The organism is Arthrobacter sp. EPSL27 (genome assembly GCF_001512305.1).
Classification (GTDB): Bacteria; Actinomycetota; Actinomycetes; order Actinomycetales; family Micrococcaceae; genus Arthrobacter.
In genome coordinates this window covers 706770-819275 of sequence record NZ_LNUT01000005.1, presented here as the reverse complement: position 1 = coordinate 819275, position 112506 = coordinate 706770, and the positions used below count along the sequence as shown (strand labels likewise).

The 112506-nt window shown below is 68.6% G+C and carries 107 protein-coding genes; 59 read left to right on the top strand and 48 right to left on the bottom strand.

Annotated features, from left to right (window positions below):
* Positions 1 to 26 precede the first annotated feature (26 nt).
* From AR539_RS14720 to AR539_RS14705, 4 genes are all read right to left on the bottom strand, one after another.
* Positions 27 to 551 carry a hypothetical protein gene (locus AR539_RS14720; RefSeq protein WP_066438400.1) on the bottom strand — a complete coding sequence of 175 codons (525 nt, stop codon included), beginning with the start codon at positions 549 to 551 and terminating at the stop codon, positions 27 to 29.
* Between the two features lie 28 nt (positions 552 to 579).
* Positions 580 to 906 (bottom strand): GYD domain-containing protein, encoded by a 327-nt coding sequence (locus AR539_RS14715; protein ID WP_066438398.1) that lies wholly within the window; start codon positions 904 to 906, stop codon positions 580 to 582.
* A 114-nt stretch (positions 907 to 1020) separates the two neighbouring features.
* Complete coding sequence (locus tag AR539_RS14710) at positions 1021 to 1530, bottom strand: NUDIX domain-containing protein (protein ID WP_066438396.1); 510 nt, start codon at positions 1528 to 1530, stop codon at positions 1021 to 1023.
* The gene (locus AR539_RS14705) at positions 1527 to 2108 is read right to left on the bottom strand and encodes a hypothetical protein (protein ID WP_066438391.1); all 582 of its coding nucleotides are present in this window, start codon (positions 2106 to 2108) and stop codon (positions 1527 to 1529) included. Before AR539_RS14705 ends, AR539_RS14710 begins: the two co-directional genes overlap by 4 nt.
* A 210-nt stretch (positions 2109 to 2318) precedes the next feature.
* Between AR539_RS14705 and AR539_RS14700 the strand changes: the two genes are divergently transcribed.
* On the top strand, positions 2319 to 3539 hold the full coding sequence (locus AR539_RS14700; RefSeq protein ID WP_066438389.1) for an alanine racemase: 1221 nt from the start codon (positions 2319 to 2321) through the stop codon (positions 3537 to 3539).
* Here the strand turns inward: AR539_RS14700 and AR539_RS14695 are convergent.
* Together AR539_RS14695 and AR539_RS14690 are read right to left on the bottom strand one after the other, a co-directional pair.
* The gene (locus AR539_RS14695) at positions 3520 to 4416 is read right to left on the bottom strand and encodes an MBL fold metallo-hydrolase (protein WP_082699380.1); all 897 of its coding nucleotides are present in this window, start codon (positions 4414 to 4416) and stop codon (positions 3520 to 3522) included. The two genes, AR539_RS14700 and AR539_RS14695, sit on opposite strands and share 20 nt — an antisense overlap.
* Positions 4413 to 4832, bottom strand: a complete 420-nt coding sequence (locus tag AR539_RS14690; RefSeq protein ID WP_066438382.1) for a winged helix-turn-helix transcriptional regulator — start codon at positions 4830 to 4832, stop codon at positions 4413 to 4415. The genes AR539_RS14695 and AR539_RS14690 overlap by 4 nt, the downstream gene beginning before the upstream one ends.
* Positions 4833 to 4932: 100 nt before the next feature.
* On the opposite strand from AR539_RS14690, the gene AR539_RS14685 reads away from it, so the two are divergent.
* The 5 genes from AR539_RS14685 (at position 4933) to AR539_RS14665 (ending at position 11336) form a co-directional block, all read left to right on the top strand.
* Positions 4933 to 5793: an SDR family oxidoreductase gene (locus tag AR539_RS14685; protein ID WP_066438380.1), complete on the top strand. Its 861-nt coding sequence runs from the start codon at positions 4933 to 4935 to the stop codon at positions 5791 to 5793.
* A gap of 427 nt (positions 5794 to 6220) precedes the next feature.
* A complete protein-coding gene (locus AR539_RS14680; protein ID WP_066438377.1) occupies positions 6221 to 7348 on the top strand; it encodes a hypothetical protein in 1128 nt (375 codons plus the stop codon).
* Entirely contained in the window at positions 7348 to 9096 is a 1749-nt protein-coding gene (locus tag AR539_RS14675) for a SulP family inorganic anion transporter (protein WP_066438375.1), read from the top strand. Before AR539_RS14680 ends, AR539_RS14675 begins: the two co-directional genes overlap by 1 nt.
* A gap of 107 nt (positions 9097 to 9203) precedes the next feature.
* Positions 9204 to 10799 (top strand): MFS transporter, encoded by a 1596-nt coding sequence (locus AR539_RS14670; protein ID WP_066438372.1) that lies wholly within the window; start codon positions 9204 to 9206, stop codon positions 10797 to 10799.
* Positions 10800 to 10949: 150 nt separating this feature from the next.
* The gene (locus tag AR539_RS14665) at positions 10950 to 11336 is read left to right on the top strand and encodes an SHOCT domain-containing protein (RefSeq protein ID WP_066438370.1); all 387 of its coding nucleotides are present in this window, start codon (positions 10950 to 10952) and stop codon (positions 11334 to 11336) included.
* Between the two features lie 73 nt (positions 11337 to 11409).
* Here AR539_RS14665 and AR539_RS14660 read toward each other — a convergent pair whose 3' ends face one another.
* The 4 genes from AR539_RS14660 to AR539_RS14645 form a co-directional block, all read right to left on the bottom strand.
* The gene (locus tag AR539_RS14660) at positions 11410 to 12075 is read right to left on the bottom strand and encodes a GAP family protein (protein WP_066438369.1); all 666 of its coding nucleotides are present in this window, start codon (positions 12073 to 12075) and stop codon (positions 11410 to 11412) included.
* Between the two features lie 39 nt (positions 12076 to 12114).
* On the bottom strand, positions 12115 to 13269 hold the full coding sequence (locus tag AR539_RS14655; protein WP_066438367.1) for an AI-2E family transporter: 1155 nt from the start codon (positions 13267 to 13269) through the stop codon (positions 12115 to 12117).
* Positions 13270 to 13360: 91 nt separating this feature from the next.
* The gene (locus AR539_RS14650) at positions 13361 to 13663 is read right to left on the bottom strand and encodes an SHOCT domain-containing protein (protein WP_331457492.1); all 303 of its coding nucleotides are present in this window, start codon (positions 13661 to 13663) and stop codon (positions 13361 to 13363) included.
* Positions 13664 to 13836: 173 nt separating this feature from the next.
* A complete protein-coding gene (locus AR539_RS14645; protein ID WP_066438359.1) occupies positions 13837 to 14313 on the bottom strand; it encodes a hypothetical protein in 477 nt (158 codons plus the stop codon).
* A gap of 194 nt (positions 14314 to 14507) precedes the next feature.
* On the opposite strand from AR539_RS14645, the gene AR539_RS14640 reads away from it, so the two are divergent.
* Positions 14508 to 14882 (top strand): PLDc N-terminal domain-containing protein, encoded by a 375-nt coding sequence (locus AR539_RS14640; protein WP_066438357.1) that lies wholly within the window; start codon positions 14508 to 14510, stop codon positions 14880 to 14882.
* Positions 14883 to 14978: 96 nt separating this feature from the next.
* Positions 14979 to 15809 carry a class II glutamine amidotransferase gene (locus tag AR539_RS14635; RefSeq protein WP_066438354.1) on the top strand — a complete coding sequence of 277 codons (831 nt, stop codon included), beginning with the start codon at positions 14979 to 14981 and terminating at the stop codon, positions 15807 to 15809.
* Here the strand turns inward: AR539_RS14635 and AR539_RS14630 are convergent.
* The 4 genes from AR539_RS14630 to AR539_RS14615 form a co-directional block, all read right to left on the bottom strand.
* A complete protein-coding gene (locus tag AR539_RS14630) occupies positions 15806 to 17221 on the bottom strand; it encodes a hypothetical protein (protein WP_066438351.1) in 1416 nt (471 codons plus the stop codon). The two genes, AR539_RS14635 and AR539_RS14630, sit on opposite strands and share 4 nt — an antisense overlap.
* A gap of 177 nt (positions 17222 to 17398) precedes the next feature.
* Positions 17399 to 17620: an SHOCT domain-containing protein gene (locus tag AR539_RS14625; RefSeq protein ID WP_066438349.1), complete on the bottom strand. Its 222-nt coding sequence runs from the start codon at positions 17618 to 17620 to the stop codon at positions 17399 to 17401.
* Between the two features lie 27 nt (positions 17621 to 17647).
* Positions 17648 to 18076, bottom strand: a complete 429-nt coding sequence (locus AR539_RS14620) for a DUF6325 family protein (protein WP_066438346.1) — start codon at positions 18074 to 18076, stop codon at positions 17648 to 17650.
* A gap of 285 nt (positions 18077 to 18361) precedes the next feature.
* Positions 18362 to 18925, bottom strand: a complete 564-nt coding sequence (locus AR539_RS14615; protein WP_066438345.1) for a potassium channel family protein — start codon at positions 18923 to 18925, stop codon at positions 18362 to 18364.
* A gap of 249 nt (positions 18926 to 19174) precedes the next feature.
* Between AR539_RS14615 and AR539_RS14610 the strand changes: the two genes are divergently transcribed.
* The 4 genes from AR539_RS14610 (at position 19175) to cls (ending at position 24222) form a co-directional block, all read left to right on the top strand.
* The gene (locus tag AR539_RS14610; RefSeq protein ID WP_066438340.1) at positions 19175 to 21697 is read left to right on the top strand and encodes a helix-turn-helix transcriptional regulator; all 2523 of its coding nucleotides are present in this window, start codon (positions 19175 to 19177) and stop codon (positions 21695 to 21697) included.
* A 153-nt stretch (positions 21698 to 21850) separates the two neighbouring features.
* Complete coding sequence (locus tag AR539_RS14605) at positions 21851 to 22282, top strand: hypothetical protein (protein WP_066438337.1); 432 nt, start codon at positions 21851 to 21853, stop codon at positions 22280 to 22282.
* A gap of 54 nt (positions 22283 to 22336) precedes the next feature.
* Entirely contained in the window at positions 22337 to 22720 is a 384-nt protein-coding gene (locus AR539_RS14600; protein WP_066438335.1) for an SHOCT domain-containing protein, read from the top strand.
* A gap of 35 nt (positions 22721 to 22755) precedes the next feature.
* On the top strand, positions 22756 to 24222 hold the full coding sequence (gene cls, locus AR539_RS14595; protein WP_066438327.1) for a cardiolipin synthase: 1467 nt from the start codon (positions 22756 to 22758) through the stop codon (positions 24220 to 24222).
* 3 nt (positions 24223 to 24225) lie between these two features.
* On the opposite strand, the gene AR539_RS14590 is transcribed toward cls, so the two are convergent.
* Complete coding sequence (locus tag AR539_RS14590) at positions 24226 to 24921, bottom strand: DsbA family protein (RefSeq protein ID WP_066438326.1); 696 nt, start codon at positions 24919 to 24921, stop codon at positions 24226 to 24228.
* 77 nt (positions 24922 to 24998) lie between these two features.
* The gene (locus tag AR539_RS14585; RefSeq protein WP_066438323.1) at positions 24999 to 25337 is read right to left on the bottom strand and encodes a YnfA family protein; all 339 of its coding nucleotides are present in this window, start codon (positions 25335 to 25337) and stop codon (positions 24999 to 25001) included.
* A 433-nt stretch (positions 25338 to 25770) separates the two neighbouring features.
* Here AR539_RS14585 and AR539_RS14580 point away from each other — a divergent pair, with 433 nt between their 5' ends.
* Positions 25771 to 26073: a DUF4193 domain-containing protein gene (locus AR539_RS14580; protein ID WP_066438321.1), complete on the top strand. Its 303-nt coding sequence runs from the start codon at positions 25771 to 25773 to the stop codon at positions 26071 to 26073.
* Positions 26074 to 26097: 24 nt separating this feature from the next.
* Here the strand turns inward: AR539_RS14580 and AR539_RS19095 are convergent, their stop codons facing one another.
* Positions 26098 to 26544: a YegP family protein gene (locus tag AR539_RS19095; RefSeq protein ID WP_331457491.1), complete on the bottom strand. Its 447-nt coding sequence runs from the start codon at positions 26542 to 26544 to the stop codon at positions 26098 to 26100.
* 101 nt (positions 26545 to 26645) lie between these two features.
* Complete coding sequence (locus AR539_RS14570) at positions 26646 to 27617, bottom strand: dienelactone hydrolase family protein (RefSeq protein WP_066438319.1); 972 nt, start codon at positions 27615 to 27617, stop codon at positions 26646 to 26648.
* Between the two features lie 296 nt (positions 27618 to 27913).
* Between AR539_RS14570 and AR539_RS14565 the strand changes: the two genes are divergently transcribed.
* From AR539_RS14565 to AR539_RS14555, 3 genes are all read left to right on the top strand, one after another.
* A complete protein-coding gene (locus AR539_RS14565) occupies positions 27914 to 28927 on the top strand; it encodes an isopenicillin N synthase family dioxygenase (protein WP_066438317.1) in 1014 nt (337 codons plus the stop codon).
* A gap of 82 nt (positions 28928 to 29009) precedes the next feature.
* A complete protein-coding gene (locus AR539_RS14560; protein WP_197410643.1) occupies positions 29010 to 29291 on the top strand; it encodes a hypothetical protein in 282 nt (93 codons plus the stop codon).
* A 206-nt stretch (positions 29292 to 29497) separates the two neighbouring features.
* On the top strand, positions 29498 to 31276 hold the full coding sequence (locus AR539_RS14555) for an HNH endonuclease (RefSeq protein ID WP_082699378.1): 1779 nt from the start codon (positions 29498 to 29500) through the stop codon (positions 31274 to 31276).
* Positions 31277 to 31312: 36 nt separating this feature from the next.
* Here the strand turns inward: AR539_RS14555 and AR539_RS14550 are convergent, their stop codons facing one another.
* Positions 31313 to 31621 carry a hypothetical protein gene (locus AR539_RS14550; protein ID WP_066438310.1) on the bottom strand — a complete coding sequence of 103 codons (309 nt, stop codon included), beginning with the start codon at positions 31619 to 31621 and terminating at the stop codon, positions 31313 to 31315.
* 199 nt (positions 31622 to 31820) lie between these two features.
* The gene (locus AR539_RS14545; protein WP_066438307.1) at positions 31821 to 32315 is read right to left on the bottom strand and encodes a hypothetical protein; all 495 of its coding nucleotides are present in this window, start codon (positions 32313 to 32315) and stop codon (positions 31821 to 31823) included.
* Between the two features lie 125 nt (positions 32316 to 32440).
* On the opposite strand from AR539_RS14545, the gene AR539_RS14540 reads away from it, so the two are divergent.
* Positions 32441 to 32938 carry a universal stress protein gene (locus tag AR539_RS14540; RefSeq protein WP_231728623.1) on the top strand — a complete coding sequence of 166 codons (498 nt, stop codon included), beginning with the start codon at positions 32441 to 32443 and terminating at the stop codon, positions 32936 to 32938.
* 45 nt (positions 32939 to 32983) lie between these two features.
* Here AR539_RS14540 and AR539_RS14535 read toward each other — a convergent pair whose 3' ends face one another.
* On the bottom strand, positions 32984 to 34498 hold the full coding sequence (locus AR539_RS14535) for a CYTH and CHAD domain-containing protein (protein ID WP_066438301.1): 1515 nt from the start codon (positions 34496 to 34498) through the stop codon (positions 32984 to 32986).
* Positions 34499 to 34588: 90 nt separating this feature from the next.
* On the opposite strand from AR539_RS14535, the gene hrpB reads away from it, so the two are divergent.
* The 3 genes from hrpB (at position 34589) to AR539_RS14520 (ending at position 37897) form a co-directional block, all read left to right on the top strand.
* Entirely contained in the window at positions 34589 to 37204 is a 2616-nt protein-coding gene (gene hrpB, locus AR539_RS14530) for an ATP-dependent helicase HrpB (RefSeq protein ID WP_066438299.1), read from the top strand.
* Positions 37205 to 37307: 103 nt separating this feature from the next.
* Positions 37308 to 37580, top strand: coding sequence for a hypothetical protein (locus AR539_RS14525; RefSeq protein ID WP_066438298.1), 273 nt, complete (start codon positions 37308 to 37310; stop codon positions 37578 to 37580).
* Positions 37577 to 37897 (top strand): hypothetical protein, encoded by a 321-nt coding sequence (locus AR539_RS14520; protein ID WP_066438295.1) that lies wholly within the window; start codon positions 37577 to 37579, stop codon positions 37895 to 37897. The genes AR539_RS14525 and AR539_RS14520 overlap by 4 nt, the downstream gene beginning before the upstream one ends.
* Here the strand turns inward: AR539_RS14520 and AR539_RS14515 are convergent.
* Entirely contained in the window at positions 37888 to 39210 is a 1323-nt protein-coding gene (locus AR539_RS14515) for a nicotinate phosphoribosyltransferase (RefSeq protein ID WP_066438292.1), read from the bottom strand. The two genes, AR539_RS14520 and AR539_RS14515, sit on opposite strands and share 10 nt — an antisense overlap.
* A 92-nt stretch (positions 39211 to 39302) precedes the next feature.
* Here AR539_RS14515 and ligD point away from each other — a divergent pair, with 92 nt between their 5' ends.
* A complete protein-coding gene (gene ligD / locus AR539_RS14510; protein ID WP_066438291.1) occupies positions 39303 to 40325 on the top strand; it encodes a non-homologous end-joining DNA ligase in 1023 nt (340 codons plus the stop codon).
* A 51-nt stretch (positions 40326 to 40376) separates the two neighbouring features.
* Here ligD and AR539_RS14505 read toward each other — a convergent pair whose 3' ends face one another.
* Together AR539_RS14505 and AR539_RS14500 are read right to left on the bottom strand one after the other, a co-directional pair.
* Positions 40377 to 41267: an amidohydrolase family protein gene (locus tag AR539_RS14505; RefSeq protein WP_231728663.1), complete on the bottom strand. Its 891-nt coding sequence runs from the start codon at positions 41265 to 41267 to the stop codon at positions 40377 to 40379.
* A gap of 38 nt (positions 41268 to 41305) precedes the next feature.
* Positions 41306 to 41659 (bottom strand): hypothetical protein, encoded by a 354-nt coding sequence (locus AR539_RS14500; RefSeq protein WP_066438289.1) that lies wholly within the window; start codon positions 41657 to 41659, stop codon positions 41306 to 41308.
* Between the two features lie 148 nt (positions 41660 to 41807).
* Here AR539_RS14500 and AR539_RS14495 point away from each other — a divergent pair, with 148 nt between their 5' ends.
* On the top strand, positions 41808 to 43091 hold the full coding sequence (locus AR539_RS14495; protein ID WP_066438287.1) for a class I SAM-dependent methyltransferase: 1284 nt from the start codon (positions 41808 to 41810) through the stop codon (positions 43089 to 43091).
* A gap of 13 nt (positions 43092 to 43104) precedes the next feature.
* Here AR539_RS14495 and AR539_RS14490 read toward each other — a convergent pair whose 3' ends face one another.
* Positions 43105 to 43776 carry an alpha/beta hydrolase family protein gene (locus tag AR539_RS14490; RefSeq protein ID WP_066438281.1) on the bottom strand — a complete coding sequence of 224 codons (672 nt, stop codon included), beginning with the start codon at positions 43774 to 43776 and terminating at the stop codon, positions 43105 to 43107.
* A 70-nt stretch (positions 43777 to 43846) separates the two neighbouring features.
* On the opposite strand from AR539_RS14490, the gene AR539_RS14485 reads away from it, so the two are divergent.
* On the top strand, positions 43847 to 44845 hold the full coding sequence (locus AR539_RS14485) for a pirin family protein (RefSeq protein WP_066438280.1): 999 nt from the start codon (positions 43847 to 43849) through the stop codon (positions 44843 to 44845).
* Between the two features lie 22 nt (positions 44846 to 44867).
* Here AR539_RS14485 and AR539_RS14480 read toward each other — a convergent pair whose 3' ends face one another.
* Positions 44868 to 45170 (bottom strand): DUF4193 domain-containing protein, encoded by a 303-nt coding sequence (locus AR539_RS14480; RefSeq protein ID WP_066438279.1) that lies wholly within the window; start codon positions 45168 to 45170, stop codon positions 44868 to 44870.
* Positions 45171 to 45392: 222 nt separating this feature from the next.
* Between AR539_RS14480 and AR539_RS14475 the strand changes: the two genes are divergently transcribed.
* On the top strand, positions 45393 to 45662 hold the full coding sequence (locus tag AR539_RS14475; protein WP_231728622.1) for a hypothetical protein: 270 nt from the start codon (positions 45393 to 45395) through the stop codon (positions 45660 to 45662).
* Between the two features lie 24 nt (positions 45663 to 45686).
* Here the strand turns inward: AR539_RS14475 and AR539_RS14470 are convergent, their stop codons facing one another.
* Positions 45687 to 46193, bottom strand: coding sequence for an HtaA domain-containing protein (locus AR539_RS14470; protein ID WP_066438278.1), 507 nt, complete (start codon positions 46191 to 46193; stop codon positions 45687 to 45689).
* A 737-nt stretch (positions 46194 to 46930) separates the two neighbouring features.
* Here AR539_RS14470 and AR539_RS14465 point away from each other — a divergent pair.
* Entirely contained in the window at positions 46931 to 47851 is a 921-nt protein-coding gene (locus AR539_RS14465) for an AfsR/SARP family transcriptional regulator (RefSeq protein WP_066440016.1), read from the top strand.
* A 7-nt stretch (positions 47852 to 47858) separates the two neighbouring features.
* On the opposite strand, the gene AR539_RS14460 is transcribed toward AR539_RS14465, so the two are convergent.
* Positions 47859 to 49166 (bottom strand): Y-family DNA polymerase, encoded by a 1308-nt coding sequence (locus AR539_RS14460; protein WP_231728621.1) that lies wholly within the window; start codon positions 49164 to 49166, stop codon positions 47859 to 47861.
* On the bottom strand, positions 49159 to 49590 hold the full coding sequence (locus tag AR539_RS14455) for a LexA family protein (protein WP_066438268.1): 432 nt from the start codon (positions 49588 to 49590) through the stop codon (positions 49159 to 49161). Before AR539_RS14455 ends, AR539_RS14460 begins: the two co-directional genes overlap by 8 nt.
* A gap of 189 nt (positions 49591 to 49779) precedes the next feature.
* Between AR539_RS14455 and AR539_RS14450 the strand changes: the two genes are divergently transcribed.
* The 4 genes from AR539_RS14450 to AR539_RS14440 all read left to right on the top strand — a co-directional run bounded on the left by AR539_RS14450 (position 49780) and on the right by AR539_RS14440 (position 52127).
* Positions 49780 to 50844, top strand: a complete 1065-nt coding sequence (locus tag AR539_RS14450; RefSeq protein ID WP_197410676.1) for a DNA polymerase IV — start codon at positions 49780 to 49782, stop codon at positions 50842 to 50844.
* A gap of 125 nt (positions 50845 to 50969) precedes the next feature.
* Positions 50970 to 51428: a DUF6325 family protein gene (locus AR539_RS14445; protein WP_066438263.1), complete on the top strand. Its 459-nt coding sequence runs from the start codon at positions 50970 to 50972 to the stop codon at positions 51426 to 51428.
* 15 nt (positions 51429 to 51443) lie between these two features.
* Positions 51444 to 51614 (top strand): hypothetical protein, encoded by a 171-nt coding sequence (locus AR539_RS19385; protein ID WP_157361023.1) that lies wholly within the window; start codon positions 51444 to 51446, stop codon positions 51612 to 51614.
* A gap of 216 nt (positions 51615 to 51830) precedes the next feature.
* The gene (locus AR539_RS14440; RefSeq protein ID WP_066438261.1) at positions 51831 to 52127 is read left to right on the top strand and encodes a hypothetical protein; all 297 of its coding nucleotides are present in this window, start codon (positions 51831 to 51833) and stop codon (positions 52125 to 52127) included.
* A 52-nt stretch (positions 52128 to 52179) separates the two neighbouring features.
* Here the strand turns inward: AR539_RS14440 and AR539_RS14435 are convergent, their stop codons facing one another.
* The 10 genes from AR539_RS14435 to AR539_RS14390 form a co-directional block, all read right to left on the bottom strand.
* Positions 52180 to 52800, bottom strand: a complete 621-nt coding sequence (locus AR539_RS14435) for an L-threonylcarbamoyladenylate synthase (protein ID WP_066438258.1) — start codon at positions 52798 to 52800, stop codon at positions 52180 to 52182.
* Positions 52801 to 52879: 79 nt separating this feature from the next.
* On the bottom strand, positions 52880 to 54007 hold the full coding sequence (locus tag AR539_RS14430; RefSeq protein ID WP_066438256.1) for an XdhC family protein: 1128 nt from the start codon (positions 54005 to 54007) through the stop codon (positions 52880 to 52882).
* On the bottom strand, positions 54000 to 54851 hold the full coding sequence (locus AR539_RS14425; protein WP_066438255.1) for an SRPBCC family protein: 852 nt from the start codon (positions 54849 to 54851) through the stop codon (positions 54000 to 54002). The genes AR539_RS14430 and AR539_RS14425 overlap by 8 nt, the downstream gene beginning before the upstream one ends.
* Positions 54842 to 56110: a vWA domain-containing protein gene (locus AR539_RS14420; protein ID WP_066438253.1), complete on the bottom strand. Its 1269-nt coding sequence runs from the start codon at positions 56108 to 56110 to the stop codon at positions 54842 to 54844. The genes AR539_RS14425 and AR539_RS14420 overlap by 10 nt, the downstream gene beginning before the upstream one ends.
* A 7-nt stretch (positions 56111 to 56117) precedes the next feature.
* Positions 56118 to 57041, bottom strand: a complete 924-nt coding sequence (locus AR539_RS14415; RefSeq protein ID WP_066438251.1) for an AAA family ATPase — start codon at positions 57039 to 57041, stop codon at positions 56118 to 56120.
* The gene (locus tag AR539_RS14410) at positions 57038 to 57688 is read right to left on the bottom strand and encodes a nucleotidyltransferase family protein (RefSeq protein WP_066438248.1); all 651 of its coding nucleotides are present in this window, start codon (positions 57686 to 57688) and stop codon (positions 57038 to 57040) included. Before AR539_RS14410 ends, AR539_RS14415 begins: the two co-directional genes overlap by 4 nt.
* Positions 57672 to 58607, bottom strand: coding sequence for an XdhC family protein (locus AR539_RS14405; protein WP_066438245.1), 936 nt, complete (start codon positions 58605 to 58607; stop codon positions 57672 to 57674). Before AR539_RS14405 ends, AR539_RS14410 begins: the two co-directional genes overlap by 17 nt.
* 1 nt (position 58608) lies before the next feature.
* Positions 58609 to 61002 carry an aerobic carbon-monoxide dehydrogenase large subunit gene (locus AR539_RS14400; protein WP_066438243.1) on the bottom strand — a complete coding sequence of 798 codons (2394 nt, stop codon included), beginning with the start codon at positions 61000 to 61002 and terminating at the stop codon, positions 58609 to 58611.
* Positions 60999 to 61559: a (2Fe-2S)-binding protein gene (locus tag AR539_RS14395; protein WP_066438239.1), complete on the bottom strand. Its 561-nt coding sequence runs from the start codon at positions 61557 to 61559 to the stop codon at positions 60999 to 61001. Before AR539_RS14395 ends, AR539_RS14400 begins: the two co-directional genes overlap by 4 nt.
* Before the next feature lie 4 nt (positions 61560 to 61563).
* Entirely contained in the window at positions 61564 to 62442 is an 879-nt protein-coding gene (locus AR539_RS14390; RefSeq protein ID WP_066438237.1) for an FAD binding domain-containing protein, read from the bottom strand.
* Between the two features lie 96 nt (positions 62443 to 62538).
* Between AR539_RS14390 and AR539_RS14385 the strand changes: the two genes are divergently transcribed.
* On the top strand, positions 62539 to 63543 hold the full coding sequence (locus tag AR539_RS14385; RefSeq protein WP_231728620.1) for a LysR family transcriptional regulator: 1005 nt from the start codon (positions 62539 to 62541) through the stop codon (positions 63541 to 63543).
* A gap of 101 nt (positions 63544 to 63644) precedes the next feature.
* Entirely contained in the window at positions 63645 to 63962 is a 318-nt protein-coding gene (locus AR539_RS14380; protein WP_066438230.1) for a DUF6457 domain-containing protein, read from the top strand.
* A gap of 68 nt (positions 63963 to 64030) precedes the next feature.
* Here AR539_RS14380 and AR539_RS14375 read toward each other — a convergent pair whose 3' ends face one another.
* Complete coding sequence (locus AR539_RS14375; RefSeq protein ID WP_066438223.1) at positions 64031 to 66382, bottom strand: FdhF/YdeP family oxidoreductase; 2352 nt, start codon at positions 66380 to 66382, stop codon at positions 64031 to 64033.
* Positions 66383 to 66565: 183 nt separating this feature from the next.
* Between AR539_RS14375 and AR539_RS14370 the strand changes: the two genes are divergently transcribed.
* Positions 66566 to 66946, top strand: coding sequence for a TspO/MBR family protein (locus AR539_RS14370; protein ID WP_082699377.1), 381 nt, complete (start codon positions 66566 to 66568; stop codon positions 66944 to 66946).
* Between the two features lie 13 nt (positions 66947 to 66959).
* On the opposite strand, the gene AR539_RS14365 is transcribed toward AR539_RS14370, so the two are convergent.
* A complete protein-coding gene (locus AR539_RS14365) occupies positions 66960 to 68735 on the bottom strand; it encodes a long-chain-fatty-acid--CoA ligase (protein ID WP_066438221.1) in 1776 nt (591 codons plus the stop codon).
* 273 nt (positions 68736 to 69008) lie between these two features.
* On the opposite strand from AR539_RS14365, the gene AR539_RS14360 reads away from it, so the two are divergent.
* Positions 69009 to 70391 (top strand): MBL fold metallo-hydrolase RNA specificity domain-containing protein, encoded by a 1383-nt coding sequence (locus tag AR539_RS14360; RefSeq protein ID WP_066438219.1) that lies wholly within the window; start codon positions 69009 to 69011, stop codon positions 70389 to 70391.
* Positions 70388 to 71701: an erythromycin esterase family protein gene (locus AR539_RS14355; protein ID WP_066438216.1), complete on the top strand. Its 1314-nt coding sequence runs from the start codon at positions 70388 to 70390 to the stop codon at positions 71699 to 71701. The genes AR539_RS14360 and AR539_RS14355 overlap by 4 nt, the downstream gene beginning before the upstream one ends.
* Here the strand turns inward: AR539_RS14355 and AR539_RS14350 are convergent.
* Entirely contained in the window at positions 71698 to 72441 is a 744-nt protein-coding gene (locus tag AR539_RS14350) for a hypothetical protein (protein WP_066438214.1), read from the bottom strand. The genes AR539_RS14355 and AR539_RS14350 overlap by 4 nt on opposite strands.
* A 201-nt stretch (positions 72442 to 72642) precedes the next feature.
* On the opposite strand from AR539_RS14350, the gene AR539_RS14345 reads away from it, so the two are divergent.
* From AR539_RS14345 to AR539_RS14325, 5 genes are all read left to right on the top strand, one after another.
* On the top strand, positions 72643 to 73512 hold the full coding sequence (locus AR539_RS14345) for a universal stress protein (RefSeq protein WP_066438211.1): 870 nt from the start codon (positions 72643 to 72645) through the stop codon (positions 73510 to 73512).
* Positions 73513 to 73615: 103 nt separating this feature from the next.
* Entirely contained in the window at positions 73616 to 74296 is a 681-nt protein-coding gene (locus AR539_RS14340) for a hypothetical protein (RefSeq protein ID WP_066438209.1), read from the top strand.
* A gap of 196 nt (positions 74297 to 74492) precedes the next feature.
* Positions 74493 to 75710 (top strand): inorganic phosphate transporter, encoded by a 1218-nt coding sequence (locus AR539_RS14335; protein WP_066438207.1) that lies wholly within the window; start codon positions 74493 to 74495, stop codon positions 75708 to 75710.
* Positions 75710 to 75931, top strand: a complete 222-nt coding sequence (locus AR539_RS14330) for a hypothetical protein (protein WP_066438202.1) — start codon at positions 75710 to 75712, stop codon at positions 75929 to 75931. The genes AR539_RS14335 and AR539_RS14330 overlap by 1 nt, the downstream gene beginning before the upstream one ends.
* An 18-nt stretch (positions 75932 to 75949) precedes the next feature.
* Positions 75950 to 76501 carry a dihydrofolate reductase family protein gene (locus AR539_RS14325; RefSeq protein ID WP_066438200.1) on the top strand — a complete coding sequence of 184 codons (552 nt, stop codon included), beginning with the start codon at positions 75950 to 75952 and terminating at the stop codon, positions 76499 to 76501.
* Positions 76502 to 76523: 22 nt separating this feature from the next.
* On the opposite strand, the gene AR539_RS14320 is transcribed toward AR539_RS14325, so the two are convergent.
* Positions 76524 to 76988, bottom strand: a complete 465-nt coding sequence (locus AR539_RS14320; RefSeq protein WP_066440014.1) for a hotdog fold thioesterase — start codon at positions 76986 to 76988, stop codon at positions 76524 to 76526.
* Between the two features lie 241 nt (positions 76989 to 77229).
* On the opposite strand from AR539_RS14320, the gene polA reads away from it, so the two are divergent.
* The 4 genes from polA to AR539_RS14300 all read left to right on the top strand — a co-directional run bounded on the left by polA (position 77230) and on the right by AR539_RS14300 (position 83932).
* The gene (gene polA, locus AR539_RS14315) at positions 77230 to 79869 is read left to right on the top strand and encodes a DNA polymerase I (protein WP_066440012.1); all 2640 of its coding nucleotides are present in this window, start codon (positions 77230 to 77232) and stop codon (positions 79867 to 79869) included.
* Between the two features lie 47 nt (positions 79870 to 79916).
* The gene (locus AR539_RS14310) at positions 79917 to 81206 is read left to right on the top strand and encodes a GNAT family N-acetyltransferase (RefSeq protein ID WP_066438199.1); all 1290 of its coding nucleotides are present in this window, start codon (positions 79917 to 79919) and stop codon (positions 81204 to 81206) included.
* A 200-nt stretch (positions 81207 to 81406) separates the two neighbouring features.
* Positions 81407 to 82885 (top strand): 30S ribosomal protein S1, encoded by a 1479-nt coding sequence (gene rpsA, locus AR539_RS14305; protein WP_066438196.1) that lies wholly within the window; start codon positions 81407 to 81409, stop codon positions 82883 to 82885.
* 321 nt (positions 82886 to 83206) lie between these two features.
* Complete coding sequence (locus AR539_RS14300; protein ID WP_197410642.1) at positions 83207 to 83932, top strand: nucleotidyltransferase domain-containing protein; 726 nt, start codon at positions 83207 to 83209, stop codon at positions 83930 to 83932.
* Positions 83933 to 84332: 400 nt separating this feature from the next.
* On the opposite strand, the gene AR539_RS14295 is transcribed toward AR539_RS14300, so the two are convergent.
* Both AR539_RS14295 and AR539_RS14290 read right to left on the bottom strand, forming a co-directional pair.
* Positions 84333 to 84857 (bottom strand): GNAT family N-acetyltransferase, encoded by a 525-nt coding sequence (locus AR539_RS14295; RefSeq protein WP_066438185.1) that lies wholly within the window; start codon positions 84855 to 84857, stop codon positions 84333 to 84335.
* Entirely contained in the window at positions 84841 to 85542 is a 702-nt protein-coding gene (locus tag AR539_RS14290) for an IMPACT family protein (protein ID WP_066438182.1), read from the bottom strand. The genes AR539_RS14295 and AR539_RS14290 overlap by 17 nt, the downstream gene beginning before the upstream one ends.
* A gap of 22 nt (positions 85543 to 85564) precedes the next feature.
* Here AR539_RS14290 and coaE point away from each other — a divergent pair, with 22 nt between their 5' ends.
* The 4 genes from coaE (at position 85565) to AR539_RS14270 (ending at position 91515) form a co-directional block, all read left to right on the top strand.
* Positions 85565 to 86803 (top strand): dephospho-CoA kinase, encoded by a 1239-nt coding sequence (gene coaE / locus AR539_RS14285; protein ID WP_066438180.1) that lies wholly within the window; start codon positions 85565 to 85567, stop codon positions 86801 to 86803.
* A 40-nt stretch (positions 86804 to 86843) separates the two neighbouring features.
* Entirely contained in the window at positions 86844 to 88925 is a 2082-nt protein-coding gene (uvrB, locus tag AR539_RS14280) for an excinuclease ABC subunit UvrB (protein ID WP_066438179.1), read from the top strand.
* A 176-nt stretch (positions 88926 to 89101) separates the two neighbouring features.
* Positions 89102 to 90130, top strand: coding sequence for a TerC family protein (locus AR539_RS14275; protein WP_066438178.1), 1029 nt, complete (start codon positions 89102 to 89104; stop codon positions 90128 to 90130).
* A gap of 26 nt (positions 90131 to 90156) precedes the next feature.
* Entirely contained in the window at positions 90157 to 91515 is a 1359-nt protein-coding gene (locus AR539_RS14270) for an MFS transporter (protein WP_231728619.1), read from the top strand.
* Here AR539_RS14270 and AR539_RS14265 read toward each other — a convergent pair.
* The 3 genes from AR539_RS14265 to AR539_RS14255 form a co-directional block, all read right to left on the bottom strand.
* Entirely contained in the window at positions 91512 to 92873 is a 1362-nt protein-coding gene (locus tag AR539_RS14265; RefSeq protein WP_066440011.1) for an alpha/beta fold hydrolase, read from the bottom strand. The genes AR539_RS14270 and AR539_RS14265 overlap by 4 nt on opposite strands.
* 28 nt (positions 92874 to 92901) lie before the next feature.
* The gene (locus AR539_RS14260; RefSeq protein WP_066438173.1) at positions 92902 to 93420 is read right to left on the bottom strand and encodes a GNAT family N-acetyltransferase; all 519 of its coding nucleotides are present in this window, start codon (positions 93418 to 93420) and stop codon (positions 92902 to 92904) included.
* Between the two features lie 593 nt (positions 93421 to 94013).
* Positions 94014 to 96560: a DEAD/DEAH box helicase gene (locus tag AR539_RS14255; protein WP_066438172.1), complete on the bottom strand. Its 2547-nt coding sequence runs from the start codon at positions 96558 to 96560 to the stop codon at positions 94014 to 94016.
* A gap of 106 nt (positions 96561 to 96666) precedes the next feature.
* Here AR539_RS14255 and AR539_RS14250 point away from each other — a divergent pair, with 106 nt between their 5' ends.
* The 12 genes from AR539_RS14250 to AR539_RS14195 all read left to right on the top strand — a co-directional run bounded on the left by AR539_RS14250 (position 96667) and on the right by AR539_RS14195 (position 112297).
* The gene (locus AR539_RS14250) at positions 96667 to 97446 is read left to right on the top strand and encodes a trans-aconitate 2-methyltransferase (protein ID WP_066438171.1); all 780 of its coding nucleotides are present in this window, start codon (positions 96667 to 96669) and stop codon (positions 97444 to 97446) included.
* Positions 97447 to 97610: 164 nt separating this feature from the next.
* The gene (locus tag AR539_RS14245) at positions 97611 to 99323 is read left to right on the top strand and encodes an ABC transporter ATP-binding protein (protein WP_066438170.1); all 1713 of its coding nucleotides are present in this window, start codon (positions 97611 to 97613) and stop codon (positions 99321 to 99323) included.
* A gap of 224 nt (positions 99324 to 99547) precedes the next feature.
* On the top strand, positions 99548 to 101323 hold the full coding sequence (locus AR539_RS14240) for an ABC transporter ATP-binding protein (RefSeq protein ID WP_157361065.1): 1776 nt from the start codon (positions 99548 to 99550) through the stop codon (positions 101321 to 101323).
* Positions 101320 to 101712: a GntR family transcriptional regulator gene (locus tag AR539_RS14235; RefSeq protein WP_066438168.1), complete on the top strand. Its 393-nt coding sequence runs from the start codon at positions 101320 to 101322 to the stop codon at positions 101710 to 101712. Before AR539_RS14240 ends, AR539_RS14235 begins: the two co-directional genes overlap by 4 nt.
* 221 nt (positions 101713 to 101933) lie before the next feature.
* A complete protein-coding gene (uvrA, locus tag AR539_RS14230) occupies positions 101934 to 104774 on the top strand; it encodes an excinuclease ABC subunit UvrA (RefSeq protein ID WP_157361022.1) in 2841 nt (946 codons plus the stop codon).
* 124 nt (positions 104775 to 104898) lie between these two features.
* Complete coding sequence (locus tag AR539_RS14225) at positions 104899 to 105660, top strand: HAD hydrolase-like protein (protein WP_066438162.1); 762 nt, start codon at positions 104899 to 104901, stop codon at positions 105658 to 105660.
* Positions 105647 to 106315: a lysophospholipid acyltransferase family protein gene (locus AR539_RS14220; RefSeq protein ID WP_066438159.1), complete on the top strand. Its 669-nt coding sequence runs from the start codon at positions 105647 to 105649 to the stop codon at positions 106313 to 106315. Before AR539_RS14225 ends, AR539_RS14220 begins: the two co-directional genes overlap by 14 nt.
* Positions 106316 to 106407: 92 nt before the next feature.
* Positions 106408 to 108447 carry an excinuclease ABC subunit UvrC gene (uvrC, locus tag AR539_RS14215; protein ID WP_066438152.1) on the top strand — a complete coding sequence of 680 codons (2040 nt, stop codon included), beginning with the start codon at positions 106408 to 106410 and terminating at the stop codon, positions 108445 to 108447.
* Positions 108448 to 108551: 104 nt separating this feature from the next.
* On the top strand, positions 108552 to 109490 hold the full coding sequence (gene rapZ, locus AR539_RS14210) for an RNase adapter RapZ (protein WP_066438149.1): 939 nt from the start codon (positions 108552 to 108554) through the stop codon (positions 109488 to 109490).
* Entirely contained in the window at positions 109490 to 110509 is a 1020-nt protein-coding gene (locus AR539_RS14205) for a gluconeogenesis factor YvcK family protein (protein ID WP_066438146.1), read from the top strand. The genes rapZ and AR539_RS14205 overlap by 1 nt, the downstream gene beginning before the upstream one ends.
* 10 nt (positions 110510 to 110519) lie before the next feature.
* Positions 110520 to 111500 carry a DNA-binding protein WhiA gene (whiA, locus tag AR539_RS14200; protein ID WP_066438143.1) on the top strand — a complete coding sequence of 327 codons (981 nt, stop codon included), beginning with the start codon at positions 110520 to 110522 and terminating at the stop codon, positions 111498 to 111500.
* A 173-nt stretch (positions 111501 to 111673) separates the two neighbouring features.
* The gene (locus tag AR539_RS14195) at positions 111674 to 112297 is read left to right on the top strand and encodes a superoxide dismutase (RefSeq protein ID WP_066438139.1); all 624 of its coding nucleotides are present in this window, start codon (positions 111674 to 111676) and stop codon (positions 112295 to 112297) included.
* Positions 112298 to 112506 lie beyond the last annotated feature (209 nt).

The window sequence follows — 112506 nt, the reverse complement described above, 5'->3', positions numbered from 1 at the left end:
CCGCTTGGTCCCCGGAGCCCTTCGCGTCAGAGACTGTGAGCCAGGAGCTCTAGACCGATGACCGCGAGGCTCAGCGTGACCTCGGCAAGGACGATCACTGCCTTGTGGTGGGCCGGCAGCTCAAGGCGGCGGATGGCGAGGTAACCGATCACCAGGAGGGCGACGACGAGGACCACGATGGCCCATTGCAGAGCCACTGCCGTGGACCAGAGCCCCAGGCCGGCCGCGAGGAGCAGCAGCAAGGGCGTGACCAGGACGCTGAGCGCCCCGGTGCTGACGGCGATCATGGAATTCAGTTCCGGGCCGCTGGGAAGCACACCATGGACCGTGAGGTGGCTCAGCAGGTCGGCGACGAAGATGCCCAGCAGGGAACCGACCACCACGATGGTGAGGGTGGCCGCCGCCGCAGCGGGCGTTGTCTCGTCCGCGTGGCTGCTCAACGCCAGCACCACGGCCAGCGCCGTGAAGCTGATGTAGACGCGTTCTTTGAGGCTTGCCGCGCGCTGGCTGGGCGTCTGCTCGTGCCGCCGGTCGGGTTCGGTGGCTTTCATGGGGACCTCCCGTCGGTTGGCTTGGTCCTCAGGCGCCCGGAGGCCGGTAGGAGACCTGGCTGGCCACCCGCAGGGCGTCCAGGGTTTCGTCGACGCTCAACAGCACGGTGGTCTCGAACGAGCTCAGGGCGCCGCCGCCGGTGATGGCCAGTGCCACGGCGGCCATCGAGACGTTGTCCGGGGCCTCCCACAGGTTGTAGCCGTCATGGCTGCCGAAGGCATACCAGAAGCCGTGGAGTTTTCCGCCGACCGATTCGATGTAGGCCCGGGCCGCTTTCGTGCGGTCCTCCGGGTTGCTGATCATTCTGGCCCAGGTTTCTGGGGTGTAGCTGAACTTGGACAGGTAGAGCGGCATCGACTTTCCCTTCGTTCGCTTCCGGGAGTGCGGATTACCCAAGGATGGCAGTATGCCGCCGGGCCAGCAATGGCCGAACGGGCTCAGCGGGAGTCCGGCCCGGGCCGGCGCCAGTCACCCGCCGCTTCCGGCCAGGTGTTCCATGAGGGCGTCCAGGACCGGTAGCTGGCCTTTGACCAGCTTGATCCTGGCCACGGACTCTTCGACCCACCGGGCGTCGTCCACTTCGGGGAAGTGCCGGACGGTGCCGGATCCCCGCGGCCATTCCAGCGGAAAGGTGTTGCTCACGATCTGGCTGGGGGCAAAGTCGGCTTCGGCCGAGAAGACCGTGATGACTTTTCCCGACGGCTGCCGGAAGGAACCCAGCAGGAAGTAGTCGGCGGGCGGCGCGGGGGTTCCCATTTCTTCGGCAAACTCGCGGTGCGCGGCAGCGAGCGGGTCCTCGCCGTCGTCGTATTCGCCCTTGGGGATCGACCAGGCACGGTCATCCTTGCGAGACCAGAACGGCCCGCCCATGTGGGCGATCCAGACCTCCACCGGCGTGCCGCCGGTTGGGGCGCCAGTTGTGCCGTCAGTGCCCGCGGTCCGGCGGTAGAGCAGGATGCCCGCACTGCGGACCGTCACGGGACGCCCGGGAGGAACTGGCGGTTCCTGATCCGTGAGTCACCGAACCGGAGTTCCAGCGGCTCAATCTCCTGCGGCCCGGCGTCCCCAACCCGCGGCCGGCCAACGGCGACGTGCGGGGTCCAGTGCGGGTACCGGAACCCGAGGGCCCGCGAGCTGAGGATGAAGTCGTCCACGTTGTCCACCAGCAGAGCGTCCAGCAGTTCATGCAGGGCGGACACCAGGGACACCTGGTAGTCACGGACGTGCTGTGGGACATCCACTTCAAGGCCGCTGACCCGGCCGCCGCCGAGCAGGACCAGCTTCGCGGAGCTCGCGGAGAACCCGCCCAGCACCGGCAGCCCCTCCAGCCACTCGACGGTGGTGCCGATGGCTGCTTCGGCGGTGGTGATGCCTTTGGTCCAGGCCGCGATGTCGCGGGCGAGGTCCGGCAGCACGCCGATGTGCAACAGGGTCAGGTGGAGTCCCTGTGGCTTGCGCAGGGCATCGACGCGGCTGCCCAGTTCCTCGTAGTCGGAGGCTCCGGAACCGACGGCGAGCACCGGTACTTCCACCGTGATCCGTGGGGCAGACTGCATCCGGACTCCCTCCCCGTACACGCCGGGCGCTGCTTCGCGTGCCCTTATCCGACGGTGCCATTATCCACCCGGGCACGCTATCCGGCGGGTGTGCGGTGTGCCGGTCCGCGGCGGTTAGGCACATGACACAATCAACGCATGGCCCGCAGCGGTATCCCGGCCCGTGTCCGGCGCGGCGGGCGGCCCTGCCCCTGACCACTAAGGAGCCTTGTGAGCAGCCCGAACCAGCACCAGCACGGAGCTGACACTGTTGTGCCGGCCAGGGGACTTACTGCTCCGGCATACCCGCAGTTGCGGCTCGACCTTGAGGCCCTTGAGAACAACATCGGAGTGATGGCGTCATGGTGCCGGCAGCGCGGCGTGGACCTTGCCCCGCACGTCAAGACGACGATGTCGGCACCGATCGTCGCCCGCCAGGTGGCTTCAGGTGCCGTCGGCGTCACCGTCGCCACGGTGGACCAGGCCGGCTCGGCACTGGGGTGGGGGTACCGGCACGTCCTGATCGCAAATGAAGTAGTGGACGGGTACGGCCTGATGCGCATCCGGTCATGGCTGGAGGAAGGCTTCGGCCGGGAGATCCGCTGTTTCGTGGATTCGGAGGCCGGTGTCCACGCGGCGGCCCGGGTTTTCGCCGGCGCGGCCGTCAGCCTTGAGGTGCTGATCGACGTCGGAACACCGGGAGGACGCACCGGAGTCCGGCGGTTGCACGATGCCGTGCGGCTCGCCGGGCTGGTCCATGGCACCCCCGGTCTCCGGCTCGCCGGTGTCGCCGGCTACGAGGGCGTGGTGCCCAACAGCCGGGCGGAGTCCACGGTCGCCGCCGTCGACCGGCACTGCCAGCTGGTGCGGGATGTGTTCGGGGCAACCGCACAGTACTTTGAAACCGCCGCCCCGATCTATTCCATGGGCGGGTCCGCGTTCCCGGACCGCGTGGTGGAACACCTTCCCGATGACAGCCAGTTGCCCGGAACACGGAGGATTCTCCGGTCCGGCTGCTACGTTACCCATGATCACGGCACCTACGCCGGCGTCAGCCCGGTGCCGGGCCTGGTACCCGCGCTTTCGGTCCGGGCCGTCATCCTGTCCGTCCCGGAGGAGGGAATGGCCGTGGTTGGTGCCGGCAAAAGGGACCTGCCCTACGACGCCGGATTGCCGGTCTTCCTGTCGGCGCGCACCGCGGACGGTGTCCCCAAGGCGGGGGCAACCGCCGTCGTGCATCAACTTTTCGACCACCATGCGGTCCTTACCGGGGCGAGCGGGCTGGACGTCACGGATGTGGCCGACTTCGGGATATCCCACCCCTGCTCGGCCTTTGACCGCTGGCCCGAGTACGTCGTCACCGATGGCTATGGCCACGCCATTGATGTGTGGCATACGGACTTTCACCGGAGGTCCCTGGCAGCTGGGAGTGCTACCGGCCAAATGCCCTGAAAAGGAAGAACCGGACGGACTGGACCGCGGACTCCCACCGGCAGGGCCCGTTCCAGATGATGAAGTTGGCCAACCGGTGCGCCCCGGGGCGGCCGGCGATCCGGGCCGCCGCATCCCGGACCGACTCCAGGTCCACGGCCGTCAGTGGGAGCGGCGCTTCACCAGGGTGCCAGGTCGATCCGAGCGGAAAGTCCTTGAACGGCCGGGCCATCATTTCGACGTGGGCGCCGAGCACCACGCTGACCGGATGCGAGGCGCTGAAATCGCAGAGCCTGCCCAGCGAATCCTGGAACGCCGGAAAGTCCTGCACGTAGAGCCGGCCCGGGTAGACCGTGTCTCCGGTGAGCAGCATGCCCGTTGCCTCGTCATAGATGACGACGGCGGACGGATGGTGGCCCGGCGTCGGGATCACCTCAAGCACCCGGCCGCCAAGGTCGACGCGGGCCGTGCCCCGGGGCCAGCCGCCGATCCCGAAGAACGAGGCGACCTCTTCGGCGGAATGCCCTACGATCCGGGTGTGGGGCCGGCCCGTGAATTGCCCGTCCGCGGCGACGTGGTCCCCGTGGGCGTGCGAGTGGGCGACGATGAGCTCGTAGCCGTCCTTTGGATGGCCGCGCAGCCAGTCCTCAATGAGGGTGTCGACGGTCGCCCGGAGCGGAAACCTGGTGGCGTCTGCCGTCGCACCCGTATCGAGGAGGAGGGCGCGCTCCTCGCCGAACAGCAGATAGAGGAATGGGGCCTCGAAATTGCTCGCAATGCTCTGCCGGAGCAGGACAGTGTTGGGCGCGGCCAAGTGCACCTGGATCGGCGGTGCCGCACTGTGTCGGCGGCCCCGCGTCCCCGCGTACCAGCGCACGTCGAGATCGAGGTGCGTCACGGTGCTGCTGTCCCGTCCAGAGCGCCGGCGGAGTCTGCGGTGCCGGGGGAGCCGATGATTTCCGCTGCGTGCTCGGCTATCCAGGTCACCAGGGGGAGCAGTACGGCAACAAGCCCGCGGCCACGGTCGGTGAGGCTGTAGTCGACCCTGGGCGGGATGACCGGCTGGGCATCGCGGCGGAGGAAGCCGTCTGCTTCCAGCGTTTTGAGCGTTTGGGCGAGCATCTTCTCGCTGATGCCCTCTGCGCGGCGGCGCAGCTCGCTCCAGCGTTGTGGACCCTTCCACAACGCGACCAGGATCAGCACGCCCCACTTGCTGGAGACGTGGTCGAGGACCGTGCGGCTGGGGCAACCGGCGGGAAATATCCCGTCTGCGCCCTCGATGGCGGATGGGCCAGAGTCCGTACTTACTTGCATACCAGTACCTTACTTTTAAGTGCGTACTCTCTCCAGGGAAGCTTTGTTGATCCGGCGCCGTTGCTGTGGAGGTAAGACATCCCTCGGTAAAAGGACCATCATGACCATCGTTATCACCGGCGCCACCGGGCAGCTCGGACGCCTTGTTGTTGAAGCACTCCTCGATCAGAACGTGCCCGCGGCGCGGATTGTGGCCGCAGGCCGGGATTTGACCAAAATCGCGGACCTCGCCGAGCAGGGCGTCCAGGTCCGGAAGGTGGACTACAGCGACCCGGAGTCGCTGCGCCGGGCATTCGCGGGCGCGGATAAGGTGCTGCTCATCTCCGGCAGCGAGGTTGGCCAGCGGTTGGACCAGCACCGGAACGCCATCGCCGCCGCCAAGGATGCCGGCGTCGGGCTGATCGCCTACACCAGCATCGCCAACGCCGGCAGCACGGGGATGCAGCTGGCGGCCGAGCACGAAGCCACCGAGTCGGCCCTGAAAGAGTCCGGGCTGCCGTTCACGCTGCTCCGCAACGGCTGGTACCTGGAGAACTACACCGACCAGTTGCGCAGCTACCTCCAGCACGGCGCCGTGCTGGGCAGCGCCGGCGAGGGACGCGTCAGTGCCGCCACCCGCGCCGACTACGCCCACGCCGCCGCGTCGGTGCTCCTTCTCGAAGACCAGGCCGGAACGGTGTACGAGCTTGGCGGCGACGTGCCGTTCACCCTGCGTGAGCTGGCCCAAGAGGTCAGCTCCGCCGCCGGGCAGCCGGTGACGTACCAGGACCTGCCCGTGGAGCAATACGCGGAGGTGCTGACGGAGGCAGGGTTGCCGGCGGCGTACGCGGCCATCCTTGCGGACAGCGACCGTGGCGTAGCCCGCGGCGAGTTGCTCGTGACCAGCGGGGACCTCAGCCGGCTCATCGGCCGGCCCACAACATCTATGCGGGAAGCCGTGCGGGTTGCTACGGGGCGGTGACGGCTTCCTGAGAATTTCCAGGCCGACCGTCCTGTGCTCGCGGTCAAGGCCCCCGGCGCCGGTCGCTAGGACAACAAGCCCAACCCCGGGCAGACCAAGGGGCCGACGACGGCTGGGGGAGAGAACCCCGGTCTCAGAGGGTTCTCGAGCGTCGCCGGCCCCGTCTCCCGCCGGACCCCAATGCTCCGGCAAACCAACGCAGCCGGTCCTGCGGTCCGCTGCACCCGGCAGCGGTGCGGACCTAGTACTATTCAACACCCTGCGTGCCATATCGGGGAGGGATATCTGGTGACCGCCGGGACGCGGGGGCCGCAGCGTGGTTTCATCCCTTACGGGTGACGGCATCCGCCCGCCGCCGTCATAGCGTGTGGGGTACTCCGGAACGGCATTCCACCATGCACCGAGCCCCGGGGAAGCGGAGTTAGCGATGTTGGCCCTTAAGAAGCACGCGGCAGTCACCTCCGAGTCCCGGGCGCTGGTGATCGGCGCTGCGGGGTTCCTCATCCTCGCCGTGACCGGGCTCCTGCTGGTGGGGCGCGAGCCAGCCACGCTGTCCGGCCGGGGTTCGGTGGGCACCATCGCTGCGGTGGGGACCGCAGTCCTCGGTGCGGCAGCGGTGGTGATCGGATCCCTGCACGGCCGTGCACTGGACCCGGCACAGGGGCGCGCGGGCGGCCGGACCCGCACCATCATCGACATATCGGCCCTCGCCCTGGCGCACGCCTGCATCTTCCTGCTCGGCTGGCTGGTGCTGTTCTCGGTCTTTCAGCGGGCGTTCGTGGGCGCCGTCCTCTACCCCCTGGCAGCGGCCATCCTCGCCGGAACCACAGGTGCCGTCAGTGCGTACGCCGCGTACCTGTCGGCGGTCACCATGAACGCCTACCGGCTCGCGGCGCTCCTGGCCGTCTTCCTTGTTACCGGGGTGCTGACCAGCATGCTGACGGCGGAAGACCCCCAATGGTGGGAGGAGAACCTAAGCGCGCTTGGCATGAGCTCCGACATTTCCGGGGTGACGTTCAACGTCACCCTGATCGTCGCCGGCGTCGTGGTGACGACCCTGGCCGGCTACGCGACGAAGACCCTTGAAGCGGAGGACGCAACGGCGTCGCACCGGGCCCGGCAGCTGGAAGGCGGCATCATCCTGATCGGAGTGCTCCTGGCGTGCGTGGGGTTGTTCCCCGTCGATGAGCAGTTCTGGCTCCACACGGCGGCAGCTTCCGGCATGGTGGTGGTGTTCGGCACCCTCATCGTCCGCATGCGCTCGCTGGTGCCCGCCATCCCGGCCACCTTCCACCTGCTGGGCGCCCTGTTCCTCGGCGTCATCGCCTTCGCCGTGCTGATGTACTTCCCGTTCGGCTACTACAACCTCACAGCCGTGGAGCTCATTGCCGCGTCGCTGGTGTTCGCCTGGCTGATTGTCCTGATCCGGAACCTCGCCGCCGTCGACGCCGACCAGGTTGCAGCAGGCGGACCGGCCCGCCCGCAGCCCCAAACAGCCGGCACGTCCGCGCAAGCTGCCGGGGCCGGAACGGACAGCACCGCCACGGACTCCTGATGGGCAAGCAACCTGCGGAACGGGGCACAAAGGAGGCGCGGCGCCAAAACCGCGCCGGGTTGCCGATCGCCGGCCAGCTCCGTTCCTACGACCGGGCCTGGCTGCGCGGCGACCTGATCGCGGGAGTCACCGTCGCAGCCCTGATCGTCCCGAAGAACCTGGGGTACGCCGGCATCGCCGGGATCCCGCTGCAAAACGGGCTGTATGCCGCCGCCGCCGGCGCCATCATGTATGGCATCTTCGGTTCCTGCCGGCAGATATCGATGGGGCCCAGCTCCGGGCTCGCCGCCGTCGCTGCGAGCGCCGTGGTCGCGGCCGGCATCACCGGCGGGACGGACGTCGCCTCCTTCGTCGCGGGCATCACCCTCGCGTCCGGGGTCCTGTTCTTCCTCCTCGCGGTGCTCAGGATGGGCTGGATTGCACAGTTCCTGTCGCGCGCCGTGGTCACCGGATTCCTCTTCGGTGCCGCGGTCGACGTCGTCATCGGTGAACTTCCGAAGTTGACCGGGACCGACGTCAGCGGGTCCAACCCGTTCCAGGAGCTGCGGTCCTGGCTGGGGACCCTGGGCGAAACGCATCCGGCGACCGCGGTGGTGGGGCTCGTCTCACTGGCCGTGGTCTTCGGCCTGCGGGCGGTCGCGCCGAAGGTCCCCGGCGCGCTGGTACTGGTGGTGGGCGGACTGCTGGCGGCGTCCCTCTTCGACCTTGGCGCCAGGGGCGTGGCGCTGGTGGGCGACGTGCCCAGGGGGCTGCCGTCCCTGGAGGTGCCGGACGGCCAGCTGATGTGGGACAACGCGGGCACAGTGGCGCTCGCAGCGGTGGCGCTGGTGCTGATCGGGTTCTCCCAGACAGCGGGGGACGCGCGGGCGTTCGCGGCAAAGCACCACTACCAGATCAACATCAACCAGGAGTCGACCGCCCAGTCACTCGCCAACGCCACGGCGGGCGTCTTCCAGGGAATGCCGGTCTCCACCAGCCTGTCAGCGAGCTCCCTGAACGACCACTCCGGAGCGAAAACCGGTGTGGCCTCCCTGACCTCGGGCGTCACGGTGCTGCTGACCCTCCTCATCCTGGCGCCTCTCTTCTCCAACCTGCCCACACCAGTGCTGGCGGCGCTCATCATCGAAGCGGTGGTGATGGGCATGATAAATGTGCCGGAAATGCGGCGGCTGGCCCGGGTGCAGCGGTTCGACTTCTGGATTGCCGTCGCAGCTATTCTTGGCACCCTGGTCTTCGGTGTGCTCGCGGGCGTCCTCATTGGAATCGGACTCTCGCTCATCTGGCTTGTGCGGGTGGCCACCCATCCGGAGATGCCGGCCCTGGTGCGGGAACCGGGCACGCAGGTCTTCCGGGAAGCCGGCGCGCACCCCGGTGATGAGGTGGTCCCCGGTGTGGCGGTGATCCGGTTCGACGGCGGCCTCTTCTTTGCCACCGCCGACGCGCTGGAGGACAGGCTGCGCGGGACCATCCACTCGACGCCGGACCTGACCGGCATCGTGCTGGACTGCGCGGGGATCAACTTTGTCGATTCGCAAGGTGCGGCCAAGATGGCGGACATCATCAACCTCGCCCACGAGGCGGGGGTGACCCTCCGCCTCGCCCGGCTCAAGCCCGCGGTCCGGGCCACCCTGGCACGGGACGGAGTGATCGACCGCATCGGCGAGGACAAGATCCACGGCAACATCTTCAGGGCCGTCCAGGCCCAGCAGCCCGCCGTCGACAACGGCCGTGACGACACCCCCGTCTAGTCCGGGACCACGCCGCGCTAACCTCATGCCCCGGGAATGATTCGCCGCCCCCGTCCCATGGCTAGTTTTGGGGGAGCATGCCCAACCACCGCGGGAGACGATTGCAGATGAGCACACCCAACGGCGGCGGCACCCAGGCGGAGCCGTTCGACAGCAGACTCGCGTTGCTCCTGGCGATGGCGATGTTCGTCCTGGTGGTCGACACCTCAATCATGAATGTCTCGATTTCCGCCGTGGTGCGGGACATCGGCTCGACCGTCAGCGGTCTCCAGTCAGCAATTGCGCTTGAGGCGCTGGTCTCCGCCGCCTTTATCCTGATCGGCGGAAAGATCGGCGACCTGTCCGGCCGCAAGCGTGCCTACGTGATCGGGCTGGTCTGCTACGCCATCGGCGCCCTTTCAATGACGCTGGCTCAAAGCCTCCTCCCGATCATCATCTTCTGGGCGGTGATCGGCGGGCTCGGTGCCTCGCTGCTGCTGCCCGCCATGCAGTCCCTCATCCACGGCAACTTTGAGGGGGCGGCGCAGAAGAGGGTTTATGCCCTCGTGGGCGCCTCGGCTGCGATCGCCGCGGCGGTCGGACCCCTGCTGGGCGGTTTTATCACCACCTTCCTGTCCTGGCGCGTCGCCTTTATGCTCGAGGCCGTCATCATCGCGGTGGTGCTGTCCGGCATCAAGCTCGTTCAAGACGTTCCCTTTGTGGGCTCCCGGTCCCTGGACCTCGTCGGATCCGTCCTCTCGATTGTGGGCATGGGCGGCATTGTGCTGGGCATCCTGGTGTGGCAGGAAGGCGGCGAATCGGTGGGCGCGCTGCTGGCCGTGGGCGCCGTCGGGCTCGGCGGCCTGATCTACTGGCTCCTCCGCCGCAAGCGGCTCCACAAGGCGACCCTGCTGGACCCGGACCTGTTCCAGTCCCATGGCTTCCGCTTTGGTGCGACGGGCCAGATGCTGCAGCAGATCGCGCTCGGCGGGACCATGATCGTGCTGCCCATCTACCTCCAGATGGTGCTGGGCTACAACGCCATGCAGGCGGGATTGTCCATCGCCCCGCTGTCGTTGACCATGTTCGCCGTCGCCATGCTTGCCGGCAAGCGGGCCGGGAAGCGCCGCCCCGCGAACCTCATCATGTGGGGCTTCCTGCTCTTGATCGCCGGGCTGGTGGTGCTGATTCCGATCGTTCCGCGCGCAGACTCCGGCTGGTGGCTCCTGCCGCCCCTGATCATTGCCGGATGCGGCCTGGGGCTTCTGGTGTCCCAGCTCAACAACTACACCTTGTCCCCGATCACGGACGAACGGGTCAGCGAGGCCGCCAGCGTGAACTCGGCCTCAGGGTCCTTTGGGTTGTCCTTGGGGCTCGCGTTCGCGGGCGGCATTATGCTCGCGTCGCTGTCCTCCATCTTCGTCAGCATGTCGGACTCCAGCACCGTCCTTGCCCCCGAACAGCAGCAGCAGGTGGCGCAGAGCCTGGAGCAGGACGCCCAGGTGATGAGCGACGCGCAGCTTCAGGAGCTGCTGGCCGGGGAAACGGAGGAAGTCAGGAACGAGATGATCCGCATCAACACCGAAGCGCGGCCCCTTGCCCTCCAAATCGCCCTGGTGGTTCCGCTCCTGGCAGGTCTGGCCGGTCTGCTCACCTCATTCCGGATGAGGCGGCTGCCCGACCCGAAACCCTCCGGGGCCGGCGAGGGCGCAATTCTGGGATGAGTCCCGAAGCCTCGAAATTGCGCCCGGGATTTCACCCGCAGCGGGTGAGGAATGCGGCTTGGAAGGGGCAGAAAATGTTGGTATCTGCCACTGGTCAGGCAGCCAGGCGCACCATTTCCACGCCGCATCAACTGAAAGCAGGGCAGCCACATGAGTTTCTGGGAAAACTTTTGGAATATCTTCTTATGGTTCTTTTATGTGTACGCATTCATCGCCTTTCTGTATGCGTTGTTTGTGGTCATTAGCGATATCTTCCGCGACCACGAACTGAACGGCTGGATGAAGGCCGTATGGATTGTGTTCCTCGCGTTCCTTCCGCTGCTGGGCGTACTGGTGTACCTGATTGCCCGCGGCAAGGGCATGACTACGCGGATCAGTGAGCGGGCCCAGCGGCAGCAGGAATCAACGGATGCCTACATCCGCCAGGTGGCCTCACCGAGCCCGGCAGAGGAGATCTCCAAGGCCAAGGCCCTGCTGGACTCCGGAACCATCAGCCAGGACGAGTTCGCAAAAATCAAGAGCAGCGTGCTGGTCTAAGGGTGCAGGGAGCGCCCCGGCGGTTGAACCGCCGGGGCGCTTCCGTTTGTTCCGGGCTGCCCACGGCTGATGTTCACAACTGCCCGATCCCGTAGATCACAAGCAGCACTCCGATCGCCAGTGTTGCGACCGCCGCGATGGTTTGCCCGTTCCGCTGCATCCAGTCATAAATCGCGGTCAGCGGTGCCTGGGCCCGAACTGGCGAGTGCAGCCAGATGCTGATCGGGGCAACCACTGCTGACTGGACGGCGACGGCGTAGGCGAGGACCAGCAGGGTGCCCTGGAACCAGGGCGGTTCCCGCACGCTGATGACCGCCCCGGCAGCGACGGCCAGCAGGATCGACTTTGGCCGCAGGTTCAGTCCCAGGCCGAGGACGGCGTATTCCCATGGCCGGGCGGACTGGAACCGTGCCTTCATCTTGCCCACCACGGCGCTGTCTGCTTTGCTGCCGTGCCAGAAAAGGTAAACGGCGTAGCCAATGAGCAGGACGCCGACACCCAACCCGATCCATGCCACCGTTTCGTCCTGCCTCAGCCTGGGCCGGCCCGGCAGGAACTGCAGCCCGACGGCCGAGAAGCCTACAACCAGGATGGAGCCGGCGACGCTGCCGATCAGGAAAGGAACGGCGCCGCGGCGCGGGTCCGGGGAGAGCAGGATCATGATGGTGATGCTCACGGGGACGGTGCTGATCGCTCCTGCGAGGGCGAACAGCAGCAGGCTGGTGAGGGTGCTCAGCACGTGGACGTCCCCTGGCCCGGGCCACTGACCGGCGCCATCTCACGCCTTCGGTGTGCTCGCGGGGCCGGGGCCTGCCGTTCCCCGCCGGGCCCGGCGTGCGCGGATCGCCTCGTCTTCCTGCTTCAGGATGACCTCGAGGGCTTTCTTGTCTCCCGTCAGCGGCCGCCACCATGCGACGTCGGGATTGGAATCGAGGAGGATGGTGCGGGCCAGGAGCGTCAGCGGCACGGCGAGGATCGCGCCGGCGGGGCCTAGGAGTACGGCCCAGAACAGCACCGAGGCGAAGGTGATGGTCTCGCTGAGGGCCACGGCGTTGCCGACGTACTTGGGTTGAATGATGGACTGGATGATGGTGTTGATCCCGCCGTAGATGACGATGATGGCCAGCACGGTGGGCCAGCCCCCGGTGAGGAATCCGAAAAACAGCGGCGGGACGATTGCGATGAAGTAGCCGATGTTGGGAATGAAGCTGCAAATGAAGGAGAGGAGCCCCCACAGCAGGGCGCCCGGGACCTGCAGTATGGCCAGGAGCAGCCAGTTGAAGAGGCCTTGGGCGACTCCCAGGACCGTGGTGGCCACCATGTACCGGCGGACGTTGCGGCCAAAGTCGTTGTAGGCGGTGACCAGGTGGGGCCGGTGGTAATTCAGGTGCGTCAGGACGGCTGGCATGCGGGAGCCGTCCACTGCCATCAGGATCAGCATGGTCAGGATCACCACCAGGCTGGTGACGAGGCTCGTGATGTTTCCCAGTAGGCCGGCGAGGAAGCTGATGAGCCGGCCGGGGGTGAATCCCGCCAGCACAGCCTGGGTCTGCTCAGGGCCGAATCCCACCGATTCGAGCAGCGCAGTGATTGAAGCGCCCAGCTGGGCCAGCTGCGGAGCGTACTGGGGCAACAGCGCCGAGAACTGCGCGAGGGAGGCAATGAAGATGGTGGCGAAACCGGCGAGCAGTGCAAAGACGGCCGCAATGGTGGTGCCCGTCGCGATGCCCCGCGGGATCCCGCGGCCCTGCATCCAGCGCCGCAAGGGGTGGACGCAGAGGGTCAGAACAAAAGCGAAGAAGACGGGGATGACAATTCCCCGCATGGCGGACAGCCCGAAGGCCACGACGGCGGCAGTCGCCAGGGTGAGCAGGATGACTGTTGCACGGGGGAGGGCCGGGTGTGGAGCTGATTCCGCTGGTTCCGGCTCCATGGAGCCCTCCTTCGATCACCGTGGACACAGGGTAGAGACGCAGCGTGTGCCTGGTAGGGTCCCGGTGGCATCCGCCGTTCCCTGCCCACGGTCAGCTGGTGACCCTGGTCTTGATCCGCTGGAACTCATCCTGAGAGATGGTTCCCGCATCCAGGAGGGCCTTCGCCTTGGCGATTTCCTCCGTGGGGCTCGCGGCTGCGACACGGCGGATATAGGAATCGGCTTCCGACTGGTCCCGGCGGGCCCGTTCCATGGACCGGGCGGCCATGCCCTTGCCGCGCGCCACCATGTACACCAGCAGCGTCAGGAACGGCACAAACGCCAGGAATACGATCCAGACAGCCTTCCACCAGCCGCTCAGTTCATGGTCACGGAACAGGTCGGCAATGACCATGTACAAGGCATACAGAAAAGCGAAGAGCGCATAGAAAATGAAAAACCACCAGAAGATTTCCCAAAAGCTTTCCCACAAGTTCACTTTGTTCCCCTGCTTTCATTTGGTGCGGCACTTTTCGTAAAACGCAGCCCCCGCCGGAAGAACCCCTGCCGGAAGGAACTGCAACCTGGCTAGCATTCAACCTCCGTCACGAGGTCGCTCAGGGCGCCCTGGACGTTTTCCGCTTCGTCCCGCAGGGAATCGACAGCATCGGTGAGGGTGGCGTCGTCGGGAACGTCGTTGACGGCGGCCGTGAAGGTGTCCTCCGCAGCCTTGACCGCATCGACACGGGCGGCGGCCGCGTTCCCGGTTGCCGTGACCAGCTCGTCATAGGTCTTCGCCACCAGGTCCCGCGCCGCACGGACTTGTTCAACGGTTGCGCCGGGTTTGAGGCTGTCCTTGAAGGCGGTGAGGGCGTCGGCAAAGGCGTCGGCGGCGGCACAGACCGGGGCAACGGTCGGCGTCGGACTGGCTGTGCCCGGGCCCGAGGATGTCGCTGCGGGGCTGGTGGTGCCCGACGGCGGGCTCGCCGTGCTGCAGCCGGACACAAGCGCCAGCGCTGCGCCGGCCGCCAGTAATCGTGCGGGGATTCGCTGCGGCTTCGCCATGTGTGGCCCCTCTCGGACGGCATTCTCCTGGCAGCACCATCACTGGCAGGTAAGTCCATAGTTGGCCTCGTTCCGAGGGTCTGCCTCACCCGCCGGGGGTGATCCGGGGCTGTTCCGACGCAGGGCCAATTGTGGGATGATGCGGGCAGGCGGAGGGCGGCTGATCCCGGCTGATACTGCTGAAAGGAAAAGGCATGAATTTCTGGGACTATTTCTGGCTGATGATGTCGTTTGCTCTTTACATTTCCTATCTGGTGGTGCTTTTCCTGATTGTCAAGGATATTTTCTCCGACTCCACGCGCACCGGCTGGAGCAAAGCTGTCTGGGTGATTGTCCTGATCTTCCTTCCGGTCCTGGGCGGCGTGGCATATCTGATTGCCTTCGGGCAGTCCATGGCGCTCCGGCAGGCAGCGCGAAGCGACGCCCGGGAAGACGCCGAAGGCTATGGACGCCAGACGGCCGGCAGCGACCCGGCCGATCAGATCGCCCGGGCAAAGGCGCTGATGGACGACGGCGCGCTGACCCCCGAGGAATTCGCCGCGCTTAAGCAACAGGTGCTTCGCCAGTAGCGGTTGTGCCTGACGGGTCACCCGCCGGAGATGATGTGCCGCCGTTCCATCGGTGATGGAATCGAGCTGCAATCCGGCTGATCTAAAGGAGACGACATGTGCCGCTGGCTAGCCTATTCGGGTTCTCCCGTTCGATTGGATGACCTCCTCTACAAACCCGCCAACTCGCTCGTGATGCAGGGAAAGCACGCGCGGATGGGGGTGGAGACCACCAACGGTGACGGCTTCGGCGTCGGGTGGTACGGCAACGCGCCGCTTCCCGGGGTGTTCCACAGCACCGAGCCTGTCTGGCACGACCGCAACCTGCACGAACTCGCGCAGCAGGCCTCTGCCGCCCGCGTCTTCGCGCACATCCGCGCCACCACTGGCACGGCCGTGCAGCAGACCAACTGCCACCCGTTCCGCCACGGCCGGTGGCTCTGGATGCACAACGGCGTCCTGGCGGACTTCCCCAAGGTCAAGCGTGACCTGGCCATGGCTATTGCTCCGGAGCTCTATCCCGAGATCGAGGGATCAACCGACTCGGAGATGTTCTTCTACCTCGCGCTGACCTTCGGGCTGGAACGCGAACCGCGCGCAGCGGTGGCCCAGGCGGTGGGTGTCATCGAGGACGCCGGGCGGCGCCACGGCATCGAGCACCCCATCCAGATGACAGTGGCCACCACCGACGGCGAGACCACGTGGGCCTTCCGCTACTCAAGTGAGGGGAACTCCCGGAGCCTCTTCCACAGCACGGACATCGCGACCCTCCGCGCCCAGTATCCGGACAACCCCCTGCTCCACGACCTTTCCGACGACACCCGGCTGGTGGTATCCGAGCCGCTGGGCGACCTCCGCGGGGCGTGGCAGGAGGTACCGGACTCCACCTGCGTCGTGGTGCACGGCGGCGAACAGGACCTCTACCCGTTTACTCCTTCAGCCGTTTAGGGCAGCGGGCGGGTTGGATGGGTTCCGCCGGGGGGCGCCTCCTCCGGCGGAACACCGCCCACAGCCGCGCCGGCATGCGCGGCAGCCACCGCCGGGCGGCACAGCAGCTCGATCAGTAGGATGGCCAGTCCGGCCAGGACTGCCGTCCAGATGGCGACGGCCGCCGTCGGGTACTGCCAGAGGATGAGGACGAGGACCGCGATGCCGAGGACCGCGGCTTCCAGGATGCGGCGGTAGCGTGCCAGCCAGTACTGCCACGGCCTGGCCTGTCCGGCCCCGATCTTGCCGGTCACGTAGTCGCCGGCCCGCGTGAGGCCCTGCCGGACGGACTCCGCCGGGCGTGAATGGCCGCTGAGGAAAGCGGCCAGTGCAACCAGCAGGCCCACCACGAAGATGAACCGCACGGCAGTCCGCAGCGGCACCAGGACTGTATCAACCAGGCTGTGCGCCGCCGCGGGGGAGACCGTGGACGCCGGGATCGTGTCGAGGAAGATGTCCAGCCCGATGGCCAGCGCGAGTGCCAGGACCGCCATGGCGATCGCTATGGCCAACCCGACGCGGCTGGTGGTGCGCCGGCGCCAGCCCCGCGGCGCCACGGCGATGGCCCCGACCGCGCTGAGCGCGGTCAGCCAGGCGAGGATGGGGGCGGTGCGGTCCAGGGTCTGGATGGCCTCCGTGGCCCGGACCAGTTCGGGGGACTGGATCAGGGCGATCTGGGCGTCGACTTCCGGAATCCGCGCCGCGATGTCCACCCCCTGCTCGATCAGGAGGGTCTTGACCCGGGCGATGATCTCCTTCGTGGAGATCGAGACGGTGCCGGTCTCGTCGATGCTCACCGTCCCGCCGGTGTTGCCCGTCGCCAGGTTGACGATGCTCTGGTGCGCCACCCTGTTGACCTGCGTCCAGAGATCCTGGAACTGCGGGCTGGCGACGAATCTGGAAACCCCGGTGTGGATCAGCGACTTGGTCTGTTCGGCGATGGCGGGCGCCAGCCCGGTGATCACGGCGGCGACGCGCGGCGCCACATTCGCCAGTTCGGTCATCGCGTCCCGGGTGATGCCCTCGATATCGACTGCTTCGGTGATCTGGGCGGTGACCTTGTTGGAGATCTCCGCCTGGATCGCAGGGTCAGACGCCAAGGGCGCAACCGTGGCCACGTAGCGGTCCGTGTCGAGGACCTCGCTGCGCAGGTACAGGGCCGGTACTGCGGCGATCGCCAGAACAGCCGTCAGGACCACCAGGACGATGGCGATGATCCGGCGGGCCAGCCCCGCCCCCGATCCTGGCGGTTTCGGCGCTGGCGTGGCGGCACGGTCCCGCTCGAGCTGCAGCCGTGCCACTTCGGCGCGCAGCCGCTGGATCTCCTTCTGTTCCGGGCTGCCGCCGCTGGCAGCGTCATCATGGAGTGTCATGGCGTGCCCCGCTCGGGTCGTGGCTCGCCGCGGGACTCGACGGACCGGTATGACGTGCCCGGTGAGCCGGCTCGTATTTCGGTGCGTGGACAGTCACGGAAATGCTTCGATCGCTTCACGGGAACCGCCTCCAACGTCTGGGTTCGGGTAAGGGGTGCCTGGCGCCGCAGGCGGGGACTAGGTCAGAAGCCGTGATTTCGCTGCGGTGAATTCGGCCTCGGTGAGCATGCCGGTGCGCCGGAGCTCGGCCAGCCGTGAGAGCTGGTCCGCCAGCTCCTGGCCGGCGGCCTGCGGCGGCGCGGCGGATGGCGGAGCAACCGGCGGCGGAGCCTCCCGGACCGGAGCCCTCCGGGCAACGGTTCCAAGCAGCCCTGGCCGGCCGGCTCGAGCGAATGGCATGGACAGTTCCTTCTCTCAACGTGCCGGTCAGGTTGTTGTGACTCCGTCGGCTTCGAGTGCCAGGACCGCTTCGGCGTCGGGAATCCGGGCCTGCAGCGCTGTGACACCTCCTGAGCGCCGCACCTCTTCGGAGAGCCTGTGCGCCCAGCGGTGTTCGACGACGGCGACCAGCGCCGTTTCGTTGTTCCCGATGGTCTCGGCAGCCACGGCGATGTCGGCGTCGCTGAGCAGCGTCATGGGACGGGCGTCCCGGATCAGCCCCGACCAGGCCGCGGGCAGGCCATCGTGCAGGTCACGGACATGCACAGCCCCCGCCCGGTCCCTGCTGACCAGGACCATGTCCGCCAGGGCAATGGCTCCGGATTTCACCGTCTCGCTCAGTGCCTTAATGACGTTCGCGCCGATGGCCGGTTTCGGAAAGGCACAGATAATCACTTCCAAGGGCCCGATCTTCATATGACGCTCCTGTTCCTGCCCGGTCCTGTTCCTGCCCGGTCCGGCCGTGTGCAGTGCTGCAGTCGTGACACGTCTAATTGTCCGCAAGGCCCGCGTGCCCGGCCCCACCCGCCCGGGGTGATCTGTTGGCAGCCGCGGGGGAACCGGCGTGCGGCGGAGGGCCCGGCGCGCCCGCCGGGGAGGCTCTTTCAGGACGGAACGGGGGACGGCGGCTGTTCAAGCACGGATCCGGGGCTGGTCCGACGTCCAGGCGGGCGCCGCCGCTCACCCGAAAGGGGTGACGCGCTAGCTGTTGCCCAGCCGCCGGCCTGCTGCGAAGAAGGCGACTTTGGCGACCAGCACCAGTGCGCCCATGCCGGCGATCATCTGTACCGTCACAACTGCCCGGGCGAGCTGGCTCACGGGAGTGATGTCCCCGAACCCGACCGTGGCAAACGTGACGGTGGTGAAGTAGAGCGCATCCATCCTGCTCAGCGGCTCGGTAAATGCGTGCGGGTCCGTGGTGGACATTGACGTGTAGAGGAGGGCAAAGAGGACCAGGAACATGAGGACGGTCTCGACGACCGCTTCGGCGGCGCGGACCTGGGGTACCTCCGCCGCAATGATCATTCGCAGTTGAAGCGCCAGGGCGAATATAAATATGAGCAGTATCAGCGCCAACCGGATCCAGGCCCCCGCCGAATTGTCCTCACTGAAACCCGATACAGGAATGTAGTTGAAGAGGAAAAGGAGCAGGACGAGAAAGGCAGCAAACCGAATAACCGCGACCAGGAAAACATGCCGCCTGGTGGCCCGGTCCAGTTGGCGGATAAACACCGGGCTTTTGCGGCTACTTTGATGTGCGGCCATGACTGATGTTACCGCGCACTGCCGTTCCCGGACGGGGACGCCGGAGCCCTGGTTCCGCGGGGCCTGCGGGCGGTGCGCGGGAGTAGGGGCACTAGGACCTTATGCCCCTATTGGACGCTATTGCACGTCTCTACGATCGATTACGTGGGAGAGCCGCAGCACTCGGAATCAGTCCACGGTCCGCAATTAAAACTTCGGCCGCCTTTGCGCGGACTGGGGACCCTTGAGCGCCCCCGGTTGGAGGACGCTTTGACGGCGGCCGCTGATGCCTACCGGCTGACGCTCGTCGCGGCACCGGCCGGGTACGGCAAATCCACCCTTTTGAGCGAGTGGGTCCGCAAACGCGACTTCCAGTGTGCCTGGTTGTCGCTGGACCGCTTCGACAGCCAGCCGGCCCGGCTCTTCGGCGGCGTTGTCGGGGCGCTTCAGGATGTGGCGGGGCTGGTCCCGTTGCCGGGCAACGCAGCGCTGATGGCGCTGGACCAGGAACTTGGTGCGGACCGCGCCGGTTCTTACGACTCGCTGCTGGGGGCCCTGGAGCAGCTCACGGAGCCCATCGCGCTGGTCATTGACGATCTCCACCTGGCCGGCCCGGGACTGGCCTACGGAGTTGTGGGGGTGCTTGCCGCCTCAGCCCCGCCGGCCTTGCGGCTCATCCTTTCGGGACGCGGGCATCCCGCCATCCAGTTGGAACGGCTCCGGTACGGGGAGGGCCTGGGGGAGTTCAGTGCCTCGGACCTTGCCTTCACCCGGGGGGAAGTGGCACGGTACGCCACGTCGCTGGGGCACGGGCCGGGCTTCGAGGCCACCCCCCTTTGGCACCGGACGGGCGGCTGGCCGGTAGCTGTCCAGGCAGGCCTCAGCACACCGGTCCAGGGGGCAGCGGTGCCGGCCCGGAGCCCAGTGAACGGTCCCGTCCACATACCGCTGGCCGACTACATTGCCGAAGAGATCCTGGACCAGTTGGACGCCGCGCAGGCGGATTTCGTCCTGCGGGCCACTGCCTGCGACTGGCTGGACCGGCGGCTGGCCGTGGAGCTCAACGGCCAGCCCGACGGCGGGATGCTGCTGGAGGCGTGCCTGCGCGACGGATTGTTCATTGAGGAGCACGAATACCGCGGCGGTGAATCGATGTACCGCTGGCAGCCGCTCTTCGCGGCCCAGTGCCGCAGGATCCTGGAGCGGCGGGACCCCCTTCTCGCGGAACGCCTCCACAGGGTTGCCGCGCGGCACTATGCGGAGACCGACGTCGGGGAGGGCGTGGCTCAAGCGCTCGAGGGCAAGGCGCCCAGGCAGGCGGTCACGGCACTCGGAGCGTACTGGCTTGAGTTCCTGCTGTGCAGCGGGGCCCATGCCCTTGAACAAGCGTGCCGCGAGCTGCCGGCACCCTGGAATGACGACCCTGAAATCCTGATGGTCAGTTCCGTCTGCCGGGCACTGGACGACGACAGCGAGGCTGCCACCGAACTCACCTATCGTGCGCTGGCGCGGACCTCGATGCTGGACGCGGTGCGGCGACGGAAATTTGACCGTTGCCGGACGGTCTTTGAACCGGCGTCCGGCGTCGGGCAGCCGGAGGTTCCGGCGACGTACGCTCCGGCGAATGACGGCGAGGCGCTGGAATGCGGCCGCGCCACCACCTCGGGCCTGTTCCTGCTGGCCCAGGCCGAGTTCAGGTTGCACCGGGTAGGGGACCAGGCTGCGCTGCTGCTCCAGTCGGCCGCAGGCGAGGCCGGCCACTGGGAGGCGGTGGAAGCCGGCGCCGCGGCAGAACTCGCGCTGGCCTTCGCGGCGGGCGGAGACCTGGCGGCGGCCGACGACATAGCGACGCAGGCGCTGGACCGGGCGGACGGGCTGGGGCGGGCCGCGCAGGACCGGATGGCGGCGGCCTGGCTGGCACGGGGAATCGCCAGTTACTGGAAAGACGAACTGAGCGGCGCCAGGGCCCATCTGGCCAAAACGGAGCGCATCGGCGGCCCGTCGTTTCCGCTCGGTCCGCTCACCGTTTTCTACGCGGTCCTCGTCGACTGTGCCAGCGGCGACCAAGGCCATCTTGCCGAATCCACTGCGGCGCTGGAAGCGCTGTATGACCAGGGCCGGTATCAGGTGTCGTGGGCCGATTTCCACACCATCGCCTTGGCCAAGATTGCCGAAGCCAAAGGTGACATGGACGCCGCTCTCACAGTGGCAGCCTCTTTGGGTTCCGGCGGGCGCTCCCCGCTGGTGGACGTGCTTCTGGCGGAACTCCTGCGCCGGGGCGGAGAAAGCGGTGCAGCCGCACTGTGTGCGAAAGCGCTGGCGGGCCGGCCCCTCAGCCTCTATCTGGACACCAGCCTGAGCCTCACCCAGGCCCTCCTTGCCCAGGCATCGGGGGATGAGGCCAAAGCCCACGAACGGCTGGAGCATGCGGTCCGCCAGGCTGAGCCCCAATCCGTGCTGCGCCCCTTCGCCGAGCGGCGGGACGAGCTGGCGGACCTCCTGATCCGCCACGCCGTGTGGGGGACGTCCCACGAATCGTTCGTCGCAGCCCGGATGGCGCGCCACACCGAGGGCGCCCCGCACCTCCGGACCCGTTCGTACTGGACCCTCACCGACCGCGAACGGGAAGTGCTGGCCTACATGCGCTCGGTGATGACCGCGGCGGAAATTGCCGAGGCCCTGTACATCTCCGTGAACACGGTCAAGACGCACGAGCGGTCCATCTACCGCAAACTGGGCGCGGCGGGCCGGCGCGATGCCCTTAAGACGGCGGCTGAACGCGGCATCGTCTAATTAGCCGGCGCGGCCTGCCGTGTGCATTCGGCTTCCGTCCGGGTCGTGGATTTCACCCGCAGCGGGTGAGGACCGCACCGGCGCCGGCGTCCAGACTTGTCATGACTGCCAAGAGCGGGCTGGGGAGCACATGTCCAGGAAAGGAACCTCCCGATGTCAAAGACTTCATGCCGCAGGTTTGCGGGCGGGATCACCCTCGCAGTTGCCATCGCCCTGCTGACCGGCTGCAGCACTCCTGCCGCGAACACCCCGCAGGAGAACGAATCGCAGGTGTGCGCAGCCACCAAGGCCTACGCTTCTGCCCTGACGTCCTTCAAAGACTCCTTGACGCCCACATCCACGGTGGACCAGGTCAAGGAGGCGCGGGAGCAGGTGGCGAAAGCCCATGAAGACCTGATGAAGGCGAGCGAGGCCGTAGCGAAGGACCGGGTGGACGCCGTCCAGGAAGCCGAGAAGAAGTTCGCGGCGGCCGTCAGGGATATTCCGGACGACGCGACCCTCGCGCAGGTGCGGGCGTCCTTGCGGGACGATGCGGCCAACGTCCAGGCCGCGTTGAGCGACCTCGGGACAGCGGCCAAGTGTTGACACCCGGCCCCCGCCGCGGGCCGTCGCCGGACTAGTTGAAAGCAGGGCAGCCACATGAGTTTCTGGGAGAATTTCTGGGACATCTTCTGGTGGTTCTTTACCGCCTGTGTCTTTTTCGCCTACTTGTTCGGCCTCTTCGCGATCATCGGCGACCTGTTCCGCGACCCCGGCCTGAGCGGGCTGTGGAAGGCCGTGTGGGTGGTCTTCCTGGCGTTCCTGCCCTTCGTGACGCTGCTGGTGTACCTGGCCGCCCGCGGCGACGGGATGGCCGAACGGTCAGTGGAACGCTCCCGGCGGCACCGGGAAGAGGCTGACGCCTCGACCCGGGTTACTGCCGGGAGTCCCTCCGAGGAGATCACCCGCGCCAAGGCGCTCCTGGACGCTGGAACCATCAGTCCTGAGGAATTCGAACGCATCAAGGGCCGGACGCTGGTCTGACGCTGCAATCGGCGTCGGACGGGTATCAGGTCACCATGCGCGGATTCCTCCAGGATCCCGAAGCCATCGCCCTGCTGCTGCTGGCGGCGCATATTCTGCTTGTGGCGGTGGCGGCCGTCCTGGTGTCGATGAACCGCCGCCCGTCGTCGGCCATCGCCTGGGTCCTTGCCATCATCTTCATTCCCGTGCTCGGCGCCGTCGTCTACCTCCTGGTCGGCTATTCGAAGTTGCCCAAGGCCCGCCGGGACAAGCAGCGGCAAGTCAACGAACTGGTGCTGGAGCGTACTGCCGGGAGCAGCCTCATCAGCCAGGGCCAAAACTGGCCGGACTGGCTGCACTCTGCGGTGGCGCTCAACAACAACCTCGGGGCCCTGCCCATGGTCGGCGGCAACCACGCGCAGCTGCTGCCTGACTACAACGGCACGTTCGATGCCATGGTCGCGGACATCGATGCGGCCACGAAGTACGTGCATGTGGAGTTCTACATTATGGCGCTGGATAAGACGACGGCGCCGTTCTTCGATGCGCTGGCCCGGGCCAAGGAGCGGGGAGTGGCGGTCCGGGTGCTGTCGGACTACCTGTCCGGAGTCGTCTTTCCGGGCCGGAAGGAAACCCTGCAGTTCCTCAACGACGCGGGAGTGGAGTACTACCCGATGCTGCCCGTGCGGCCGTGGCGGGGGCAGTGGCAGCGGCCGGACCTGCGCAACCACCGGAAGATCGTCGTCGTTGACGGCCGTGTGGGGTACACCGGTTCGCAGAATCTGATCGATGCCAGCTACAACAAGAAGAGCAACCTGAAGCGGGGCCTCCAGTGGCATGAACTGATGGTGCGGCTCGAAGGCCCGGTGGTGCGCGAGCTGGACGCGGTGTTCGCGACCGACTGGTACAGCGAGACCGACGTCATCCTGCCGCTGGAATACGGCTCCGTCGTCCACCGGGACGGGGCCGTGCCGATCGACGCGCAGGTTCTGCCCAGCGGTCCCAGCTTCGACAACGACAACAACCTGAAGCTCTACGCAACGCTCATCCACAAGGCCGAACGCCGGGTCAGCATCACCAGCCCGTACTTTGTGCCGGACGAATCCATCCTGATGGCTATCGTGACAGCTGCAGCCCGGGGGCTCAGCGTCGAGCTGTTCGTGTCCGAGATCGGCGACCAGGCGATGGTGTACCACGCGCAGCGCTCCTACTATGAGGCGCTGCTGCGCGCCGGCGTCAGGGTCTACTTGTACCGGGCCCCGCAGGTGCTGCACTCAAAGCACTTCACCATCGACGAGGAAGTTGCCGTGATTGGCTCCAGCAACATGGACGTCCGGTCCTTCAGCCTCAACATGGAGGTGTCCCTGCTGGCCCATGGGCGCGGTTTTGTTGACGCGATCCGTGGAATCGAGGACGGGTACCGGGCGAACAGCATCGAGCTGAAGCTGGAGGACTGGATCCGGCGGCCCGTCGGCGAGAAGGCGTTCGACAACCTGGCACGGCTGACCGCCTCCCTCCAGTAGGGCCTACCGTGCGGCGTCGGTCAGCAGCTGCCGGAACTGCTCTTCCGTATCCAGCGTCAGCTTCTTGCCGTTGAGGAAGAACGTGGGCGTGCCGGTGACGCCCAGGGCCGCGCCGTCCGCCGCGTCCTTGCGGATGCGGTCCCGGGTGGCCTCGGCCGCCACCGCGGCGTCGTACTTGGCCATGTCCAGCCCCAGCTCCTGGGCAAAACCCCGGAAGACTGCAGCCTGGGACTCCTGCTTCCCGCCCCACTCCGGCTGGGTCTCGAACAGCTTCGCCGCCATCTGCTCGTATTTGCCTTGTTGCGCGGAAGCTTCCACCGCCAGGGCGGCCGTCCCCGAGTTCCGGTGCCCGGGGAGGGGGAAGTAGCGGTTCACGAACGTGATCCGGTCCCCGTACTCCTGTTTGAGATCCTCAACGAGCGGATGGGCGGCCCGGCAGGACTCACATTCGAAGTCCAAAAACTCCACCAGCTGGGCTTTTTCGACGGCGGGGGCCGTGAGGCGGTGGCTGTCCTCACGGACCAATTCCGCACTGGCGGCCGGTTGCGGCGCCGGCGGGGCGGGCTTGGTGGTGGTTAGGACCGCGTACCAGACGAGGCCCGCGGCCACGATCAATCCGAGGATGATCCACACGGCCACGCGGACCTTCCGCGCAGGGTCGGTCGGGGCCGGGCTGGGTTCCGCTGCGGTCTGTTTCATGGGGCTGCTTTCTTCATTTCGGGGCGCGGCAAAGTCGATTCTGCGTGCGGCCCGGGGGTTGCTTTTCTTCTCAGGGCTCAGCTTCCGCTGCGGGGCGCGAACATGATCACGGCCACGCCCAGCAGGCAGATTGCCGTGCCGGTGATGTCCCAGCGGTCGGGGCGGAATCCGTCGAAGGCCATGCCCCAGGCAAGGGAACCGGCGACAAAGACGCCGCCGTAGGCGGCGAGGATCCGGCCGAAGTGCGCATCCGGCTGGAGTGTCGCCACGAAGCCGTAGGCGCCCAGCGCCAGGACGCCAAGGCCCGCCCAACACCAGTCTTTACCTTCCCGGACCGATTGCCAGATCAGCCAGGCGCCACCGATTTCGGCTGCAGCGGCGAGGGCGAACAGCACGATGGATTTTGCGATTGTCACGGACCCATCATTGCAGGGCCGTCAGAACTGCCGTTGCGGCTTAGGACTCCGGCAGGTCCCGGGGACCACTGAGGCGGCACCCCTGGCGGCTGCATTGCCTGGCTGTAACGCGCCAAACGGGCTGGTTGGACGCTACAGGGCGTTCGTCCTTCCAGATCGGAATGACCCTTGAGCCGCATTCGCGGCATGGCGGCTCCACATGTGCTCGCCGTTGCGCCTTGTTCATCATTTCCCCCCAAGAAAACTCCCGCCAATCTAGCTTTAACTCCAGCGAATGTACAAACGAGGAGCGGCTGTTTTGCGGGCACCTGGGGGCAGTCAGCGGCGTGTTTTCCGGGGATGGTCCCGAGGACCCCCGCAGATCGGGAATACTGGAGCGGTCCGCCCTGTTGATTAGCTATCCAAGCACTCCGAAGAAGAGGGACTTACCCCAGTGGCAACCGATTACGATGAAGTACGCTCCGACGTCAAGGAATCGCAGGAAAAATCCCTTGAAGCGCTGCAGTCCGCCAATGCCCCGGACGCCCGCAGCGTAGTTCGTGAGCTGGATGAAGCGGACTCGCTCGACGGAGCGATGATCCCCGGCGGAGAAATTGTCGCTGAAGAACTGACCGTCCAGGTCATCCCGCAGGCAGAGGATGAATTTACCTGCTACTCCTGTTTCCTGGTCCGGCACCGCTCACAGATCGCCCGTGAGAAGAACGGTCACGCTTACTGCATCGACTGCGAAGGCTAAGACCTTCGGGCCGGCACGAAGTTCCTACGCCGCGCCGGACCAGTTGTGCGCCGTCGCGGCCTTCCGGATGGTTCCGGCCCGCGCATGGAAAACGTCCGCGCGCTTGTGCCAGCTGGAACGGGCGGCAGGGGAGGCGTTCGGCCGCGCGGCGGCCCCTGCCCGTTGTGGCGGGGCCGGCATCCTGCCGTCAGGGCAAAGGTCAGTGACCAGGCCGGTGCCGGCGCATTCGCGCACCGCGGCGATGCCGGCGACGGCTGCCGGTTTGTCGGCGAAAGCTGCCGACTCCGCCACCACCGTTCCATCCGGGGCCGTGAGCCGGAACCGGAAATTCGATGCCCCGTCCATAAACACTTCAAACGTGCCGGCCATAACGATCCTCCCGTCTGCGGATCTGCCCTCGGCGTCTGCGCCCCGGAGCATGCCGGAGGGCATCACTGCCCCGGGGGTCCGCTGTTCTGGTCGAACGGTCACTCATGATCCGTTCATCTGGTGCTGACCAGTTTCTTCCCGCCGCCGCGCACGCCACAAGGCAGCGCACGTAAACGCTGCGTAAAACCCGTGCAACAGCGGTCTTAGACGTATTCGGCGAACCAGGCCAGCGTGTCGTTCCACGCCGCGGTTGCCTGCGCCTCAACGTAGCGCGGCCCGGTGTCGTTGTGGAACGCGTGGTCGACGCCGGGATAGACGGTGAGTTGATGGCGGACGTCCGTCGCCGCCAGCGCGTCCCTCAGCGCAGGGAGGGCGCCCGTGATCCGCTGGTCGAGCTCGGCGTAGACGCCGAACACCGCCGGCTTGATGGCCGGCACCTTGTCGAGATCGGGGGAGGGACCGTAAAACGCAGCGGTCGCTTTCAGGCCGGGCAGGTCCGTCGCGGCCTGCCAGGTGATGCCGCCGCCGAAGCAGAAGCCTGTCATGGCAATCCGGCCCTCGGCGACGAAGTCCTGCGCCTGCAGGTAGTCGAAAGCCGCGGCGAAATCGGCGACGTGGCGCTGGGCGCCTGCGGCGGTCAGCGCCCCCGGGACGGCGTCGCGGTCCATGCTCGCTGTGCCACCTTCCCGGCTGAGCAGGTCCAGTGCCAGGGCGGCATAGCCGGCGTTGGCAAAGCGGCGCGCAACGTCCTCGATGTGCGGGGTCAGCCCGCGGTTTTCGTGGCAGATCAGCACGGCCGGGCCGGGCCCGCCCGCGTCCGGGCGGGCGAGGTAGGCGCTGATATTGGTCCCGTCGGCGGGGAAACGCACCGTCTCCGTCACGAGTCCCGGCGCGCCTTCCGGAACGGAGAGCGGGCTCTTGGCCCCCGGAACGGCGCCCCCGGAAGCGGTGCCCGTGCCCGACGGCGAGGGGCTGGGTGTGGGCATGGGGTCGGTGCTGCGCGGGACCTCCTCGGGGGTGCAGCCCACCAGCAGCATTGCAGCCGACGCCGCGGCCATGCTGCCGGTGATAAAAGCCACCCGGCGCGTAAACGTGCGCTGGCTCAGGGTCCCGGCGCGGTAATCGTCAAAGAATTCCTCGATCAGGTACTTCTCAAACTTGCCAAGCTTTGTCATGGCGGCCCTCCTGGAGTGTGCGCATATCCTCCTCCGAAGTCTGCGCCCGGGCAAGGGTGGGAGATGCTGGACGGCGGGCCGGTGGCGGTTCGGTCAGTGCCGGTCCGGTCGGTGGCGGTTCGGCCCGGCATTGAGGGATGGATGCTGCCCACGGGCGGCCCGCCCGCCAGGATGGCCCCGTTCACCGGGCAAATGTCTTAATTCGACATGTGAATGCCCGCTGGCGCCGATTGCTCCGTAACATTTAAGCAATTAGGGCTCTCAGCTTGCCAAGTTCACTGTAAAGGACTATTAGGTTGCCACTCGAATCATTGCCCGTCCTGGACTACTCCCTCTTGAGTGCCGGACCAGCGGAGGCCTCGCAGTTCCGCGCCGAACTCCGCACCGCCATGCACGAGGTGGGGTTCCTCTATCTGGCCGGGCATGGAATCCCGCAGGAGTTGACCGACGCCATGCTGGATGTCTCGCGGCGCTTCTTCGACCTGCCCGAAGAGCAGAAGCTCGCCGTCGAGAACATCCACAGCCCTCAGTTCCGCGGCTACACCCGCGTGGGCGGCGAACTCACCGACGGTGCGGTCGACTGGCGCGAACAGATCGACATCGGCGTCGAGCGTGCCGCCGTCGAGCCCGGGCCTGGCGTGGCGGACTACTGGCGCCTTGAGGGGCCCAACCTGTGGCCCGACGCGCTCCCTGAAATGCGCGGAATCGTGTCCGAATGGACTGAGCGCCTCAGCGAGATCTCGCTCACCCTCCTGCGGGCGCTGGCTGTGTCCCTTGGGGCGCGCGAGGACGCGTTCGACGAGGCCTTCGCCGCCCGGGCGTTCCCCGTGCTGAAGATCGTGCGGTACCCGGGGGAGTCGAACCCCGAGCCGAAGCAGGGTGTGGGTTCCCACCGGGACGGCGGAGTGCTGACGCTGCTGCTTGTGGAGCCGGGCAAGGGCGGACTCCAGGTGGAGTACCAGGGGCAGTGGATCGACGCCCCGCAGGTGCCGGGAACCTTTGTGGTCAACATCGGCGAGATGCTTGAACTGGCGACGAACGGATACCTGAAGGCGACCCTGCATCGCGTGATCTCGCCGCTGCGCGGCACCGACCGCATTTCGCTTCCGTTCTTCTACAACCCCGCGCTGGACGCGACCATGCCGCAGCTCGCGGTGAGCCCGGAGTTTCAGGAGAAGGCCCGCGGGCTGTCCGTCGACCCGACGAACAGCCCCATCCTCGAAACCTACGGAGACAACGCCCTGCGCTACCGGCTGCGGGCCCACCCCAACGTCGTTGAAGCCCACCACGCGGATCTGCTGAACGGCTGACCGGCCACTCCCTTAGGCTGGCTGCCCGGCCGGCCGCGGTAGGCTGTGGCTTTCGGACCGGGCGGCATCGTTTGGGGGACAAGTGCTAAACAACAGCCAAGCCACAATGGTGCTGGGCCTTGTCCTGGTTGCCGTGGGGACAGCGGTGGCATTCGCCGTGCGGGCGTTATCCTTCGCCAGGTACATGCACCTCGAAGACCTCGGCATGGATGTGGATCCTGCCGTGGGCCCGGAGCTGTTCCGCCAGCTGGTCGCACCCACGGACGCTGACCGGATCTTCTTCTACCTGGCGGCCGCGCTGATCCCGGTCGGTCTAGTCCTGCTGTTCATCGGTTGGCGGCGTCGCGGGCACGCTGGGCCATAGGGACCTGGGGTCTGCTGGATCCTCATGAGCCCGGACATGCCGTCAGGTTTCGGAATGGCATGGCTGAACAATCTGCGGCTTTGCCGTCGGGCGGGCACGATGGGGAGCCTGCAGGTTACCTGAAGGGGCGGAGCCTGTGGCGTGATGGCTGGCTGTCGGGGGTTGGCTCGCGGTTAAATGTCAGAGGTCGAAAGTAGCCTTAAACCATGGAGAACAGGCGGGATCCAGAGGCAGTTCGGCCGGCGGGCGGGACGTTCGCGGACGTGCCGCGGGTGGCCGTCAGCCGTCCGGACGTGCCGGATTCTAACGAGGTTGGGCCGGGCGGGGTTGGGTCGGAAAGCGCCCAGTCGACCGGGGCAAGGTTGATTGCTGAGATCCGGGCCCTGGAGGATGAGAAGTCTGCCTTGTCGGCGCGGCAGGCGCGGTTGTCCGTCGAGTTTGATCTGGTCCAGCGCCGCGAACGGGCCGCCGCGGGGGTGCCGGCGGCCGAACTCGGTGCCGGGGTCGCGGCACAGATTGCCCTGGCCCGGCGTGAGTCCCCGGCCAAGGGCGGCCGGCTCCTGGGCCTGGCCAAAGCCCTCGTCACGGAGATGCCGCACACGTTGGCGGCGCTGGAGGCCGGGCAGGTCAACGAATGGCGCGCCACCCTCCTGGTCCGCGAAACAGCCGCCCTGACCGCCGCGGACCGGGCCGCCGTCGATGAGGAACTCGCCCCGGACACGGGAACGTTCGACGGCGCCGGGGACCGGGCCATCATCGCCGCGGCGCGGGCCGCGGCGTACCGGCGGGACCCGCGCACCGTCACCCAGCGTGCCGCCCACGCCGCGACCGAACGGACCGTCACCCTCCGCCCGGCCCCGGACACCATGTGCTACCTCACCGCCCTGCTCCCGGTCTCCGCCGGCGTCGCCGTGCACGCAGCGCTGACCCGGTACGCCGACAGCCAGCGTGCCGCCGGAGACCCCCGAACCCGCGGCCAGCTCAAAGCCGACGCCCTCGTCGAACGGACCACCGGCACCCCCGGCGGGATCACCGGCATCGAAATCCAACTCATCATGACCGACCGCACCCTCCTCCAAGGAGACGCGGAACCGGCCCGTCTCCCCGGCTACGGCATTGTCCCCGCCGGCTGGGCCCGCCAACTCCTCGCCGGCGCCCAACCGGCAGCGGGACCCAACGCTGCCCCTCCGCCGGGAACGGACGCGGGGCCCGAAGCGGGGCCCGAAGCGGGGTCCGACACGGGACCGCAATCGGGTGACGACACGGGACCGCAATCGGGTGCCGACACGGGACAGGAATCGGGTGCCGACGCGGGACAGAAATTGGGTGCCGCCACGGGGCCGGAGACCGACGCGGGTCCGGAGGCGGGACCACCGACGGGACCCGGCGCGGACCTGACCCTCTGGCTCCGCCGCCTCTACACCGCGCCGGGCACCGGGGAACTGGTGGCGATGGACTCCCGGGCGCGGCTGTTCCCGCCCGGGCTCCGCCGCTTCATCACCGCCCGGGACGACACCTGCCGCACCCCGTACTGCGACGCGCCCATCCGCCACCTGGACCACATCATCCCCTGGCACCACGGCGGACCAACCACCGCCGGCAACGGCGCCGGACTCTGCGAAGCCTGCAACCACACCAAAGAAACCCCCGGCTGGACCGTCAGACCGCGGCCGGGCCCCAGAGACGCCATTGAAGTCACCACCCCCACCGGCCACACCTACCACTCCACCGCACCACCCCTCCCCGGCACACCCCTGACCGGCAATCCACGAACCGGCACTTCTCGCTCCGGCCCATCCTTGCTCGACGCCGTGGCGCCGGAATCCGGGGCCGCAGGCACCCGCCGTGTCCGCCGAAAACTCCGGCACCGTGCCAAAACCCGGATGCTGGGCAGATCCAGGCAAGGGAAACCGGAACGGTTGGTATGGGCAGCTCCGGACTTCAACTGGATTAGTTGTTTGAACACCAGCGCTGATCTCAACTGACGTGAACCGAACTGACGTGAACCGACCGGGGTGAGGCTAGGGAGCGATGATCAGCGGCTTCGTCGGGATCACGCACGAAACCCGCTCCAGGGTGGCCGCTGCGGCGCCCGGCACCCGGTTGTTCCTGCCGGTGTCATCGCACCAGTCGATGGCGAAGGGCATCGCTGTGATCGCAGCTTGTCCGGCCGCAGTCCCGGCCGGCACCTCAAAGGTGTAGCTGAAGCCGCCGGCGTCGTTCATCGGGGCGGTGGCGGCAAACACCTCCACGCCGCTGGCGTCCCTCATGGCGACCTGAATGCGGGCATTCCCGCCGTAGCGGGGATTGCAGTCCGCATCGGGGGCCATCACGGTTACCGTGTCTCCAGGCCGCGCGCTCAGCGGAGCCACCGAGAATGCCGGCGGGAAACAGGGCGGTTCCCCGTTGCCGGAGGGTGTCGCGCCGCAGCCTGAGGCGGAGGCAGCCACGAGGGCACCAGCAGACCATGCCGTCAGAAGCCGGAGAGTGCGACGGCTGACGGAACATCCCGGGCGGGTAGTGTCGTCTTCAGGCATGGCGGAACTTCGTTCGCCAGACGGCGATTCCCGCGAGCGCCACCAGCGCCATTCCACTGGCTAGGTAGAGCAGCGCACCCCACGGGGCGTGGTCGCCACCGGACGTTGCAAACGCGTCAGCAATTCCCATGCCGCCGGTGAAGGCGACGAACATATGGGACGGCGCCGCGAGGACAAGCAACGCCAGGTAAATGCTGGCAACCTGGCCGGCGCGGGGCGCATCTGCGCGAAGTGTGCCGATCATGCCGGCGGCAGCCACAGCGATACCAACAGCACTCCAACCGATAACACGCGGCGCCCCCAAAGACTCGCCGGCCTCGGTCATGGCGCCGTGGATCTCGCCCAGGGTTGCGCCGGGGACTGCCGCCAGCGGATTCCACACAAGTGTCTGGAAGGCGCCGGCAATCGAATAGGCCACCAGCGCCGCGGAGCCCAACACCGCCGCCAAGATTGCCCATCCCTTCTGAGCGTTTCCCCCGTGCTCCATGGCGAAAACCTACCACCGACGCCGGGTCTGGCGCCGTGACTGGGCCCCGTTCCTGCCGGTGGCTATCCTGACGGTATGGACGTGCTGAGGGCGCCCGCCAGGGGCCAGCGGTGATGGGCGGTTCCTTGCCCCGCCAACCCTCCGCCGCCGGCGGGGAATGGCTGGAAGGCCCGGTGGTGCTGGGGGTGGCCTGGGAAGAGTCAGAGCACCTGGTCCGGACCGGTGCCAGCCTGGCAGCCAGGCTCGGCGCGCACCTGATCTGTGCCTACGTGGACCCGGCGAGTTACCTCACCGAGTGGGAGCCCGAAAGCTCCAGAGCCAGCGCATCGCTGGATCCGGTCTTCAACAGCGAAACCGACTTTCCCTCCAGCCATGTCCGTGACGGGCTCCAAGAGATCCTGGGTCCGCCGGGCGACGAATGGTCCTTCCGGGTCCTCAACGGGGCCGTTGCCCTGGCCTTGGACCGGCTGGCGGAGAGCACCGACGCCGCGCTCCTGATCGTCGGCGGGCAGCGCCCGGGACGCTTCGCCGCAATGACGCGGATGCTGGAGGGATCGGTCAGCGCCGACTTGACCAGCCTGCAGTCCCGGCCCGTCCTGGTGGTTCCCCATCCGAGGGACTGACGCCGACATCGCCCTTCGCCGCGCAACAGCGGGTACCGCCGGAGGCTATTTCCACCGGACGGGCTCCGGCGGAGCTTCCTGCCACGTGCGGAAGAACGAGGCACGGGCCTGCTCGCCGGCCAGCTGTTCCAGCGCGTGCAGCCTCCCGTACGTGAACGCATCGGCCCCGGTCGCACCGGCGGCCAGCCCGCGCAGGACCTCCCGGCTGACCACGCTGTCGTGATGGTCACCAAGGCTCTCCTGGATCTCCTCAGCCGCCCGGGCGAGGCCGGCTGCCTGTTCGCCGAAGATCGGGACCGCTGCCTCTGCCGCATAGCGCAGCCGCTTGGCGCTCTTGCGGACTTCATGAAGGGCGGCATCGGGACTTGTCCCGGGAGAGTCGACGTCGAGGGCCTCCACCTCGCGGACCAGCCGCTTGCGCTCCTTCGCGAGGAGCTTGCCCACGGTCCGGCGGGCTCCGGCTTCAGCGGCCTCGGTCCGGGGCGGTTCAGCGAGGAAGACATCGAGAGCATCGAGAAGCCGGAAATAGCGGTCGCTGTCCAGCGCAGCCAGACCTACCGCCCGGGCGTCCTCGGCGACGGCCCCCAGATGTTCCTCGATCCGTCGGCCAACCTCACCCAGCAGCGCGTCCGGGGGTTCTGCGCGGATCAGCCGCAGCAGCCTGTCCTGCATCACCTCGTTGTCCCGGGCCGCCCCCACGGTCCCTGCGAGCCACTGAAGTTCGGACCGGAGCGTCCGTGCCGTGCCGGCGTCGGTCAGGGGACGGAACGTGGCCAGGGCGGAGCGGATCCGGCGCGCCGCCACGCGGAGCTGATGCACGGCGTCCGGCGCATCCTCCCGAACTCCGGGGTCGTGCCTCTTCAGCGCCTCGAGCTGTTTGGCCAGATAGGTCAGCAGGACCGCGGAGGCGGGGCCTTCCGGTTCCGGCACGGGCACCGGCGCGCTGCCGGGCGGGTAGTGCCCGCCCAGGCCGCGGGCAAGTTTTGACGGCAATGCCGACGGGCGGTGCCCCGTCGCGGCCAGCGCCGCATCGGCGGCCTTGAGCAGGCGCCTGGGCCCCTCGATCAGTTCGAGTTCCCATTCCCGCCAGGCGGAGTGTTCCGCAGGCTCAAGGAAGGTCCGGGCATCCACCCGGTCATCGCTGAAGGCCGCGAGCGCGGTGCCGTCGGCGGCGAAGAGTCGGTGTACCGTGCGCCGGGTCTGCAGACGCGCTACCGGCATCAGGTCGCGGTCCCGGGTATGGACCCGTACCAGTTCCCGCAGCCTGGCGGGGACCGTGCCGGGATCGTCTCCCAACGCGTCGGTCACCTCGCGGCGTTCCCCGGCCGCCACCGGAAGCTTCAGATGCCACCCGGCGTCGCGCCCGCCGGTCCGGCGCCGAAGGGTGATCCCGCGCGCTGCCAGGGCCAGGTCCGCGGTGTCGAAGTAGACGGCGTCCAGGCTCTCTTCCTCAGGCGGGCCCACACGGTCCACCCCCGGCAGGGCAGCCAGGGACGGGAGTTCGTCGCCTGCGCCAACGTCGTACTTCCGTTCCACCTCGAGCGTCTCCGGGCCGGCCATGTCTTAGCCTAGGCCGTCGGTCCCCGGCGCAGCACGTGTCGAAGGTCCCGGCCGGCGACGCGGCTGCGGCTTTGTAGGCACAATGGAAGCGTGACTTCTCCGCCCGATCCGCTGCCCCCTGCCTCCGCGCCCTTTGACCTGGAGGCCATCGGGGCGGGCCTGGTGTTTGCACGCTCACTCGGCGAGCTGGCAGACGCGCTGCAGGCCGGCGGGCCCGGCGGGGTTGCCGTTGTGCAGGCGCCGCCGGGCACCGGCAAGACGACGCTCGTTCCGCCGCTGCTCGCCAACCTCGGCCTGGGCGCCGCTGCAGGGCGCGGGCGCATCCTCGTGACCCAGCCGCGGCGGGTGGCTGCACGTTCGGCGGCCCGGCGCCTCGCGGCCCTGGACGGCAGTCGGCTGGGGGACCGCGTGGGGTATTCCGTCCGCGGAGAACGCCAGACCGGTCCCGGGACCCTCATCGAGTTCGTCACGCCGGGCATCCTGCTGAACCGCCTGCTGGCAGACCCTGGACTTGAGACGGCCGGCGCCGTGATCGTCGACGAGGTGCACGAGCGCGGACTGGAGACGGACCTGCTGCTCGGCATGCTCCATGAGGTCCGCCAGCTCCGCGGCGATCTCGCGCTCGTCGCCATGTCCGCCACCCTGGACGCGCCGCGGTTCGCCGCGCTGATCGGGGACGCCGACGGCGGCGGCCCGGCGCCCGTCGTCGACTGTCCATCAGCGCTGCACCCCCTGGAAGCCGAATGGGCGCCGGCCGCAGCCGCCCGGCTGGATGAACGGGGCGTGACGCGCGGGTTCCTGGACCATGTGGCGGACACGGCCGCCGCCGCGCACGCCCGTGACCTCGCGTCCGGCCGGGACTGCGACGCGCTGGTGTTCGTTCCGGGGGCGTGGGAAGTGTCCTATGTCGCCGGCCGGCTGCGGGGGCGGCAGGGCGCTGAGGTCCTGGAACTGCATGGGCAGATCGGTCCCGCGGAACAGGACCGCGCCGTCTCAGGGCGGGCACCGGGCGGCGGCCCGCGGATCATTGTGTCGACGTCGCTCGCGGAATCCTCCCTGACCGTCCCCGGCGTCCGGCTGGTCATCGATTCGGGGCTGTCCCGTGAGCCGCGGCGGGACGCCGGCCGCGGCATGTCCGGGCTGGTCAACGTGTCCTGCTCCCGGGCGTCCGCCGAGCAGCGGGCCGGGCGCGCCGCGCGCCAGGGCCCGGGCCGGGTGGTCCGCTGCTTTGACCAGAAGACCTTTGGTGCCGCCCCGGCCCATCCGACGCCGGAGATCGCCGTCGCGGACCTCACCGGTGCCGCCCTGATCCTTGCCTGCTGGGGTTCGCCCGGCGGCCGCGGGCTGGCACTGCCCGACGCCCCGCCGCAGTCCGCAATGGACGAGGCGGTGGAGGTGCTGCGGGAACTCGGTGCGGTCAACGCGGACGGTCTCGCCACCGATCTCGGCAGGGCCCTGTCCCGGGTCCCGGCGGACCCCCGGCTGGCCAGGGCCCTGGTGGACGGCGCCGACGCCGTCGGGGTCCGCAGCGCTGCGGAGGCCGTCGCCCTGGTTGCCGGGGACCAGCGCGCCCCGGGCGCCGACCTTCCGCGGCTCCTCGCCGCACTGCGCGCCGGCAAGGACCCGGCGTCCCGGCGCTGGTCGGACGATGTCCGGCGGATGGAGGCGATCGCCCGCTACGAGAGGCCCGCCGCTGCCGGCCCGGTGGCGGCGGGAGTGGCGCCCGGATTCGTCGTCGCCCTCGCCTTCCCGGACCGTGTGGCGCGCCGGGTCTCCGGCGACGGGCCGGAGCGCTACCTTCTCACCTCCGGCACGCGGGCCGGGCTGCCCGCCGGCAGCTCCCTGTCCGGGCACGAATGGCTTGCCGTCGCCGACGTCTCCCGCGCCCAAGGGCGCGACGCTGCCGGCACTGGCGCCGTGATCCGTTCCGCGGCGCCGCTGACGGCTGACGCGGCCGAGACCGCGGCCCGGCACCTGCTGAGCGAGACCGTGGAGGCCAGGTTCAGCCAGGGCCGGGTCACCGCCCGCAAAGAACGCCGGCTGGGGGCGATTGTGCTGGCCTCCACCCCGGTGCGCCCCTCAGCCGCCGAAGGCCGGGCGGCGGTGTCCCGGGCCTTGGAAAAGGACGGCCTGGGAGGCATCGGATGGTCGACGGCGGCGGATGGCCTGCGCCGCCGTCTTGCCCTGCTGCGCCGGGAACTGGGCGACCCCTGGCCGGACGTCTCCGAGCCGGCGCTGCTGGCCAGCCTCGAGGTATGGCTGGCGCCGGAGCTCGAGGCGCTGGCAGGCGGCGTCCCGGCCAGCGGGATCGATCTGGAAGAACCGCTGCGGCGTCTGCTGCCGTGGCCAGAAGCGGGGCGGCTCAGCGAGCTGGCGCCGGAACGGCTTGAGGTGCCGAGTGGATCCCGGGTGAAAATCGACTACCCGGACGTGGACGACGGCGGCCGGCCCGTGGTGGCCGTCAAGCTTCAGGAATGCTTCGGCTGGGCCGAGACGCCCCGGCTGGTGGGCGGCAGGGTGCCGGTGCTCTTCCATCTGCTCTCGCCGGCCCGGCGCCCCCTGGCCGTGACCGATGACCTGGCTTCGTTCTGGTCCGGACCCTATGCCCAGGTCCGTTCCGAGATGCGCGGGCGGTATCCCCGGCACCCCTGGCCAGAGGATCCATGGACGGCGCCGGCGACGGCCCGGACCAAGGTCAGGGGCTGATTCGGGGCGGCTGTTACGTCATTGTGACGTGGCTCACGGCGCGTTGGATATCCTGTTAGCGGTCATGAAGTCGGCCATTCATGCTTCACAGGGGATATTTATTATGACGAGCAAACTCGACATCACCGTCGCTGTCGACCTCAGTTCGGAATCTGCACTCGTGGCACCGGAGGGGCAACTCACCGTCCGCAACGCGCCCAGCCTGATCGCGGTTGCCCGCAGGGCGGGCTCCGTTGGTTATGGACTGGACATAGTGGTGGATCTGCGGAAGCTCACCGCTGCCGATCCCGAGGCCGTGGCGATGATCCGCGCATCAGGCTGGCAGGGCAGGCATTTGGTGGGAGCAGGAAAGTCCGGCTGGGTGCGTGCCGCATGAGGGCCCAGATGGCCCTCGGCCACGCCGCCCCCGTACAGGGCCACGCCGCCCTTTCGCATGGCCACGGCGCCGAGCTCATGTTCGATTCCTTCCGCCGCTGGCCCCTGGTGCCCTCCCCGCAGCTGGTGCGGCTCCGCTCCGCCTTGTTGCAGTGCGTGGACCTCGCCTCACCGGATAACGGAAGGGACCTCTCGGAGTCCGCCGGCAAGCTCCTTCAGCTCGTCACGGACGAGCTGGACCGCCGCACCGGCCCGTCGGCCGGGCCGGCAGTGCCGAGGGCGGGGTTCCGGCAGGCCCGGCGGCGCCCTCACGCATAAACGGTGGGAATGGCGGGGCCGCCCCGCTGGAGCCGGTTCACGACGTCGGGCAGTTCGGCCATGGTCGCGGCGTGCCGGCGGCGGCCCCGCACCACCGCCTCCGCGCCGGTCCATCCCGGCAGGAGCTCTCCTCCGCGGATGAATTGCTGCAGCAGTGGCCTGCCGCCGGGCTCGTCCGCCGGCGGGTGGCCGACCCCCAGCACCTCGTGTGTGGCAGTGCCGGAACCGTCAAGCCTGCGCACCGCATGCTTCCGGCCGCCCACGTTGATTTTGTTCTTGGAGGTCTTGGCCACCGGAACAAGCTCCCCGGCATTGTTGGCGCGGGAGACCAGTTTGTAGACCATGCCGGCCGTGGGAGCGCCGGAGCCGGTGACCAGCGCCGTGCCAATGCCGTACACGTCGGCTGGCGCAGCGCGGAGCGCCGCGACGGAGTATTCGTCCAGGTCGGAGGTCACCACGATCTTCGTGTCGGCATTGCCAAGGCTGTCCAGGAGTTCACGGACCCACTTTGCCTGCGACAGCAGGTCACCGGAATCGAGCCGGACCGCCCCCAGGCTGTGACCGGCGAGGTCGACGGCGGTACGGACAGCCGCTTCGACGTCGTACGTGTCCACCAGCAGCGTCGTACCGGGACCCAGTGAGTCGAGCTGCGCCCGGAACGCATCGCGCTCGGTGTCGTGCAGCAAGGTGAAGGAATGCGCCGCGGTGCCCACGGTCCGGAGGCCGAACCGCCGTCCCGCGGCCAGGTTCGATGTCGCCTCGAAGCCGGCAATCACGGCGGCCCGGGCCGCCGCCACGGCGGCTTCCTCCTGGGCCCGGCGTGAACCCATCTCGATGCAGGGCCGGCCGGCCGCCGCACTGACCATCCGGGAGGCCGCCGAGGCGATGGCGCTGTCATGGTTGAGGACGGACAGCACAAAGGTTTCCAGGATGCAGGCCTCCGCGAACGTGGCTTCCACGATCAGGACGGGGGAGTAGGGGAAGTAGGCCTCTCCCTCGGGGTAACCCCAGATGTCGCCGGAGAAGCGGAACTCCGAAAGCCGCGCCAGGGTCTTTGCGGTGACGACGCCCGTCCGGTCCAGGAACTCCAGTTCGGCCGGGCCGAAACGGAAAGCGGCGATGCCTTCCAGCAGCCGGCCGGTGCCGGCGACGATCCCGTACCGCCGCCCGTCGGGCAGGGCGCGGGCGAACGCTTCGAAGACGGTCCTGCGGCCGGCAGCACCGGAATGCAGGGCCGCCTGCAGCATGGTCAGTTCGTAGTGGTCGGTGTAGAACGATGTGACGGGGGAGTACCCCGCGGGCGAGGTGTCCATGATTAACCCTAGTCCTCCGCCGCCGGCGGGCGGGCTTACCGGCGCGGGCCTGCCTCTTCAGTTTGTTTCGGGTCGGGGAGTACCTTGTCCCCATGGCCAAGGAAGAAGCACGCCTCACTGTCAGCAGCCCCGGCGGCGACCGGGAGGTGCGCATTTCAAGCCCGGGCAGGGTCCTGTGGCCCCAGCTCGGGCTCACCAAGCTGGACCTCGCCCGGTACATTGTCGACGTCGGTGATGCCTTCCTGGCGGCCAACGGCGACCGTCCCGTGACGCTGCAGCGGTTCGGCGGGGACGTGGACGGGGAACAGTTCTTCTCGAAAAACCCGCCCAGGGGCGCCCCCGACTATGTGCGGTCCGTGACAGTGGTCTACCCCAGCGGGCGGTCGCACCCCCAGCTGGTCATTGACGAGATCGCCGCAGCGGTCTGGGCGGTGCAGATGAACACCGTGGTCTTCCACCCCTGGGCATCGCGGTCAGGCAACCCGGACAATCCCGACCAGCTCCGGATCGACCTCGACCCGCAGCCCGGCACGGGCTTCGAGGACGCCATCCCCGCCGCGCGGGAACTCCGCTCCGTCCTTGCGGAGGCCGGGCTGGAGGCCTTCCTCAAGACGTCCGGAAACCGGGGCCTGCATGTCTACTGCCCGATCGAACCCAGCCGGGAATTCCTCGAAGTGCGGCACGCCGTGATTGCCGCGGCCCGCGAGCTTGAGCGCCGGATGCCGGACAAGGTCACCACAGCCTGGTGGAAGGAGGAACGGGGCGAGCGGATCTTTGTCGACTTCAACCAGGCGAACCGCGACCGGACCATCGCCGGGGCCTACAGCCCGCGCGCCCTGCCCGGCGCCACAGTGTCCTGCCCGGTCCGCTGGGAGGAACTCGATCAGGTCACCCCAAAGGACTTCACCATTGTCACGGTGCCGAAGCGGCTGCAGGACACGGGAGACCCGTGGGCCGGCATGCACAAGAAGCCGGGCACCATTGATGTCCTCCTCGGATGGTGGGAGCGGGACCTCGCCGCAGGTCTGGGGGAGCTGCCCTTTCCGCCGGACTTTCCGAAAATGCCGGGCGAGCCGATGCGCGTGCAGCCCAGCCGGGCCAGGAACCAGGAGTAGTCGCAGAACCAGGAGTAGTCGCCGAGCCAGGAGTAGTCGCCGCGGCCCGCGTCAGACGCCCAGCAGCCGCTTGCCGTTGAACCAGCAGACGGCGCGCAGCCACTCGTCGTCGAGCCCGGGTTCCTTGTCCCTCAGGCGTTCCAGCGCCTCCAGTTGGTGGGCATAGGGGTACGGGATGTTGGGGAAATCGCTGCCCAGCACAATCCGCTCCGGCATGGCAGCCAGACGGGGCAGGAGCTCCGGCGGGAACGGGGCGGCCGCCTCAAAGAAGTCCGTAAAGACCATGGTGGTGTCCAGGTGGACACGGGGGAATCGGTCCGCCAGGTCCAGGAACTCGCCGTACTCGGGTGCCCCCAGATGGGCGACGACGGCGGTCAGCTGCGGGTGGCGGCGCAGCACCCCTTCAAGCTTGTCCGGGCCGGTGAAGCCCGGCCGCGGCACGGGGCCGCTGCCCACGTGCACCACCACAGGGACGCCGGCCTCGGCCAGCAGGCCCCAGACCGGGTCCAGCACCGGTTCGCGCAGATCGAATCCGCCCACCTGCGCGTGGATCTTGAACACGCGTGCGCCGCGTTCCAGCGCCGAGTGCACCTCGTCCAGGACACCCTCTTCCGGGTAGAAGGTGGCGCTGGGGACACAGTCGGGCTCGGCCGCGGCCAGGTCAAGGGCGAAGTTGGTGAGGTCGGCAGCCATGCCCGGGCGGTGGGCGTAGGTCAGTGCCGTGAAGTGCCGCAGGCCCAGCCGGCGGACCTGGGCCAGCCGGCTGGCTTCGTCGGCCCGGTACGTGATGGGCCAGGGGCGGCCGATCAGGGGCCCGGCCTCATCGAAGTGCGCCCACACCCGCTGCAGCATCCGTTCCGGGAGGAAATGCGTGTGGATGTCGATCAGGCCCGGGAGTCCCAGGTCTGCCCACCACTGCGGTACGTCGGTGTCCCGCATCATCTCCACCCGATCCCCTGTCCGTCGTCGTCCCGAAAATCCTACCTCCGCAGGGTCCGGAGGACGCCACGCACCGTATAGCCGGCGGCGCAGACCAGGGGCGTCAGGGCGGCCAGGAGCGCGATGGTGTTGGGCCGGAACACCACGTGGCCGCTGCCGCTGCGGCCGTAGACGCCGAGCGGCAGCACAAAGCCTCCACCGCCCCCGCCGGCCGCGCTCTCCGGGCCGGTGGCGGATGCGCTTCCCGCGTCAGTGTTTCCACCGCCGCCGAAGCCGAAGGTTACGAGTGCGACAGGGATTAGTTCCTCCCCGTCCACTGTGACGGCGGGGCCGTAGGCCCGGGCCACGCCGACGTTCTTGAAAGTCTCTGCGAGGGATGAAAGTGCTTCAGTCATGGCTACGACGATAAACACGCGCCAGGCGGGGACACCAGAGGCGATGGCCCCGGACCCGCCGGGCGGCAGGGCCGTCTGGCCCCTTTTTTTCGGGCCGGACACCGAAATAGGTTAGACACAGAACCGCTGGGTGGAGAGGGGCCCGATCATGACGAAAACTGCCGGTGTGGCGCCGCGGCTGGCAGAAGTGCTCGCGATTGTCCTTGGCACGGAAAGCATTCCGCTGCGGCTGAAGGCCTGGGACGGTTCCGAAGCCGGTCCTGCCGGCGCCCCGGTCATCGAGTTCCGCTCCCGGCGGGCCCTGCGCCGGATGCTGTGGTCGCCGGGCCAGCTGGGCCTGAGCCGCGCTTACGTGGCCGGTGACATTGACGCCCCGGGCGACGTCTTCGCGAGTTTCGCCGCCCTCAGCTCCGCCGGAAAGTTCGCCGAACCCGGGCCGTTCCGCCGCCCCACATTCCGCGAGGCCGCGACCATCCTCAAGAATGCCGCACTGCTGGGGGCCTTGGGCCCCAACCCTGCGCCGCCGCCCGAGGAGGCCAGGATCGTCCGTGCCGGCCGGCGCCATACGCGGCAGCGCGACGCCGCTGCGATCTCCCACCACTACGACGTCGGAAATGACTTTTATGCCCTGGTGCTGGGACCGTCCATGGTCTATTCCTGCGCCGTGTGGGAGGACGAACGGACCGGACTCGAAGCCGCCCAGGCCGCGAAAATCGACCTGGTCTGCCGGAAGCTGGGCCTGCAGCCGGGCATGAGGGTGCTGGACGTCGGATGCGGATGGGGGAGCTTCGCGCTGCATGCCGCCCAACGCTACGGAGCCGACGTCGTGGGCGTAACGCTGTCCGCCGAACAGGCAGCCATGGCGGGCAAGCGGGTGGCCGACGCCGGCCTGACGGACCGCGTGGCCATCCGCGTCCAGGACTACCGCGACGTGGACGACGGTCCGTTCGACGCGATCAGCTCCATAGGCATGTCCGAGCACGTGGGCCGCGAACAGATGCCCGCGTACGTCGCGAAGCTGCACGGACTGCTCCGGCCGGGCGGCCGCCTGCTGAACCACGCCATCTCCTGGAACGCAGGGTCCACAGCTCCGGATCCGGACTCCTTTATCCCCCGCTACGTCTTCCCGGACGGCGAGATGCTGGGTCTCGCCGAGATGGTGGGGGCGCTTGAGGCGGGCGGGCTGGAGGTGCTCGACGTCGAGGCCCTCCGCCGGCACTACGCGCTCACCCTCCGGGCCTGGGTGCAGAACCTCGAGGACCACTGGGACGACGCCGTGCAGCTCGCCGGCGCCGGGCGTGCCCGGGTCTGGCGGCTGTACATGGCGGCCAGCGCCCTGGGGTTTGAGTCCGGACTTACCGGCGTCAACCAGGTCCTGGTCCAGCGCCCCGGCGGCGCCGAGCCGCCGCTGCGCCGGAACTCCTGGGTCTGAGGCTGCGGGCGCCTCAGCCGGGGGCGTGCGCGGCGATAAAAGCGGCGGAAGGAGCCGCCAGCGATGCGCCCACTTCTTCTGCGCTGCGCTTGTTTCCCGCGACGTCGAAGGTGTGGCCGCCGCCCTCACGCCATTCGAGGCTGGCTGATGGTCCGATGCGGGCCACCACTGATTCCAGGAGCTCGGGCGTGGCAAACGGGTCGCGGGTGCCCTGCAGGAAAAGCATGGGCAGCGTGAGCCCGTAGAGGTGTTCGTCGCGCAGCTTCTCCGGCTTGCCCGGCGGATGGAGCGGGTAGCCGAGGTAGACCAGCCCGGCTGCGGGCATCCCTTCGGCGACCGCCATGGAGGCCATGCGCCCGCCGAAGGACTTGCCCGCGGCCCAGAGCGGCTCACCCGCGGACCTGGCGGCGGCTTCCGCCATCGCCGCGCGCCAGGCGGCGATGGCTGCTGGCGGCCTGTCCGGGAATTTTCGCCCGGCCTCGCGGTAGGGGAAGTTGAAGCGGAGCGTGGCGATGCCCAAGTCATTCATGGCGCGGGTGAAGCCGGCCAGGAACGGGTGCTCCATGCCGGTTCCGGCGCCGTGGGCCACCACAACGGTGGCGGCCGGCGTGCGGGGCCGGGCGTAGGCGGCGGAGACGGTGGAATCGCCGACGGCGATGGTGAGGGGCGACTCGGGGGTGGTCATAACACCATCATGACGCCTCGGGCCGCTGCAGGTGCTGCGGGAGAACAGGCCGGATCGCTAGGCTGGGGTTATGAGCAATACGGAGCTGGCCCCCCAGGAGATCGTGTGCGGCGTGGACGTCGACTGCGCCGGGGTCGAAATCCTGGCGCCGCGCGAGGTTCCCCTGGGCGGACCGCGGGCCATGGGCGTGCGGCGGACGCTGCCGCAGCGCCAGCGGAGCCTGATCGGCGCATGGTGCTTCCTGGACCATTACGGCCCGGACCGGGTGGGGGATACCGGCGGGATGCGCGTGCCGCGCCACCCGCACACCGGGCTGCAGACGGTCAGCTGGCTGTTCACCGGAGAGATCGAGCACCGCGATTCGGCAGGATTCCACGCCGCGGTGCGGCCGGGCGAAGTGAACCTGATGACCGCCGGGCGCGGCATCAGCCACTCGGAGTTTTCCATGCCCGGAACCGAGGTGCTGCACGGCGCGCAGCTGTGGGTGGCACTCCCGGACCGGGCACGGCATATGGCGCCGACTTTTGAGCATTTCCGCCCCGAACCGCTGGCCGGCCCGGGCTGGACCCTGCGGGTCTTTTTGGGTTCCCTTGCCGGGGCCAGCTCGCCGGTCACCGTCCACACGCCGCTGCTCGGTGCCGAACTGCTGTTGGATGCCGGGTCCACGCTGGACCTGGACACGGACCCGGCCTTTGAGCACGGGCTGCTGGTGGATGCCGGGACCCTCATGGTCGATGGGCGTCCGGTCGGCAAGGACCACCTTGCGTACCTGCCTGCCGGGCGCACCTCACTGGCTCTGGCGGCCGGCGACGAGCCCGTGCGGGTCCTCCTGATCGGCGGCGAACCTTTGGGCGAGCAGATCGTGATGTGGTGGAACTTCGTGGGACGCAGCCACGAAGAGATTGTTGGGTTCCGGGCCGAATGGCAGGCAGAAATCGGTGCCGGGGACGCGCCGCCGGCCGCCGGTACAGGCGCAGACAGTCCGCGGTTTGGCGTCTTTCCGCCGGGGGAACCGGCTCCGCTGCCCGCCCCCGCGCTGCCCAACGCGCGGCTCCGCCCCCGGGGCTGAGCCGGCGCGGGCATGGCGGCCGTTAGCTCAGGCAGTCCGCGCAGTACGAGTGCCCGGCTTTCTCCCGGGCAAGCTGCGAGCGATGCCGGACCAGGAAGCACGAGTAGCAGGTAAACTCGTCCTCCTTTTGCGGAATGACGGTGACCGTCAGTTCCTCGCCGGACAGGTCGGCGCCCGGAAGCTCGACGCCTTCGGAGGTGTCGGCCTCATCAAGCTCACGGATGACGCTGCGGGCGTCCGGCGCATTCGCGGAGCGGACGGCCTCCAGCGAGGCGTTGCGTGATTCCGCAACATCGGATCGGACTTCGTCGTAGTCGGTTGCCACCTGGTTGATTCTCGATTCCGTTGGTCTGGGGTTGCCGGGATTGAACGGTACAGCACCTACCCGTGAACTTGCTGGGTACGGAGGGGCGGGCTGGCACACGGCACGGATGCCGGCGAATTCTGGTGCCTGGCAGGTGTTCCAGAACCGTCGTCGGGATTTAATCTGGCGTTCACGGCCCCGGCCTAGGCTGGTCCCTTAGTCATCCTCCGCCAGAAGGGAAGCATGATGGCCGATATCGAGACAGTGCTCGGGCGGCTGACGCCGGAAGAATTTGACGGGCTGCGGGCCCTGGGCCCGTCGGGGCACCTGCCCAGGCACCTGACGGAGGCCCTGGACCGTGCGGCCGGCGGCCCGGGCGCAGGCCGCGGCTACTACGTCCCTACGGGCAGTGTCAGTGCCACCGGGGGACCGCACGTTGTGCTGCGCAGCGACGTTGCCGGCTGGCTGTTCGGTGCCGCGTCCCCGGTATCCGAGGTGCAGCGGGAGCCGTAGCGGGCGCTGCTGCCGGTCCCAGGGTTATTGGTCCTGGCCGGTGATCCGGATGGTGAGCGGATCCATCGGCTGGCCGGCGGCGTACTGGCCGTCGAAGAGCTCGGACCCTTCCGGGGAAATGACCACGCCGACGTGTTCCCACACCAGGGACCCGTTGACGGGGCGGGGCGTCGAAGGGCTGAGGAAACCGACGGCGGCGCGGTCGGGGCCGTCGCCGGTGCTGATGCTCAGCACGCCGCTACCGCTGGTGAAGGTGATCCACGGGTTCAGCAGCCGGACCAGGAGCATGCCATGGTGCCCGGCGAGCCGGACGTCCCCCCGAAAGCGGATCACACCGGTGCCGCGGCCGGCGTCGTAGTCGGACGATTCAAAGCTGAAGCTGAAACCGGAGGCTGCGGAGATGCTCGCCCCGCCCGTCGCTGAGACGGACCCGTCCGGCAGGCTCCCGATGTAGTCCAGGAAGCTGCGCTTGATGGCCCAACTCAGGCCCAGCGGGGGCAGCGGATCGGATGAAGCGGTCGCTGGCTGCACGTAGGTTCTCCTGTGACTGAAAGCAGTTCTCCCTCGAGCTTATCGGCGGATTGCCGCTCTGATGAACTGCCGCCGGTTTGTGTGACCTCCGGTTATCCATCCCGGGCCGGGGTGGGACGCAGTGACGGCCAGAATTCCGCTCGGCGAACACGCCCGGGAACGGGCCGGAACGCAGGCGGGAGTAAAAAATCATTGCCTGAAATAACATCATTTTCTGGTGGAATGACCCGGGCCGGGCGAACCCGTGGAACGGCCCATTCAAACAGCCTATTCAAACGGCCGGCCCGAACGCGGCTGCCGCGAACGCGCGGGTCCGGCCGGCCCCAGCTGCGCCGGACGGGTCACTGCCTTCGTTGCCGCAGCCGCTGCGCGCAGACCGCGCCTGATCTGCAACGATGCCGGCGGCAGCCCCCTTTTCGGGCCTGCCAGGCCCGGCTGCGCGTACTCGATGCGTCGCGACAGGACAGCGGCGCCGATACCTGCCGCCGGGCCCCGGTACTCACATTGCCAGCGGCGAATACTTGGTACCGATCCCGGGTGTACCCGAGTTTTCTCACGGTAAAAGATCGGGTAGCTCCATTGCTTGTTGCCCCCTGATCTGCGTGTCACGGTTTTCCTAGAAAGCCGGATGGAAGAGAGTCTCAGTACGTTCTTCACCTAATTCCTTCCGGCTCTCCGAAAAGGCAAAAAGGTTAAAAATGGGGAAATCGGAGACCAACGTGGACAAATTGGGTGGAATGACGCCCGGGATATCCGTTCGACTGTTCGGAACGTTCGAAGTCCGGCGCGACGGCGCAGTGCTCACGGCCGCAGACATGGGCGGGTGCAAGCCCCGGCACATCCTGGAAATTCTGTTGCTGAATCTGGGGACACCTGTTTCCAAGACCCGTCTCGTGGAGATCCTGTGGGGGCCGCAGGCCAGCGGCGGTGCCGTGGCCACCCTGGAGAGCTACGTCAGCGGCATCCGCCGGGCGATCCAGCCCGGCAACACCAAGAACGGCCCGCTTCGCACCGCGAACAGCGGCTACGTGCTGGACCCCCAGCTCGTGGAACTGGACCTCTCGGCATTCCGCCAGCGGCTCCTTGCGGCCCGGCACGCGGCCCCGGCCGAGGCCCACACCCTGTCAATGGAGGCCCTGGAGCTGGCTGCCGAGCCCCTGCTGGGATTTGAACTCGTGGCCGACTGGGCAGAAGAGGCGCGGGCCCGGCACGCTGCGGACAAAGTCGCAGCCCAGATCCTTGCGGCCGAGACAGCGGCCTTCCTCGACAAGCCCGAGCTGGCCATTTCCCTGGCGCAGACCGCAGTCCAGTCCGAGCCGCTGAACGAACGCGCCTGGACCATCCTGGTCGCAGGGTACGAGCAGGCAGGCCTCCCGGTGGAAGGGCTGGCTGCCTACGAACGCTGCCGCCGGCTCTTCGACCGCGACCTGGGCTGCACTCCCGGCCCCGCCCTGCAGGCCGCCCACCTGAGGCTGCTGCGCCAGCGTGCCGAGGGAAACACCGAACTCTCGGAAGTCCTGGCCGCCCTCCTCTACCTGGGCGAACGCCTGCACGGCCCCAAGTGCACGCAGCATGCCGAGGAATCCCGGCGGCTGCAGGAGAACGCCGGCAAGGTCCTCGACGCCTTCCTGCAGCAGGCTCTGGCTGCCGCCGTCTGACCGCAGCTCACATGGCTTTGACGACCGGCAGTTCGGCCCACTCCGTGGTGTACCGGGGGGACATCATGCCGCGTTTCATGGTCCAGTCCGGACCGTGGCGGAGCCCGGCGTGGCCCAGGCCGATTGAACCGCGGCCGTAGCGGCGGCTGATGTCCTCCAGCAGCGGGCCGATGCCGCGTTCCTCGTGCGGGTTCGCGAAGGCCGCCAGGGGTGCCTGCTGGCCGGAAGGACGCAGATCGGTCACCATGATCCCGGCCTTGGCGTACCTGACGCCGTCGTCAATCTGCGGGAGCAGGGCGTGGGCCGCCCGCGCCAGGAGGACCGGATCCGCGGTGGGCATCGGCAAGGTGACGCACACGGACGGGTGGACGCTCCCTTGTGGGTTGTAGGCGGACGTGGCGGCGAAGGCCGTCAGCACCTTGGCCTGGAGCCCGTGCTTCGCCAGCCGTGCGCTGGCCTGCTGGGCGTAGACGCTGAGGACCTGGCGGAGCGCGGTGCCGGTGGTGATCGGGGCGGCGAAGGAACGGCTGAAGATGAGCTGGTCGCGGCCAATCCGTTCTTCTTCCAGCGGGATGCACGGAGTCCCCTGGAGCTCCAGGACGGTCCGCATCAGCACCACGGAGAAGCGGTCCCGGATCCGGACGGGGTCCGCCCGCGCCAGATCCAGGACGGAGTGGATTCCCTGCCCGTTCAGCCGTTTGGTCAGCCGCGCCGCCACGCCCCACAGCTCGATCACGGACAATCCCGCCATGAGCCTCTCGCGCTGGGCGGCAGGGACAGCGTCCCAGTGGCAGACGCCGTCGAACGCCGGATTGTGCTTGGCCCACTTGTTTGCCAGCTTGGCCAGGGTCTTGGTGCCGGCGATGCCCACGCAGACGGGGACTCCGATGTTCCGGCGCACGGCGGTCTTCATGGCGATGCCCTGCCGCTGGAGTTCTTCCGGGGTGCCTTTGACGCCGAGAAACGCCTCGTCGATGCTGTACACCTCCAGCCACGCCGAGTAGCGGCCCAGGAGTTCCATCACCCGGGCGCTGATGTCCCCGTAGAGCTCGTAGTTGCTGGAACGCGCCACCAGCCCCCACTCCTTCGCCCTCGGTGCGAGCTTGAACCACGGTTCGCCGATGGGGATGCCCAGTGCCTTGGCCTCGGGGGATCGGGTGACGGCGCAGCCGTCGTTGTTGGAGAGCACCACCAGCGGGCGGCCTTCCAGGGCGGGGTCGAAGGCGCGCTCAGCGCTGGCGTAGAAACAGTTGACGTCGACGAGTGCGATGCTGCCCGGACCGGCCATGGCCCTGGACTGCGGTGCCTTAGACATGGTGCAGGCAGCGGGTCACAACGCCCCAGATGACAAGGTCCGACAAGGCCGGCACTCTGATGTCCGGATAGCGCGGGTTCTCCGCCCGCAGCACCACGCCCGTCGCCGTGAGGCTCAGCCGCTTGACGGTGAGCTCCCCGTCCAGGACCGCGACGACGACGCAGCCGTCGCGTGGCTCAAGCGCCCGGTTCACGATCAGCTCGTCGCCGTCGCTGATCCCGGCACCGTCCATGGAGTCCCCGGACACCCGCACGACGTAGGTGCTGGTGATGTCCTTGATGAGGTGCGCATTAAGGTCAATGCGGCCGTCGAAGTAGTCCTGCGCAGGGGACGGGTAGCCGGCGGCAACCGGCACCGGAGAGATCAGGACCGACAGAAGGGAAGTGCCCGCATCGATCACGCGGGGCCCAATGATTACGCCCATAACCCACCTCCACAGCACGCCCCAGCCAGACCTGTCACTCCAACAGGCCAGTCACTCCAAAGAGCCCTGTCACCCCAAACACTGATATTCGAACATATATTCGATACCTCCAGTGTAGTCCCGACCGCGGACATTGCACATGCTGATGCCTGCCGGGGGCGTTTGGGGCAGACTGGTGGCGTGAGCGGAATGCGGTGGGTGCTGCACGTGGACCTCGACCAGTTCATCGCGGCGGTCGAGGTGCTGCGGCGGCCGGAACTGGCGGGCAAGCCGGTCATTGTCGGCGGCCGGGGCGACCCCGCTGAACGCGCGGTGGTCTCCACCGCATCGTACGAGGCGAGGGCATTCGGCGTAGGTTCCGGCATGCCCCTGCGCATCGCGGCCCGGAAAGTGCCCGACGCCGTGATCCTGCCCGTCGACCAGGAGGCCTACCTGGCGGCGTCTGAAACGGTCATGGATGTCCTGCGCTCGCAGCCGGGCGCCACCGTGCAGGTGCTGGGCTGGGATGAGGCCTTCGTCGGCATTGAGGCAGAGGACCCGGAAGCCTACGCCCGGCAGGTGCAGGCCGCCGTCCTGGAGCGGACGCAGCTGCACTGCAGCGTGGGCATCGGCGATACTTTGGTCCGGGCCAAGGTGGCCACGGGTTTCGGCAAACCGGCCGGCGTCTTCCGCCTCACGGCCGCGAACTGGCTTGAGGTCATGGGCGGGCGGCCCACCAAGGAGCTGTGGGGTGTCGGACCCCGGGTATCGGGCCGGCTGGCCAAGCTCGGCATCAACAGCGTCGCCGAGCTCGCCGCGGCCGACCCCCAGCGCCTGGTTCCGGAGTTCGGCCCCAAGATGGGTCCCTGGTACGCGGAGCTGGGACGCGGGGACGGCGCCAGCGCGGTGGACGACACCCCGTGGGTTGCCCGCGGACACAGCCGCGAGACCACTTTTCAGCAGGACCTCACCGAACCCGGCCAGGTGGACGAGGCCGTGCGGGAACTGGCAGCCCGTGTCCTTGACGATGTTGTGGCCGAAGGGCGGCCCGTCATCGGGCTGACGCTGAAGGTCCGGTATGCGCCGTTCATCACCAAAACCCATGCACGGAAGATTCCCGCGACCTCCGACCGGAATGAGGTCCTCGCACGAGCCGTGGACCTCGCAGCCGGGATCGAAGCGGGCCGTCCCGTCCGGCTCCTGGGCCTGAGGGCCGAAATGGCAATGCCCGACGATGCCCGCAAGGGACACACACCGACGCGCGGAGGGTGGTGACGGCGTCACCCGCTGCCTGAGGTCACCCGGAGCGGGTGAGGCGCCGCGCCGCCTCGCGGACACAAGATGGGACTGCGGCGGTCCGTCCGACCGCCCCAATCCCAACCAGAACGGAGGCCACCAGCATGGCTGAGACAGTGGACGAACTAGGGCCGGTGGACTGGCTCGTTGTGGAGTTCCCGGGACCCAACTTCGGCAACGGCCAGATCGCCCCGTTCCTGGAGGACCTGGTCCAGCGTGACCTCATCAGGGTGCTCGACATGGTGTTCCTGCGGAAGACCGAGGACGGCACGCTTGAAACCGCGGAAATCTCCGACCTCGACGTGAGCCAACTCGGTGAAGTGCGCATGGCCGAGGCGGAACTGGCCATGGTGCTCTCGGAGCAGGACGTCCTTGACCTGGCGGAGACGATCGAGCCCGGCCACTCCGCCGCGGTGCTCGTATGGGAGAACCAGTGGGCCGCCCCGTTCGGCGCGGCAGTCCGCAAGGCCGGCGGGCAGCTCGTGGCCAGCGGCCGGATTCCGACCCAGGCCGTCCTCGCCGCATTCCAGGCGGACGCCGAAGCCCCATCGACCGAAGAATGAAGGAAGGAGCCTGACATGCCACTGGCAGCACGACGCAGGCGCAGGACCGCCGCCGCCGTCGGCGGGGCCATCGTGGTCGCCCACGGGATCAATCGCCGCGGAGACCGCCGTGAAGACCGCCGTGAAGACCGCCGTGACGACCGGAGGGATGACCGCGGTGACCGCCGCGACGACCGCCGCGATTGACCCCGTTTGACGAGCGGGCCGGCTCCCGGTTCGCACCAGGTGCGCTTGATCCTTCCCGGATCAAGCGCACCTGGTGCGTCCACGACGGTGGCCCTTAGAGGCCGCAGTGTTAGCTTGGTCACGTGCCGGGTTTTCGGGCAAAATGATCGCGCCGCGGACCCCATACTTGGAATGACCCCGGCGGATTCTTCCCACCGCCAGGCATGAGGAGGGGCCATGGAAACCTTGATGATTCTGCAGAGCGCCGTGAAGCGTACCGTCACGAACGAGTACTTTCCCGCCGCGGCCGTGCTGGCCGGCGTCGTGCTGTTCTGGGGTCTCGGGTTCTTCGGCGGGCTGTACCTCCTGAGCGACCACCAGACGCTGCTGACCACGCTCAGCTGGCTGCTCTTCGTCTACGCCGCAGCCGTGCTCACGCCCTTGGCAGGGCTTCTTGCCGTGGTGGACCTGACCCGGCGGTGGCTGCGGAACCGGGCGTCCCGCGCCGCCGAGGCAGGGACGGCGTCGGCGTAGCGGAACCGGGCAGGGCTATTCGAAGCTTGCGGGCTATTCGAAGCGCTCTGGGCTATTCGAACCGCGCGGGGTCTCCCATGCCGTGCCGGACAACCTCCGCGGTTCCGCTGGAATAGTCCACCACGGTGGTGGGCTCCGCGCCGCAGTCACCGGAGTCGATCACGGCGTCCACCACGTGCTCAAGCCGTTCCTTGATCTCCCAGCCCTGCGTCAGCGGCTCCTCCTCATCCGGCAGCAGCAGCGTGCTGGAGAGCAGCGGCTCGCCGAGTTCGGCCAGCAGGGCCTGGACCACCTTATTGTCCGGGATCCGCACGCCCACCGTTTTCTTCTTGGGGTGCAGGAGCCGCTTGGGAACCTCCCGCGTCGCCGGGAGGATAAACGTGTAGCTTCCCGGGGTCACGGCCTTGATGCTGCGGAACACGTCGTTGTCGATCTGCACGAACTGGCCCAGCTGCGCGAAGTCTTTGCAGACCAGGGTGAAGTGGTGCTTGCTGTCGAGGTGGCGGATGGCCCGGATCCGGTCCAGGGCCTCCTTGTTCCCCAGCTGCGCCCCCAGCGCGTAGCAGGAGTCGGTGGGATAGGCGATCAGCCCGCCGGAACGGAGGATTTCCACCGCCTGGCTGATGGAGCGCGGCTGGGGGTTGTCAGGGTGCACATCGAAATATCTCGCCATGGGAACGAGCTTACGCCCGACGGCGGGACCGGCGCCCCAGTCTGTGCTCCCGGTCAGTGCTCCTGATCTGTGCTCCCGGTCAGTGCAGGTCGTCGTGGTGGATGCGCTCGTCGAGGTGCCGCAACGGTTCCCCGCTTCCGCTCCACTGCTTGGCGATGAATTCCGCGGCGATGGACACCGCCGTCTCCTCGGGGGTGCGGGCCCCCAGGTCGAGTCCCACAGGGCTGTGCAGCCGCGCCAGCTCCTCGTCGCCCAGGCCGGCCGAGCGCAGCCTGGAGATACGGTCTGTGTGCGTCCGGCGCGATCCCATGGCACCGATGAAGGCGACCGGCCGGCCCCGCAGGGCCACCTCCAGCAGCGGGATGTCGAATTTCGGATCGTGGGTGAGGACGCACATCACGGTCCGCTCATCCACCAGGCCCTGTTCCTCCTGCTCGGCCAGGTAGCGGTGCGGCCAGGCGTTGACCACTTCGGCGGCGTCGGGAAAACGGGCGGGCGTGGCGAAAACGGCCCGCGCGTCGCACACCGTGACCCGGTACCCCAGGAAGGTGCCGAGCCGGGCAAGCGCGGAAGCGAAGTCGATGGCGCCGAAGACCAGCATCCGCGGCGGCGGGGCGTAGCTGGCGAAGAACACCCGCATGCCCTCGTCCAGCCGCTCCCCGTCGGGGCCGTAGCTCAGGATGCCGGAGCGCCCGGCGGCCAGCAGGCCCTGGGTGTCATCGCCCACGGCGTGGTTGGCCCGTTCCGAACCGAGGTTCCCCTCGAAGCCGTCCGGCCGCACCACCAGATGCCTGCCGAGCCAGCTGCTGTCCGGGTGCTCGATGACCGTGGCCACCCCCACGCGGCGCCCGCCGTCGATGTCCGCACGGACGGCGTCGAGCTCGGCGAAGCTCTGCTGCGACACAGGTTCCACGAAGATGTCGATGATCCCGCCGCAGGTCAGCCCGACGGCGAACGCGTCGTCGTCGCTGATGCCGTAGCGCACCAGGACGGGCGTGCCGTCCGCCTTGACCTGGGTGGCCAGCTCAAACACGGCACCCTCGACGCAGCCGCCGGAGACCGAGCCCACCGCTTCCCCGCCGGCCGTGACCAGCATGGCCGCGCCGGGCAGCCGCGGGGCTGACTTAAAGGTGCTCACCACGGTGGCCAGGCCGGCGGTCTCACCCTTCCGCCAGCCCGGCATCAGGGCTGCCAGGACGTCACGCACGGCCGGTCTTCAGCCTCCCGACAGCCCGCACCAGCCGGAACGCGGAGCACCGGCCCGCCCAGTAGGATACGCAGGCCACCACGGCCACGAGCGCCAGGACTTTCCCGGGGCTGGACAACTGATCCGCCGCCATCGATTTCGCGAGGCTGAGGGCATCCAGGCTGGAGGCGGCCGGGGCAGCCGTACGGGCCGGTGCGGGAGCGGCTGCGGGCACAGCCGCCGGCGGCACGCCCGGGAGTTCGGCGGCCGGCGCCGGGGGAGTCGGTGCGGCTACCTTGGCCGACGCGGCCTGCGCTGCGGCAGCCTCCGACGCCGGCACAGGCTCCGGCACGGCTGCTTCCGGTCCTCCTCCCGCGCCTGCTTCTCCTCCCGCGCCTGCTTCTCCTCCCGCGGACGGGGAAGCGATCATGGCCTGCAGGTTCTGCGCGAACAGGGCCATCATCTGCTCGGTCACGCTGCCGATCACGCCCTTGCCCATGGCGGCGGCCTTGCCGGAGAGGGAGAGGTCGGCGCTGACGGTGCCGCGAGTGGTGCCGCCGGCCTCTTCCGCCAGCTGCAGCGTCACTGTGGCTTCCGCCGTGCCCTGCCCGCGGGTTTCCTGGGCCTTACCGCCGAGGACGGCGCGGTGTTCGGCGGCGTTGCGCTCGATGACGTTGAGCAGCCCCTTGTACTGCATGTTCACCGGGCCCAGCTTGACCGTCATCCCCACCTGGTAGGCGTCGTCGGAGAGCTTGTTCAGGATCTTGGCGCCCGGGACGCAGCCGGCCACGCGTTCGAAGTCCATGATGGTGTCCCAGACGGTGTCGATCGGTGCGACGACCGAAAAAGCGCTGTCTATCTGCATGAGTTTCCTCTTTCCTTCAGTGATGTCCGGCCGCCGCCGCGGATTGCGGCCGCCACTGCAGCCAGTGCCGTGTAGCTGTGCCCGCTCACGAACGTGTCGCAGAACGGCAGGGCCGCCGCCATGCCTCCGGCCAGCGGCTGGTACCCGGGGGCGGCCTTGCGCGGGTTGACCCAGATGATGGTGTGCGCCAGGCGCCGCAGCCGGGCCATCTGTGCCGCGACGGATCCGGGGTCCTCCTGGGCCCAGCCGTCCGAGAAGATCACCACCACCGCTCCGCGGGCCAGGCCGCGGCGGCCATGCTCGTCCACGAAGCGCCGGATGCTGTCCGCGATCCGGGTCCCGCCGGACCAGTCCGGCGCGGAGTCGGCGGCCCGGGCCAGGGCGTCGTCCGGGTCGCGCAGCGACAGCTGCCGGGTCAGGCGCGTCAGCCGGGTGGAGAACACAAACGCCTCGGCGCCGGCCGTGGCCACGGCGCCCTGCAGCAGCGCGACGAAGATCCGCGCGTACGGCTCCATCGACCCGGACACATCGCACAGCATCACCAGTTTGCGGCGCTGCTCGCGGCGCCGGGCATACAGCAGCCGGGTGGTGTCGCTGCCCGAACGCCGGGCGGCGCGGACCGTGGCCCGGACATCCAGCCGGGCGCTGCTGTGGGCGGATTTGCGGGTCCGGCGGCTGCGGCGCGTCGGGGTGGCGAGCAGCAGCCGGGCCGCCAGCCGCCGGATTTCCAGGACTTCATCGTCCGTGAGCTGGGCGAACGACGTCGCGTGCAGCCGCTCCTCGGGGGAGGTCATGGCCAGCACGGCTTCCCGCCCGGGGGCCTGGTCCCCGCTGCTGTCCGGCCCGGCGGACGCGACTGCCGGCACCGTCCGGGGGTGCGCGGGCGCGCGTCCGGGCGCGCGGTCCTCGGCCGGGGACGGGCGGGTGCGGGCATCCGCCTGGACGGACGGCGCCGGCGCGGGGGCCGCGGCGGCCCGGTGTGGTGCGGCGGGGTCAAAGCCGCCGCGGAACACAGCGGCGAAGACGGCGTCGAACACCGGCAGCTGGTCACGCGCGGACACCAGCACCACGCGGGACGCCCAGTAGAGCTTCCCGACGTCGGCGGGCGGGACCAGGCGGAGGGCCTCGGCCAGCCGGACGGCCCGGTCCGGCGAGCAGGACAGCCCGGCCCGGCGGAGGGCGGTGATGAACGCCGCAGACAGGGCGGCCGCCTCCACTGCGGGGGCGGCAGCGGCCCCGGTGTGCTGGGTCCCGGCCATCAGCGGCTCACCCGTCCGTGCCGGCCACGAGCCAGCCGGCCCCGCGGGCGCCGACCAGTTCCAGGTCGTCTCGGTTCTTGACGATCGAGCCGAGGGTCCGGTCCGCCGTCGCGGCGTCGATGTGTCCGATGCCCAGCACGGCGAGCGCCGACACCCAGTCGATGGCCTCGGAGATCCCGGGCGGCTTGGCGAGGTCCAGGGTGCGCAGCCTGGTGATCACCGCGGCGGCCTGCAGCGCCAGCGGGCCGCTGCTGGCCGGCACCTTGCGGCGGACGATTTCGGCGATCCGTTCCGGGCCGGGGTAGTCGATCCAGTGGTAAAGGCACCGCCGGGTCAGGGCGTCGTGCAGGTCCCTGGTGCGGTTGGACGTCAGGATCACGATTGGGGGGTGGGTGGCGCGGATGGTGCCCAGTTCGGGAATGGTCACCGCGGATTCGGCCAGCAGTTCGAAGGTGAACGCCTCGAACTCGGCGTCGGCGCGGTCGATCTCATCCAGCAGGAGGACCGCCGGGCGCGGGCCGGGATGCTCGATGGCCTGCAGCAGCGGCCGGCGGAGCAGGTACTCGGGGGAGAAGAGGTCCGTTTCGGTGACCGCGGCGTCACGCACTTCCGCCAGCCGGATCCCCAGCAGCTGCCGCTGGTGGTTCCACTCATAGAGGGCCTCGCCGGCGTCGATCCCCTCGTAGCACTGCAGCCGGTACAGGGGCGTGTCCAGCAGCTCGGCCAGGGCCTTCGCCGCCTCGGTCTTGCCCACGCCCGCCTCGCCTTCCAGCAGGATGGGCTGCGGCAGCCGGACGGCCAGGAACAGGGCTGTGGCCAGTCCGACGTCGGCCAGGTAGTCATTGCTGTCCAGGGCTGAGACCAGGGTGTCGACGTCGGGAATCCGCCGCTGGACGTCCTCCTCCGCGCCGGTGCGCGCCGCTGTGCTCACTGGGCCCCCTCCAATGCGGCCAGGACCCGGCGGTAGTCCTCGTCCGTGTCCACGTCCAGGGGTACGGTGCCCGGCACGGGGAGTTCGACGACGTCGGCCGCCCGCTCTGCCAGCATCCGCCAGACCGCCTTGTCGCCGTGCAGGGCGGCCAGCTCCGGGAACATCCGCCGGGTGAATGCGAGCGGGTGCCCGACGCCGTCGTCGTACCGGCAGACGGCGATCCCCGGGGCGCTGCGGCCTGCGTCCGTTCCTGCCGCGAACAGGAGCTCCGCCAGCGCCCGTGCGGTGGACGCCCGGACTTCCGGCTGGTCACCAAGGAGAAGGACGACAGCGTCCGTGTCCGGGCGGAGCGCGGCGATGCCGGCGGAGATAGAGGAGGAACACCCCTCGCCGAAGTCCGGATTGAGCACGATGTCGCAGCCGGTGGTGTCGACCGTGCGCTGCACCTCCGCGGCCGAGCCGCCGAGGGCCAGCACCGTCTGGTCGAAGCCGCAGTCCCGGGCGGTCGCCAGCACGGCGTCGAGGAGCACGCCCCGCCCGTAGGGGAGGAGCTGCTTGGGCCGGCCCAGGCGCCACGAGGCCCCGGCCGCCAGGATCAGCCCTGCCGTCCGGTGGTGTGCGGGCGGGCGTTCAGGGAGTGAGGGCATAGCGCTCCGGATCTTTGCGGAAGGCGGCGCGGCAGCCGGGGGAACAGAAGTACACGGTGGCACCGTTGTGCTCGAGCTGCAGGGCGGATTCCCCCACGGTGACCGTCATGCCGCAGACGGGGTCGGTCGCCGTCGCCGGGGCATCCTCCGCCGGAGAAACTGCTGCCACGGTCACGGGCAGCGGGGCGGCGTGCCGGGCTTTGGCCCGCTCCTGGACCAGCTGCGCCAGGATGGACAGCGCAATCTCCCCGGGGGTGCGGGCGCCCAGCGGCAGCCCGGCCGGGGTGAACACCCGCGAGCGCTGCGCCGGGTCGACGTCGAGGGATTCCAGCACCGCGGCGCCCCGGGTGCCGCTGGCCACCAGCGCCACGTACGGGACGCCAGCGCGCAGGGCAGCCTCCAGTGCGGCTTCCTCGGCCTTGCCGTGGGACGCCACGATCAGCGCGGCATCATCCGGCCGCGGTTTTGCGGACTCCCCGTCGGTGAGTTCCATGGCCAGGCCCACGCCGGCGCCGAGGGTCTCAAGGGCCTGCGCCACCGGAGTGGTGCCCACCACCAGCACCCGCGGCGCGGGAACGCGCGGCTGGAGGAAAATGTCGATCGCCCCGCCGCTCAGGCAGGGGTTGGACACCTCCACCGCGCCTTCCCCCGCGCTCCGGGACGGTTCACCGGGCACCACCCGCAGCAGCAGCGGCTCCTGGGATTCCAGGACCTGCAGGCTGTACTCCCGTACGGAGGACTCGACGCAGTTTCCGCCGACGAAGCCGCGGATGTCGCCGCCGGGCAGCACCAGGGCGGTGTCGCCGGCGTGGGCGCTGGTGGGGCGCTGGGCCCGGACCACGGTGGCGTGCACGAACGGCTCGCGGCGGGAGGCCAGGTCATCGGCCAGGGCCGCGAGGGAATCTTGGGTCGGCGCCATGTCAGATCGGCGGCCTTGCCCGGCCCTGCATGGCGGCCCACACCCGGGCCGGGGTGCAGGGCATGTCCATGTGCACCACCCCGTAGGGTGCCAGCGCGTCCACGACGGCGTTCACGATCGCCGGTGGTGAGCCCACCGTGGCCGACTCGCCGATGCCCTTGGCCCCGATGGGGTGGTGCGGCGACGGGGTGACCGTGAAGCCGGTCTCCCAGTCCGGCACTTCCATGGCGGTGGGGATCAGGTAGTCCATGAAGGACCCGCCCAGGCAGTTGCCGTCGGCGTCGAACTCGATGATCTCCATAAGGGCCATCCCGACGCCGTCGGTCAACCCGCCGTGCACCTGGCCCTCGATGATCATCGGGTTGATCCGGGTGCCGCAGTCGTCCACCGCGATGAAGCGGCGCACCTTGACGTGCCCGGTGCCAGGATCGACGTCGACCACGCAGATGTACGCGCCGAAGGGGAACGTCAGGTTCGGCGGGTCGTAGGTCACCTCCGCGTCGAGGTTGCCGTCCACACCTTCCGGCAGCGTCATGGTGCCGTGGGCGGCCATGGCGATTTCCGAGATGGTCTTCCCTGCGCTCGGATCGCCCTTGACGTACCAGCGGCCCTTTTCCCATTCGAGGTCGTCCGGCCGGGTTTCCAGCATGGCCGCCGCGATCAGCTTCGCCTTCTCCCGCACCTTGCGGGCGACGAGCGCGACGGCGCCGCCGCTCACCGGCGTCGAACGGCTGCCGTACGTGCCGAGGCCGAACGGGGTCTGGTCCGTGTCGCCGTGGACGACGTCGATGTCCTCGGGCGGGATGCCGAGTTCCTCGGCGACGATCTGCGCGAACGTGGTCTCGTGGCCCTGGCCCTGGCTTTGCACCGAGAGGCGGACCACGGCCTTGCCGGTGGGGTGGACCCGCAGTTCGGCGCCGTCGGCCATGCCCAGGCCCACAATGTCGAAGTGCTTGCGCGGGCCGGCGCCCACGGTCTCGGTGAAGAAGGAGATGCCGATCCCCATCAGTTCCCCGCGCTCCCGCTTTTCCTGCTGCTCGCGGCGGAGGTCGTCGTACCCGGCCAGCTGCATGGACAGCCGCATGGCCGGTTCGTAGTTGCCGGAGTCGTACACCCAGCCGGTCTTGTTGGCGTAGGGGAACTGCTCGGGCTTGATGAAGTTCTTCAGCCGCAGTTCGGCCGGGTCCATCTCCAGCTTGCGGGCCAGAATGTCCACCATCCGCTCCACGAGGTACACGGCCTCGGTGACGCGGAAGGAGCAGGCATAGGCCACCCCGCCCGGCGCCTTGTTCGTGTAGACACCGGTGACGCTGCAGTACGCGGCCTTGAGGTCGTAGCTGCCGGTGAAGATGGAGAAGAAGCCGGCGGGGTTCTTGGTGGGCTGGGCGGTGGCGTTGAACGCGCCGTGGTCGGCCAGGACGTTGGTGCGCAGCGCGAGGATCTTCCCGTCCTTGGTGGCCGCAATCTCGCCCTGCATGATGTAGTCGCGGGCGAAGGAGGTGGACATGAGGTTCTCGGAGCGGTCCTCCATCCATTTGACCGGCTTGCCGGTAACGATCGAGCCGACGACGGCGAGAATGTAGCCGGGGTAGATGCCCACCTTGTTGCCGAAGCCGCCGCCGATGTCCGGGGAGATGACGCGGATCTTGTGCTCCGGGATCCCCGCGACGATCGCGAACAGTGTCCGGTGCGCGTGGGGCGCCTGGGTGGTTTCGTAGAGCGTCAGTTTGCCGTCGACGGCGTCGAAGTCGGCGATCGCCCCGCAGGTTTCCATCGGGGCCGGGTGCACGCGGGGGTAGACCATCTCCTGGGCCACCACGACGTCGGCGCTCGCGAAGACCGCCTCGGTTTCGGCCTTGTCGCCCATCTCCCAGTCGAAGATGTGGTTGTCCGTGCGGCCCTCGATCTCGTCGCGGATCACCGGGGCATCGGCGTCGAGGGCCTTCCGGGCGTCGATGACCGGGGGCAGGACGTCGTATTCGACGTCGATCAGCTCCAGCGCGTCGCGGGCGGCGTAGCGGTCCTCCGCCACCACGAACGCGACCTCCTGGCCCTGGAAGCGCACTTTGTCGGTCACCAGGACGGCCTGGACGTCCGCGGAGAGTGTCGGGGCCCAGGCGAGCTTCAGCCCCAGGAGGTCGTTGCCCGTGATGACGGCGTGGACCTTTGGGTGGGCCAGGGCGTTGGTGGTGTCGATGGAGACGAGCCTGGCGTGCGCCACGGGGGCGCGCAGGATGGCGCCGTGCAGCATGCCGGGCAGCACGATGTCGTCGAGATAGTTGCCTTTGCCGCGGACGAAGCGCGGATCCTCTTTCCGCTGGATCCGGCCAAAGCCGATGGGGCGGTCCTCGTCGCCGGCCGCCGGGTTGCCGGGCCGGTCGTGGATGACGGTCATGCCTTCACCTCTGCGTCTTTCGTTTCCGCCGGGATGTCCTTGATGACGGTGTCCGTGCCGTCGAGGACCTCGTCCGCGTCGGCGTCGCTGTCGCCGCCCGCCGGGTGGGCCGCTGCCCACTGCACGGAGCGGACGATCGTGGCGTATCCGGTGCAGCGGCAGATCTGGCCGGAAATGGCCTGCCGGATCTCGGTGGCGTCCGGATGCGGGTTCTTGTCGAGCAGGGCCCGCGCCGTCAGCATCATGCCGGGGGTGCAGAACCCGCACTGGAGGCCGTGTTCCTCCATAAAGCCCTGCTGGACCGGATCCAGCGTGCCGCCGCTGGCCAGCCCTTCGACGGTGCGGACATCATGCCCGGCGGCCATGGCCGCGAGCACGGTGCAGGACTTCACCGGCTGGCCGTCCAGGAGGACCACGCACGTCCCGCAGTTGCTCGTGTCGCAGCCCCAGTGGGTGCCGGTCAGGCCCAGGACCTCGCGGATGTAGTGGACCAGGAGCACCCGGGGTTCAATGTCCGAGGTGACGTCGTTGCCGTTGACGGTCATGCTGATCTGCATCGCTTCAGCCTTCCTGGGTCTGGGCGGCGCGGGCACAGGCCTGTCGCAGGACCCGCCGGGTGAGTTCGTCGGCGAGGTGCCGCTTGTAGTCGATCGGGCCGCGCTGGTCGGCCACCGGGTCGCAGGAGTCCGCGGCGAGCCGCGCCGCCGCAACGAACAGGTCCTCCCGGGGCTGCTGGCCGCGGAGCAGTTCCGCGGTCCCGGGAACGGTATGGTCGAGCCCCAGGGCTGTCAGTCCGACGGCGGCGTCGGCAATGCTGCCGTCCTCCGCGAGGGTGACGGCCGCGCCGGCGGCCCCCACCGCCCAGTCGCCCACCCGGCGTTCGACCTTCGCGTATGCGCTGCCCGACCGCGGCCGGATGGGGATGCGGACCTCACACAGCAGTTCGTCCTGGCCCACCGCCGTCTCGTAGGGGCCGCGGTGGAACTCGGCCATCGCCAGGGTGCGCTCGCCGGCCGGGCCCCGGATCACGGCTTCCGCCCCCAGCACATTGCAGACTGTGGACAGGTCCTCGGCCGGGTCGGCCTGGCAGAGCGATCCTCCGATGGTGCCCCGGTTGCGGACGACCGGATCGGCGATCACGGCTTCGGCGTCCCGGACGATGGGGAAAAGGGCCGCGATTTCCTCCGACTCCAGGAGGGTGGTGTGGCGGGTCAGGGCGCCGATGCGCAGTTTGCCGCCGTCGCGCAGGATGAAATCGAGTTCGTACAGGTCGTTGATGTCGATCAGCCACTCGGGCCGGGAGAGCCGGAGCTTCATCATCGGCAGGAGGCTGTGGCCCCCGGCGACCACCCGTGACTCCGGCCCGTGCCGGGAGAGGAGCTCCAGCGCGTTGTCCACCGATGTGGCCCGCACGTAGTCGAAAGGAGCCGGAATCTGCATAGTCCCCACCTCACTCCAGGGCGCTGGCAACGTCGCGCAGCACCGGTGTGCGGCCAGTCTTGCCCCGCCCGATACGGAGTGTCAATATCGAGATAAGTGAAAGGTTATGACGCCGTGCCGATGACGCTGAGCCAGCTCCGCACGTTCGCCCTGGTCGCCCGGCTGGGGTCCCTCCACGCTGCCGCGGAGAGCCTTGGAGTCAGCGAACCGGCAGTGTCCGCAGCCCTGGCGGCGCTCCGCCAGGACCTGGGCGACCCCCTGTTCGTGCGCGCCGCGGGCGGCATTGCGCTGACCCCCGGCGGCCGGGCACTGGCCGACTATGCCCAGGACATTGTGGGGCTGGCGGACCAGGCCCGCTGGGAAGTCTCCAACGCCACGAACGACGCCGGCCGGCTGAGGATCGCCTCGACGGCGCCTTTCGCCGAACACGCGGCGGGCCGGCTGCTGGACCTCTTCACCAAGCGCGTCCCCGGTGCGGCGGTGGATGTGGTGGTCGAGTCGGCGGAGGACCTTGCCTCGCTCCTGCAGGAGCGGGCGTACGACATCGCCCTCGGCGCCCGGCCGGCGGCCCCCACCGGGAATGGAGTCGCGGAGGGTGGGCTGGAGAGCGTCGCGTTCCTGCGCTACCAGCGCGTCCTGGTGGCGGCGGCGGGCCATCCGCTGGCCCGGCTGCCCGGCCCGGTGTCCGCCGCCCGGCTGCTGGACCGGCCATGGTTCGCCGGGCCCGCGGGGATCCAGGAGAGCTCGGAGGAGGGCCGCTGGCTGGCGTCGGCAGGACTGGTGCCGGAGATCATCCGGCTGAGCAGCGAGACCGAGGCCCTGGCGGCGGTGCGGGCGGGGGAGGGGATCATGCTGGCCCTGGGCCACATTGTCCGGGGCGAGCTCCAGGGCGGGGTCCTCGCCCGGCTGCCGGTCGTCGGCACCCCGGTCACCGGCCTGTGGTGGGCCACCACGCTGGACCACCGCCGGACCACCACCATGGCCCGGACGCTGCAGCGGTTCGCGGGCACGGCGGACGCGACCTCTGCGATGGTTGCCCCCGGCGGCTCACGCGGCCTGGAGCGCCGCGGGTCGAAGTTCCACGTGGCGCTGTGGAGCTGACGCAGCCAGGGTCCCCGTGTCGCGTTGCGGAACGCAGGTGTCGGTGCTAACCCTTGTGGGGGTACGCGATCGACTGACGCGCCCTACGAAGAGGAGTAACCATGACTTTGCCCCGGGACGAAGATAGTGCGCTGCGGCACTGGAGCGCCCGCCTGATCCAGGCGCTGCAGATCCTTGACCTCGAAATCGACCAGGAGAAAATCGTCCAGGTCGCGGACGAATCGGTGAAGGCTGTCGGACCGCACGCGGATGCCATCAGCGCCTTCATCGTGGGCTACGCGGCAGGCACCGCGTCGACCGAGGGCCGGAAGGGCACCCACGAGGCAGTGGAGGCAGCATCGAACAAGGTCCTCGAACTGTGTGAGCAGGGCGAGTCCGGCGGCCCCGACGAAAAGGGCTGGGCCAAGCGCGCCCAGTAGCCCCGGAGGCGCTTCCGGCCCGGTAGCCCTGTGTGGGTCCGGGCCGGAGGCACTACTGGGTCCGGCCCCTAGTGGGTCCGGGCCGGGCTGGCGGCCAGGCCGGCCGAGCTGTCGGGGGTCTGGTCCTCACTGGGCTCCAGCCGCACAATCACGGCCTTGGACACCGGGGTGTTGCTGCCCTCGGCGGTGTGGTTGAGCGGCACCAGCACGTTGGCTTCCGGGTAGTAGGCGGCCGCGCAGCCGCGCGCGGTGGGGTAGGAGACCACCCGGAACTTGCGGACCATACGCTCCTCGCCGTCCTTGTACTCGCCGCGGATGTCCACGAACATCCCGTCCGCCAGCCCCAGTTCAGCGATGTCCTCGGGGTTGACGAACACCACGTGGCGGCCCTTTTTGATGCCCCGGTAGCGGTCGTTGTGGCCGTAGATGGTGGTGTTGAACTGGTCGTGCGAGCGCATGCTCTGCAGGATCAGCGTTCCCTCCGGCCGCTCCACCGGCTCCAGTTGGTTGACGGTGAGCACGGCCTTGCCGGTGGGGGTGGGGAAGGTGCGGGAATCCCTGGGCCCGTTTGCCAGGATGAAGCCGCCTTCCTGCCGGATGCGCTCGTTGTAGTTTTCGCAGCCGCCCACCACCCGGGAAATGTGGTCGCGGATGAGGTCGTAGTTCTTCTCGAACCCGTCCCAGTCGGCCTTGACCTTGTCCCCGACCACCGCCTTGCCGAGTCGGCTGATGATGGCCGGTTCGGAGAGCAGGTGGTGGGAGACCGGTTCGACGCTGCCCCAGGAGGGGTGCACGGCGCAGACGGTGTCCTCGACGGAGACGAACTGCGGGCCGGATTCCTGGATGTCGATCTCGCTCCGGCCCATGGTGGGCAGGATCAGTGCTTCCGCGCCGGTCACCGTGTGGGACCGGTTGAGTTTCGTGGAGATCTGCACCGACAATTCGGTGTTCTCCATGGCCGCTTCGGCCGCATTCGTGTCCGAGATGGCGCCCACGAAGTTGCCGCCGAGGGCCACGAACGCCTTGATGCCGCCGTCGCGCATCCTGTTGATGGTTTCCACGGCGTCCACGCCATGTTCGCGCGGGGGCTCGAAGCCGAATTCCTCGCCGAGGGCGTCCATGAACGACTGCGGCATCTGCTCCCAGATGCCCATGGTGCGGTCGCCCTGGACGTTGCTGTGTCCCCGGATGGGGGACGCGCCGGCGCCGGGCTTGCCGATGTTTCCGCGCAGCAGGAGCAGGTTGATGATCTCCTTGATGGTTGCCACGCCCTTCTTCTGCTGCGTGATGCCCATGGCCCAGGTGATGATGACCCTGTCGGCCTTCAGGTAGCGGGCGGCGAGCTCATCGATTTCCTCGGTCCGCAGTCCGGTTGCCTCCAGGACGGCCTGCTCGTCGAGCAGGCTCAGGTGCTCTTTAAGGTCCTCAAGCCCCTCGCAGTGCTCTTCGAGGAACGCGTGGTCCAGCACGGTGCCCGGGTTCCGGGACTCGGCGTCGAGCACGCGCTTGGAGAGGGCCTGCAGCAGCGCCATGTCCCCGCCGATGCGGATATGCAGGAACTGGTCCGCGATCTGCGTGCCGTGGCCCACGATGCCCTTGACCTTCTGCGGGTTCTTGTACCGGCGCAGCCCGGCCTCCGGCAGGGGGTTGACGGCCACGATTTCGCCGCCGTTCTCCTTGCACGCTTCCAGTTCGGTCAGCATGCGCGGATGGTTGGTGCCCGGGTTCTGGCCCATGACGATGATGAGGTCCGCGCGGGCGTAGTCGTCGAAGTTGACCGTCGCCTTGCCGATGCCGATGGTCTGGCCCATCGCCCAGCCGGAGGATTCGTGGCACATGTTGGAGCAGTCCGGCAGGTTGTTCGTGCCGTAGCCGCGGACCATGAGCTGGTACAGGAAGGCAGCCTCGTTGGACGTGCGGCCGCTGGTATAAAAGGCCGCCTCGTCGGGGGAGTCCAGGCCCTTGAGCTTGTCCGCGATGATCCGGATCGCCTCAGGCCAGGAAATCGGCTTGTAGTGGTCCTCCCCGGCCGGCTTGTGCACCGGCTCCGTGAGCCGGCCCTGCATCCCCAGCCAGTACTCGGAGTGCTTCCGCAGTTCACTCACGGAATGCTCGGCCCAGAACCCGCTGGGGATCACCACGGGCGTGGCCTCCCAGGTGACGGCCTTCGCGCCGTTTTCGCAGAACTCGAATGCCTTGCGGTGGCTCGGGTCCGGCCACGCGCAGCTGGGGCAGTCGAAGCCGCGTTTCTGGTTCATGGCCAGGACGGTCTTGCGGGTGCGGTTCAGGCCCATGTGCTCAATGGCGGGCTTCATGGAGTGCAGCACGCCGGGAATGCCGGCGGCCCAGTCCTTTGGACCGTCTCCGGCCACGAGGTCCTTCTCGTCGTTTTCCTCGACCTGGGGATTCTTGCGCGTCACGTGAACTTCCCTTCATCAACTACCGCCCGCTCGGGCCGGCGCGTCCTCTACCAAGCACCCTACCGTTAGGCCCATCTCAGGCCTATCAGCTGGACCCGGGGTCCGCAAGGTGTCCGCTGTCGACGCCGGCCCCGCCGTTCCGTAGCATGACCGCTACGGGCGGACCATCGATTTCATCGGCGAATGTCTGCGGCCGGACACCGGCGACGGCAACCCAGGAGCAGGAATGAAACGGACGACAGTAGTGTGGACGGCAGCGACGGGGCGGCCGCGGGCGGCGAAGGGCGCCGGGAGGAGCTCGCCGCCTACCGGGGCGCCTTGGCCGCCAACCTCCTCTTGAACGCGACCTGGAGCTGGCTCTTTTGGCGGTCCCGCCGTCCGTGGCTGGCCGCCGCAGAGTGCGCCGTGCTCACGGCGAGCAGCGCCGACCTGGTGCGGCGGACCTACCGGCTGCACCGCGGCGCCGGGGCCGCCCTGGCCCCTTATGCGCTGTGGTGTGGCTTCGCCACCGTGCTGTCGGCGGCAATCGCCCGGCTCAATCCGGGTGCGCGCGGCGGCAGCTAGCGGCCGGCCCGGGTCAGCGCTCCGCCACCAGGGTGTCGCGGATTTCGCGGCGGAGGACCTTGCCGATCAGCGAGCGGGGCAGGGAATCGAGCACCACCACCCTGCGCGGCACCTTGTAGGCGGTGAGGTTCTTCCGGGCGAATGCCAGGAGCGAGTCCGGGTCGAGGGTGGTTCCCGGGATCGGCACGACGGCGGCCACCACGTCCTCGCCGCCGCCGGGGCGGGGCAGCCCCACCACCGAGACTTCCGCAACGCCGGCGAACGTGGCGAGAACGTCCTCCACCTCGCTGGGTGAGACGTTAAAGCCTCCGGTGATGATCAGCTCCTTGATCCGGTCCCGGATCGTCACGAAGTAGTCGTCGTCCACGGACACGATGTCCCCGGTCCGGAACCAGCCGCCGTCGAGCAGCGCATCCTCGGTCTCCTCCGGACGGTTCCAGTAGCCGGCGAACACCTGGGGCCCGCGGATCAGGAGTTCCCCCTCGTCGCCCGGGGCCCGGTCCAGCGCGGTGTTCTTCGGGTCCACCACCCGGATGTCGGTCAGCGGGAACGGCACCCCGACGGTGCCCGGCTTGCGGGTGGGGCCGAAGGGGTTGCCGATCGCGATCGGGGACGTTTCGGTCAGGCCGTAGCCCTCGATCAGGTATCCTCCTGTGGCCTTCTCCCAGGTGTCCACGGTGGATGCCGGGAGGTTCATGGCCCCGGAGATGGAGAACCGGATGCTTTCGAGCCCGATGCCCCGCCCGGCCGCCGCGGCGGCGATCCGGTCGTAGATGGGCGGCACGGCGGGGAGGAAGGTTGCCGGGGATTTCCTCATCGCCTTCAGCACCAGGTCGACGTCGAACTTGGGGAACAGCACCAGTTTCGCGCCGATGCTCAGCGCAAACGTCATGCAGAGGGTCAGCCCGTAGGCGTGGAACATCGGCAGCACCGCGTACACGGTTTCCCGGCCGTCCTGGAGCCCCGGTACCCAGGCCCTGCCTTGGGCGGCGTTGGCCTGCAGGTTCGCGTGGCTGAGCATGGCCGCCTTGGGCAGGCCCGTGGTGCCGGAGGTGTACTGCAGCACGGCGAGGTCCCCGGCGGCCGGGCGCGGATGCCTTTTCCTGAGCTCGCCGGCGTTGAGGAGCTCCCGCCACGGCAGCACCGGGCGCACCGCGGGGGCCGGGCCGCCGTGCTGGTCGCCTTTGCCCACGGTCAGGGCGGCGCGGGACTTGCGGGCCGCCGTCACGGGAAGCCGCAACGCCAGCCGCTGCGCGAGCGGCATCTCGGGGATCAGCTCGACCGACACGATGGTGCGGAGCCGGACGTCGGCCGGCAGCTGCCGGACCCGCTCCACCGCCTTGTCCCAGACGATCGCGACGACGGCCCCGTGGTCCTCGAACTGGTGGCGCAGTTCCCGGTCGGTATACAGCGGGTTGTGCTCGACCACGACGGCGCCGAGCCGGAGGGCGGCGTGGAAGGCCACCACGTGCTGGGGGCAGTTCGGCATGACGAGGGCCACCCTGTCGCCCGCCTTGAGGCCGAGCTTCTGCAGGCCGGCTGCGGCCCGGCTGATCTGGGTGCCCAGCTCGCGGTAGCTGGTGCGGGCGCCGAAGAATTCCAGTGCGGTCTTCGAGCCGTAGCGGCGCACGGAGCGGTCCATGAGGTCCACCAGCGAACCTTCGGGCAGGGCCGGGCTGGCGGGGACTCCCGGCCCGTAGGAACGGGTCCACGGGCGGTCCGCCCAGCCGCCGGGCCCCGGGCTGCCGGAGGTTGTGCTGCCCGCTGTCCGCGTCGATTTCTTCTTCATGGTCGTTCCTTGCCGCTGGATCCGCAGGGTGGTAGCCGGCCAAACAGCCCGCCGGAAAAGCCTACCCGTGCCGGGGCGGCCGTGCGGCGGCCGCGCCCGTCCGCCGCCTGCGCAGGCTGCCTGCTCCGTCCGGCTCGGGGCCGCGGCCTTCGTGACTTTCGGCCCTAGGGTCGGCTGAGGACGCGGGCGGAAGCTTGGGGGTACATCACGTGCGCGGGCCAGCAGTGATCCTGCGTGTGGATGCAGGTCTTTCCATGCGGAAGCGGGCGCACCATGAAGCATCAGCAGCCGACCCTGCGGTTCCTCGGCGCCACCGACACCGTCACCGGCTCCCGGTATCTGCTGGAGGCCGGCGGCAAGCGGGTGCTGGTGGATTGCGGGCTGTTCCAGGGCTACAAACGCAGCCGCGACCGGAACCGGCAGCCCTTTCCCGTCCCGCCGCACTCCATCGACGCCGTGGTCCTGAGCCACGCGCACCTGGACCACACCGGCTACGTTCCCGCGCTGGTCCGGGACGGGTTCAGCGGGCCCGTCATCGCCACGGACGGCACCACGGACCTCTGCAAGCTCATCCTGCCCGACAGCGGCTACCTGCAGGAAGAAGAAGCCCGGTACGCCACACGCCGGGGATCAACCCGGCACAGCCCGGCACTGCCGCTGTACACCGCAGCCGACGCGGTGAAGTCCCTCAACAGTTTCAAAGTGCGGGATTTCGATGATCCGCTGGACCTGGGCGGCGGCATGGAAGTGACGTTCGTGCCGGCCGGCCATATCCTCGGCGCCGCCCAGGTCCGGGTGCGCGTCGGCCCGCACTCCGTGCACTTCACCGGCGACCTGGGCCGGACGGACGATCCGCTGATGCACCCGCCCCGGCCCCTGGGGCAGACCGACGTCCTCGTCACGGAGTCCACGTACGGCAACCGTGTCCACTCGCCCGTCGACCCCGAACAGCAGCTGGGGGAGATCGTCAGCCGGGTCGCGAAGCGCGGCGGTGTGGTCCTGTTCGCCGCGTTCGCCGTCGGCCGCGCGGAGACCCTGATGCTGCACCTGTCCCGCCTCCGCAGCAAGCACCTGATCCCGGACATCCCGGTGTACCTCAACAGCCCCATGGCCATTGATGCGTCCGGGATGTACCAGCGCCACCCCGAGGAACACCGGCTCAAGGAGCAGGAATACCTGAACATGTACAAACTGGCCAGGCTCACCCGCTCGGTGGACGACTCGAAGCTGCTGAACCTGCGCGGCGGCCCGATGGTCATCATCTCCGCCAGCGGAATGCTCACCGGCGGCAGGATCCTGCACCACCTCGCCGCCTACGGCCCCGACCCGAAGAACGCCGTGGTCCTCAGCGGCTACCAGGCCGGCGGCACCCGGGGCGCCTCCCTCGCAGCCGGCGCACGCGAACTCCGCATCTACGGCGAGGACGTCAAGATCCGGGCGGAAGTGATCCAGATGGAAAACCTCTCGGCGCATGCCGACGCGGACGGGATCATCGCCTGGCTCAGGACCGCAGAGAGGGAACCCCGCATGACCTACATCACGCACGGCGAACCGGAGGCCTCGGATGCCCTGCGGCTGAGGATCAAGCACGAGCTGGGCTGGCGCGCCCGGGTCCCCGAGCACCTCGAAAAAATCACCCTCGAGGACCCGCAGTGACATCCGGCGTCAGGAAATCCCAGGTCCTGGCCGAGATCCACTCCCTGGCCAGGCCGCTGAAAACGGACCGGGACCTCAACGGGCTGGTCCGGCGCGCCGCCGACTGCCGGTTCGTCGCCGTCGGGGAGGCTTCCCACGGCACGCACGAGTTCTACACCTGGCGCGGCACCCTCAGCCGCCGCCTCATCGAAGAAGACGGCTACACGTGGATCGGTGTTGAAGGGGACTGGCCCGACTGCTGGCGGATCAACAGCTGGGTGCGCGGCGAAACGGGGCGGGACCAGGGCGTCCATGCCCTGCTGGCCGGGTTCGGGCGCTGGCCGACGTGGATGTGGGCGAACGAGGAAGTCGCCGCGTTCCTGGACTGGCTGCGGAGCTGGAACCTCGCCCGTCCGGCGGACCGGCGGGTGGGCTTCTACGGGCTGGACGTGTACTCCCTGTGGGATTCGCTCCGCGAGATCATCCGCTGGCTGAAGGAGAACGACCCTGGCGCCGTGCCCGCGGCCCTGCGCGCCTGGGAGTGCTTCCAGCCCCACCACGAGGACCCGCACCAGTACGCCTGGAGCACACGGCTGGTGCCGCAGACGTGTGAGCCCGCCGTGATCGCCCTCCTCACCGAAGTCAGGTACCGGGCCTCGGCCCCGGACGGCCACGACGACGCCGCATTCGGGGCGGTGCAGAACGCCGAAGTGGCGGCGAACGCCGAGCACTACTACCGGATCATGGTCCGCGGCGACCGCCAATCCTGGAATGTCCGGGACCACCACATGGCGGACACCATCGACCGGCTGAGCAGGCACCTCGGACCGGACTCCAAGGGGATCATCTGGGAGCACAACACCCATGTGGGCGACGCCCGGGCCACCGACATGGCCCAGGACGGCCTGGTCAACGTGGGGCAGCTGCTGCGCGAGCGGCACGCCGCGGAGGGCGTGCTGCTGGTGGGGCTCGCCTCCCACCGGGGCGAGGTGATCGCCGCGGACGCGTGGGGGCGCCCGGAGCGGATCCTCCCGGTTCCGCCGGCGCGGCCGCGCAGCCACGAGGACTTCCTGCACGAGGCCCTGGGCGTGGCGTCTGTGCTGGAGTTCGGTGAGGACAGATCCGGGCCGTGGCTTTCCTCGTGGCTTGGCCACCGGGCGATCGGGGTGGTCTACCATCCGGAGCGGGAGCTGGGCAACTACGTCCCCACCCGGATCGGTGACCGCTACGATGCGCTGATCTGGTTCGAACAGACCGCCGCGCTGCGGCCGGTCCACCATGAAGGGCCGCCGCGGGAACCGGAGTTTGAGACCGAGCCGACCGGCTTCTAGCCTGCCGCCTTCCCGTCCGCCGCTTGCGGGGTTGCGGGCCTGCGCAGCATCACGACGGCGGCCGGGACGTACCAGAGCAGCGGCACCAGCCGCAGCGCCGTCGTCAGGCCGCCGGTCGGGGACAGCGGGCCGGCCACCGGCACCAGCGAGAGCACCGAGACGAACGACGCCCCCGCCGCCGCGGCCGCCGTCCAGCCCAGCCACAGCGGATAGGCCCGCAGCCGCAAGGACACCAGCGCGATGGCCAGGAACATCACACCCGCCGGCAGATTCGCCAGGTTCAAGGTCACCAGGCACAGATCGGCGACGGCGGCCGCGACGTCGGGCGGAACGCGGCCCTGGGACGGGAGGGTCAGGGTAATCTGCGCGGCCTGGCCCAGGATGTTCAGGCCCACGGCCAGTGCCCCGGCGCCAAAGGCGATCACCGACACGGTCCCGGGCGCCGGTTCGGCGCACCGCAGGCGCGCCCGGACGAAGCCCAGAAACCAGAGCAGCGCGGCGGAACTGAACACGAACAACAAGCTCTGGGCGAGAATCGGGACGCGGTTCGCCGCCAGGTACTGCGCGTAGCCGGGGTCCGCGGCGTCCGGCCACGGCCCGGTCAGGGCGCTTTCCAGCAGGCCGCCGGCGATGCCCAGGCCGGCGGACAGCAGGCCGCTCACGGCGCCGGTGCAGCGGAACGCGCCGGCGGGCGGGTCAGGATGCCGGGCGGTACCCCGCAGTCCAGCGTTGAGCTCCATGGCCCGAAACTAGGCACCAGGGCAGCCCGGGGTGAGGGGCTTAAGGCCCTAACCGGCGTTAAACCCCGCGGAGCACACTAAATGTGCCGGCGGACTGCAGCGCTGCCGCCCGTGTCATGCGATGCAGGATCCACCGCTCCCGGCCAGGGAGCCGGAAATGGGCGCACCGAAAAGGCGCAAAACCTAAGGTCAGGAATCAGAATGAGCAAACCAATCGTCGTCGGGACTAACGGTTCAGCCGGCAGCGAGGCCGCGCTGGCCTGGGCTCTGGAGCGGGCGGCCGCGTACAAACTGCCGGTCACCATCATCCACGCCGTGGACGACAGGTGGATCTCCCCGGATTTCCAGTACCACGAACTGATCCGGCAAGCGGGCATGGAACTGCTCCAGAAAGCGCAGGCCGACGCCCGCGGGCAGGCGCCCGGCGTGGAGGTGGACATCCAGCTGCGTCACGGCAGCGGCGGCTCCGTGCTGCGGGAGGTGTCCAAGGAAGCGTCCATGGTGGTGGTCGGCGAACACGACAAGCACTGGATGGACGGCGGCCCGCTGACCGACCGTGCCCTGCAGATCGCCTCTGCGGCCGAAATCCCTGCGGCTGTGATCCCGTTGAAGCGCGGGGCCGGGAACAGCGGCGTGGTGGTGGGCGTGGACGGCTCCGAGGAATCCCTGCAGGCGGTGGACTTCGCGGCGTCCGAAGCGGACAAAGGCGGCGACGAGCTCACTGTGGTGCTCGCGTTCCGCCGGCCCTCCCGCTGGGTCGAGAACCAGCTGCCGAAAAGCGGCCTCGCGGAATCCATCCTCGAGGAGGACCGGATTGTCCTGGCCGAGTCGGTCGCCGGCCTGGCGGACAAGTATCCCGACGTCGTGGTCCACCAGCGCCTCGAGACGGACGCCGACCCCGCACGGGCCCTGGTCGACGCCGCCAAGGACGCCCGGCTCCTGGTCATCGGCAGCCGCGGCCGCGGCGGCTTCTCCCGGATGATGCTCGGCTCCACGGCCCACGCCGTCCTCCTCAACGTCCCGTGCCCCACCATCGTGACGCGGGTCCACAAGGTCAAGCACGAGGACTGACGCGCCGCACAAGGAAAGGCCGCGGGGAGGACCCCTGTACTGAAGTGGACCAGCCCGCGGCCGGACCCTTGAGACGGTGCCGGGCCGATGGGAGGATTAAACGGTGGAGCCCTTCTTCGACTTTGCCGGCAACTTCTGGTGGCTCATTTTTCCGCTGAGCGGACTGTTCGGTGGCTGGGCCCGCTCATGGTCCAAGGCCAGCGAACGCCGGCACCGCCGCCGGGTGGAGCTCTACCAGCTCCGCAACCGCGCTGCGGAGGTGGAACACGCCAGCCGGTCCCAGATCCGGCACCTCATGGACAGCCACGACTCCGTCAACCGGCGGTGGCTGGACTACGAGCTTGACGTGGGAAAACTCATCGACTTTCCGGTCATGACCGATGTCCGGGAACCACTCACGGTGGCCTTCCTCCGCGCCAAGCGGCTGGCGGACAGCCTGCGCCCGGACGCCCCGGAAAACATCACGACGGCGGCCGGCCTCGCTGAATACCGCGAGGCCGTGCACAGCTACGAACTGGCCTTTGACGTCGCCGAGCGGGAGGCCCGGCGGATCAAGGACGGCAACTTCACCGGACCGGAACGGGAACGCCTGGCAACGGCCCGGAAGCTGCTGAGGATCGCCTCGGACGCCGCGGCCACCCCCGCGGAACGGCAGACGGCGTACAAGCGTGCACGGCGCGAACTGGACGGGCTGATCGTGCTGCCTGACGCCACCTTGGCAGCGCTGGAGGCCAAGATCGCCGGGATGATCGATGTCGGAAGAATGCCCGGCCTTCCGGGCTGATGCGGCGGCCTTCCCGGCTGACGCGCCCGCCTGTCCGCACCGGCGCTTGTTTTGCCCTGCTGCCTTTCGCACGTACGCTTTAACGCGTCAGGCTGCTTTGCTGAACGCCGCACGTCCTCCCGGAAAATCTTGGATGGCCATCGCCGGCAACGGGGAACGAGACCGCTGACCGTCAACTCTGCAGATTGGGCAACAGGTGGAAATCACCATCATGGTGGCGCTGGTTATAGCGCTGGCACTTTTCTTTGACTTCACCAACGGATTCCACGACACCGCCAACGCGATGGCCACGCCCATCGCGACCGGCGCCATCAAACCCAAAACGGCAGTCGCCCTCGCGGCAGTGCTGAACCTGGTGGGCGCCTTCCTCTCCACGGAGGTGGCCAAGACCGTGTCGGGCGGCATCATCAAGGAAGGCTCGGATGGGGTCCAGATCACCCCGGACATTATCTTCGCCGGGCTGATGGGCGCCATCCTCTGGAACATGATCACCTGGCTGAAGGGGTTGCCGTCGAGTTCCTCGCACGCACTCTTCGGCGGCCTGATCGGCGCCGCCATTGCCGGCATCGGAATCCACTCGATCAACTTCGAGAGCCTCATGCAGAAGGTGATCCTCCCCGCGATTTTCGCCCCGATCATCGCCGGCGGCGTGGCGTACCTGTGCACCCGGCTGGCCTACGCGCTGACGTCCCGCCACGACCCGGAATCGGGCACCAAGCTCACCCAGAAGCGCGGCGGCTTCCGCACCGGCCAGATCTTCACCTCCAGCCTGGTGGCCCTGGCCCACGGGACCAACGACGCGCAGAAGACCATGGGCATCATCACGCTCGTGCTGATCGCCGCGGGCACCCAGGAGCCGGGGACCGGACCGCAGTTCTGGGTCATCGCCTCGTGCGCCTTCGCGATCGCGATCGGCACGTACTCCGGCGGATGGCGGATCATCCGCACCATGGGTTCCGGCCTGACTGAGGTCAAGCCGGCCCAGGGCTTCGCCGCCGAATCCAGCACCGCCTCCGCCATCCTCGCGTCCTCGCACCTCGGGTTTGCGCTGTCCACCACGCAGGTGGCCTCCGGCTCCGTCATTGGCTCAGGCATGGGCCGGCGCGGCACCACCGTCCGCTGGGGCACCGCCGGACGGATCGCGCTCGGCTGGCTCTTCACCCTCCCTGCCGCCGGCATCGTGGGTGCACTCACCGCGCTGCTGGTGATGACCGGCGTCGTGGGCGTCATCATCGCGGCGGCGGCCGGGACCGCCGCCGTGCTGTACATGTTCCTGTATTCCAAGAAGTCCCATGTGGGGCACCACAATGCCGTTGCGGTCGAGGAAGCCGGCCAGGCTGTGCGCTTCCGGAAGAAGAAGAAGAAAGCCATGTCAGCGAGCACGGCCAAGGACGAGCCGAAGGGCGAACTGTAATGAAGTGGCTTGAACTGGTGCAGGTGGCGGGCGCAACGCTCGTCGCGGCAGTGACCGTTGTGGTCCTGTATTCCCTGGGGGTGCGCCTGACCGCGATCGCCGGCGACGTGACGGAACAGAAGCCGGCCTGGCTGCGGCCCCTCGCGTACGTGTGCTTTGGCCTCTGCGGTGCCGCCGTGCTGTTCGGGCTGTACCTGATCATCCCGTACTTCGGCGGATAACCGGCGTACGCTGGGGCCATGGCCGGATTCCAGTATTTCGTCGCGTCCTCGCTGGACGGATTCATCGCCACGGGCGATGACAATCTCGACTGGCTGCTCCAGTTCGACGGGTTCTCCGGCGGACAGGAAAGCTACGACGCCTTTATGGCCGACGTCGGCTGCATCGTCATGGGCGGAGATACCTACGCCTGGCTGCGGAAACACGAACCGCATACCTGGCCGTATCCGGCCACACCGTGCTGGGTGTTCACCCACCACGAATATTCAGTGCCGCAGGGCGCGGATGTGACCTTTGTCCGAGGGCCGGTCGGCGAATTCGTGGAGGACCTGAGGTCCGCCGCGAAAGGCCGCAACGTCTGGATCGTCGGCGGCGGGGTGCTCGCGGCCCAGTTCGCTGACGCGTCCGCCCTGGACGAGATTATTATCTCGATCATTCCCGTCGTGCTGGGCCGCGGCAAAGCGGTTCTGCCGCTGGCCGGTCCGACGGCGCCGCTGGAGCTGGTCTCGTCCCACACCCTGGGCCGCGGCATCGTGGAGCTGCGCTACCGCTTCGGGTCCGGCCCGGCGTAGCGCCGGCGTGGTGCCGGTGTGATCAGGGTGCTATGTCGCGGATCAGGTTCGTGATCCGCGCCGTGGACAGCCGGCGGCCCTGCTCGTCCGTCATCACGATTTCGTGGGTGGTGAGGGTGCGGCCGAGGTGGATCGCCGTGCAGGTGCCGGTCACCGTGCCTGCGGTGACGGCGCGGTGATGCGTTGCGCTGACGTCGATCCCCAGCGCCTGCCGCTTCGGGCCCGCGTGCATTCCGGCGGCAAAGGAACCCAGCGTTTCGGCGAGGACCACGTGCGCGCCGCCGTGCAGGATCCCGGCCACCTGCGTGTTGCCCTCCACGGGCATGGTGCCGACCGTCCGCTCGGGGCTCATCTCCAGGAAATGGATGCCCATCTTCACCACCAGGGCGCCCACGCCGTACTGCCCCAGCCACTCGTGCATCTCCGCGGGAATCCCAGCGGCCGCCAGTTCGGCCGCGTACGGGCCCGGCGTGAAATTGTCCGTCATGGCAACTAGGCTGGCACCTGTGAGCGAAACTACCAAACCGGCCCTTTCCACCCTGTCTTTGAACACTGCAGGGTCTTCCGACACCGCGGCGGACATGTTCCCGGCCCCGGCTGCTGCGCCGGCGGGTGCGGCCAAGCCCGCCCGGAAGTCCGCCCGGGCAGCGGGAGCGGTTTCCGCCACCGAGGCGCCCGTGATTCCCCTGACGGACCAGCCCCGCCTCCTGGTCCTGGACGGGCACTCCATGGCCTTCCGTGCCTTCTTCGCCCTGCCCGCGGACAAGTTCTCCACCTCCACCGGGCAGCACACCAACGCGATCCACGGGTTCACGTCCATGCTCATCAACCTGATCAAGGAGCAGAAGCCCACGCACGTCGCCGTCGCCTTCGACGTTTCGGACGACACAACCCACCGCAAGGCCGAGTACAGCGAGTACAAGGGCGGGCGCAACGAGACCCCGCGGGAGATGAGCGGCCAGATCGACCTCATCGACAAGGTCATGGGCGCCTGGGGCATCAAGACCATCAAGATGCCCGGCTACGAGGCCGACGACATCCTGGCCACCCTCGCCGCCATGGGGGAAAAGGCAGGCTTCGAGGTGCTCCTCGTCTCGGGCGACCGCGACGCCTTCCAGCTCATCACGGACAACGTGTTCGTCCTGTACCCCCGCAAGGGCGTCAGCGACATTCCCAAAATGGATGCGGACGCCATCCAGGAAAAGTACTTCGTCAGCCCCGCCCAGTATTCGGACCTCGCGGCCCTGGTGGGGGAGTCGGCAGACAACCTGCCGGGCGTCCCCGGCGTCGGGCCCAAGACGGCCGCCAAGTGGATCAACCTCTACGGCGGGCTGGAAGGCGTCCTGGAGCACCTTGACTCTATCGGCGGCAAAGTGGGCGACGCCCTCCGCGAGAACGTGGAGGAGGTCAAGCGCAACCGGCGGCTGAACCGGCTCCACACGGACCTCGAGCTCCCGGTGGCACTGGAGGATCTCGCGGACCCGCGGCCGGACCAGGCGGCCCTCGAGGAGCTGTTCGACGCGCTCGAATTCAAGACCATCCGCACCCGGCTCTTCGCCCTCTACGGCAGCGAAGTTACCGAGGCGGAGCGGGAAAGCCTGGACACGCCGGACTTCGTGACCCCGTCGGACGCTGACGGGCTGTCCGCGTTCCTGGCAGCCGGCGCCGGCACCCGCGCGGCCGTCGCCGTCGACGTTGTGCCCGGCCGCATCGGCGAGGACGCCGCGGCCCTGGCCATCGTCCACGACAAGGGAGCCGCGTACATCGATCTCGCCGGCCAGGACGCCGCTGCCGAGAATGTCCTGGCCGGCTGGCTGAAAGATGCGGGTGCGCCGAAGGTCATGCACGGCTACAAGGCGGCCCTCAAGGCGCTCTCCAGCCGCGGTCTGGGCCTGGAGGGCGTGGTGGATGACACCTCCATCTCCGGCTACCTGATCCAGCCGGACCGGCGCAGCTACGAACTCGCCGAACTGGCGCAGCACCACCTCAACATCAGCGTCTCCACGGAGGCGGCCAAGGCCGGTCAGCTCGAGTTGGCGTTCGACGGCGATGACGCCGCCGCTGCGGGCGCCCTGGTGCACGTCGCCGCCGTCGTGCAGGCCCTGAGCCGGTACTTCGAGACGGAACTGGCCGAGCGCAAGGCCCAGGACCTGCTCACCACCCTGGAACTGCCCGTCAGCCGTGTCCTCGCCGACATGGAACTTGCGGGTATCGCCATCGACATGCAGCGCATGGACGAGCAGCTGGCGGATCTGGCCAAGGTCATCGACAACGCCCAGGAGCTTGCCTTCGCGGCCATTGGCCACGAGGTGAACCTTGGGTCGCCCAAGCAGCTGCAGACCGTGCTCTTTGAGGAACTGGGGCTGCCCAAGACCAAGAAGATCAAGTCCGGCTACACCACCGACGCCGCCTCGCTCAAGAACCTGCTGGAGAAGACCGGGCACGAGTTCCTGGTCCAGCTCATGGCACACCGTGAGTCCTCCAAGCTGCGGCAGATGCTGGAGTCGCTGAAGAAATCAGTGGCCGAGGACGGCCGCATCCACACCACGTACGCGCAGAACGTGGCGGCCACGGGACGGATCTCCTCCAACAACCCGAACCTGCAGAACATCCCCATCCGCAGCGAGGAGGGGCGGCGCGTCCGCGGCATCTTCGTGGTCAGCGAAGGCTACGACTGCTTGCTGTCCGCGGACTACTCGCAGATCGAAATGCGCATCATGGCGCACCTCTCCGGGGACGCCGGCCTGATCCAGGCCTACAAGGACGGCGAGGACCTGCACCGGTTCGTCGGGTCCAACATCTTCCACGTGCCCACCGACCAGGTGACCAGTGCCATGCGCTCGAAGGTGAAGGCCATGTCCTACGGTCTGGCCTACGGACTGACCTCGTTCGGCCTCTCCAAGCAGCTGGAGATCTCCGTCGACGAGGCCCGGACCCTGATGAAGGACTACTTCGACCGGTTCGGCGCCGTCCGCGACTACCTCCGCGGCGTGGTGGACCAGGCCCGGATCGACGGCTACACCGCCACCATCGAAGGCCGCCGCCGCTACCTCCCGGACCTCACCAGCACCGACCGCCAGCTCCGCGAGAACGCGGAGCGGATCGCGCTGAACTCGCCCATCCAGGGCTCCGCCGCGGACATCATCAAGCGCGCCATGCTGGGTGTGGCCGGAGCGCTGGCGGACCAGGGCCTGAAATCCCGCATGCTGCTGCAGGTCCATGATGAACTGGTCCTCGAAGTGGCGCACGGAGAGCGTGACGCCGTGGAGAAGCTTGTGACCGAGCAGATGGGCGCCGCAGCGCAGCTGACCGTCCCGCTCGAGGTCCAGATCGGCATCGGCTCCAGCTGGTACGAGGCCGGGCACTAAACCGGCACCGGCGGGGCATTTGGCAGGATTCCTAGGGGGAGAAGCACGTGGCAGAGCAGTACGAGATCAGGCGTTTCACGCCGGCGGCCAAGGACCACCCGGCGTACCCGGAGGCGGTCGCCTGGATGCGGGCCGTAGCCTTCGGGTTCCACGATGCCCGCCGCAGCGACGAGCGGGTCGACAAGGGCCTCGAGATGCAGCGCGCCGACGGGCGCGTGATGACCGGCGCCTACCAGACCGGGCCTGTCGCCGAGCATTCACTCGGTGCCGAGGTGCCGGTGGCGACGTTCGGGACCATGACCAAGACACTGAATGTCGGCTTCGGGCGGCTGCTGGACACCCGTCTGGTGACTGCGGTCACCGTGCGGACCTCGCACCGCCGCCGCGGGCTGCTGCGCCGGATGATGGCCGAGGAGCTGGGGCTGGCGCGACAGGAAGGCCTGGCGATGGCCGCGCTGACCGCCTCCGAAGCGTCCATTTACGGCCGGTTCGGCTTCGGCGTCGCGACGTCGGAGCAGTCGGTCAAGGTGGACACGAGTGCCCGGTTCGTGGTGGACCACACCCCGGTCGGCTCCGTCGAGGTGGCTGATCCCAAGGTGCTCCTGGAGCTGGCCCCGGTGATCTTTGAGCGCCTTCATCGCCAGACGCCGGGTTCCGTGGGCCGGCACGAGTTCTACCGGCAGTTCGCCTCGGGTTCCGTCAGCCGCGATGACGGCGATGACCCGAAGGTCAAGGTCGCCCTGCATTACGGCCCCGACGGCGACGTGGACGGCTATGTGTCCTACAAGTTCGGCGGCTGGTCCAGCACCCCCTACACAATGGAAGTGGTCGACCTGGTGGCGGCCACCCGCGCCGCCTACCTGGAACTGTGGCAGTACCTCGGAGCAATCGATCTCGTCGAACGCGTGACGTGGGACGAGGCGCCGGTGGACGACCCCCTGCCGTGGGCGCTCAAGGATCCGCGCTGCGTGAACGGCTCGGACGCCCGGGACATGCTGTGGCTGCGGGTACTGGACGTGGAGAAGGCCCTGGGCGCCCGGCGCTACTCGTCCGACGGCGGCCTGGTGCTGCGCGTGACGGATACCCTCGGCTTCGCGGCCGGCACGTTCTCGCTCTCCGCGAGCGGCGGGCAACCGGCTGTGCAGGCGGCGGCTGACGGTGTTGAACCGGACCTGACGCTCGACGTCGCGGACCTTGGATCGATCTACCTGGGCGGTGTCTGCCCGGTCACCCTGGCCACCGCCGGGCGGATCACCGAGAACGCACCCGGGGCAGCGCTGACAGCGAAACGCATGTTCGCCGTCGAACGCGCACCGCACTGCCTGACGCACTTCTAGCCCGGCCTGCACCGCGCCGCCGCGCTTTGACCCCCGTTCATCAAAGCGACTAGACTAAACGGGCGTGCACTACGTGTGCGCATTTACAATCCACAAAATCAGGATGACCCGGCGTTGTGCCGTGTTCTGTGCCCGTGTCGCCGACGCGGGCGCAGCGGTTTGCCTGACCGACTAACTATCCACAACGGAGCCCCTACTACATGACCATCACCTCCACCGAGAAGCCCGGTACCCCCGTAGTCGCGATTAACGACATCGGTACCGCTGAGGACTTTCTCGCAGCAGTCGACGCCACCATCAAGTACTTCAACGACGGAGACCTCGTCGAAGGTACCGTTGTCAAGGTCGACCGCGACGAAGTTCTGCTCGACATCGGTTACAAGACCGAAGGTGTCATTCCCTCCCGCGAGCTGTCCATCAAGCACGATGTTGATCCCGGTGACGTTGTCGCCGTCGGCGATCTCGTCGAGGCCCTGGTGCTCACCAAGGAAGACAAAGAAGGCCGCCTGATCCTCTCCAAGAAGCGTGCTCAGTACGAGCGTGCCTGGGGCGACATCGAGAAGGTCAAGGAAGAAGACGGCGTCGTTACCGGTACCGTCATCGAGGTTGTCAAGGGTGGTCTTATCCTCGACATCGGTCTGCGCGGCTTCCTGCCCGCATCCCTCGTCGAGATGCGCCGTGTGCGCGACCTTGCTCCGTACATCGGTCAGCAGATCGAAGCCAAGATCATCGAGCTGGACAAGAACCGCAACAACGTTGTGCTGTCCCGCCGTGCATGGCTCGAGCAGACCCAGTCCGAGGTCCGCTCCACGTTCCTCAACAAGCTGGAAAAGGGCCAGGTCCGTCCCGGCGTCGTTTCCTCCATCGTTAACTTCGGTGCCTTCGTGGACCTGGGCGGCGTAGACGGCCTCGTCCACGTTTCCGAGCTGTCCTGGAAGCACATCGACCACCCGTCCGAGGTTGTCGAAGTTGGCCAGGAAGTCACCGTCGAGGTTCTCGAGGTCGACCTGGACCGCGAGCGCGTTTCCCTGTCGCTCAAGGCTACGCAGGAAGATCCGTGGCAGACCTTCGCCCGCACCCACGCCCTCGGCCAGGTTGTTCCGGGTAAGGTCACCAAGCTGGTTCCGTTCGGCGCGTTCGTTCGCGTTGAAGACGGCATCGAAGGCCTGGTCCACATCTCCGAGCTCGCCGTGCGCCACGTTGAGCTGGCCGAGCAGGTTGTCTCCGTTGGTGACGAGCTGTTCGTCAAGGTCATCGACATCGACCTCGAGCGCCGCCGCATCTCCCTCTCCCTCAAGCAGGCCAACGAGGGTGTCGACGCCGAGTCCACCGAATTCGATCCGGCTCTCTACGGCATGGCCGCTGAGTACGACGAAGAAGGCAACTACAAGTACCCGGAGGGCTTCGATCCGGAGTCCAACGAGTGGCTTGAAGGCTACGAGACGCAGCGCGCCGTCTGGGAGCAGCAGTACGCTGACGCCCAGACCCGCTGGGAAGCCCACAAGAAGCAGGTTGCCCAGCACGCTGCCGACGACGCTGCAGCTGCAACGTCTGGCGAGAGCGACTCCGGCACCACCAGCTACTCCTCGGAGCCGGCTGCTGAGTCCAACGCAGGCGCCGGTACCCTGGCATCTGACGAGGCTCTTGCCGCACTGCGCGAGAAGCTGACCGGCAACTAATTGCCCCAGGTCCCCGGGAGTCCGCTCCCGGAGCCTGGCAGTTGCCAGCCTGAAGTAACGCGGTGAAGGTGGCCGTCCCCCGGGGCGGCCACCTTTCGTTTAAGGACATGCCCATTTTTGGGTTCGGCCGCGGGACATGCTCATTCTTGGGCGCAGTGAGTGGGCATGGTGGGGTTATGTCCAGTGGCGCGGGCCAGGGTGGCGCATGTCCGGTGTGGGTTGCAGGCTGACCGGGGGACATGTCCGACGGCGGCCTGGGCTAGGCAGAGCTGCGGCGTGTGCTTCCGGGCTGAGCGGGTTTCCATCGGGCAGTATTGCCTGATGGATCCGATCAGTGCGGCCAAGGACTTCGTCGCGGAGAGACACCCCGACGCCGTTGCGGCCATTCTTGGGGGCAGCACGGCCCAGGGCCGGAATACTCCCACGTCCGATCTCGACATTGTGGTCCTGTACCCCGACGGCGGCGCCAACTACGCCCGGACGACGCGTCATCGGGGGCAGATTGTTGAGGAGTTTGTCCACACGCCGGCCAGCGTCACCTTCTGGTATGCGCGGGAGCGTGCCGAGCGCTGCGCGATCTTGGGTGACCTCTGCGCCCAGGGGACCATTCTCACCGGCGCAGGCAACGGGCTTGCGGAGTCGTGGCAGCGGGACGCCCGGCGGTACATGCAGCGCGGGCCGGAGCCGCTGACCTCCGAGGAACGTGATCTGCGCCGCTACGAACTGAGCAACTCCCTCGACGACCTGCGGGGCACCGTGCTTCGGGCTGAATCCTTTGCGACGTCCTCCGAGGTGTTCCGGCAGTCGGTGGAGCTCCTGCTTCTCCAGCACGGCAAGTGGCTGGGAAAGGGCAAATGGCTGGTCCGCCGGCTGGAACAGCTGCCCGCTGATGACACTGCCACCGCGCTGCGCGACTGGGCGGGTTCCCCGGAGCACAGCGCGGAGCGTCTGATCCACCTCGCCGCCCGGGTACTGGAGGCCAACGGTGGATACCTGATGGACGGATTCCTTCGCGGCTCGCTTCTTGCCCCCGGCACAGCCCCTTAGCTGTGCGCCGCGCTAAGGCGACCTGACAGTTGGCGCCGGCCCACCATGGGACATGCTCATTCTTGAGCGCCGTGGGTGGACATAGTGGCGTTATGTCCACTGGTGCGGGTCAGGGTGGCGCATGTCCGGTGTGGGGTGCGGAGCTGTGCGGGGGACATGCCCATCCTTGGGCGCCGTGGGTGGACATAGTGGCGCTATGTCCAGTGGTGCGGGTCAGGGTGGCGCATGTCCGGTGGGGGTGCGGAGCTGTGCGGGGGACATGCCCATCTTTGGGCGCCGTGAGTGGACATAGTGGCGGTATGTCCAATGGTGCGGGTCAGGGGGGCGCATGTCCGACGGCGGGGTGCGGCGTGACCGGGGGACATGTCCAGTGGTGGGCGGTCCCAGCAGGGCCCCGAAACTAGCGCAGGGGAATCCTGGCCTTGACCGGGACAGCGGCGGTGAGTGATGCCTCGCCCTCTTCGAACGACGCCCCGGCGGAGCGCAGGAGGGCCAGCGCGGCGGTATTCCCTGCCGTGGTGTCGGCCTCCAGCACGTCCGCGCCGGACGCCGCGGCACGCTCGATCACCAGCCGGAGGGCTTCGTGCGCGATTCCTTTGCCGCGGTGGCTGCGGCCCAGCCAGATCCCGGTTTCCACGGTGCCCGGGCCGGTCCGCCGGAGCCGGATGGAGCCGGCCAGCTTCCCGCCGGCACTGATGGCCCAGCTCTTCTGGTGCGCCGGCCCCTCGAGTCCCGCGGCGGCGTGGTGGTATTCGCGGAACCAGCTGATCCGTTCCGAGTTCCAGCCGGAGGCACTGCCCAGCGGCGGGGTCACCTCGTCGGCGTCCGCGTCCTGGATGGCCACCACCAGCAGCTGCTCCAGGACCTGCTCCGTGACGTCCACGAGGCGGACCGGGGGCTGCGGTACCTCAGGTGAGGGGGACATCGATCCACTCCGTTCCTCCGGGCAGCAGGGCGGCGGTCCCCGCCGACAGCGCGGCGAGCCGTTCACCCGCCCGGGCCAGGTCCGCCGGATGGTCCGGCAGCGCGAGCCTCAGGACTGTAGTCTGCGCCTCGTAAGCGGTTTCGGCCATGACGTAGCCCGCGGCGCGCAGGTCATTCTCCAGCCGGCCGGCGCCGGCGTGAGGGACGCTGACCGTGCAGATCCGCAGCCTGCGGCGCTGCACCAGCGGTGCGCGGTGCAGCGCAGCGGACACGGATTCGGAGTACGCCCGGACCAGCCCGCCGGCACCCAGCAGGATGCCGCCGAAATAGCGGACCACGACGGCGGTCACGTCGCTGAGGTCCGTCACTCCGGGTGCCGTCTCGCGCTTCAGCAGCGCATCGAGCATTGGGATGCCGGCGGTGCCGGAGGGTTCGCCGTCGTCGTTGGAACGCTGGACGTCCCGGTCCGGTCCCAGCACGAACGCCGAGCAGTGGTGCCGCGCGTCGTGGAACTCCCGGCGCAATCCGGCGACCAGCGCACGTGCGCTGTCCTCATCGCCGGTGCGCTGCAGGACGGTGATGAAACGGGAGCGTTTCACCTCGATCTCGTGGCGGAACGCCGGGCCGGCGGCCAGCGTGCTGTACACGGTTGCCCTGCTCTCCGGGAAAACCGCCTCTTCAGCCACCCGATCAGTTTAGTCTGGTGGGGTGCTGAAAATTGGGTTGACGGGCGGCATCGCCTCAGGCAAGTCAGTGGCCGCCGCGCGCCTGCGCGAACTCGGCGCGGTGGTGATCGACGCCGATGCCCTCGCCCGGGAGGTGGTGGAACCCGGCACTCCGGGACTCGCGCAGGTGGTGGACGCCTTCAGCCGGGCCGTCCTGACGCCGTCGGGGGGACTGGACCGGCCCAAGCTCGGCGCCCTCGTCTTCGGTAACCCGGAGCGGCTCGCGGTGCTGAACGGCATCATCCACCCCCTCGTCCGGGAGCGGGCCGCCGCGCTGGCCGCCGCTGCCCCGAAGGGCGCGGTGGTGGTCCAGGACATCCCGCTGCTGGTGGAAACCGGCCAGGGCGCCAATTTCCACCTGGTGGTGGTGGTGGACGCCCCCGGGTCCGTCCGCGTCGAGCGCATGGTGCAGCACCGGCAGATGACTCCGGAGCAGGCCCGCGCCCGCATGGCCGCCCAGGCCTCCCGGGAAGACCGGCTGGCGGCCGCGGACGTCGTCCTGGACAACTCCGGGTCGAAGGAAGAGCTGCGCGACGCCGTCGACCGGCTCTGGAAATTCCGGCTCACGCCCTTCGCCGAGAACCTGGCCCGGCACCGTCTCGCCCACCGCACCGGCGGGCCGGTACTGGTCCCGGCCAACCCGGACTGGCCGGCGCAGGCCGAACGGCTCATGGCACGCCTCCGGGCGGCGGCCGGCCAGGACGTGCTGGCCCTGGACCACGTGGGCTCCACCGCCGTCCCCGGGCTCGCCGCGAAGGACGTGCTGGACCTCCAGCTCGGCGTGGAAAACATGGCCGCCGCGGACCGGATCGCCCCCGTATTGGCCGACGCCGGGTTCCCGGCCTGGCCCGGGACCGCCGCGGACAATCCCAAGCCGCCGCACCCGGACCCCGCGGACTGGGCCAAACGGCTGCACGGCAACGCCGATCCCGGCCGGGCGGTCAACCTCCACGTCCGGGCCGTCAATTCCCCGGGCTGGAGGTTCGCGCTGTGCTTCCGTGACTGGCTGCGCGACGACGCCGCCGCCCGGGCCGACTACCTGGCCGAAAAACGCCGCGCCGCCAAGCTGCACGGCGTCGATAAATCCACCGCGGGCTACGCCGCCGACAAGGAAGGCTGGTTCACGGACTACGCCGCGCCCAGGATGGACGCGTGGGTGCAACGCACCGGCTGGCAGCCGCCGTCGCAAACCACCGGGGCGCCCGGTACCGCCCAAAGCTGAATCAGGGCATCATGTCGCACCCCGGCGGTAGATTAGGTACATGAGTCTTGCCCAGCAGATCAACCGTGTCGTGGCACCCTTCGAGGTCATCAGCGAGTTCCAGCCGGCGGGCGACCAGCCGGCCGCGATCGCTGAACTGACGGAGCGCATCAAAAACGGCGAGAAAGATGTGGTGCTGCTCGGCGCCACCGGCACCGGTAAAAGCGCGACGACGGCGTGGCTGATCGAGCAGGTCCAGCGTCCCACCCTCGTGATGGTGCAGAACAAGACCCTGGCCGCCCAGCTCGCCAACGAATTCCGCGAACTGCTGCCAAACAACGCCGTGGAGTACTTCGTCTCCTACTACGACTACTACCAGCCTGAGGCCTACGTGGCGCAGACGGATACCTTCATCGAGAAGGATTCCTCCATCAACGAGGAAGTCGAACGGCTCCGGCACTCCGCCACCAACGCCCTGCTGACCCGCCGCGACGTGATCGTGGTGGCCACCGTCTCCTGCATCTACGGCCTGGGCACCCCGGAAGAGTACATCGCCGGCATGGTGACGCTCCGCAAGGGCGCCGAGATGAACCGGGACGACCTGCTCCGGAAGTTCGTCGCCATGCAGTACGCCCGCAACGACGTGGACTTCCACCGCGGCACGTTCCGCGTGCGCGGCGACACCGTGGAGATCATCCCGATGTACGAGGAACTCGCCATCCGGATCGAGTTCTTCGGCGACGAGATCGAAAACATCCAGACCCTGCACCCACTCACCGGCGAAGTGCTGCGCGAGGAAGAGGAAATGTACGTTTTCCCGGCCTCCCACTACGTCGCCGGGCCGGAACGGATGGGCCGGGCCATCAAGCGGATCGAAGATGAACTGGCGGACCGGCTCAAGGTCCTGGAAAGCCAGAACAAGCTGGTGGAGGCGCAGCGGCTCCGGATGCGCACCACCTACGACCTCGAGATGATGCAGCAGATGGGCTTCTGCAACGGCATCGAGAACTACTCCTCGCACATTGACGGGCGCGAGCCTGGCAGCGCCCCGCACTGCCTCCTGGACTACTTCCCGGACGACTTCCTGCTGGTCATCGACGAGTCCCACGTCACCGTGCCCCAGATCGGCGCGATGTACGAAGGCGACATGTCCCGCAAGCGGAACCTCGTCGACTTCGGCTTCCGCCTGCCCTCCGCGATGGACAACCGCCCGCTCAAGTGGGACGAGTTCCTGCAGCGCGTCGGGCAGACGGTGTACCTGTCCGCGACGCCCGGCAAGTATGAGCTCGGCAAGGCGGACGGGTTCGTGCAGCAGATCATCCGGCCCACAGGCCTGATCGACCCCGAGGTCATCGTCAAGCCCACCAAGGGCCAGATCGACGACCTCCTGGGCGAAATCCGCACCCGCACGGCCAAGAACGAACGCGTCCTCGTCACCACGCTGACCAAGCGGATGGCCGAGGACCTCACCGACTACCTGCTGGGCCACGGCGTGAAGGTGGAATACCTGCACTCCGACGTCGACACCCTACGCCGCGTGGAGCTGCTCCGCGAACTGCGCATGGGCGTCTTCGACGTCCTGGTCGGCATCAACCTGCTCCGCGAAGGCCTGGACCTCCCGGAAGTGTCGCTGGTGAGCATCCTGGACGCGGACAAGGAAGGCTTCCTGCGCTCCTCGACGTCGCTGATCCAGACCATCGGCCGTGCCGCCCGCAACGTGTCCGGCCAGGTCCACATGTACGCGGACAAGATCACCGACTCGATGGCCCACGCCATCGACGAAACGAACCGCCGCCGCGCCATCCAGGTCGCCTACAACACGGAGAAGGGCATCGACCCGCAGCCGCTGCGGAAGAAGATCGCCGACATCACGGACCAGATCGCCAAGGAGGACGCGGACACCCGCGAGCTCCTCGCCGCCGCCGGCAAGGCCAAGGGCAAGGGCAAGGGCGCCGCCAAGGTCCGCGCCGACGGCCTCGCCGCCGCACCGGCCGAGGACCTGGTGGGCCTGATCGAGCAGCTGACGGAACAGATGCACGCCGCCGCCGGGGAGCTGCAGTTCGAGCTCGCCGCACGGCTCCGCGACGAGGTGGGGGAGCTGAAGAAGGAGCTGCGTCAAATGCAGTCCGCGGGGCACGCCTAGGGTAATGTGGGGCGGACGTAGGGGAGTATCCCAAGCGCTACGATCGTCAACACGCACGGCACAGATGCCCTGCCGGGCGTAGCGGGCGGCCAGGCAGTCCCAGGTACCTCAGTATCGGACGCCGGCCAGCCGGAGAGACTTACACCGCATCGTCACACCCTGCGAAAGGTATCTTCGTGCCCGAACTTCCCGTCTGGTTCGAGATCGGCTCCTTCGTCGTTCTCGGCATCATCCTGGCCATTGACCTGCTGCTGGTCCTCAAGCGACCGCACGAGCCCTCCATGAAGGAGGCCGGCCTGTGGGTGTCGTTCTACATCGCCCTCGCCCTGGTCTTCGCCGGTGCCATGTTCGCCTTCACCGGGCCTGAATACGGCGGGCAGTTCCTCGCCGGCTGGGTCACTGAATACAGCCTCAGTATCGACAATCTCTTCGTCTTTATCATCATCATGGCCCGCTTCTCGGTACCCCGTAAGTACCAGCAGGAAGTGCTGATGGTGGGCATCATCATCGCCCTGATCCTCCGCGGCATCTTCATCCTCCTCGGCGCCATCGTGATCGAACAGTTCAGCTGGGTCTTCTACATCTTCGGCGCCTTCCTGCTGTGGACCGCGTGGAAGCAGGCCCAGGACGACGGGCACGAAGAGGAGGACAAGGAAAACCCCCTCATCGCCCGCATCCGCAAGGTCCTGCCGATGTCGGAGAAGTTCGACGGCGGCAAGCTCCGCACCGTGGTGGACGGCAAGAAGGTCTTCACCCCCATGCTGATCGTCTTCGTGACCATCGGCCTGACGGACCTGCTCTTCGCAGTGGACTCCATCCCGGCCATCTTCGGCCTGACCCAGAGCGCGTTCATCGTGTTCACCGCCAACATCTTCGCCCTGATGGGCCTGCGGCAGCTGTACTTCCTGCTCGGCGGCCTCATGACCCGCCTGGTCTACCTCAAGCACGCGCTGTCCGTGATCCTTGCGTTCATCGGTGTGAAGCTGGTCCTGCACGCCATGCACGTCAACGAGCTGCCCTTCATCAACGGCGGCCAGCACATCGAATGGGCTCCCGAGATCCCGACGTTCGTCTCGCTCGGCGTGATCATCGGCACCATCATCATCGCCGTGATCGCCAGCCTGCTCAGCTCCAAGGCCACCCAGTCCCCGGTGGACGAGCGGCTCGCGGACGATGCGCGCAAGAGCATGAGCGACGCCGAATAACCCCGCGGTTCGGCTAAGCTCGGACCGTGAAAATCTTTGACGCAACAGCAGTGAACAGTACGGCGCTGGACCCCCAACGGGTCCAGCGCCGTACTGTTTGGGTGCTGAGCGCCGCGCAGCTCCTCAGCGGCATCGGCAACGGCGCCAGTCTCTCGGTCGGGTCGCTGCTGGCCGTCCAGCTCTCGGGTTCCAATGCGTGGGCCGGGTCGGTCACCACCACCATGACGCTTGGGGCGGCGGCGGCAGCCCTGCCCCTCGCCGGGCTGGCCGGGCGCCGCGGCCGCCGGGCTTCGCTCATCACTGGCCTGCTCGCCGCCATGGCCGGTGCGATGCTGGTGATCGTGTCCACCGTGACAGGCAGCTTTCCGGTGCTCCTGGCGGCAGCCGCCCTGCTGGGCCTCGGCACCGCCGCGAACCTCCAGGCCCGCTTCGCCGCCGTCGACCTCGCTGCCCCGGAGCACCGCGGCCGGTCCCTGGCGATCGTCGTCTGGGCCGTGACCATCGGGGCCGTCGCCGGCCCCAACCTGATCCGTCCCGGCGCCCTCGTCGGGGAAGCGCTCGGCCTCCCGGCGCTGGCGGGCCCGTTCGTGTTCTCCACCGCGGGGCTGGCGCTGGCGGCCCTGCTGCTGCTGGTCGGCCTGCGGCCGGACCCGCTGCTGCTCGCCGCACGGCTCCGCGCGGGCTCCCCGGCCGAGGCCGCCGCGAAAGGCACGTCAGCTGCCCGACGGCGGCACGGACTCCGTCACGGCCTGCGCGCCATCCAGGCCTCGCCGCGGGCACGCCTGGCCCTTCTCGCCGTGATCGCCGCCCACGGCTGCATGGCAGCTGTCATGTCGATGACGCCCCTGCACCTGCAGCTGCTGACCGAGGGCCCGCTGGCGGGCATGCCGGACGGGCACGCCCACGCCGCCAGCACCGACGTCCTGGTCCTGATCGGGTTCACCATCTCGCTGCACATCGCCGGGATGTACGCGCTCTCGCCGGTGATGGGCTGGCTGACGGACAAGGTGGGCCGGCTGCCGGTCATCCTGCTGGGCCACGGGCTGATCCTGGTCTCGGTCCTCGTGGCCGGCTTCGGCCAGTCCCAGCCTGCCCTGGTGACGGTGGGGCTGGTGCTGCTGGGCCTCGGCTGGTCCGCCGCCACCATCGCGGGATCCACCCTGCTCGCGGAAAGCGTCGGCGCCGACGACCGGGTCCTGGTCCAGGGCGTCTCGGACACCATGATGGGGATTGCCGGCGCGGTCGGGGCGGGGTTCTCCGGCCTGGTGATGAGCGGGGTGGGCTACCAGGGCCTGAACCTGGCGGCGGCCGCCGTCGCCGTGGCCGTGCTGGCCGCCGCCCTGGGCGCTGCCGCCCGGGACCGCAGCACCCCGGCCCCGGCCTAGGGACGGACGGAGCGGGTCAGCCCGAGAAGCCGCGCGAAGATGCCCTCGCCGTCGTCGGCGATGCCGTCGTGGTGGAAGTCCGCCGACTCCCAGACCTGCAGGCCACGGACCGCCGCGGCTGTTTCGAGGGAGAGTTCCCGGTCCACGTAGATGTCCTCGGTGTACACGGCCGCGGCGGCCGGCACCGAGTTGCGTGCCAGCTGCTCCGGATCGTACAGGGCCGGCCAGTCGGCCTTCTCGGCGAGCAGCAGGGCAACGTTCTGCAGCGGCCGGAGGGCCGGGTCCTGCTCGAAGTACCAGGGGTAGACCATTTCACCGGTGAGCAGCGGCTCCGGGGCTTCGGGGGAGAACTCCGGGAAGTCCTGCAGCACCCGCCAGGCGGCCCAGTCGGTGGGTTCACCCTGGCCGTAGATGGATTCGTGCATCAGGGCATACAGCGGGTTGGCCGAACGGGACACCAAGCCGCGGACCTGCTCCAGGAAGGCGTCCGAGAGGCGGTCCCCGGAGGGCGTGGCGACGAAGGCGTCCTCCAGCAGGTGGTGCAGGGCATCCACCCGGGTGTTGCCGCCCAGGAAGGAGCCCACCATCTGGAAACGTTCCACGGTGAGCCGGCCGCCGTCGGGCAGGAACTCCTCCGTGTCGCGCAGGTGCCGGGCGATCCGGGTGACCGCCGCACGGTCCTCGGGGTACCGGGCGAAGTATTCAGCGTTGCGGGCGGCCACCCGCTGGAACGTGGCCTGGTAGACCCGGTCCGCCGGGCCGGCCAGCGGGGCGAGGCCTCCGGTGATCAGCACTTCCCGGAGGCCCTCCGGGGCGAACGAGAGGTAGCTGAGCGCGCAGAAGCCGCCGTAGCTCTGGCCGTAGACCGTCCATGGTCCGGATCCGAGGGCCAGGCGGATGGCCTCCGCGTCGGCCACGATCGAATCCGCCCGGAAGTGCGCCAGGTACTCGGCCTGGTCGGCGTCGTTGCCCCGCAGCGGAAGGGTGTTGCGGTCGATCGCGGAGGACAGCCCGGTGCCGCGCTGGTCCAGCATCAGGATGCGGAAGTCCCTGGCCGCGGCCTTGCTCCAGCCGCCCAGGGACGGGAGGCGGTTGCCGCGCCCGCCCGGGCCGCCCTGCAGGTACAGGAGCCACGGGAGCCGGGCTGCTTCCTCGTCGCTGTGGTCCGCGGAGACGTACTCTCGGGCAAAGACGGTGATGGTCTCCCCGGGCACACCGTCGCCGGTGAAGTGGTCCAGCGGCACTTCGAAGTAGTGCTCGGCGGTGCGCATTCCGCGGTATTCGTGCCGGGCCTTGACCGTGTGCGGCACCGTCGGCCGGGCAGCCTCCAGCAGGTCCGCGGCGCCGGAGCCGGTCATGGGGAGGTCCGCCCCGGGCACGGGCCGGTCAGCCACGGGCGGGCACCTCCCGGGCGCCGGCCTGGATGCCGGGAGTGCCGAAGGCTTCCAGCGCTTCGCCGGTGAGGCGGAATGTGGACCAGTCCGACATCGGGTTGGCGCCCAGTTTCTTGTAGAAATTGATGGAGGGCTCGTTCCAGTCCAGGACGCTCCACTCGACGCGCGCGTAGCCGCGTTCCACGGCCGTCGCCGCCAGGTGCTGGAGGAGGGCCTTGCCGTGGCCTTCGCCGCGGGCCTCGGGACGCACGTAGAGGTCCTCCAGGTAGATGCCGTGGACACCTTCCCAGGTGGAGTAGTTCAGGAACCAGAGCGCAAAGCCGCGCACCTCGCCGGCCTCGTTTTCGGCCATCGTCGCGTAGACCCGCGGGTGCTCGCCGAACAGGACCCCGGTGAGCATCTCGGGGGTGTTCCGGACGGCGTCCGGCTCCTTCTCGTAGATGGCCAGATCATGGATCATCTGGAGGATTGCGGGGACGTCGTTTGCCGTGGCGGGCCGGATTACACTCATTGTCCGAGTTTACTAGCCCGCCCGCAGCCGCCCCGCAGCGGCCTCGCCCGGTGCAGCCTTCTCCTGCGACACGGTTCCTGTCCTGCGCGGCGCAGAAGTCCTGGCGCGGCGGGTGTACCGGCGCGCAGGGCACTTGGCGCGTCGCGCAGCACGATCCGCGGCGCCGGGCACCATCCGCAGCGCCGGGCACTAAGCGCGTCACCCAGCACCATCCGCGTCGCCTGACCCGGTTCGTAGCGCCGGGCACGAAGCGTGTCGCCAGGTGCCCTGACCCCCGGCGCGGACTACTCCTGCGACGCGGTTCCTGTCCTGCGCGACGCAGAAGACCTGGCGCGGCGGGTGTACCGGCGCGCAGGGCACTTGGCGCGTCGCGCAGCACGATCCGCGTCGCCGGGCACCATCCGCAGCGCCGGGCACTAAGCGCGTCACCAGGCCCGCCGACCCCGGTGCGGCCTTCTCCTGCGACGCGGTTCCTGTCCTGCGCCGCGCAAAAGTCCTGGCGCGGCGGGTATACCGGCGCGCAGGGCACTTGGCGCTTCGCGCAGCACGATCCGCATCGCCGGGCCCGAACCGTGTCGCCGGGCCGCGGGCGGCTACAGCCGGTTGACGTCCGTGACCCGCACGACGGCGGTGCCGGTCTCGTCGGACGCGGCCAGGTCCACCTCCGCGGAGATGCCCCAGTCGTGGTTGCCGGCCGGGTCCTCGAAGATCTGCCGGACCTTCCAGGCCCCCGGCTCCTCGCTGATGATCAGCAGGCCCGGGCCGCGCGCGTCGGGGCCGGTGCCGATGTCGTCGTGCTCGTCGAAGTAGTCATCCAGTGCGTCCTCCCAGCGCTCAGCGTCCCAGCCGGAGCCGGCATCGAGCTCACCGAGGGCGGTGGCGTCCTCATCCGCGAACAGCTCCACCCGGCGGAACATCTCATTGCGGACCATCACGCGGAAGGCGCGGATGTTGGAGGTGAGCGACGGCGGCGGGGGCGGGGGAGCGTCGTGCGGCGTCGGGGCCTTCCCGGACGTGAGCTCCTCCCACTCGTCCAGCAGGCTGGAGTCCACCTGGCGGACCAGTTCGCCGAGCCAGGCGATGAGATCCGCCAAGTCCTCGCGGAGGGCGTCCTGCGGGACGGTCTGACGCAGCGCCTTGAAACCGTCGGCCAGGTAGCGCAGCACGATCCCCTCGGACCGGGCCAGACCATAGAACTGGACGAACTCGCCGAAGTTCATCGCCCGCTCGTACATGTCGCGGACCACGGACTTGGGGGCCAGCTCGAAGTCGCCGATCCACGGGGCGGCCCGGCGGTACACGTCAAAGGCCTCGCCCAGGAGCTCCGCGAGCGGCTGCGGGTAGGAGACCTCCTCCAGCATGGCCATGCGCTGGTCGTAGTCGATCCCGTCGGCCTTCATCGCGGCGATGGCCTCGCCGCGGGCCTTCTTCTGCTGCGCGGAGAGGATCTGCCGGGGTTTCTCCAGGGTGGACTCGATCACGGACACCACGTCCAGGGCGTACGACGGCGACTCCGGATCCAGCAGCTCCAGCGCGGCAAGCGCGAAGGGGGAGAGGGGCTGGTTCAGGGCGAAGTTGGCCTGCAGGTGCACGGTGAGACGGACGGTGCGGCCGTCCGGGCCCTGCTCGGAGGCCGGGATCCGCTCCACCACGCCGGCGGCGAGGAGTTCCCGGTAGATGCCCAAGGCCTTCTTCATCAGCTGCAGCTGGGAGGAGCGGGGCTCATGGTTTTCGGTCAGCAGGCGGCGGGCGGCCGCAAACGGGTCACCGGGCCGTTCCATCAGGTTCATCAGCATCGCGTGGGTCACGGTGAAGCTTGAGACCAACGGGTCCGGGACGGACTCCACCAGCCGCTTGAAGGTGGGCTCGCCCCAGGACACAAAGCCCTCCGGCGGCTTCTTCTTGACCACCTGGCGGAGCTTCTTCTGGTCGTCCCCGAACTTGGCGGTGGCCTTGGCCATCGCCTTGACGTTCTCCGTGACGTGCTCCGGGGCCTGCACCACCACGGTGCCGGCGGTGTCGTAGCCGGCCCGTCCGGCGCGTCCGGCGATCTGGTGGAATTCGCGGGAGTTCAGCAGGCGGGTGCGGACGCCGTCGTACTTGCTCAGCGCGGTCAGCAGCACCGTCCGGATGGGGACGTTGATGCCCACCCCAAGGGTGTCCGTGCCGCAGATGACCTTGAGCAGTCCGGCCTGGGCCAGCTGCTCCACGAGGCGGCGGTATTTGGGCAGCATGCCGGCGTGGTGGACACCAATGCCGTGCCGGACCAGCCGGTTGAGGGTCTTGCCGAACCCGGCCGCGAACCGGAACCCGGCAATCAGCTCCGCGATCTTGTCCTTTTCCTCACGGGTGCAGACGTTGATGCTCATCAGGTTCTGCGCCCGGTCGATCGCCTCGACCTGGCTGAAGTGCACCACGTACACCGGGACCTGCTTGGTGGCGAGAAGCTCCTCCAGGGTCTCGTGGACCGGGGTCTGCTCGTAGTAGTAGTGCAGCGGGATGGGCCGCTCCATGGAGCTGACGGTCGTCGTCGGGCGTCCGGTCAGGTCGGTGATCCCGGCCTCGAAGCGGCTGACGTCGCCCAGGGTGGCGGACATCAGCAGGAACTGCGCCTGCGGAAGTTCCAGCAGCGGCACCTGCCAGGCCCAGCCGCGCTGCGGGTCGGAGTAGAAGTGGAACTCGTCCATGATGACGGCGCCAAGGTCGGCGGCCGCGCCCTCGCGGAGGGCGATGTTGGCCAGGATCTCGGCGGTGCAGCAGATGATCGGTGCGTCCTGGTTGACGCCGGAGTCTCCCGTGATCATCCCCACGTTCTCCGCGCCGAAGATCTCGCACAGCGCGAAGAACTTCTCCGAGACCAGGGCCTTGATCGGCGCGGTGTAGTAACTGCGCTGCCCGCGGGCCATGGCTTGGAAGTGGACGGCGATGGCGACAAGCGACTTCCCCGACCCGGTGGGGGTGGCCAGGATGACGTTGGAGCCGGAAGCCAGCTCCATGATGGCCTCGTCCTGGGCGGTGTACAGGGCCAGGCCGCGGGTTTCCGTCCACTCGACGAACCGGGTGTAGAGCTCGTCCGGGTCGAGGCCGGCCGTTCCGGGGACGCGGGCTGCCGGGGCGGGGAGCTGATCAACAAGTTTCATTGCTCCCCAGCTTAGTGGCCGCGCCGCAGCACCCGTTCCTTGGTCGCCGTCCTTGCCGGGGATAGGCTTCGGGACGTTGCATCGTTGCCGGTGACTGGAGGAACGCATGAAGTGGGACCCCGCCAAGTACGTGCAGTTCGGGGACTACCGGGACAGGCCGTTCTTCGACCTGACCGCCCGCATCCACGCGGACGCCCCGCGGCACGTCGTGGACCTGGGCTGCGGCCCCGGCAACCTGACAGCCACCCTCGCCGAGCGCTGGCCCGCGGCACACGTCACCGGACTGGACGCGTCGCCGGAGATGCTCGCCCGGGCGGAGGTGCACGCCGGCCGGCTGCCCAACCTGTCCTTCGGCCAGGCAGACATCGCCGGCTGGATGCCCGCGGCCGGGACGGACGTTGTGGTCACCAATGCCGCCCTGCAGTGGGTTCCCGGCCACCGCGGCATGCTCGCCCGCTGGCTGGAAGCCCTCAGGCCGGGGGCCTGGTTCGCGCTGCAGGTGCCCGGGAACTTCAACGCCCCCTCGCACACCCTGATGCGCGGTCTCGCTGAGTCCGCGGCGTGGGCGGACCGGCTCGCCGGGGTGCTGCGCCACGACGACGTCACCGGCGGCCCGGAGGAGTACCTGAACATCATGCTCGACGCCGGCTGCGATGCGGACGCGTGGGAGACCACGTACAGCCAGCTCCTCCCCGGCGAAAACCCCGTGCTGGAATGGGTGCGCGGCACCGGGCTCCGGCCCGTGCTTGCCGCCCTGTCCGGGCCCGACGCCCGCGCATTCGAAGCCGACTATGCGGCGCGGCTGGCCGAGGCCTACCCGCCCGGCCCGCACGGCACGGTGTTCCCCTTCCGCCGGGTCTTCGCCGTGGCCCGCAAAAGGGAATGAGCCGCGCCCGCTGATTCGGCGGCCGGCGGCGGGCCGGCCGGCGCATGACAGCGAAGCTTGGTGTGATCGTGCTTACAATGACCGGGCAGCGTGGGGGCGGCTGCATCGGCGAACCCTGATCCGTGCCCTGTACAAGTGATGGAGGTCCGGTGCTTATAGGCCTGATGGGCCGGCTGCTGGCTGCCCGCAAGGGGACCGTGCTGGCCATCGTCCTCCTGCAGCTGGTGCAGACCACCGCCAACCTCCTCCTCCCCACCCTGAACGCGGCCATCATCGACGACGGCGTGGTGCGCGGCCAGGTCCCGGCCATCCTGCAGCTGGGGTCCTGGATGGCCGCGGTCGCCCTCGTGCAGGTCGCCGCTGCCATCGCCGCAGGCTACCTCGGCGCCGTCGCGGCCATGGAACTGGGCCGGCAGTTGCGCGGGGAGCTGTTCGCCAAGGTCCAGTCCATGTCATCCCAGGAGGTGGGCGCTTTCGGCGCCGCCAGCCTGGTGACGCGGGCCACCAACGACGTCACCCAGATCCAGAACCTGACCGTGCTGGTGTTCACCATGCTGGTCGCGGCGCCGGCGATCTTTGTCGGCGGCATCCTGCTGGCCATTCACCAGGACATCGTCCTGTCCGGCATCGTGGTCGCGGTGGTTCCCGCGCTCGCGGTCATCATGGCACTGATTGTCCGGAAGCTGGTGCCCCTGTACCGCCAGGGCCAGGACCTGATCGACCGCGTCGGCCGGGTGCTGCGCGAACAGATCATCGGCGCCAACGTCATCCGAGGCTTTGTGCGGCAGGGCCACGAGATCCGGCGCTTCGACGCCGTCAACAAGGACCTGACGCAGAACAACCTGCGGTCGGCGCTGCTGGTTGCCGGGATGATGCCGCTGATCATGCTGGTGGTGAACCTGTCCTCCGTCGGGGTGGTCTGGTTTGGCGGGCACCGGATCCAGTCCGGCCAGATGCGGCTGGGCGCGCTGACAGCGTTTATCGCCTACATCCTGCAGATCCTGATCGCCATCATGATGGCCATGTACGTCTTTATGACGGCCCCCCGCGCGGCGGCGTCCGCCGAACGGATCCAGGCCGTCCTGGATACGGTCCCGGCCATCACGGACGGCACCGGCGGCGTCGCCCCCGAGGGCCACGACGTGGAGTTCACCGACGTTTCCTTCGCGTACCCCGGCGCCGAGGCCCCGGTCCTCGACGGGGTCAGCTTCACGGCCGTGTCCGGAACTGTGACGGCGGTCATCGGCGCCACGGGCAGCGGGAAGACCACCCTGCTGAACCTGCTGCCCCGGTTCCTGGCCGCCACCGGCGGGACCATCAGCATCGGCGGCGTCGATGTGCGCACCCTGCCGCTGGACGCCCTGCGGCGCCTCACCGCCGTCGTGCCCCAGCATTCCTACCTGTTCACCGGGACCGTCGCCGCCAACCTCAGAATGGGCGCCCCGGCGGCGACGGACGAGGACCTCTGGCGGGTGCTGCGCAGCGCGCAGGCCGAGGACTTCGTCCGGCGCCTGCCGCTGGGACTGGAAGCGCCCGTCAGCCAGGGCGGCACCAACTTCTCCGGCGGCCAGCGCCAGCGCCTGTGCATCGCGCGGGCGCTGCTCCGCGAGGCGCCCGTGTACCTGTTTGACGACAGCTTCTCCGCCCTGGACTACGGCACGGACCGCCGCCTCCGCGAGGCGCTGGCGCCGCTGCTGCGCACGGCCACCGTGCTGGTCGTGGCCGAGCGCGTCGCCACGATCGTGGACGCGGGCCTGATCCTGGTGCTCGAGGGCGGCCGGGTGGTGGCGCAGGGGACACACCGGCAGCTGATGGAATCCTCGCCGAGCTACCGGGAAATCGCCGCCTCCCAGCTGGTGCTGGAGGAGACCCGGTGACCCCGGAGCAGGCGCTCGACGCTGAAACAGCCGCTGGAATAGAGGCCGGAGCCGAGGCGCCCGCGGCCCGCGACGCCCGGGACCAGCCCCTGGTGGACACCCCGTCCGGCGGCCGCAACCAGTCCCTCCCGGTTGTGTCCCCGGAAGAACCACCGAAGGGCGCCCGCATCCACTGGCGCACCGCGCGGCGGCTGCTCGGACTGCTGCGGCCCTCGAGGTGGCGGATGGCCGGAGTCATCGCCGCCACATGTGCGTTCGTGGCCCTCAACGTGGCGGCGCCGAAACTCCTGGGGGACGCCACCGACGTCGTGGTCGCCGGGGCCGTCGGCGGAAACTTCAACCAGGCGGAACTGGCCGCGCTGCTGGCACTGGTGTCCGTCCTGTACCTGGGCGCCTCGGTCTTCAGCTGGATCCAGGGCTCCCTGACCGCCGTCGCCGTGCAGGGCCTGGGCTACGGACTGCGGGCTTCGGTGGAACGGAAGCTGCACGTCCTGCCGTCCAGCCACTTTGACGAACAGCACCGCGGCGACGTGCTGAGCCGCGCCACGAACGACGTGGACAACGTCGCCCAGGCCCTCAACCAGCTCCTCAACCAGCTGATCATGTCTTTGCTGATGCTCACCGGGGCCCTCGCCATGATGCTGTGGCTTTCGCCGGTCCTGGCCGTGATCGCGCTGGTCTCCGTCCCGGTGTCCACGCTCATCACTGTCCCCGTGGCGCGGAGATCCCAGGCCCACTTCACCGAACAGTGGGCGGGCACCGGAGATCTGCACGCCCGCCTCGAAGAGTCCGTCACCGGCCATGAGGTCCTCAAGGCCTTCGGCCGGCAGGAGGAAGCCGCGGCGGCCTTCAGGGAAGGCAACGACAAGCTGTTCCGCGCCAGCGCCCGCGCGCAGTACGTCTCCGGCGTCGTCCAGCCCCTCATGGTGTTTGTGTCCAACCTCAACTACATCGCCGTCGCCGTCGTCGGGGCGCTCCAGGTGCTGGCCGGAGCCCTGACCATCGGCGGCCTCCAGGCCTTCGTCCAGTTCAGCAGGCTCTTCAGCCAGCCGATGGGACAGATCGGCGGCATGCTGACCCTGGTGCAGTCCTGTCTCGTCTCGGCCGGCCGGGTCTTCGAGCTCCTGGATTCGCCGGAGATCGAGGCGGAGGACGCGCCGCAGCCGGCCGGGAAGCCGACGGACCCGGCAGCCGCGGCGGCCGCGGCGGCGGCGGCGCTGGCCCCCCAGGGCGGTTCCGGCAGGGTCGTCTTCGACCATGTCAGCTTCGGCTACAGCCCGGGATCACCGGTGGTCCAGGACCTCTCCTTCACAGGGGAACCCGGGCAGACGGTGGCGATCGTGGGCAGCACCGGGGCCGGGAAAACCACCGTGGTGAACCTCCTCATGCGCTTTTACGACCCGGACTCCGGCCGGATCACGGTGGACGGCGCCGACACCACGGAAATGTCCCGGGATGAACTGCGGGCCCGGATCGGCACCGTCCTGCAGGACGCCTGGCTCTTCACCGGCAGCGTCCGGGACAACATCGCGTACGGGCGCCCGGACGCCGGCGACGACGAGATCGCCGCAGCGGCCCGGGCCAGCCACGTGGACCAGTTCGTCCGGGCCCTGCCCGGCGGGTACACCACCATGCTGGGCAACGACGGCGACTCTCTCAGCCGCGGGCAGCGCCAGCTCATCTCCATCGCCCGGGCGCACCTGGCGGGCCGGAACATCCTGGTCCTGGACGAGGCCACCAGTTCCGTCGACAGCCGCACCGAAGCCCAGATCCGGCACGCCATGCGGGAGCTCCGGCAGGGCAGGACCAGCTTCGTGATCGCCCACCGCTTGTCCACCGTCCGCGACGCTGATCTAATTCTGGTCATGGACCACGGACGGATCGTTGAACAGGGCACCCATCAGCAGCTGATGGCCAAGGGCGGGCTCTACCTGAAAATGTACGAGGCACAGTTCGCCCGCCGCGAACACCGCAACGACGTCCGGGAGCCGGGGGAGTGAGCGCCGCGGAAGCCTCGGCAACGCCCTTTCCCGGGTCCTGGCGGCCCAACCCTGGCAGCACCGTTCCGCTGTTCGAACAGCTCCGGCTCAACATCATCGAGCGCGCCGACAAGGGCAGCCTCGCCCCCGGGACCCGGCTCCCGGCCGTCCGGGCCCTCGCCGTCGAACTCGGCGTCGCACCCCACACCGTGGCCCGCGCCTACAAGGAACTGGAGGCCGCCGGTATCGTGCTGACCCAGGGCCGGAACGGCACGGTGGTGTGCGCCCGGGACGAGGCCTGGAGCTCGCTGTCCGCCGCCGCCGCCGAATTCGCCGCCTCCGCCAAGGCCCGCGGAGCGAGCTTCGCCGAAGCCGTGCAGCTGCTCGCCGCAGCGTACGACCGGGAGTAGCGCCGGGCTAACACACAGGGACGGATTTCCTGCCCTGGGACACAGCTTGGAATATATATTCGAAGAAGTTTTCGATTAGCATTGATAGCGTGCCTAAAGCCGTAGCTGAAGATCCAGCCGTTGATGACCAGACCGCCGCAATGGCGGAAAGCGCAGGCCCGAGCGACTCCGCAACACCGGGGCGGGCCATCGATACCCGCCCCGCGGTGACACGCCCTGACATGTCCCGCCTTGTAGTCAAGGGCGCGCGCGAGCACAACCTGCGCAACGTTGACCTCGACCTGCCGCGCGACTCGATGATTGTGTTTACCGGGCTCTCCGGCTCGGGCAAGTCCTCCCTGGCCTTCGACACGATCTTCGCCGAGGGACAGCGCCGGTACGTCGAATCGCTCTCCGCCTACGCCCGGCAGTTCCTCGGCCAGGTGGACAAGCCCGACGTCGACTTCATCGAGGGCCTCTCACCCGCGGTGTCCATCGACCAGAAGTCCACCAGCAAGAACCCGCGCTCCACCGTGGGCACCATCACCGAGATCTACGACTACATGCGCCTCCTGTGGGCCCGCGTCGGGCGCCCACACTGCCCCGTCTGCGGCGAGCCCGTCACCAAGCAGACCCCGCAGCAGATTGTCGACCAGCTCATGGACCTGCCGGAGGGCACACGCTTCCAGGTGCTGGCCCCCGTGGTCCGCGGCCGCAAGGGCGAGTTCGTGGAACTCTTCAAGGAACTCACGGCCAAGGGCTACTCGCGGGCCCGGGTCGATGACAAGCTGATCCAGCTGAGCGATCCGCCCAAGCTGGGAAAGCAGTTCAAACACACCATCGAGGTGGTGGTGGACCGCCTGGTGGTCAAAGACGGCATCAGCCAGCGCCTGACCGACTCGGTGGAGACCGCCCTGGGCCTTGCCGAGGGCCGCATCCTGGCCGAGTTCGTCGACCTCGACGCCGACGACCCGGAACGGATCCGCGCGTTCTCCGAGCACCTCGCCTGCCCCAACGAGCATCCCCTCGCGATCGACGAGATCGAGCCCCGCTCGTTCTCCTTCAACAACCCCTTCGGCGCCTGCTCCGCCTGCAGCGGCATCGGCACCAAGCTGGAGGTGGACGAGGAACTCATCATCCCCAACGGGGACCTGTCCCTCGCGGAGGGCGCCATCGCGCCCTGGTCGCTGGGCACGGCCACCACCGAGTACTGGAACCGCCTGCTGGGCGGGCTCGCCAAGGAACTCGGGTTCTCGATGACCACCCCGTGGGACAAGCTCTCCCACGACGCCCGCCAGACCGTGCTGCACGGCAAGGACCACAAGGTGGTGGTGCAGTACCGCAACCGCTTCGGCCGGGAACGCAAATACAGCACCGGCTTCGAGGGTGTCATCCAGTACATCCACCGCAAGCACCTCGAAACGGACTCGGACTCGGCCCGGGACCGTTACGAGGAGTACATGCGGCAGATCCCGTGCCCGGCCTGCAACGGCGCACGCCTGAACCCGGCGTCGCTCTCGGTGCTGATCAACGGCAAGTCCATTGCCGAGGTCGCCGCCCTGCCGATGCGCGAGTGCGCGGACTTCCTCGACAACCTGGTCCTCACCGGCCGCGAGGCCCAGATCGCCCACCAGGTCCTCAAGGAGATCCAGGCCCGCCTGACCTTCCTGCTCGACGTCGGCCTCGAGTACCTGAACCTGGAACGCCCGTCCGGCACCCTGTCCGGCGGCGAGGCCCAGCGCATCCGGCTGGCCACCCAGATCGGCTCCGGCCTCGTGGGTGTGCTCTACGTCCTGGACGAACCGTCCATCGGCCTGCATCAGCGGGACAACCGCCGCCTCATCGAGACGCTCACCCGGCTGCGGGACCTCGGCAACACCCTGATCGTGGTCGAACACGACGAGGACACCATCCAGGAAGCAGACTGGGTGGTGGACATCGGACCGGGCGCCGGCGAACACGGCGGCATGGTGGTGCACTCCGGTTCCTACAAGGAACTGCTCGAGAACACCGAATCGCTCACCGGCGACTACCTGTCCGGCCGGAAACAGATCGCCGTCCCCAAGAAGCGGCGCAAGTACGACAAGAAGCGCGAGCTCAAGGTCATCGGTGCCAAGGAGAACAACCTCCTGAACGTGGACGCAGCCTTCCCGCTGGGCCTGCTGACCGCAGTGACCGGCGTCAGCGGCTCCGGCAAGTCCACCCTTGTCAACGAAATCCTCTACAAGGTCCTGGCCAACAAGCTCAACGGCGCCAAGCAGGTGGCCGGGCGTCACAAGTCGGTCCAGGGCCTGGAGCACCTCGACAAGGTGGTCCACGTCGACCAGAGCCCCATCGGCCGCACCCCGCGGTCCAACCCGGCCACCTACACGGGCGTCTTCGACAACATCCGCAAGCTCTTCGCCGAGACCACCGAGGCCAAGGTCCGCGGCTACCTGCCGGGCCGGTTCTCCTTCAACGTCAAGGGCGGGCGCTGCGAGGCCTGCTCCGGCGACGGCACGCTGAAGATCGAAATGAACTTCCTGCCCGACGTCTACGTGCCCTGCGAGGTGTGCCACGGCGCCCGGTACAACCGCGAGACGCTCGAAGTCCACTACAAGGGCAAGACCATCGCGGATGTCCTGAACATGCCGATCGAGGAAGGCGCGGAGTTCTTCGCGGCCTTCACGCCCATCGCCCGGCACCTCCGGACCCTGGTGGACGTCGGACTCGGCTACGTCCGGCTTGGCCAGCCCGCCACCACGCTCTCCGGCGGCGAGGCGCAGCGGGTGAAGCTCGCCGCAGAGCTGCAGAAACGCTCCAACGGGCGCAGCATCTACGTCCTGGACGAGCCCACCACGGGCCTGCATTTCGAGGACATCCGGAAGCTGCTCCTGGTGCTCCAAGGCCTTGTGGACAAGGGCAACACCGTCATCACCATCGAGCACAACCTCGATGTCATTAAGAGCGCGGACTGGATCGTGGACCTCGGTCCCAACGGCGGGTCCGGCGGCGGCCGCGTCATCGCCACGGGAACGCCGGAACAGGTCGCCAAGTCCAAGGAAAGCCACACAGCGGCCTTCCTGGCCGAGATCCTCGCCTGAGCACCGCCGGTGCGGTGCCTGCGCTGCAGGCATCGCACCGGCGTCGGCACGACCTCCGGGGAGATATATTCCGGTGCCGGCATGCGAGTTTCTGGCATCCGCCTACTCGTGAGAAACTAGGCCGGTGACGCAAACAACAGTGCCCGTGATCTTCGACCTGGACGGCACTCTTGTCGATCCGGCCGGCGGGATTTCGGACGGAATCGCAGCGGCCCTCACAGAGCTCGGACTCGGCATTCCCGGCAAAGACCGAATGGATGCCATGATCGGCCCGAAACTCAGCCACGCCCTGACAGACATTGCCGGTGTCCCGGCGGAACAGCTCGACGACGCGATCCGGATCTACCGTGCGCACTACCTCAGCACCGGCATCGGCCAAAGCCGGCTCTACCCGGGCATCCGGGCCCTGCTGGAGTCCTTCGCCGACGCCGGCCGGCCCATCGCCGTGGCCACCCAGAAACCCGAAGGCATCGCCCGGACCGTCCTCGAGCACCACGGCATCGCCGCCCTGTTCCACACCATCCGAGGCTCGGCCGCGGATGAGGCAGCGGCCTCCGGCGTGCCGTCCGGGAAAACCGAAATTGTGGCCGCTGCCCTGGCCGACCTCGCCACCGTGCACGGGCTCAAGACCCGGCACGCCGTGATGGTGGGTGACCGGGCGCAGGACGTGGCCGGAGCCGCAGCCAACGGCCTCGACTGCATCGGCGTGGCCTGGGGCTTCGCGCCGGACGGTGAGCTGGACGCGGCCGGAGCCGTGGAAATCGTGCACAGCAGCACCGCCCTCCATGACACCATTGCCCGGCGGGATGCGGCCCACGCCTCCACCGCCAGCCCGGACCTGACCACGACGGCCCTGAACGAGGTGCACACCCATGGCAATGTTTGATGCGATCCGCTGGACCACGCGGGGCCTGGTCACCACCACCTGCCGGCCCACGGTCATCGGCCTCGGGAACGTGCCCAAGGAGGGCCCGTTCATTGTGGCGCCCAACCACCTGTCCTTCCTGGACAGCGTGATCGTCCAGGCCCTGATGCCCAGGCCGGTCGCGTTTTTCGCCAAAGCCGAGTACTTCACCACCGGCGGGGTCAAGGGCAAGGTGATGAAGTCGTTCTTCGAGGCGGTTGGCTCCATTCCAGTGGAACGCGGTGAACAGGCCGCCAGCGTCCAGGCCCTCAAGACGTTGCTGGAAATCCTCGACTCCGGCCGCGGCGTCGGGATCTATCCGGAGGGCACCCGCTCCCGGGACGGCATCCTCTACCGCGGACGCACCGGCGTCGGCTGGCTGGCGCTGACCACCGGTGCCCCCGTGATCCCGGTCGGCCTGATCGGGACCGAGAACCTGCAGCCCGCGGACAGCAAATCGGTCAAGCCGCAGCACTTCACCATGAAGGTCGGCGAGCCGCTGTACTTCGACAAGACCGGCCCGGACCACTCCCTGCCCGCGCGCCGCCAGGCCACGGACCGCATCATGGACGCCATCGCCGAACTCAGCGGCCAGGAGCGCTCCACCAGCTACAACCAGAGCAAGGTCACCGACTAGCAGGCCTCCCTGGCCGCCCGGGGCGGCGGCCGGGACCTTGGCCAACGGCTTAATGGTCCCGGGCACCGCCGGGCCCTCAGTAGACTTAATCTGTGGCAGATCCAGCGAGTTACCGACCCCAGACGGGTGAGATTCCGACCAATCCGGGCGTGTACCGCTTCCGCGACCCGCACGGCCGGGTCATCTACGTCGGGAAGGCCAAGAACCTCCGGTCCCGGCTGAACTCCTACTTCGCCAACCCGGCAGGACTGCTGCCCAAGACCTACGCCATGGTCCATACGGCCAGCAATGTCGAGTGGACCGTAGTCGGCAGCGAGCTTGAATCGCTCCAGCTTGAATACACCTGGATCAAGGAATTCAAGCCGCGCTTCAATGTGATGTTCCGGGACGACAAGAGCTACCCCTACCTTGCCGTCTCGCTGGGGGAGAAGTTCCCGCGGGTCCAGGTGCTGCGCGGCGAACGGCGCAAGGGCACCCGCTACTTCGGCCCCTACACGGCCGGGGCCATCCGGGACACCATGGACACCCTCCTGCGCGTCTTCCCGGTCCGCAGCTGCAGCGCCGGTGTCCTGAAGCGCGCCGAGGCCAGCGGCCGGCCCTGCCTGCTCGGCTACATCGACAAGTGTGCGGCACCCTGCGTGGGCCGCATTTCGGCCGAGGACCACCGCGCCCTGGCCGAGGACTTCTGCACCTTCATGGGCGGGGAAGCCAAGCCGTTCGTCACCCGGCTGGAAAAGGACATGGCCGCCGCCGTGGCGGAACTCGACTACGAGCGGGCCGCCCGGATCCGGGACGACATCGTCGCGCTCAAGAAGGTCTTTGAACGCAACGCCGTGGTCCTTGCCGAGGGCACGGACGCCGACGTCTTCGCCCTGCACGAGGACGAACTCGAAGCAGCCGTGCAGGTCTTCCATGTCCGCGGCGGCCGCATCCGCGGCCAGCGCGGCTGGGTGGTCGAAAAGGTCGAGGACACCACCACCCCGGACCTCGTGGAGCACCTCCTCCAGCAGGTCTACGGCGAGGAGGTCGGGCTGCAAGGACGGCTGCCCCGCGAAGTCCTCGTCCCCGTGGAGCCCAGCAACGACGCCGAGCTGGCCCAGTGGCTCAGCGGACTCCGGGGAGCCCGGGTGGACATCCGGGTGCCCCGGCGCGGCGACAAGGCCACCCTGCTGTCCACGGTCCGGGACAACGCCGAGCACGCGCTGAAGCTACACAAGTCCCGCCGCGCCGGGGACCTGACCATGAGGTCGCAGGCGCTCCAGGAGCTACAGGAGGCGCTGGAGCTGCCCGTCGCCCTGCTGCGGATCGAGTGCTTCGACATCTCCCACGTCCAGGGCACCAACGTCGTCGGCTCCATGGTGGTGGTGGAGGACGGCTTGCCCAAGAAGTCCGACTACCGGAAGTTCTCCGTCACCGGCGCCGCCGCCACGGACGACACCGCCGCCATGCACGACGTGCTGACCCGGCGGTTCCGGAACTACCTGCAGGAGCAGGCCGTCCAGGCCGACGCCGCGCGGCAGCCCGGCCACCAGGCCATGCTCACCGCCGCAGCGGACGCCGCGGTGGCCGGGCCGCCGTCCGCCGCCGCGGACAATCTGCGCGCCGACACCACCACCCCTGCCCCGCGGGCCAAGTTCGCCTACCCGCCCAACCTGGTGGTGGTCGACGGCGGCAAGCCCCAGGTCAACGCGGCGGCCCGCGCCCTCGCCGAGCTGGGCATCGACGACGTCTACGTCGTGGGGCTCGCGAAGCGCCTGGAGGAAGTGTGGCTGCCCGACAGCGATTTCCCCGTCATCCTGCCGCGCGCCTCCGCCGGGCTGTACCTGCTGCAGCGCATCCGCGATGAAGCCCACCGCTTCGCGATCTCCTTCCACCGGCAGAAGCGCGGCAAGGCCATGACCGTCTCGGCGCTGGACGGGGTCCCCGGCCTGGGCGACTCCAAGCGCAAGGCCCTGCTGGCCGAGTTCGGCTCGGTCAAGAGCATCAGGGCCGCCACCGCCGAGGAACTCACCGGGGCCAAGGGGATCGGCCCGTCGCTGGCCGCCGCGATCGTGCGGCACTTCAGCGACGATGCCAACACGGCCACCGTCCCCGCCATCAACATGACCACCGGTGAAGTCCTCGAGACTTAGCTAGCACCGGGAAACTTGGTTAGGGTAAGGACGTGGGAAGCGGCCGCGGCCACGCGGCAGCACAGCACAGCAGCACAACAGCACAGCAGAACGGGGCTTCACTGATGGCAGAGTCGACCGCAGGATCCGGGACGGAACCGGACGGGACGGAACCGGACGGCATGACGCCGGTCAAACCCGTTGAGGCCGAACTGCTGGTGGTGACCGGCATGTCCGGCGCCGGCCGGAGCACCGCAGCCGACGCCCTGGAGGACCACGGCTGGTACGTCGTGGAAAACCTGCCGCCGCAGATGCTGGGCACGCTCGCTGAGATCGTGTCGCACGCCCCGGGGTCCATCTCCAAGCTCGCCGTGGTGATGGACGTCCGCAGCAAGGAACTCTTCGCCGACATCCGCACAGCCCTCCGCAACCTCGAAACCAGCGGCGTGGGCTTCCGGGTCCTGTTCCTGGACGCGAACGACGACGTCCTGGTCCGCCGCTTCGAACAGGGCCGGCGGCCCCACCCGCTGCAGGGCGGCGGCCGGATCCTGGACGGCATCGCCGCCGAGCGGGAACTGCTGCACGAACTGCGCACCTCCGCCGACATCGTCCTGGACACCTCCGCGCTGAACGTCCACGGCCTCGCCACGGCCATCACCGAACTCTTCAGCGAAACCGGGCCCGTGGCCCTCCGCCTGAACGTGATGAGCTTTGGCTTCAAATACGGGCTTCCCGTCGATGCGAACTTCGTCGCCGACGCGCGGTTCATCCCCAACCCGCACTGGGTTCCTGCACTCCGGCCGCACACCGGCCTGGACAAGGACGTCAGCGACTACGTGCTGGAAGCGCAGGGCGTCAGCAACTTCGTGGAACGCTACGTCCTGGCCCTCGAACCGGTCCTGGACGGGTACCGCCGGGAAAACAAGCACTACGCGACCATTGCCGTAGGCTGCACCGGCGGCAAGCACCGCTCCGTCGCGGTCGCCGTCGAACTGTCCCGCCGCCTCGCGCAGTACCCCCGCGTCACCGTGACCACCACCCACCGGGATCTGGGCCGCGAGTAATGGCGCTGCTCACCGGGCCCCTGCCGCTCGTCCCCGCGGCAAGTTCGTCCTTCGCGAGCCAGCAGGACAAGGGGCCGTCCGTCGTCGCGCTCGGCGGCGGCCACGGACTCTCCGCCTCCCTGTCCGCCCTGCGCCTGCTCACCTCGGAGCTGACCGCCATCGTGACGGTCGCTGACGACGGCGGCTCCTCCGGGCGGCTCCGCGAGGAGTACGGCGTCCTGCCGCCCGGCGACCTCCGGATGGCGCTCTCCGCGCTCTGCGACGATACGGACTGGGGCCGAACGTGGCGCGACGTCATGCAGCACCGGTTCGCTCCCGGCAAGGGCCGCGGCGGCTCCCTGGACGAACACGCCATGGGCAACCTGCTGATCGTGACGCTGTGGGAACTCCTCGGCGACACCGTCGCAGGCCTCAAATGGGCCGGCGCGCTGCTCGGCGCCCGCGGGGAGGTCCTGCCGATGTCGAGCGTGCCGCTTACCATCGAGGGCCAGGCCCGCGTGAGCGCGCCGGACGGGACCACCGCGCTCCAGACCATCACCGGACAGGCAAAGTGCGCCGTCGCCGGCTCGCTGGAGCACGTCCGGCTCCTGCCGGAGAACGCCCCCGCCTGCATCGAGGCGCTCACCGCGATCGAACTCGCCGACTGGGTCATCCTGGGCCCCGGCTCCTGGTACACGTCCGTGCTCCCGCACCTCCTGCTGCCCGAAATGCGCGAAGCGCTCTGCAGCACGGCCGCCCGGCGCTGCCTCACCATGAACCTCGCCACAGACACCAAGGAAACCGTCGGGATGACCGCCGCGGACCACCTGCGGGTCCTCCGGGAGTACGCGCCGGAGTTCACGATCGACGTCGTCCTGGCCGATCCGGCGTCCGTGGCCGACCGCGCCGACTTCGAACAGGCGGCCGGGATGCTCGGTGCCGAGGTGGTGTTGGGTAAAGTGGGGGCGTCGAACCGCCGGCCGATCCACGACCCGCTGCGTCTGGCAACGGCGTACCACGACATTTTCGGGAACAGGTAGGAAAGGTGCCATGGCACTGACAGCATCAGTCAAGGAAGAACTTTCCCGGCTGGACATCAAGAAGTCCTCGGTCCGCAAGGCTGAAGTGTCCGCCATGCTCCGGTTCGCCGGGGGACTCCACATCATCTCGGGCAGGATCGTGATCGAGGCCGAGGTGGACCTCGCCTCCACCGCGCGGCGGCTCCGCGCCGCCATCGCCGAGGTCTACGGGCACCAGAGTGAAATCATCGTCGTCTCCGGCGGCGGCCTGCGCCGCGGCAGCCGCTATGTGGTCCGCGTGGTGCGCGACGGCGAGGCCCTCGCCCGCCAGACCGGCCTGCTGGATGCCCGCGGCCGGCCCGTCCGGGGCCTGCCCTCCGTGGTGGTGAACGGTTCCGCCGCAGACGCCGAGGCAGTCTGGCGCGGCGCCTTCCTGGCCCACGGGTCCCTCACGGAACCCGGCCGGTCCTCCGCCATGGAGGTCACCTGCCCCGGCCCGGAGTCCGCGCTGGCCCTCGTCGGCGCCGCCCGCCGGCTGGGAATCCAGGCCAAGGCCCGCGAGGTCAGGGGAGTGGACCGCGTGGTGATCCGCGACGGCGATACGATTGCCGCGCTGCTGACCCGGATGGGCGCCCATGATGCGCTGATGGTGTGGGAAGAGCGGCGGATGCGCAAGGAGGTCCGCGCCACCGCCAACCGGCTGGCCAACTTCGACGACGCCAACCTGCGGCGGTCGGCGCAGGCCGCGGTGGCCGCCGGCGCCCGCGTGGACCGTGCCCTGGAAATCCTGGGCGACGACGTCCCGGACCACCTCAAATACGCCGGCGAACTCCGGGTGGCGCACAAGCAGGCCAGCCTCGACGAACTGGGCCGCCTGGCCGACCCCGTCATGACCAAGGACGCCATCGCGGGCCGGATCCGCCGGCTCCTGGCGATGGCGGACAAGCGCGCCCAGGACCTCGGCATTCCCGGCACGGAAGCCAATGTGACACCTGAAATGCTGGACGAGTAGCCTTCCCCGAAGGAACACCGGCAGAATCGGATCGGACCGGTGGGAATACCTTGGGGGGAGCGGAGGCTATGCCCACTGGATCCCGATCCACAGACTTCCGGATGCCAGCCATCCGGATGCACAATCCGAGAGTTACCAAAACGGACAACCTGTCCACGACATTGGAGGACTTTGTGACCGAGTACGTACTGCCAGAACTCAGCTATGACTACGCAGCGCTGGAGCCGCACATTTCCGCGCGGATCATGGAGCTGCACCACAGCAAGCACCACGCCGCCTACGTGACCGGTGCCAACAACGCCCTGGCCCAGCTGGCCGAGGCGCGCGAGAAGGGCGACTTCGCCAACATCAACCGCCTCTCCAAGGACCTCGCGTTCCACACCGGCGGCCACATCAACCACTCCGTGTTCTGGAACAACCTGTCCCCGGACGGCGGCGACAAGCCCGAGGGTGAGCTGGCAGCCGCCATCGACGACGCCTTTGGCTCCTTTGACGCGTTCCGCGCCCAGTTCAGCGCCGCAGCGCTGGGCCTGCAGGGCTCCGGCTGGGGCTTCCTGGCCTACGAGCCCATCGGCGGGAACCTGGTCATCGAGCAGCTCTACGACCAGCAGGGCAACGTCGCGCTGGGCACCACCCCGCTGCTGATGCTGGACATGTGGGAGCACGCGTTCTACCTGGACTACGTCAACGTCAAGGCTGACTACGTCAAGGCTTTCTGGAACATCGTGAACTGGGCCGACGTCGCCAAGCGTTTCGACGCCGCCCGCAAGAACGCCACCGGCCTCATCACGCTTTAAGCCACGTCCGGGCCATCGGGGCAGCTCTGCCGGGCAGATGTTAATCTGCACGTAACAAAGCTCACATTTGCCGCCGTCAGGCTCGAATGCTGGACGGACTGCCCCCGCACTTGCGGGGGCAGTCCAACTTAAACGTAAGATAGGTCACGGAAGGCGGTTAGCCTTCAGCAATGAGGCTGGTCGCCCTCCGATCTGTAAATCATCTCTGC

What these genes read in the sequence shown, in the direction of transcription:
- AR539_RS14720 (WP_066438400.1), bottom strand. Translation starts at nt 551, where the DNA reads ATGAAAGCCACCGAACCCGACCGGCGGCACGAGCAGACGCCCAGCCAG.
- AR539_RS14715 (WP_066438398.1), bottom strand. Translation starts at nt 906, where the DNA reads ATGCCGCTCTACCTGTCCAAGTTCAGCTACACCCCAGAAACCTGGGCC.
- AR539_RS14705 (WP_066438391.1), bottom strand. Translation starts at nt 2,108, where the DNA reads ATGCAGTCTGCCCCACGGATCACGGTGGAAGTACCGGTGCTCGCCGTC.
- AR539_RS14690 (WP_066438382.1), bottom strand. Translation starts at nt 4,832, where the DNA reads ATGCAAGTAAGTACGGACTCTGGCCCATCCGCCATCGAGGGCGCAGAC.
- AR539_RS14685 (WP_066438380.1), top strand. Translation starts at nt 4,933, where the DNA reads ATGACCATCGTTATCACCGGCGCCACCGGGCAGCTCGGACGCCTTGTT.
- AR539_RS14680 (WP_066438377.1), top strand. Translation starts at nt 6,221, where the DNA reads ATGTTGGCCCTTAAGAAGCACGCGGCAGTCACCTCCGAGTCCCGGGCG.
- AR539_RS14675 (WP_066438375.1), top strand. Translation starts at nt 7,348, where the DNA reads ATGGGCAAGCAACCTGCGGAACGGGGCACAAAGGAGGCGCGGCGCCAA.
- AR539_RS14670 (WP_066438372.1), top strand. Translation starts at nt 9,204, where the DNA reads ATGAGCACACCCAACGGCGGCGGCACCCAGGCGGAGCCGTTCGACAGC.
- AR539_RS14665 (WP_066438370.1), top strand. Translation starts at nt 10,950, where the DNA reads ATGAGTTTCTGGGAAAACTTTTGGAATATCTTCTTATGGTTCTTTTAT.
- AR539_RS14655 (WP_066438367.1), bottom strand. Translation starts at nt 13,269, where the DNA reads ATGGAGCCGGAACCAGCGGAATCAGCTCCACACCCGGCCCTCCCCCGT.
- AR539_RS14650 (WP_331457492.1), bottom strand. Translation starts at nt 13,663, where the DNA reads ATGGTCATTGCCGACCTGTTCCGTGACCATGAACTGAGCGGCTGGTGG.
- AR539_RS14645 (WP_066438359.1), bottom strand. Translation starts at nt 14,313, where the DNA reads ATGGCGAAGCCGCAGCGAATCCCCGCACGATTACTGGCGGCCGGCGCA.
- AR539_RS14640 (WP_066438357.1), top strand. Translation starts at nt 14,508, where the DNA reads ATGAATTTCTGGGACTATTTCTGGCTGATGATGTCGTTTGCTCTTTAC.
- AR539_RS14635 (WP_066438354.1), top strand. Translation starts at nt 14,979, where the DNA reads ATGTGCCGCTGGCTAGCCTATTCGGGTTCTCCCGTTCGATTGGATGAC.
- AR539_RS14630 (WP_066438351.1), bottom strand. Translation starts at nt 17,221, where the DNA reads ATGACACTCCATGATGACGCTGCCAGCGGCGGCAGCCCGGAACAGAAG.
- AR539_RS14625 (WP_066438349.1), bottom strand. Translation starts at nt 17,620, where the DNA reads ATGCCATTCGCTCGAGCCGGCCGGCCAGGGCTGCTTGGAACCGTTGCC.
- AR539_RS14620 (WP_066438346.1), bottom strand. Translation starts at nt 18,076, where the DNA reads ATGAAGATCGGGCCCTTGGAAGTGATTATCTGTGCCTTTCCGAAACCG.
- AR539_RS14615 (WP_066438345.1), bottom strand. Translation starts at nt 18,925, where the DNA reads ATGGCCGCACATCAAAGTAGCCGCAAAAGCCCGGTGTTTATCCGCCAA.
- AR539_RS14605 (WP_066438337.1), top strand. Translation starts at nt 21,851, where the DNA reads ATGTCAAAGACTTCATGCCGCAGGTTTGCGGGCGGGATCACCCTCGCA.
- AR539_RS14600 (WP_066438335.1), top strand. Translation starts at nt 22,337, where the DNA reads ATGAGTTTCTGGGAGAATTTCTGGGACATCTTCTGGTGGTTCTTTACC.
- cls (WP_066438327.1), top strand. Translation starts at nt 22,756, where the DNA reads ATGCGCGGATTCCTCCAGGATCCCGAAGCCATCGCCCTGCTGCTGCTG.
- AR539_RS14590 (WP_066438326.1), bottom strand. Translation starts at nt 24,921, where the DNA reads ATGAAACAGACCGCAGCGGAACCCAGCCCGGCCCCGACCGACCCTGCG.
- AR539_RS14570 (WP_066438319.1), bottom strand. Translation starts at nt 27,617, where the DNA reads ATGACAAAGCTTGGCAAGTTTGAGAAGTACCTGATCGAGGAATTCTTT.
- AR539_RS14555 (WP_082699378.1), top strand. Translation starts at nt 29,498, where the DNA reads ATGGAGAACAGGCGGGATCCAGAGGCAGTTCGGCCGGCGGGCGGGACG.
- AR539_RS14550 (WP_066438310.1), bottom strand. Translation starts at nt 31,621, where the DNA reads ATGGCCCCCGATGCGGACTGCAATCCCCGCTACGGCGGGAATGCCCGC.
- AR539_RS14545 (WP_066438307.1), bottom strand. Translation starts at nt 32,315, where the DNA reads ATGGAGCACGGGGGAAACGCTCAGAAGGGATGGGCAATCTTGGCGGCG.
- AR539_RS14535 (WP_066438301.1), bottom strand. Translation starts at nt 34,498, where the DNA reads ATGGCCGGCCCGGAGACGCTCGAGGTGGAACGGAAGTACGACGTTGGC.
- AR539_RS14525 (WP_066438298.1), top strand. Translation starts at nt 37,308, where the DNA reads ATGACGAGCAAACTCGACATCACCGTCGCTGTCGACCTCAGTTCGGAA.
- AR539_RS14520 (WP_066438295.1), top strand. Translation starts at nt 37,577, where the DNA reads ATGAGGGCCCAGATGGCCCTCGGCCACGCCGCCCCCGTACAGGGCCAC.
- AR539_RS14515 (WP_066438292.1), bottom strand. Translation starts at nt 39,210, where the DNA reads ATGGACACCTCGCCCGCGGGGTACTCCCCCGTCACATCGTTCTACACC.
- ligD (WP_066438291.1), top strand. Translation starts at nt 39,303, where the DNA reads ATGGCCAAGGAAGAAGCACGCCTCACTGTCAGCAGCCCCGGCGGCGAC.
- AR539_RS14505 (WP_231728663.1), bottom strand. Translation starts at nt 41,267, where the DNA reads ATGATGCGGGACACCGACGTACCGCAGTGGTGGGCAGACCTGGGACTC.
- AR539_RS14500 (WP_066438289.1), bottom strand. Translation starts at nt 41,659, where the DNA reads ATGACTGAAGCACTTTCATCCCTCGCAGAGACTTTCAAGAACGTCGGC.
- AR539_RS14495 (WP_066438287.1), top strand. Translation starts at nt 41,808, where the DNA reads ATGACGAAAACTGCCGGTGTGGCGCCGCGGCTGGCAGAAGTGCTCGCG.
- AR539_RS14490 (WP_066438281.1), bottom strand. Translation starts at nt 43,776, where the DNA reads ATGACCACCCCCGAGTCGCCCCTCACCATCGCCGTCGGCGATTCCACC.
- AR539_RS14485 (WP_066438280.1), top strand. Translation starts at nt 43,847, where the DNA reads ATGAGCAATACGGAGCTGGCCCCCCAGGAGATCGTGTGCGGCGTGGAC.
- AR539_RS14475 (WP_231728622.1), top strand. Translation starts at nt 45,393, where the DNA reads ATGATGGCCGATATCGAGACAGTGCTCGGGCGGCTGACGCCGGAAGAA.
- AR539_RS14465 (WP_066440016.1), top strand. Translation starts at nt 46,931, where the DNA reads ATGACGCCCGGGATATCCGTTCGACTGTTCGGAACGTTCGAAGTCCGG.
- AR539_RS14460 (WP_231728621.1), bottom strand. Translation starts at nt 49,166, where the DNA reads ATGTCTAAGGCACCGCAGTCCAGGGCCATGGCCGGTCCGGGCAGCATC.
- AR539_RS14455 (WP_066438268.1), bottom strand. Translation starts at nt 49,590, where the DNA reads ATGGGCGTAATCATTGGGCCCCGCGTGATCGATGCGGGCACTTCCCTT.
- AR539_RS14450 (WP_197410676.1), top strand. Translation starts at nt 49,780, where the DNA reads ATGCGGTGGGTGCTGCACGTGGACCTCGACCAGTTCATCGCGGCGGTC.
- AR539_RS14445 (WP_066438263.1), top strand. Translation starts at nt 50,970, where the DNA reads ATGGCTGAGACAGTGGACGAACTAGGGCCGGTGGACTGGCTCGTTGTG.
- AR539_RS19385 (WP_157361023.1), top strand. Translation starts at nt 51,444, where the DNA reads ATGCCACTGGCAGCACGACGCAGGCGCAGGACCGCCGCCGCCGTCGGC.
- AR539_RS14440 (WP_066438261.1), top strand. Translation starts at nt 51,831, where the DNA reads ATGGAAACCTTGATGATTCTGCAGAGCGCCGTGAAGCGTACCGTCACG.
- AR539_RS14435 (WP_066438258.1), bottom strand. Translation starts at nt 52,800, where the DNA reads ATGGCGAGATATTTCGATGTGCACCCTGACAACCCCCAGCCGCGCTCC.
- AR539_RS14425 (WP_066438255.1), bottom strand. Translation starts at nt 54,851, where the DNA reads ATGCAGATAGACAGCGCTTTTTCGGTCGTCGCACCGATCGACACCGTC.
- AR539_RS14420 (WP_066438253.1), bottom strand. Translation starts at nt 56,110, where the DNA reads ATGGCCGGGACCCAGCACACCGGGGCCGCTGCCGCCCCCGCAGTGGAG.
- AR539_RS14410 (WP_066438248.1), bottom strand. Translation starts at nt 57,688, where the DNA reads ATGCCCTCACTCCCTGAACGCCCGCCCGCACACCACCGGACGGCAGGG.
- AR539_RS14405 (WP_066438245.1), bottom strand. Translation starts at nt 58,607, where the DNA reads ATGGCGCCGACCCAAGATTCCCTCGCGGCCCTGGCCGATGACCTGGCC.
- AR539_RS14400 (WP_066438243.1), bottom strand. Translation starts at nt 61,002, where the DNA reads ATGACCGTCATCCACGACCGGCCCGGCAACCCGGCGGCCGGCGACGAG.
- AR539_RS14395 (WP_066438239.1), bottom strand. Translation starts at nt 61,559, where the DNA reads ATGCAGATCAGCATGACCGTCAACGGCAACGACGTCACCTCGGACATT.
- AR539_RS14390 (WP_066438237.1), bottom strand. Translation starts at nt 62,442, where the DNA reads ATGCAGATTCCGGCTCCTTTCGACTACGTGCGGGCCACATCGGTGGAC.
- AR539_RS14380 (WP_066438230.1), top strand. Translation starts at nt 63,645, where the DNA reads ATGACTTTGCCCCGGGACGAAGATAGTGCGCTGCGGCACTGGAGCGCC.
- AR539_RS14370 (WP_082699377.1), top strand. Translation starts at nt 66,566, where the DNA reads ATGTCTGCGGCCGGACACCGGCGACGGCAACCCAGGAGCAGGAATGAA.
- AR539_RS14365 (WP_066438221.1), bottom strand. Translation starts at nt 68,735, where the DNA reads ATGAAGAAGAAATCGACGCGGACAGCGGGCAGCACAACCTCCGGCAGC.
- AR539_RS14360 (WP_066438219.1), top strand. Translation starts at nt 69,009, where the DNA reads ATGAAGCATCAGCAGCCGACCCTGCGGTTCCTCGGCGCCACCGACACC.
- AR539_RS14350 (WP_066438214.1), bottom strand. Translation starts at nt 72,441, where the DNA reads ATGGAGCTCAACGCTGGACTGCGGGGTACCGCCCGGCATCCTGACCCG.
- AR539_RS14345 (WP_066438211.1), top strand. Translation starts at nt 72,643, where the DNA reads ATGAGCAAACCAATCGTCGTCGGGACTAACGGTTCAGCCGGCAGCGAG.
- AR539_RS14330 (WP_066438202.1), top strand. Translation starts at nt 75,710, where the DNA reads ATGAAGTGGCTTGAACTGGTGCAGGTGGCGGGCGCAACGCTCGTCGCG.
- AR539_RS14325 (WP_066438200.1), top strand. Translation starts at nt 75,950, where the DNA reads ATGGCCGGATTCCAGTATTTCGTCGCGTCCTCGCTGGACGGATTCATC.
- AR539_RS14320 (WP_066440014.1), bottom strand. Translation starts at nt 76,988, where the DNA reads ATGACGGACAATTTCACGCCGGGCCCGTACGCGGCCGAACTGGCGGCC.
- polA (WP_066440012.1), top strand. Translation starts at nt 77,230, where the DNA reads ATGGCCTTCCGTGCCTTCTTCGCCCTGCCCGCGGACAAGTTCTCCACC.
- rpsA (WP_066438196.1), top strand. Translation starts at nt 81,407, where the DNA reads ATGACCATCACCTCCACCGAGAAGCCCGGTACCCCCGTAGTCGCGATT.
- AR539_RS14300 (WP_197410642.1), top strand. Translation starts at nt 83,207, where the DNA reads ATGGATCCGATCAGTGCGGCCAAGGACTTCGTCGCGGAGAGACACCCC.
- AR539_RS14295 (WP_066438185.1), bottom strand. Translation starts at nt 84,857, where the DNA reads ATGTCCCCCTCACCTGAGGTACCGCAGCCCCCGGTCCGCCTCGTGGAC.
- uvrB (WP_066438179.1), top strand. Translation starts at nt 86,844, where the DNA reads ATGAGTCTTGCCCAGCAGATCAACCGTGTCGTGGCACCCTTCGAGGTC.
- AR539_RS14265 (WP_066440011.1), bottom strand. Translation starts at nt 92,873, where the DNA reads ATGACCGGCTCCGGCGCCGCGGACCTGCTGGAGGCTGCCCGGCCGACG.
- AR539_RS14260 (WP_066438173.1), bottom strand. Translation starts at nt 93,420, where the DNA reads ATGAGTGTAATCCGGCCCGCCACGGCAAACGACGTCCCCGCAATCCTC.
- AR539_RS14255 (WP_066438172.1), bottom strand. Translation starts at nt 96,560, where the DNA reads ATGAAACTTGTTGATCAGCTCCCCGCCCCGGCAGCCCGCGTCCCCGGA.
- AR539_RS14250 (WP_066438171.1), top strand. Translation starts at nt 96,667, where the DNA reads ATGAAGTGGGACCCCGCCAAGTACGTGCAGTTCGGGGACTACCGGGAC.
- AR539_RS14245 (WP_066438170.1), top strand. Translation starts at nt 97,611, where the DNA reads ATGGGCCGGCTGCTGGCTGCCCGCAAGGGGACCGTGCTGGCCATCGTC.
- AR539_RS14240 (WP_157361065.1), top strand. Translation starts at nt 99,548, where the DNA reads ATGGCCGGAGTCATCGCCGCCACATGTGCGTTCGTGGCCCTCAACGTG.
- uvrA (WP_157361022.1), top strand. Translation starts at nt 101,934, where the DNA reads ATGTCCCGCCTTGTAGTCAAGGGCGCGCGCGAGCACAACCTGCGCAAC.
- AR539_RS14220 (WP_066438159.1), top strand. Translation starts at nt 105,647, where the DNA reads ATGGCAATGTTTGATGCGATCCGCTGGACCACGCGGGGCCTGGTCACC.
- rapZ (WP_066438149.1), top strand. Translation starts at nt 108,552, where the DNA reads ATGGCAGAGTCGACCGCAGGATCCGGGACGGAACCGGACGGGACGGAA.
- AR539_RS14205 (WP_066438146.1), top strand. Translation starts at nt 109,490, where the DNA reads ATGGCGCTGCTCACCGGGCCCCTGCCGCTCGTCCCCGCGGCAAGTTCG.
- whiA (WP_066438143.1), top strand. Translation starts at nt 110,520, where the DNA reads ATGGCACTGACAGCATCAGTCAAGGAAGAACTTTCCCGGCTGGACATC.